This window comes from Streptomyces sp. Xyl84 (genome assembly GCF_059731885.1).
In genome coordinates, this window is the sequence record NZ_AP029182.1 from 2,000,748 (window position 1) to 2,116,090 (window position 115,343).

94 protein-coding genes and 2 pseudogenes (2 of these 96 cut by a window edge) are annotated in these 115,343 nt (G+C 73.7%); 42 read left to right on the forward strand and 54 right to left on the reverse strand.

Going from position 1 to position 115,343, the window contains the following annotated elements; all coding sequences use genetic code 11:
• Positions 1-147: the 5' end (the start) of a type VII secretion protein EccB gene (gene eccB / locus AC6I72_RS08455; protein ID WP_498000245.1), read on the reverse strand. Its footprint begins 1,374 nt before the window's first position; 147 of the gene's 1,521 nt are visible here — the first part of the coding sequence; the start codon lies at positions 145-147; its stop codon lies off the left edge, out of view.
• A 198-nt stretch (positions 148-345) separates the two neighbouring features.
• On the opposite strand from eccB, the gene eccE reads away from it, so the two are divergent.
• From eccE to AC6I72_RS08495, 8 genes are all read left to right on the forward strand, one after another.
• Entirely contained in the window at positions 346-1,671 is a 1,326-nt protein-coding gene (gene eccE / locus AC6I72_RS08460) for a type VII secretion protein EccE (protein ID WP_498000246.1), read from the forward strand.
• Positions 1,672-1,673: 2 nt separating this feature from the next.
• Positions 1,674-2,444, forward strand: coding sequence for a hypothetical protein (locus AC6I72_RS08465; RefSeq protein ID WP_498000247.1), 771 nt, complete (start codon positions 1,674-1,676; stop codon positions 2,442-2,444).
• A 426-nt stretch (positions 2,445-2,870) separates the two neighbouring features.
• Positions 2,871-6,143 carry an SCO5717 family growth-regulating ATPase gene (locus AC6I72_RS08470; RefSeq protein WP_498000248.1) on the forward strand — a complete coding sequence of 1,091 codons (3,273 nt, stop codon included), beginning with the start codon at positions 2,871-2,873 and terminating at the stop codon, positions 6,141-6,143.
• Positions 6,144-6,517: 374 nt separating this feature from the next.
• A complete protein-coding gene (locus tag AC6I72_RS08475) occupies positions 6,518-8,443 on the forward strand; it encodes an ABC transporter substrate-binding protein (RefSeq protein WP_498000249.1) in 1,926 nt (641 codons plus the stop codon).
• Between the two features lie 38 nt (positions 8,444-8,481).
• Complete coding sequence (locus AC6I72_RS08480; protein ID WP_498000250.1) at positions 8,482-9,582, forward strand: ABC transporter permease; 1,101 nt, start codon at positions 8,482-8,484, stop codon at positions 9,580-9,582.
• Positions 9,583-9,740: 158 nt separating this feature from the next.
• On the forward strand, positions 9,741-10,730 hold the full coding sequence (locus AC6I72_RS08485; protein WP_498000251.1) for an ABC transporter permease: 990 nt from the start codon (positions 9,741-9,743) through the stop codon (positions 10,728-10,730).
• Complete coding sequence (locus AC6I72_RS08490; protein ID WP_498000252.1) at positions 10,727-11,755, forward strand: ABC transporter ATP-binding protein; 1,029 nt, start codon at positions 10,727-10,729, stop codon at positions 11,753-11,755. Before AC6I72_RS08485 ends, AC6I72_RS08490 begins: the two co-directional genes overlap by 4 nt.
• Positions 11,752-12,816, forward strand: coding sequence for an ABC transporter ATP-binding protein (locus AC6I72_RS08495; RefSeq protein WP_498000253.1), 1,065 nt, complete (start codon positions 11,752-11,754; stop codon positions 12,814-12,816). The genes AC6I72_RS08490 and AC6I72_RS08495 overlap by 4 nt, the downstream gene beginning before the upstream one ends.
• Before the next feature lie 200 nt (positions 12,817-13,016).
• Here the strand turns inward: AC6I72_RS08495 and AC6I72_RS08500 are convergent, their stop codons facing one another.
• From AC6I72_RS08500 to rimP, 9 genes are all read right to left on the reverse strand, one after another.
• A complete protein-coding gene (locus AC6I72_RS08500) occupies positions 13,017-13,973 on the reverse strand; it encodes a bifunctional riboflavin kinase/FAD synthetase (protein ID WP_498000254.1) in 957 nt (318 codons plus the stop codon).
• 159 nt (positions 13,974-14,132) lie between these two features.
• A complete protein-coding gene (locus tag AC6I72_RS08505; protein ID WP_498000255.1) occupies positions 14,133-18,389 on the reverse strand; it encodes a serine protease in 4,257 nt (1,418 codons plus the stop codon).
• A 472-nt stretch (positions 18,390-18,861) separates the two neighbouring features.
• A complete protein-coding gene (gene truB, locus AC6I72_RS08510) occupies positions 18,862-19,767 on the reverse strand; it encodes a tRNA pseudouridine(55) synthase TruB (RefSeq protein ID WP_498000256.1) in 906 nt (301 codons plus the stop codon).
• Positions 19,764-20,225 (reverse strand): 30S ribosome-binding factor RbfA, encoded by a 462-nt coding sequence (rbfA, locus tag AC6I72_RS08515; protein WP_037861939.1) that lies wholly within the window; start codon positions 20,223-20,225, stop codon positions 19,764-19,766. The genes truB and rbfA overlap by 4 nt, the downstream gene beginning before the upstream one ends.
• A 68-nt stretch (positions 20,226-20,293) precedes the next feature.
• Positions 20,294-20,590, reverse strand: coding sequence for a DUF503 domain-containing protein (locus AC6I72_RS08520; protein ID WP_037861935.1), 297 nt, complete (start codon positions 20,588-20,590; stop codon positions 20,294-20,296).
• A gap of 200 nt (positions 20,591-20,790) precedes the next feature.
• Positions 20,791-23,877, reverse strand: a complete 3,087-nt coding sequence (gene infB / locus AC6I72_RS08525; RefSeq protein ID WP_498000257.1) for a translation initiation factor IF-2 — start codon at positions 23,875-23,877, stop codon at positions 20,791-20,793.
• Positions 23,878-24,027: 150 nt separating this feature from the next.
• On the reverse strand, positions 24,028-24,324 hold the full coding sequence (locus tag AC6I72_RS08530) for a YlxR family protein (protein ID WP_498000258.1): 297 nt from the start codon (positions 24,322-24,324) through the stop codon (positions 24,028-24,030).
• Between the two features lie 90 nt (positions 24,325-24,414).
• Positions 24,415-25,401 carry a transcription termination factor NusA gene (gene nusA / locus AC6I72_RS08535; protein WP_037861923.1) on the reverse strand — a complete coding sequence of 329 codons (987 nt, stop codon included), beginning with the start codon at positions 25,399-25,401 and terminating at the stop codon, positions 24,415-24,417.
• A 2-nt stretch (positions 25,402-25,403) separates the two neighbouring features.
• Positions 25,404-25,922, reverse strand: coding sequence for a ribosome maturation factor RimP (gene rimP / locus AC6I72_RS08540; protein ID WP_498000259.1), 519 nt, complete (start codon positions 25,920-25,922; stop codon positions 25,404-25,406).
• A gap of 205 nt (positions 25,923-26,127) precedes the next feature.
• Here rimP and AC6I72_RS08545 point away from each other — a divergent pair, with 205 nt between their 5' ends.
• The 3 genes from AC6I72_RS08545 to AC6I72_RS08555 all read left to right on the forward strand — a co-directional run bounded on the left by AC6I72_RS08545 (position 26,128) and on the right by AC6I72_RS08555 (position 28,227).
• Complete coding sequence (locus AC6I72_RS08545; protein ID WP_498000260.1) at positions 26,128-26,769, forward strand: hypothetical protein; 642 nt, start codon at positions 26,128-26,130, stop codon at positions 26,767-26,769.
• Positions 26,766-27,230 carry a ferritin-like domain-containing protein gene (locus AC6I72_RS08550; protein WP_498000261.1) on the forward strand — a complete coding sequence of 155 codons (465 nt, stop codon included), beginning with the start codon at positions 26,766-26,768 and terminating at the stop codon, positions 27,228-27,230. The genes AC6I72_RS08545 and AC6I72_RS08550 overlap by 4 nt, the downstream gene beginning before the upstream one ends.
• 94 nt (positions 27,231-27,324) lie before the next feature.
• On the forward strand, positions 27,325-28,227 hold the full coding sequence (locus AC6I72_RS08555; protein WP_498000262.1) for an aminoglycoside phosphotransferase family protein: 903 nt from the start codon (positions 27,325-27,327) through the stop codon (positions 28,225-28,227).
• 180 nt (positions 28,228-28,407) lie between these two features.
• Here AC6I72_RS08555 and AC6I72_RS08560 read toward each other — a convergent pair whose 3' ends face one another.
• The 4 genes and pseudogenes from AC6I72_RS08560 to AC6I72_RS08575 all read right to left on the reverse strand — a co-directional run bounded on the left by AC6I72_RS08560 (position 28,408) and on the right by AC6I72_RS08575 (position 31,958).
• On the reverse strand, positions 28,408-30,111 hold the full coding sequence (locus AC6I72_RS08560; RefSeq protein ID WP_498000263.1) for a proline--tRNA ligase: 1,704 nt from the start codon (positions 30,109-30,111) through the stop codon (positions 28,408-28,410).
• A gap of 74 nt (positions 30,112-30,185) precedes the next feature.
• Positions 30,186-30,773: a GNAT family N-acetyltransferase gene (locus tag AC6I72_RS08565; RefSeq protein ID WP_498000264.1), complete on the reverse strand. Its 588-nt coding sequence runs from the start codon at positions 30,771-30,773 to the stop codon at positions 30,186-30,188.
• Positions 30,774-30,937: 164 nt separating this feature from the next.
• Positions 30,938-31,087: pseudogene (locus AC6I72_RS08570) on the reverse strand (integrase core domain-containing protein); the annotation flags it as partial.
• 22 nt (positions 31,088-31,109) lie between these two features.
• Positions 31,110-31,958 carry a GNAT family N-acetyltransferase gene (locus AC6I72_RS08575; RefSeq protein WP_498000265.1) on the reverse strand — a complete coding sequence of 283 codons (849 nt, stop codon included), beginning with the start codon at positions 31,956-31,958 and terminating at the stop codon, positions 31,110-31,112.
• Positions 31,959-32,194: 236 nt separating this feature from the next.
• On the opposite strand from AC6I72_RS08575, the gene AC6I72_RS08580 reads away from it, so the two are divergent.
• Positions 32,195-34,066, forward strand: a complete 1,872-nt coding sequence (locus AC6I72_RS08580) for a PP2C family protein-serine/threonine phosphatase (protein WP_498000266.1) — start codon at positions 32,195-32,197, stop codon at positions 34,064-34,066.
• A gap of 450 nt (positions 34,067-34,516) precedes the next feature.
• Here AC6I72_RS08580 and ispG read toward each other — a convergent pair whose 3' ends face one another.
• The 4 genes from ispG to AC6I72_RS08600 all read right to left on the reverse strand — a co-directional run bounded on the left by ispG (position 34,517) and on the right by AC6I72_RS08600 (position 40,625).
• Positions 34,517-35,674, reverse strand: coding sequence for a flavodoxin-dependent (E)-4-hydroxy-3-methylbut-2-enyl-diphosphate synthase (gene ispG, locus AC6I72_RS08585; RefSeq protein WP_498004626.1), 1,158 nt, complete (start codon positions 35,672-35,674; stop codon positions 34,517-34,519).
• Positions 35,675-35,844: 170 nt separating this feature from the next.
• The gene (locus tag AC6I72_RS08590; protein ID WP_498000267.1) at positions 35,845-37,149 is read right to left on the reverse strand and encodes a M50 family metallopeptidase; all 1,305 of its coding nucleotides are present in this window, start codon (positions 37,147-37,149) and stop codon (positions 35,845-35,847) included.
• Positions 37,146-38,408 (reverse strand): 1-deoxy-D-xylulose-5-phosphate reductoisomerase, encoded by a 1,263-nt coding sequence (gene dxr / locus AC6I72_RS08595; protein ID WP_498000268.1) that lies wholly within the window; start codon positions 38,406-38,408, stop codon positions 37,146-37,148. Before dxr ends, AC6I72_RS08590 begins: the two co-directional genes overlap by 4 nt.
• Before the next feature lie 273 nt (positions 38,409-38,681).
• The gene (locus AC6I72_RS08600) at positions 38,682-40,625 is read right to left on the reverse strand and encodes an acyl-CoA dehydrogenase family protein (RefSeq protein WP_498000269.1); all 1,944 of its coding nucleotides are present in this window, start codon (positions 40,623-40,625) and stop codon (positions 38,682-38,684) included.
• Between the two features lie 387 nt (positions 40,626-41,012).
• Between AC6I72_RS08600 and AC6I72_RS08605 the strand changes: the two genes are divergently transcribed.
• Entirely contained in the window at positions 41,013-42,026 is a 1,014-nt protein-coding gene (locus tag AC6I72_RS08605; RefSeq protein WP_498000270.1) for a LacI family DNA-binding transcriptional regulator, read from the forward strand.
• 38 nt (positions 42,027-42,064) lie between these two features.
• On the opposite strand, the gene AC6I72_RS08610 is transcribed toward AC6I72_RS08605, so the two are convergent.
• Entirely contained in the window at positions 42,065-42,193 is a 129-nt protein-coding gene (locus AC6I72_RS08610) for a hypothetical protein (RefSeq protein ID WP_498004877.1), read from the reverse strand.
• Between AC6I72_RS08610 and AC6I72_RS08615 the strand changes: the two are divergent.
• Positions 42,177-42,401 (forward strand): annotated as a pseudogene (locus AC6I72_RS08615) (hypothetical protein); the annotation flags it as partial. The gene AC6I72_RS08610 and the pseudogene AC6I72_RS08615 sit on opposite strands and share 17 nt — an antisense overlap.
• A gap of 82 nt (positions 42,402-42,483) precedes the next feature.
• Here AC6I72_RS08615 and AC6I72_RS08620 read toward each other — a convergent pair.
• The 3 genes from AC6I72_RS08620 to AC6I72_RS08630 all read right to left on the reverse strand — a co-directional run bounded on the left by AC6I72_RS08620 (position 42,484) and on the right by AC6I72_RS08630 (position 48,721).
• Positions 42,484-43,929 carry an aldehyde dehydrogenase family protein gene (locus AC6I72_RS08620; RefSeq protein WP_498000271.1) on the reverse strand — a complete coding sequence of 482 codons (1,446 nt, stop codon included), beginning with the start codon at positions 43,927-43,929 and terminating at the stop codon, positions 42,484-42,486.
• Positions 43,930-44,165: 236 nt separating this feature from the next.
• The gene (locus AC6I72_RS08625) at positions 44,166-45,833 is read right to left on the reverse strand and encodes a PucR family transcriptional regulator (protein ID WP_498000272.1); all 1,668 of its coding nucleotides are present in this window, start codon (positions 45,831-45,833) and stop codon (positions 44,166-44,168) included.
• Between the two features lie 257 nt (positions 45,834-46,090).
• On the reverse strand, positions 46,091-48,721 hold the full coding sequence (locus tag AC6I72_RS08630; protein WP_498000273.1) for an ATP/GTP-binding protein: 2,631 nt from the start codon (positions 48,719-48,721) through the stop codon (positions 46,091-46,093).
• A 313-nt stretch (positions 48,722-49,034) separates the two neighbouring features.
• Between AC6I72_RS08630 and gabT the strand changes: the two genes are divergently transcribed.
• On the forward strand, positions 49,035-50,369 hold the full coding sequence (gabT, locus tag AC6I72_RS08635) for a 4-aminobutyrate--2-oxoglutarate transaminase (protein WP_498000274.1): 1,335 nt from the start codon (positions 49,035-49,037) through the stop codon (positions 50,367-50,369).
• Between the two features lie 505 nt (positions 50,370-50,874).
• A complete protein-coding gene (locus AC6I72_RS08640) occupies positions 50,875-51,456 on the forward strand; it encodes a phosphatase PAP2 family protein (protein ID WP_498004627.1) in 582 nt (193 codons plus the stop codon).
• On the opposite strand, the gene AC6I72_RS08645 is transcribed toward AC6I72_RS08640, so the two are convergent.
• The 8 genes from AC6I72_RS08645 to AC6I72_RS08680 form a co-directional block, all read right to left on the reverse strand.
• Positions 51,395-53,230 (reverse strand): chitinase, encoded by a 1,836-nt coding sequence (locus AC6I72_RS08645; RefSeq protein ID WP_498000275.1) that lies wholly within the window; start codon positions 53,228-53,230, stop codon positions 51,395-51,397. The two genes, AC6I72_RS08640 and AC6I72_RS08645, sit on opposite strands and share 62 nt — an antisense overlap.
• 104 nt (positions 53,231-53,334) lie before the next feature.
• Entirely contained in the window at positions 53,335-53,787 is a 453-nt protein-coding gene (locus tag AC6I72_RS08650; RefSeq protein ID WP_498000276.1) for a hypothetical protein, read from the reverse strand.
• 165 nt (positions 53,788-53,952) lie between these two features.
• On the reverse strand, positions 53,953-55,371 hold the full coding sequence (locus AC6I72_RS08655) for an NAD(P)/FAD-dependent oxidoreductase (protein ID WP_498000277.1): 1,419 nt from the start codon (positions 55,369-55,371) through the stop codon (positions 53,953-53,955).
• 29 nt (positions 55,372-55,400) lie between these two features.
• Positions 55,401-56,201 carry an ABC transporter permease gene (locus AC6I72_RS08660; protein WP_498000278.1) on the reverse strand — a complete coding sequence of 267 codons (801 nt, stop codon included), beginning with the start codon at positions 56,199-56,201 and terminating at the stop codon, positions 55,401-55,403.
• Positions 56,202-57,131, reverse strand: a complete 930-nt coding sequence (locus AC6I72_RS08665; RefSeq protein ID WP_498000279.1) for an ABC transporter permease — start codon at positions 57,129-57,131, stop codon at positions 56,202-56,204. It abuts the gene before it with no gap.
• Positions 57,131-58,297: an ABC transporter ATP-binding protein gene (locus tag AC6I72_RS08670; RefSeq protein ID WP_498000280.1), complete on the reverse strand. Its 1,167-nt coding sequence runs from the start codon at positions 58,295-58,297 to the stop codon at positions 57,131-57,133. The genes AC6I72_RS08665 and AC6I72_RS08670 overlap by 1 nt, the downstream gene beginning before the upstream one ends.
• A gap of 2 nt (positions 58,298-58,299) precedes the next feature.
• Complete coding sequence (locus AC6I72_RS08675; protein ID WP_498000281.1) at positions 58,300-59,547, reverse strand: ABC transporter substrate-binding protein; 1,248 nt, start codon at positions 59,545-59,547, stop codon at positions 58,300-58,302.
• Positions 59,548-59,598: 51 nt separating this feature from the next.
• Positions 59,599-61,134: a gamma-aminobutyraldehyde dehydrogenase gene (locus tag AC6I72_RS08680; RefSeq protein ID WP_498000282.1), complete on the reverse strand. Its 1,536-nt coding sequence runs from the start codon at positions 61,132-61,134 to the stop codon at positions 59,599-59,601.
• A 207-nt stretch (positions 61,135-61,341) separates the two neighbouring features.
• Between AC6I72_RS08680 and ybiA the strand changes: the two genes are divergently transcribed.
• A complete protein-coding gene (gene ybiA / locus AC6I72_RS08685; protein WP_498000283.1) occupies positions 61,342-61,902 on the forward strand; it encodes a riboflavin biosynthesis intermediates N-glycosidase in 561 nt (186 codons plus the stop codon).
• 206 nt (positions 61,903-62,108) lie between these two features.
• On the opposite strand, the gene AC6I72_RS08690 is transcribed toward ybiA, so the two are convergent.
• Both AC6I72_RS08690 and AC6I72_RS08695 read right to left on the reverse strand, forming a co-directional pair.
• Positions 62,109-62,567, reverse strand: coding sequence for a DUF4190 domain-containing protein (locus tag AC6I72_RS08690; RefSeq protein WP_498000284.1), 459 nt, complete (start codon positions 62,565-62,567; stop codon positions 62,109-62,111).
• A gap of 326 nt (positions 62,568-62,893) precedes the next feature.
• A complete protein-coding gene (locus AC6I72_RS08695) occupies positions 62,894-63,625 on the reverse strand; it encodes a DUF4190 domain-containing protein (RefSeq protein WP_498000285.1) in 732 nt (243 codons plus the stop codon).
• 33 nt (positions 63,626-63,658) lie between these two features.
• Here AC6I72_RS08695 and AC6I72_RS08700 point away from each other — a divergent pair, with 33 nt between their 5' ends.
• From AC6I72_RS08700 to AC6I72_RS08710, 3 genes are all read left to right on the forward strand, one after another.
• Positions 63,659-63,802 carry a hypothetical protein gene (locus AC6I72_RS08700; protein WP_498000286.1) on the forward strand — a complete coding sequence of 48 codons (144 nt, stop codon included), beginning with the start codon at positions 63,659-63,661 and terminating at the stop codon, positions 63,800-63,802.
• Between the two features lie 204 nt (positions 63,803-64,006).
• Positions 64,007-65,056, forward strand: a complete 1,050-nt coding sequence (locus AC6I72_RS08705; protein WP_498000287.1) for an adenosine deaminase — start codon at positions 64,007-64,009, stop codon at positions 65,054-65,056.
• A gap of 61 nt (positions 65,057-65,117) precedes the next feature.
• Positions 65,118-65,801: a glycerophosphodiester phosphodiesterase gene (locus AC6I72_RS08710; protein WP_498000288.1), complete on the forward strand. Its 684-nt coding sequence runs from the start codon at positions 65,118-65,120 to the stop codon at positions 65,799-65,801.
• Positions 65,802-65,819: 18 nt separating this feature from the next.
• Here the strand turns inward: AC6I72_RS08710 and AC6I72_RS08715 are convergent, their stop codons facing one another.
• The 4 genes from AC6I72_RS08715 to AC6I72_RS08730 form a co-directional block, all read right to left on the reverse strand.
• Positions 65,820-66,869, reverse strand: coding sequence for a cytochrome P450 (locus tag AC6I72_RS08715; protein WP_498000289.1), 1,050 nt, complete (start codon positions 66,867-66,869; stop codon positions 65,820-65,822).
• A gap of 150 nt (positions 66,870-67,019) precedes the next feature.
• The gene (locus AC6I72_RS08720) at positions 67,020-67,100 is read right to left on the reverse strand and encodes a tryptorubin family RiPP precursor (RefSeq protein WP_366727432.1); all 81 of its coding nucleotides are present in this window, start codon (positions 67,098-67,100) and stop codon (positions 67,020-67,022) included.
• Between the two features lie 179 nt (positions 67,101-67,279).
• Complete coding sequence (locus tag AC6I72_RS08725) at positions 67,280-67,810, reverse strand: hypothetical protein (protein WP_498000290.1); 531 nt, start codon at positions 67,808-67,810, stop codon at positions 67,280-67,282.
• 432 nt (positions 67,811-68,242) lie between these two features.
• On the reverse strand, positions 68,243-71,431 hold the full coding sequence (locus AC6I72_RS08730; protein ID WP_498000291.1) for an AAA family ATPase: 3,189 nt from the start codon (positions 71,429-71,431) through the stop codon (positions 68,243-68,245).
• A gap of 269 nt (positions 71,432-71,700) precedes the next feature.
• On the opposite strand from AC6I72_RS08730, the gene AC6I72_RS08735 reads away from it, so the two are divergent.
• The 3 genes from AC6I72_RS08735 (at position 71,701) to AC6I72_RS08745 (ending at position 75,538) form a co-directional block, all read left to right on the forward strand.
• Entirely contained in the window at positions 71,701-72,369 is a 669-nt protein-coding gene (locus AC6I72_RS08735; RefSeq protein WP_037862833.1) for a helix-turn-helix transcriptional regulator, read from the forward strand.
• A gap of 275 nt (positions 72,370-72,644) precedes the next feature.
• Positions 72,645-73,334: a Pvc16 family protein gene (locus AC6I72_RS08740; RefSeq protein WP_498000292.1), complete on the forward strand. Its 690-nt coding sequence runs from the start codon at positions 72,645-72,647 to the stop codon at positions 73,332-73,334.
• Positions 73,331-75,538: an ATP-binding protein gene (locus tag AC6I72_RS08745; RefSeq protein ID WP_498000293.1), complete on the forward strand. Its 2,208-nt coding sequence runs from the start codon at positions 73,331-73,333 to the stop codon at positions 75,536-75,538. The genes AC6I72_RS08740 and AC6I72_RS08745 overlap by 4 nt, the downstream gene beginning before the upstream one ends.
• A gap of 104 nt (positions 75,539-75,642) precedes the next feature.
• Here the strand turns inward: AC6I72_RS08745 and AC6I72_RS08750 are convergent, their stop codons facing one another.
• Together AC6I72_RS08750 and AC6I72_RS08755 are read right to left on the reverse strand one after the other, a co-directional pair.
• Positions 75,643-77,067, reverse strand: coding sequence for an RICIN domain-containing protein (locus AC6I72_RS08750; RefSeq protein ID WP_498000294.1), 1,425 nt, complete (start codon positions 77,065-77,067; stop codon positions 75,643-75,645).
• Positions 77,068-77,075: 8 nt separating this feature from the next.
• Positions 77,076-77,213, reverse strand: a complete 138-nt coding sequence (locus AC6I72_RS08755) for a hypothetical protein (protein ID WP_498000295.1) — start codon at positions 77,211-77,213, stop codon at positions 77,076-77,078.
• 306 nt (positions 77,214-77,519) lie between these two features.
• Here AC6I72_RS08755 and AC6I72_RS08760 point away from each other — a divergent pair, with 306 nt between their 5' ends.
• The 4 genes from AC6I72_RS08760 to AC6I72_RS08775 all read left to right on the forward strand — a co-directional run bounded on the left by AC6I72_RS08760 (position 77,520) and on the right by AC6I72_RS08775 (position 80,313).
• Positions 77,520-79,130 (forward strand): phage tail sheath subtilisin-like domain-containing protein, encoded by a 1,611-nt coding sequence (locus tag AC6I72_RS08760; RefSeq protein WP_498000296.1) that lies wholly within the window; start codon positions 77,520-77,522, stop codon positions 79,128-79,130.
• A 63-nt stretch (positions 79,131-79,193) separates the two neighbouring features.
• Entirely contained in the window at positions 79,194-79,637 is a 444-nt protein-coding gene (locus AC6I72_RS08765) for a phage tail protein (RefSeq protein WP_037862822.1), read from the forward strand.
• Entirely contained in the window at positions 79,637-80,158 is a 522-nt protein-coding gene (locus AC6I72_RS08770; RefSeq protein WP_498000297.1) for a hypothetical protein, read from the forward strand. The genes AC6I72_RS08765 and AC6I72_RS08770 overlap by 1 nt, the downstream gene beginning before the upstream one ends.
• On the forward strand, positions 80,155-80,313 hold the full coding sequence (locus tag AC6I72_RS08775; RefSeq protein WP_018568006.1) for a DUF6760 family protein: 159 nt from the start codon (positions 80,155-80,157) through the stop codon (positions 80,311-80,313). The genes AC6I72_RS08770 and AC6I72_RS08775 overlap by 4 nt, the downstream gene beginning before the upstream one ends.
• Here the strand turns inward: AC6I72_RS08775 and AC6I72_RS08780 are convergent.
• On the reverse strand, positions 80,262-82,832 hold the full coding sequence (locus tag AC6I72_RS08780) for a hypothetical protein (protein ID WP_498000298.1): 2,571 nt from the start codon (positions 82,830-82,832) through the stop codon (positions 80,262-80,264). The genes AC6I72_RS08775 and AC6I72_RS08780 overlap by 52 nt on opposite strands.
• Before the next feature lie 1,027 nt (positions 82,833-83,859).
• Between AC6I72_RS08780 and AC6I72_RS08785 the strand changes: the two genes are divergently transcribed.
• The 8 genes from AC6I72_RS08785 (at position 83,860) to AC6I72_RS08820 (ending at position 92,029) form a co-directional block, all read left to right on the forward strand.
• The gene (locus AC6I72_RS08785) at positions 83,860-84,132 is read left to right on the forward strand and encodes a hypothetical protein (protein ID WP_498000299.1); all 273 of its coding nucleotides are present in this window, start codon (positions 83,860-83,862) and stop codon (positions 84,130-84,132) included.
• A 95-nt stretch (positions 84,133-84,227) separates the two neighbouring features.
• Positions 84,228-84,650: a phage tail protein gene (locus AC6I72_RS08790; RefSeq protein WP_366727399.1), complete on the forward strand. Its 423-nt coding sequence runs from the start codon at positions 84,228-84,230 to the stop codon at positions 84,648-84,650.
• Positions 84,651-84,682: 32 nt separating this feature from the next.
• Positions 84,683-85,408, forward strand: coding sequence for a CIS tube protein (locus tag AC6I72_RS08795; protein ID WP_037863960.1), 726 nt, complete (start codon positions 84,683-84,685; stop codon positions 85,406-85,408).
• Complete coding sequence (locus AC6I72_RS08800) at positions 85,408-87,315, forward strand: VgrG-related protein (RefSeq protein WP_498000300.1); 1,908 nt, start codon at positions 85,408-85,410, stop codon at positions 87,313-87,315. The genes AC6I72_RS08795 and AC6I72_RS08800 overlap by 1 nt, the downstream gene beginning before the upstream one ends.
• Positions 87,316-87,388: 73 nt before the next feature.
• Positions 87,389-87,823 carry a GPW/gp25 family protein gene (locus tag AC6I72_RS08805; protein WP_037863966.1) on the forward strand — a complete coding sequence of 145 codons (435 nt, stop codon included), beginning with the start codon at positions 87,389-87,391 and terminating at the stop codon, positions 87,821-87,823.
• Positions 87,823-89,784, forward strand: coding sequence for a putative baseplate assembly protein (locus tag AC6I72_RS08810; protein WP_498000301.1), 1,962 nt, complete (start codon positions 87,823-87,825; stop codon positions 89,782-89,784). Before AC6I72_RS08805 ends, AC6I72_RS08810 begins: the two co-directional genes overlap by 1 nt.
• A complete protein-coding gene (locus AC6I72_RS08815; RefSeq protein WP_498000302.1) occupies positions 89,784-90,368 on the forward strand; it encodes a phage tail protein in 585 nt (194 codons plus the stop codon). Before AC6I72_RS08810 ends, AC6I72_RS08815 begins: the two co-directional genes overlap by 1 nt.
• Entirely contained in the window at positions 90,365-92,029 is a 1,665-nt protein-coding gene (locus AC6I72_RS08820) for an NADase-type glycan-binding domain-containing protein (protein ID WP_498000303.1), read from the forward strand. Before AC6I72_RS08815 ends, AC6I72_RS08820 begins: the two co-directional genes overlap by 4 nt.
• 74 nt (positions 92,030-92,103) lie before the next feature.
• Here the strand turns inward: AC6I72_RS08820 and AC6I72_RS08825 are convergent, their stop codons facing one another.
• Positions 92,104-93,318, reverse strand: a complete 1,215-nt coding sequence (locus tag AC6I72_RS08825; RefSeq protein WP_498000304.1) for a polyamine ABC transporter substrate-binding protein — start codon at positions 93,316-93,318, stop codon at positions 92,104-92,106.
• Positions 93,319-93,749: 431 nt separating this feature from the next.
• A complete protein-coding gene (locus AC6I72_RS08830) occupies positions 93,750-95,189 on the reverse strand; it encodes a gamma-aminobutyraldehyde dehydrogenase (RefSeq protein ID WP_498000305.1) in 1,440 nt (479 codons plus the stop codon).
• Between the two features lie 171 nt (positions 95,190-95,360).
• On the opposite strand from AC6I72_RS08830, the gene AC6I72_RS08835 reads away from it, so the two are divergent.
• From AC6I72_RS08835 to AC6I72_RS08860, 6 genes are all read left to right on the forward strand, one after another.
• Positions 95,361-95,885: an Lrp/AsnC family transcriptional regulator gene (locus AC6I72_RS08835; protein WP_037863977.1), complete on the forward strand. Its 525-nt coding sequence runs from the start codon at positions 95,361-95,363 to the stop codon at positions 95,883-95,885.
• Complete coding sequence (locus tag AC6I72_RS08840; protein WP_037863979.1) at positions 95,870-97,249, forward strand: aspartate aminotransferase family protein; 1,380 nt, start codon at positions 95,870-95,872, stop codon at positions 97,247-97,249. Before AC6I72_RS08835 ends, AC6I72_RS08840 begins: the two co-directional genes overlap by 16 nt.
• Positions 97,250-97,513: 264 nt before the next feature.
• Positions 97,514-98,257 carry an ABC transporter ATP-binding protein gene (locus AC6I72_RS08845; RefSeq protein ID WP_498000306.1) on the forward strand — a complete coding sequence of 248 codons (744 nt, stop codon included), beginning with the start codon at positions 97,514-97,516 and terminating at the stop codon, positions 98,255-98,257.
• Positions 98,239-99,498 carry a hypothetical protein gene (locus tag AC6I72_RS08850; protein ID WP_498000307.1) on the forward strand — a complete coding sequence of 420 codons (1,260 nt, stop codon included), beginning with the start codon at positions 98,239-98,241 and terminating at the stop codon, positions 99,496-99,498. Before AC6I72_RS08845 ends, AC6I72_RS08850 begins: the two co-directional genes overlap by 19 nt.
• 109 nt (positions 99,499-99,607) lie before the next feature.
• Complete coding sequence (locus tag AC6I72_RS08855) at positions 99,608-100,024, forward strand: VOC family protein (RefSeq protein WP_498000308.1); 417 nt, start codon at positions 99,608-99,610, stop codon at positions 100,022-100,024.
• Between the two features lie 279 nt (positions 100,025-100,303).
• Positions 100,304-101,434 (forward strand): LOG family protein, encoded by a 1,131-nt coding sequence (locus tag AC6I72_RS08860; RefSeq protein ID WP_498000309.1) that lies wholly within the window; start codon positions 100,304-100,306, stop codon positions 101,432-101,434.
• A gap of 106 nt (positions 101,435-101,540) precedes the next feature.
• Here AC6I72_RS08860 and AC6I72_RS08865 read toward each other — a convergent pair whose 3' ends face one another.
• The 11 genes from AC6I72_RS08865 to rpsB form a co-directional block, all read right to left on the reverse strand.
• Positions 101,541-102,560 (reverse strand): ABC transporter ATP-binding protein, encoded by a 1,020-nt coding sequence (locus AC6I72_RS08865; protein WP_498000310.1) that lies wholly within the window; start codon positions 102,558-102,560, stop codon positions 101,541-101,543.
• Positions 102,560-104,248 (reverse strand): ABC transporter permease, encoded by a 1,689-nt coding sequence (locus tag AC6I72_RS08870; protein ID WP_498000311.1) that lies wholly within the window; start codon positions 104,246-104,248, stop codon positions 102,560-102,562. Before AC6I72_RS08870 ends, AC6I72_RS08865 begins: the two co-directional genes overlap by 1 nt.
• Complete coding sequence (locus AC6I72_RS08875; RefSeq protein ID WP_498000312.1) at positions 104,224-105,294, reverse strand: thiamine ABC transporter substrate-binding protein; 1,071 nt, start codon at positions 105,292-105,294, stop codon at positions 104,224-104,226. The genes AC6I72_RS08870 and AC6I72_RS08875 overlap by 25 nt, the downstream gene beginning before the upstream one ends.
• 345 nt (positions 105,295-105,639) lie before the next feature.
• The gene (gene rlmN, locus AC6I72_RS08880; RefSeq protein ID WP_498000313.1) at positions 105,640-106,746 is read right to left on the reverse strand and encodes a dual-specificity RNA methyltransferase RlmN; all 1,107 of its coding nucleotides are present in this window, start codon (positions 106,744-106,746) and stop codon (positions 105,640-105,642) included.
• Between the two features lie 142 nt (positions 106,747-106,888).
• Complete coding sequence (locus AC6I72_RS08885; RefSeq protein WP_498000314.1) at positions 106,889-107,245, reverse strand: cytidine deaminase; 357 nt, start codon at positions 107,243-107,245, stop codon at positions 106,889-106,891.
• 367 nt (positions 107,246-107,612) lie between these two features.
• Positions 107,613-107,789: a hypothetical protein gene (locus AC6I72_RS08890; protein ID WP_498000315.1), complete on the reverse strand. Its 177-nt coding sequence runs from the start codon at positions 107,787-107,789 to the stop codon at positions 107,613-107,615.
• Positions 107,790-107,877: 88 nt separating this feature from the next.
• Positions 107,878-109,194, reverse strand: coding sequence for a phosphatidate cytidylyltransferase (locus AC6I72_RS08895; RefSeq protein WP_498000316.1), 1,317 nt, complete (start codon positions 109,192-109,194; stop codon positions 107,878-107,880).
• Positions 109,194-109,751 carry a ribosome recycling factor gene (gene frr / locus AC6I72_RS08900; protein ID WP_014675285.1) on the reverse strand — a complete coding sequence of 186 codons (558 nt, stop codon included), beginning with the start codon at positions 109,749-109,751 and terminating at the stop codon, positions 109,194-109,196. Before frr ends, AC6I72_RS08895 begins: the two co-directional genes overlap by 1 nt.
• Positions 109,752-109,941: 190 nt before the next feature.
• Positions 109,942-110,700 (reverse strand): UMP kinase, encoded by a 759-nt coding sequence (gene pyrH, locus AC6I72_RS08905; protein WP_360974950.1) that lies wholly within the window; start codon positions 110,698-110,700, stop codon positions 109,942-109,944.
• 204 nt (positions 110,701-110,904) lie between these two features.
• A complete protein-coding gene (gene tsf, locus AC6I72_RS08910) occupies positions 110,905-111,741 on the reverse strand; it encodes a translation elongation factor Ts (RefSeq protein WP_498000317.1) in 837 nt (278 codons plus the stop codon).
• Between the two features lie 168 nt (positions 111,742-111,909).
• Positions 111,910-112,818 (reverse strand): 30S ribosomal protein S2, encoded by a 909-nt coding sequence (gene rpsB, locus AC6I72_RS08915; RefSeq protein WP_498000318.1) that lies wholly within the window; start codon positions 112,816-112,818, stop codon positions 111,910-111,912.
• Between the two features lie 300 nt (positions 112,819-113,118).
• On the opposite strand from rpsB, the gene AC6I72_RS08920 reads away from it, so the two are divergent.
• The gene (locus AC6I72_RS08920; protein ID WP_498004628.1) at positions 113,119-113,829 is read left to right on the forward strand and encodes a murein hydrolase activator EnvC family protein; all 711 of its coding nucleotides are present in this window, start codon (positions 113,119-113,121) and stop codon (positions 113,827-113,829) included.
• A gap of 284 nt (positions 113,830-114,113) precedes the next feature.
• On the opposite strand, the gene AC6I72_RS08925 is transcribed toward AC6I72_RS08920, so the two are convergent.
• Both AC6I72_RS08925 and whiG read right to left on the reverse strand, forming a co-directional pair.
• Complete coding sequence (locus AC6I72_RS08925) at positions 114,114-114,668, reverse strand: TetR/AcrR family transcriptional regulator (protein WP_498004629.1); 555 nt, start codon at positions 114,666-114,668, stop codon at positions 114,114-114,116.
• 109 nt (positions 114,669-114,777) lie between these two features.
• A protein-coding gene (whiG, locus tag AC6I72_RS08930; protein ID WP_498000319.1) for an RNA polymerase sigma factor WhiG crosses the window boundary here: on the reverse strand, positions 114,778-115,343 show its 3' portion. Its footprint extends 277 nt past the window's final position; only the last 566 of its 843 coding nucleotides appear in the window; its start codon lies beyond the right edge, outside the window; it ends in the stop codon at positions 114,778-114,780.

A 115,343-nucleotide genomic window follows, 5' to 3' on the forward strand; every position in this document is an offset into this window, starting at 1 on the left:
CACGCCCGTGATCACGCTGGGCACCACCGCGCGCAGCGGCTTCGGCGCGCCCTCCTCGGAGCCGCCCGGCGCCGACCGGACGAACGAGGCGAGCATGCGGCGCTTCGCGAAGGTGTAGGCGTTGAGCTGGTCCCGCCGAGATGCCATCTGTGCGTGTCTCTCCCCGTTTTCCCCTGCGCCGTACCCGGGGGGCGGGTCCGTCCCCGCCCCTCGTCGCCGGACCGAGCCCCTACTATGCCTGGTGTCCGCGGGGACTTGTGGAGCAGGTAGGGTACCGGGGCCTTCAAGGGCCTTGTGCGGTGCGGGAACACGTGCGCGTCGCGAGCATGACGGGGGGATGCGGTGATGGCTTCCGGGACGCGGGTGCGCTCCCGTGGCGGGGCGGGCAGGGCGGGTGTGCCGGCACCGGTTCCGGCGGCGCCGGCGGGCCGGCCGGTGACCTCCTCGGTGGCGGCCCCGGTGCAACTGCGGACACGCCGGGGCCGGAGCCGGGCGTTCCGGCTGCAACGACTCGTCCTTCTGGAAGTCGCGGCCGGCCTCCTGCTCGCGGGCTGGGCCGCCGGGCCGCTGGCCCTGGCGCCGGCGGCCGTCGTGGCCGTACTGCTCGCGCTGGTCGCCTTCGTGCGCCGGCGGGGACGTTCACTGCCCGAATGGCTCGCCACCGTGCGTGCGCTGCGGGCCCGTCAGCGGCGGGCGGCGAGCACCCTGGTGCCGGACGGCACCGAGCCGGGGCTGGCTCCCGCGGTCGAGTGCGATCCCGGCCTGCGGACCTGCTCCTACGGCGGCCGGGACCGGCGGCAGGTCGGGATGGCCGGGGACGGCACCTTCCTCAGCGCGGTGGTGCAGGTGGAGGCCGAGGTCACCGCGGTGCGGTCGGAGCGAGGACGGCAGCCGCTCCCGGTCGCGCTGGTCCGCGACGCCCTGGAGGTGGACGGCATCCGGCTGGAGTCGGCGCAGATCGTGCTGCACACACGGCCCGCACCGGCCCTCCACCTGCCCCAGCACTCGGTGGCGGTGACCAACTACGCGCCGTTGCAGGCACAGACCGGGGCACCGGCGGCGCGCATCACCTGGATCGCCCTGAAACTGGATCCCGAGCTGTGCCGGGAGGCGGTGGCGGCCCGCGGCGGCGCCCTGGCGGGAGCGCAGAAGTGCCTCGCACGCGTCGCGGACCACCTCGCCAGCCGGCTCACGGGTGCGGGGTTCCGCACCACGGTGCTCGACGAGGAGGAGCTGATCGCGGCGCTGGCCACCTCGGCGTGCGCCAATCCGCTGGTGACGGCGGAGGCGGGACGGACCGAGGCGCGCGAGCGGCGCACGGAGGAGACCGGCCGCAGCTGGCGCTGCGACAACCGCAGGCACACCACGTACTGGGTGCGGCGCTGGCCCCAACTGGGTCCGGGCGCCGCCTCCTTGCCGCAGCTCGTGGCTTCCCTCACCAGCGTGCCGGCGTTCGCCACGACGTTCAGTCTCACCCTGTCCGGTGGCGACCGGCAGCAGACGGACCTGTGCGCGCACGTGAGGGTGACCGGCCGCGGCGACGACGAACTCGCCGCCGCCCGGCGGAGCCTGGAGGACGCCGCCCGGCACGCCGGGGCCGGCCTGGCCCGCCTGGACCGGGAGCAGGCGCCCGCCATGCTCGCCACGCTCCCCCTCGGAGGTACCCGGTGACGATGACGGACCCCCGGACGGGCACCCTCGCGGTCACGCCTTCCTCCCCGGTGGCCGGACGGCTGCGCGGGCGGCTGCGCACCGGCCTCGGACTGATCGGTCCGCGGCACGGACGGCACACGCTGCCCACGGACCAACTGGACACGCTGGCGCTGCCCATCGGGGACGACGGCGTCGTCATCGGGGTGGACGCCGAGGGCAGGCCCGCGGTCCTGGGACTCAGCAGCCCGACGCCGTACGACGTCGTCCTCATCGGGAGCCTGTGGACGGCGCAGGTCCTGGCCCTGCGGGCGGCGGCCACCGGGGCACGCGTCGCGGTGGAGACCGGCCGGGCCCAGGCATGGATGCAGATGGTGCACGCCATGGGCGGCGGGCAGAACGGCCTGGCGGTCCACGAGGTCGGCCGGGTGCCCCCGCAGGGCGCGTCGGCCGGTACACCCGTCCTGCTGGTCCGGGACTGCGGCATGCGGCCGCCGCGCGGCCGGGTCGTCTCCGGTCCCTGGCAGTCGGTGGTGACCCTGCTTCCGTACCTGAGCCCGGTGGCCCCCCGGCTGATCCGGCAGGCACGGCTCGTCGGCGTCCAGCGGATCTCCCCGGACGAGGCCGCCGAGCTGGGCCGGACCATGGCGCTGCCGCGGGCCGACGTGGACTCCCTTCCCACGCTCCCCGACGGTGTGACGCTGTGGTGCGCCGACCGCGACCGGCAGTACGTGATGACGCAGCCGACCGACCCCGAGATCGGTCTGCTGGGCACCGCCCGCCGCATGGACTGAACTGCCCCGCAAACGGCGGTCTTTGACAGGAACAGCCGGAATGTCCTCCGCTCCCCGGCCCGTCGGGGTGCGCGAGCCGCGGGGGCGGCCGTGACCGGCCGGCCACCAGGGCCACCCGGGCCACCAGGGGCCACCACCGGCCGATTTGACCGCTTCTCGCCCCACTTGACGGGTGTGCGGGTGCTCGTGTGTGACGGGGCGTACCCGGGCGGACGCCGGACGGGCTGCCACCGGTACGGCTGTGATGATTAGGCTGGTACCGGGGCGCCACAACCGAGCCCGTGGCCGGGCCGTCGGCGCTCCGGGGGATGGCCGGGCGGCCCGGCTCGGTTCCACTCCGCCGAGGACCGCTTCCGACCGACCCCGTACGACACGAACGGTCGCCCCAGCACGGCACGAGGGTGCTCGACCACACCAGGAGGAACTGTGAACAGCGATCGGGACGGGATCCGCGGGGGCTGGGCCACGCCCGACGACGACCAGCCCGACGCTGCGTCCGCCGTCGACGCGACGGGCGAGTTCACCATCGACTACGCGCCACCGGCCTGGTACACGCAGAACGCGTCGGGTACGGCGGACGAGACGGCACCCGCACCGGCACCGGCCTCTCCGTTCACCCCTCCCCCGCCGGTCGGGCCCCCGGTCGACCTTCCCGCACCGCCGCCGGAGAGCGGCTTCCAGCCCGCCTGGGCCCCCTCCGCCGCCACCGCGCCCGAGCCGCCCGTGGCACCCGTCGCGCCCCCGGCGCCGGAACCGGGGGAACCCGGGAACGGCGACCTGGTGAGCGGGGCGACGGTGCGGATCTCCTCCGCCGCTCTGAAACGCGAGTTCGCCCAGCGCGAGCGTGCGGAGCAGGAGGGCAGGGCCGGTGACGCCGCTGCCCCCGGCACGGGCCTGAGCGGGGCGCAGGCGCGGCCGGATGCGGCCGCGGCATCCGCGGGCGGGGCCTCTGCCGCGGCCGCGGACGTCACGGACCGCCCGGCCGGCGCGGCATCGGCCGGCCACTCCGAGGAGGCCGCCGGACGTCCGGAAGCCGGGCACGGGAACGGCCCGGGTTCGGCCGCCACCGACGACGCCGGACACCCGGCCGCCGCGCCACGGTCCACCGGGGGTTCCGACGAAGCGGCGGTCCCCCGGGCCGTCTCCGGGCCGGACCCCCGCTCGCCGGAGCACTCCGGGGTTCACGACACCGCGCCCGGGGATGCCACGAACACCGCGGACGACGGCACGGACGCGCAGAGCACGGACACGGCGGACACCACGGGCACCACCGGCCCGGCGGACGCACCTGCTCCGGGGGGTCCCGGGGCTTCCGAGCCGTCGGCGCACTCCGGCGAAGCCTCCGACGCCACCGCCTCCGGGGCCGGTGACACGGTCGGCGAGGACACGGAGGCGTCGGACGACGAGCAGGTGAGCGGTGCCGCACCCGCCGGGGCGGACACGCCCGAGGCCGCCGGCGCAGGCGACAGCACCCCGGAAACCGGTGCCGCCCCGGGGCCGGTGCAGCCTCCCGTGCAGGACGCCGTGCCCCAGGACGCCCCGGCCGCGTGGGGCCCGCCGCCCGCGCCGCAGCACGCCGTCCCGCCGCTTCCCCCGTCCTACCAGCCCGCCGCCCCGGCCCCGGCTGCCCAGTGGCCGGGACAGCCCCAGGCGCAGCCGGCGGCCGGTCCGTCCGCGCCGGGCCCGTCCCACCCCCCGGCCGGCGCTCCCGACGACCGGCACGCGCAGCCCCAGCCGTCGCTCCCCCCGCAGGCCCCGCAGGCCCCGCAGGCCCCGCAGCCGGCGCCCGCCGCCTGGAACGCGCCCGCGGGACCGCAGCCGGGCCCGGCACCCGCCGCCCCGGCCGGATACGGCTTCCCGCCGCCTCCCCCCGCCCCCTCCGTGCCGCAGCCACCGCAGCAGGCGCAGAGCGGGTACGGCTTCCCGCAGACCGGCGCGCCCGCCCCGGCCGACGCACGCGAGGGATACGGCTTCCCGCCGAACCAGCCGGCCGCACCGAGCGCGCCCCTGCCTGCCGGTCAGGCCGGTGGCTACGGCTTCCCGCCGCCGCCCCCGCAGCCGGACGGCGCGCAGCCCCCGGCGGCGCCCGCGCCCGCCGCCCAGCAGCCCCCCGTCGATCCCCGCACCGGCGCCGCGTGGCCGCAGCCCGTTCAGCACGACCAGCGGCAGCCGACCAACCCCGGGGTCGCGCCGCTCGGTTACACGGCGGCCGTCGAGCTGTCGTCCGACCGGCTGCTCAACAACAAGCGGCAGAAGGCGCGCAGTGGGCGTCCGGCGGCGGGCGCGGGACGGTTCCGGATCGGGGCGAAGAAGGAGGAGGCCGAGCGGCAGCGGAAGCTGGAGCTGATCCGTACGCCGGTGCTGTCCTGCTACCGGATCGCGGTCATCAGCCTCAAGGGCGGTGTCGGCAAGACGACCACCACCACCGCACTGGGGTCCACGCTCGCCACGGAGCGGCAGGACAAGATCCTCGCCATCGACGCCAACCCGGACGCGGGCACGCTCGGCCGCCGGGTGCGGCGGGAGACCGGGGCCACCATCCGTGACCTGGTCCAGGCGATCCCCTACCTCAACTCGTACATGGACATCCGGCGGTTCACCTCGCAGGCGCCCTCCGGTCTGGAGATCATCGCCAACGACGTCGACCCGGCCGTGTCCACGACGTTCAACGACGAGGACTACCGGCGCGCGATCGAGGTGCTGGGCAACCAGTACCCGGTGATCCTGACGGACTCCGGTACGGGTCTGCTCTACAGCGCGATGCGCGGCGTGCTGGACCTCGCCGACCAGCTCATCATCATCTCCACGCCGTCCGTCGACGGTGCCAGCAGCGCGAGTACGACGCTGGACTGGCTCTCCGCGCACGGGTACGCCGATCTGGTCGCGCGGTCCCTCACCGTGATCTCGGGTGTGCGCGAGACCGGGAAGATGATCAAGGTGGAGGACATCGTCTCCCACTTCGAGACGCGCTGCCGGGGTGTCGTCGTGGTGCCGTTCGACGAGCATCTGGCGGCCGGCGCCGAGGTCGACCTCGACATGATGCGGCCGAAGGTGCGGGAGGCGTACTTCAACCTCGCGGCGATGGTCGCCGAGGACTTCGTGCGGCACCAGCAGGCGCACGGCCTGTGGACGTCGGACGGGAATCCGCCCCCGGTGGCGGCCCCGCCGATGCCCGGTCAGCCCCTGCCGTACCCGCCCGTGCCGGGCGGTCAGCCCTACCCCGGGCAGCCGGTCCCCGGACAGCCCTACGGACAGCCCCAGCCGGGACAGCCCCTGCCCGGGCAGCAGCCGTACCCCGGCCAGCCCTACGCCGGGCAGCCGGGGCAGCAGCCGTATCCGGCGCAGGCCGGGCCGTTCCCGCCCCCGCAGGCCGGGCCCGGACAGCCCTACGGACAGCCGGCCGGGCCCGGGCAGCCGTACCCGCAGCCCGGTGCCGGGCAGCCTCTGCCCGGGCAGCACCCCGCGCCGCCCGCACCCGGCGCCCAGCCCGGCGTTCCGGGACAGCCGGTGCCCCCCGGCCAGCCGGGACAGTTCCCGCCCCCGCCGCAGCCCGGGCAGCCGTACCCCCAGCCGGGTCAGCCCCAACCGCAGCCCCAGTCCCCGCCTCAGCCCCAGCCGGGTCAGCCCCCGGCCGGGCCGCCGCAGGCCCCGCACGGCGGGCAGACCCCGCCGCCTCCCCCGCCCGCGCAGCAGCAGTAGGTTCCGGGCTGCGAACGTGTGAAGGCCCGCGCCGTCTCCCGACGGTGCGGGCCTTCGCGCGTTCGCAGGCAGAACCGTCGCAGAACCGTCGGGAATCGGCCGCCACGCTCTCACCAGGGAGGCGTCAGTGGTCTCCACCAATGAGGATCAAGGCGCGGCTCGATTGTTGTTTCCGCAGGCCACATGGGGTTTGACACACCGTTGACGCGCGCAGACTGCCGCTGATAGACACACTCTTCATTCCGTCGGCGTCACCCGGTCAAGCTCGTTCAAGCCCCTCTACAGCTCGTTCCAGCCTGTTCACTTCTGTTCAAGCCCGCCTCGCGCGGGGCGCGCAGCGTCCCGCGCGTGCGACGACGCGAGGTCACCGAGCCATGAACACACACGATCAGCACGGCAGCGGACGCAACGGCCCCCGCCCGGGGAGGACACGGTTCCTCGCCGCCGCGGGCGCCGCGGCGCTCCTCCTCGCGTCCGGGCTCGCCGCGCCGTCCGCCTCGGCCGCGCAGTCGCGCGCCGCCCAGGGCTCCCAGGCCGCCCGAGCGGCACAGGCGGCACAGGCGGGGAAGGACGACCAGGGCGACGAGGGCCACAGAGTGCTCACCGTCGCCGTCGCGCAGAGCGTCGACTCGCTCAGCCCCTTCCTGGCGGTACGGCTGCTCAGCACGAGCATCCACCGGCTGATGTACGAGTACCTGACGAACTACGACCCCAAGGACAACCACGTCATCCCGGGTCTGGCCACCAAGTGGCAGTCGTCGCCCGACAAGCTGACCTGGACGTACACGATCCGCACCGACTCCAAGTGGTCGGACGGGCAGCAGGCCACCGCCGAGGACGCGGCGTGGACGTTCAACAAGATGATGACCGACCAGGGCGCCGCCACCGCCAACGGCAGTTTCGTCGGCAACTTCGCGAAGGTCACCGCGCCCGGCCCGACGCAGCTGGTGATCCGGCTGAAGAAGCCGCAGGCCACGATGACCGCGCTCGACGTGCCGATCGTGCCCAAGCACGTCTGGGAGAAGGTCGGGGACTTCTCGAAGTTCAACAACGACAAGAGCTTCCCGATCGTCGGGAACGGGCCGTTCGTGCTCACGGACTACAAGCCGGACAGCTACGTGCGGCTTAAGGCCAACAAGGACTTCTGGCGAGGCGCCCCGAAGTTCGACGAACTGGTGTTCAGGTACTACAAGGACCAGGACGCCGCCGTCGCCGCCCTGCGCAAGGGCGAGGTGTCCTTCGTGGCCGGTTCGCCCTCGCTGACGCCCGCCCAGGCCGCCTCCCTCCAGGGCGACAAGAACATCCACGTCAACGACGCACCCGGCCGCCGTTTCTACGCCCTGGCCACCAACCCCGGCGCCCAGGCGAGGAACGGCACGAAGTTCGGTGACGGCGACCCGTCCCTGCTGGACGAGCGGGTGCGGCACGCGCTGTTCATGGCGGTGGACCGCAAGACGATCGTCGACAAGGTCTTCCAGGGCCACGCGGTCGAGGGCCAGGGCTACATCCCGCCGCGCTTCACCCCGTACTTCTACAAGCCGACGGCCGCTCAGGAGCTGGCCTACGACCCGGCCAGGGCGGGGCAGCTCCTCGACCAGGCCGGTTACCAGAAGAACGCCGACGGCAAGCGGGTGGGCAAGGACGGCAGGCCGCTGAACTACCGCGTCCTGTGCCACGCCACCGACCCGAACGACAAGGCGGTCGGCAAGTACCTCCAGGAGTGGTGGGGCAAGCTCGGCATCGGGATCACCCTCGACTGCCTGGACAACGTGACCGATCCGTGGCTGGCCGGCAAGTACGACCTCGCCTTCGACGGCTGGTCCGTCAACCCCGACCCGGACTTCGTGCTCTCCATCCACACCTGCGCGGCACGCCCGCAGACCCCGAAGGACACGGGCGCCACCGACAACTTCATCTGCGACAAGACGTACGACGACCTGTACGGCCGGCAGCTCGCCGAGTACGACCCCGCCAAACGGGCGGACATCGTCAAGCAGATGGAGTCGCGCCTGTACGACCTGGGGTACATGAACGTCATGGCCTATCCGAACGCGGTCGAGGCCTACCGCACGGACCAGATCAAGTCGATCACCACCATGCCGTCCGCGGCGGGCAACATCTACGGGCAGGACGGCTACTGGAGCTGGTGGTCGGCCGTCCCCGCCGACTCCGGTGACTCCTCCGGCGGTTCGTCCTCGACCGGTGTCGTGATCGGGATCGTGGCGGGCGTCGTCGTCCTCGGCGGCCTCGCGGTGCTCTTCGCGGTGCGCCGCCGCTCGACGGCGGAAGACCGTGAATAGGACGGCGGCCGTGTCCACGTGTACAGGTGCAGGTGCTCATGACCACTGAAGCGACATCGTCGCCGGCCGGGGGCCCCGTCCCCGGCCCGGCGGGACCGGAGCCGGCGCGGTTCGCGGCGGCGGACGGGGGGCGGGCGGCCGGGGCCTCCCGCAGGCTCCTCACCGGCGGCTATCCGCGGTACGTGGCGGGCAAGCTGGCCGGGGCCGCCGTCTCCCTGCTCGCCGTCCTCGTCACCAGTTTCTTCCTCTTCCGGCTGATCCCTGGCGACCCGGTGAAGTTCATGACCGGCGGGCGTCCGGTCTCGGCCGGGCAGATCGCCGTCTACCGGCGGGAGTTCGGGCTCGACCTGCCGCTGTGGGAGCAGTTCACGCACTACTGCGGCAAGGCCCTCACCGGCGACCTCGGGACGTCGTACCAGTTCCGGGCACCCGTCGTCGACAAGATCACCGAAGCACTGCCCAACACCCTGCTGCTCACCGGCACGGCCTTCGTGCTGTACACCGCGCTGGGCGTCTTCCTCGGCACCCGTTCGGCATGGCGGCACGGCGGGCTTGGCGACCGTGTGCACACCGGGCTGGCGCTGACGCTGTACTCGATCCCGTCCTTCTGGCTGGGCCTGCTGCTCATCATCGTCCTGTCGGTCGGTGTGGGCCCGGTCCCGGGTCTGTTCCCGACCGGGGGCATGGAGTCCGGCGGCAAGGAGGGCTTCGCCTACGTCCTCGACGTCGTCCACCACCTGATCCTGCCGGTGGTGACCCTGGTCGCCGTCGAGTACGGGCAGACGCTGCTGGTCACCCGGTCGGCGCTGCTGGACGAGATGGGCAGCGACTACCTGACGACCGCGCGGGCCAAGGGGCTGCGCGACGACCTCGTACGACGCCGGCACGCCGTGCCGAACGCGCTGCTGCCGACCGTCACGCTGATCTTCGTCAACCTGGGACGGACCGTGGCCGGTGTCATCCTCGTCGAGACGGTCTTCTCCTGGCCGGGGCTCGGCGGGCTGTTCTACCAGGCGCTGAGCGTGCCCGACCTCCCGCTGGTGCAGGGGTTGTTCTTCGTCTTCGCCGCGGCGGTGATCGTGATGAACACCCTCGCCGACCTGCTGTATCCGCTGCTCGATCCGAGGGTGGGCCGATGACCGCCGACACCACCGAAGCCGCCGAGCCCGGCGGAACGAACGGGCCGGACGGGACCGACGGGTCCGGAGGGGCCAAGGGGTCCGAAGGGAACGCCCGGACCGACGAGGCCCCCGGAACTGAGGTGACCCAGGGGACCGCCGGGGCCGAAGGGACTCACGTGGGGGCCGATGGGACCGCGGCGGACACCGGGACCGCGGCGGGCACCGGGTCCGCGGGGAGCACCGGCGGTCCCGCCGGTACCGGGAAGTCCGCGGGGCCCGGGCCGCGCGCCCTCGCGCGGCGGCGGCGCCGCGCCTCGGCCGCACGCTTCTGGAAGGAGTACCGCAGGCACCGCGCGGGAGTGTTCGGTCTCGCCGCGCTGGTGCTGTTCGCGCTCGTCGCGCTCACCGCGCCGCTGACCGTCGGGTCGGACGTGGACAGCGTCACCGGTGCCCCGGGGCGGCCGTTGCAGGGCCCCAGCGGTCATTTCCCGCTCGGCACCGACCAGTTCGGACGGAACCTGCTGGGGCTGGTGATCTGGGGTTCGCGGGTCTCGCTGCTGGTCGGGCTGCTCGCCGCCGTGCTGTCGGTGGCGATCGGGGCGCTCATCGGGATCACCGCCGGGCACTTCCGCGGCTGGTACGCCACGGTGATGATGCGGGTCACGGACTGGTTCCTGGTGATGCCGACGCTGGTGCTCGCCATCGCGCTCGCGACCGTCCTGTCCCGCTCCCTCGGCACGATCGTGCTGGCCATCGGCGTGACCACCTGGCCCACGACCGCCCGCCTGGTGCGGGCGCAGACACTGGCCGTGGAGTCACGGCCGTACATCGAGCGCGCCAGGGCGCTCGGCGGCGGGCACTGGCACGTCATGTCCCGGCACGTGCTGCCCAACGTCATGCCCCTCGTCCTCGCCCAGACGACCCTGATCATCTCCTCCGCGATCCTGTCCGAGGCGACGCTCGCCTTCCTCGGGCTCGGCGATCCGACGGTGGTGTCCTGGGGCGGCCTGCTGCAGGACGCGCGGGAGGCCGGGGCGGTCAGCTCCGGCGACTGGTGGTACCTGGTGCCGCCGGGCATCGCGATCGCCGTCGTGGCGCTGGCGTTCACGCTGTGCGGGCGTGCGGTGGAAGCCGTGCTCAACCCGCGTCTGGGGGTGTCCCGTTGAGCCTGCTGGAGGTCCGGAACCTGGAAGTGACCTACCCCGGCGGTGCCGCCGCCGTGCGCGGGGCCGACCTGTCCCTCGGCGCGGGCGAGAAGCTCGGCATCGCGGGCGAGTCCGGCTGCGGCAAGTCGACGCTGGCGCTGGCGCTGCTGCGGCTGCTGCCCGCCGGGGCCCGTACCGGCGGGCAGATCCTGCTGGACGGTGAGGACGTGCTGGCCATGAAGTGGGGCCGGGTGCGGGCGGTGCGCTGGGCGGGGGCGTCGATCGTCTTCCAGGGCGCGATGCACTCCCTGAACGCCGTGCACCGCGTCGGCGACCAGATCGCCGAGCCGATCCTGCTGCACCGCAGGGCGAGCCCGGCCGGCGCCCGCAAGCGGGCCGGTGAGCTGCTGGAACAGGTGGGTCTGCCCGCGGCGCGGGCGTCCGCGTACCCACACGAACTGTCCGGCGGGCAGCGCCAGCGCGTGATGATCGCGATGGCGCTGGCCTGCGACCCGCGGCTGATCGTCGCCGACGAGCCCACCACCGCGCTCGACGTGATGATCCAGGCCCAGATCCTGCGTCTGATCGAGGAGCTGGTCAGCGAACAGGACGTGGGCCTGATCATGATCAGTCACGACCTGGCCGTGCTGGCCGACACCTGCGACCGGCTCGCGGTGATGTACGCCGGGCGCGTGGTCGAGGAGGGGCCGGCCCGGCAGGTCTACGAGAACGCCCGGCATCCGTACGGCAGGGCCCTGTCGGGGGCGTTCCCGAGGATCGGTGACCCCGCCTCCCGGTTCGCGCCCCGCGGACTGCCCGGCGACCCGCCCGACCCGGCGGCGGTGCCGTCCGGGTGCGCGTTCCATCCGCGCTGCCCGGTGGCGCTGGACGCCTGCGCGACCCAGGACCAGGTGCTGCGGGACGCGGGCGCGGGACGACGGGCCGCGTGCGTGCACGTGGCGGCCGGCGGCGGTGAGGCGCCCCCCGGCGGCGCGGCGTCCGCGCAGTCCGCGCAGGACCAGGAAGTGAGGAGCAGCACCGCATGACGACCACCACTCCTGCCACTCGCCCGCTGCTGAGCGTCGAGGGCCTGCACGTCACCTTCCCCGGCCGGCACGGCGCGCCGGCCGCCCGGGCCGTGGACGGGGTGGACCTCGACATCCGGCCCGGTGAGATCGTGGCGCTCGTCGGGGAGTCGGGCTGCGGCAAGACGACGCTGGCCCGTTCCCTGCTCGGTCTGGTGCCGCCGACCTCCGGCCGTGTCACCTTCGACGGCGCGCCGCTCGACCACTCCGCCCGCGCCCTGAAGGCGTACCGCAGACGGGCGCAGTTGGTCCTCCAGGACCCCAGCGGCTCGCTCAACCCGCGGCACACGGTGTACGACGCCGTGGCCGAGGGCCTGCGCATCCACGGCCGCACCGGTGACGAGCGGGCCGCGGTGTCCGAGGCCCTCGCCCGCGCCGGGCTGCGCCCTCCCGAGCGTTTCTTCCTGCGTTACCCGCACGAACTGTCCGGCGGCCAGCGCCAGCGGGTCGTCATCGCGGGCGCGCTCGTCCTGGAACCCGAACTGCTCGTCGCCGACGAACCGGTGGCCTCCCTCGACGCGTCGGTGCGCGGCGAGATCCTCGCGCTGCTGCTGCGGCTGCGCACCGAACTCGGCCTGTCCGCCCTGGTGGTGACTCATGACCTGGGGCTGGCCTGGAACATCGCCGACCGGGTCGCGGTGATGTATCTCGGCCGGATCGTGGAGACGGGCGACGTGGAGCAGGTGCTGACGGCGCCGCGGCATCCCTACACCCAGGCCCTGCTGTCCGTCCTGCCGGAGGCGCCCGGCGCCCCGGTCGTCCTCACCGGCGAACCCCCGGACCCGTCCCGGATCCCCGCCGGCTGCCGCTTCCACGCCCGCTGCCAGATCCTCGCGGGGGGCGAGGCCGAACGCGCCGGTGTCGCCGACGCGTGCCGCGGCCAGGACCTGGAGATCCTGCACGGCGGCGCCGAGACGCAGGTCGCCTGCCACTGGGCCCGGACCCGGGCGGAGCCGGCAGTGCCGCCGGCCGCGGAGGGCGACCGGAGGACGGCGACGGCAACGGCGGTGCCCCCGGACTGACCGCGGAGGCGGGCGCCCCCCGTCCGACCCCAGAGCGTGGAGGTGGCCACCGGGCCGATCACCAGAGCGTAAGAGGGGCCACCGGACCGGCCGGCACAGCGGAGAGGTGGCCACCGGGCCGATCACGAGAGCGGCGGGTACCGCCGGGGCGTCAGCCGACCGGTTGTCGCGGCAGGCCGGTCCTTCGGCCGGCGCGGCCGTCAGCGCTGCTGGTCGTCGGCCGCGATGATCTCGCGGCACTTCTTGACGTCCTCGGCCATGGTTTCGAGCAGTGCCTCGAGGGAGTCGAACTTGGCCTGGCCGCGGACGAAGGCCAGGAAGTCGACGGCGACGTGCAGGCCGTACAGGTCGAGGCCGACGCGGTCGATGGCGTACGCCTCGACGGTGCGCTCGGTGCCGTCGAACTGCGGGTTCGTGCCGACGGAGACGGCGGCCGGCATCGCCTCGCCCTGGGCGTGGAGGTAGCCGGCGTAGACGCCGTCGGCGGGGATCGCGGTGTGCGGGAGGGTTTCGACGTTGGCCGTGGGGAAGCCCAGTTCGCGGCCCCGCTGGGCGCCCCGGACGACGATGCCCTCCACCCGGTGCGGGCGGCCGAGGATCTCGCGGGCGCCCGTGACGTCGCCCTCGGCGACCAGCCGCCGCGTCAGCGTGGAGGAGAACGGCTCGCCGCCGCCCACGTCCCCGGTGACGTACAGGTCGACGACCTCGACCTCGAAGTCGTAGAGCTTGCCCTGGTCGACGAGGAAGTCGACGTTCCCCGCGGCCCGGTGGCCGAAGCGGAAGTTCGGGCCCTCGACGACCGCCTTGGCGTGCAGCTTGTCGACCAGCACCTTGACGACGAAGTCGGCCGGGGACAGCTGTGAGAACTCGGTGGTGAAGGGCAGGACGAGCACCGCGTCCACACCCAGCTCCGCCATCAGCTCGGCGCGGCGGTGGTGGGGGGCGAGCAGCGGCGGGTGGCTGCCTGGACGCACGACCTCGCTGGGGTGCGGGTCGAAGGTGACGACGACGGAGGGCACGCCCAGCTCGCGGGCGCGGTTCACGGCGTGCTCGATGATGAGCTGGTGACCGCGGTGGACTCCGTCGTAGGAGCCGATGGTGACGACGCTGCGCCCCCAGTCCTGGGGGATGTCCTCCAAGCCACGCCAGCGCTGCACTGTGACCGCTCCTCGTCGAACCGTGTCCGTATTGCCTAGATGCCGTTGCCTAGGTCGCCTTGCTGCCTTGTCCGCAGGTCTAAGGGTGCCATGCCCGGCGTTGCGCGCCCGCATCGGCATGGGCGCTGTGACCCGGCGCACGTGCGGACCCGTGCGGCGTCAGGCGGGGACCGGCGCCCCGGCGAGGTGCTCGATCGTCCGGCGGGCGCTGGGGCCCACCACGGCGGCCCAGTCGGACGGGGAGCCGGTGAGCCATCCGGCCACCCTCGCGGCGAAGCCGGGGACGTGCCGGGCCAGCTCCGCGAGCGCGCGGTCGAACACGGCCGCGCCTTCCGGGGTGCGTACCAGCAGCAGTCCGACCCGGTGCACGAGGTGCCGGAGATCCTCCCCGGCACCGGGCGCGGCGGTGCGCAGGACCGTTTCCAGCACGGCCGGGTCCCTCTCGTGGGCGAGGAGGAGGCCGAGGAGTTCCCGGCGCAGCGCGTCGGAGGCCGGGGCACCGGGCGAGGCCGGGTCACCGGGGGCGGCCAGGGCGGCGGCGAGCGCCGTCCGCAAGGGCGCGGGGCCGTCCTCCAGGAGGCCGCCGACCAGGGGTGACAGGACCGAGCGGACGGCCGGTCCGTGACGCAGGCGCCGGTCGACGTAGGCCGCGACGGTTCCGGCGGTGTCCGGCCGGCACGCGACCGCCTCGCGGACGACGGCCGCGACACGGCGGGCGAGGGCGGGCGTGGTGACGTCGACGAGGGTGCGCAGGCTCTCCCCGGTGTCGGGGCCGTTCCGCAGCCGTTCGCCGAAGGCGGCCAGGACCGCCTCGGGGTGGGTGGCGAGGGCGGGGGCCAGCGCGCTCGGCGGGAGCTGGGCGTCACCGGTCGCGAAGTGCCGCAGCGCCTGGGGCAGGTGCCGGGCCCGGCTGGAGGGGTCCGAGACCAGCAGGGCGAGCGCGCCGCCGTGCAGGGCGCTGTCGGCCGGCCGGGCGAGGACGGCCAGGGCGGCGCGGCACAGCAGTGCGCGGTCGGGTCCGGACCGCGCGTGCGGAGAAGTGAGCAGTCCGTACTCCACCGCCTTGGCGCGGCGGTCCCGGCGTCCGTCGTGGGCCCATCGCTCGGCGGCGCGGCACAGCACGGCCGGTTCCTCCTCCGCGAGCGCGGTCAGGAGCTCGGCGGCCCGCGGGTGCGCGCAGGCGGCGAGCGTGTCGGTGAGGTCGTCCGGGCTGTGGTGCCGGTGGGCGTAGAGGAGGGCCTGGGCGGCCGTGGCGACGGTGGCGTCCGGGGCGGCGGGCAGCGGCCGTTCGTCGTCGAACCAGCCCGTGAGGTGCGGGCGCACGGTGGCGGGGTCGCCGGCGAGGAGGCGGGCGAGGGCGTCGAGGTAGCGGGGCGGGCGGCGGGCCCGTGGAGCCCGGGGGTGAGGAGGACGGGGTCGAGCGGCCGGGGCGTCGGCAGGGGTGGGGCGCGTGTTCTGCGCGGGGGCAGGGCTGAGGCGCGTGCCGGGTGTGCCGGCCGGGTCCCGTGCCGGGTCGTCGGCGACGAGGAGGCGGCGGAGAAGGTCGCAGCGGTCGGTCGCCGGCAGGTTCAGCGCGGTCCAGAATTCCGGTCCGAAGCCGGCCGGCACGGGCAGGCCGCACTCCTGCCACACGCCGATCCGGTCGGCGAGCAGCCGGAGCACACCGGCGTACGGCGTCGCGTCGGGGACGCGCAGGAGGACCCCGGCGAGCAGCCGCGACGCCCACCAGGAGTGCGGATCGCCGTCCAGGGCGCACAGCAGTTCCTCCAACCGGACGGCGAGCCGGCGGGGGCCGTGCTGGCGGGCCAGCAGGAGGAGGGCCTGGAGGACCGGGCCGATGCGGTGGTGCGGCACCGGCAGCGGGCGGTGCGGCTCGCCGGGGACGTGCCGCCGGTGGACCAGGACGCGCAGGGCTTCGTCCAGGTCGAGGTGGGTGCCCTGGATCCAGTCCGCGAGTTCCTCGTGCGCGAAGCGGTAGCCCTCGCCCGCCGGGACGAGGAGGCCTTCGGTGAGGACGGCGGACGCCCACCCGGTGCCGCCGCCGAGGCGGGCGGGGGCGGGCCCCCAGGGGAACACCTCCTCGAACGTCGCCCGGTCCAGTTCGCCCCGGCCGGGTCCGAGACTGCGGCGGGCGGCCTCGTGCACCTGGCCGGAGACCTTCGCCGCGAGACGGCGGACCGCGGTGCCGCGCAGGTCGTTCTCCGCGGCGAGGCGGACGGCGACGCGCAGGCACATCAGGTCCAGGTGGGCGGCGAGGACGTCACCACGGTCGAGGCGCGGGTGGCTTCCGCTGCCGGGCAGGGCCGCGCGCACCTCGGCCAGGAGCCGGAGGGTGAGGGGATGACCGGCGTCGGCCGCGGCCAGGGCGCCGTCCGGGACGCCGTACCGGGCGCGGGCCTCACGCGCCTCCGCCGGACGCAGGTCGCCGAGGCGTACGCAGGGCGGCGGGGGGCCGGTACGGGCCGGAGTCCCCGGGTCCACGGCCCGCGTCACGCCCGCGGCGGCCTCCGAGGCCCTCCCGGCGACGGCGACGCCGGTCGCCGCCGAACCTCCGGCGCCGGAGCCCTCTGGGCCCCCGACGGCGCCCTCGACCGGACCGGTGCCGCCGACCGGACCGGTGCTTCCCTCCCGGTCGGGCCCCTCGGCCCACCCGACGTCATCCCTCCGGCCGACGTCCGCGACCCGGTCGGCATCCTCCACCCGGCCGGCGCCGGCGACTCGGCCGGCACCACCCATCCGACCGACGTCCCCCACCCGACCGGCCTCCGCCTCCCCAGCGGCGCCCCCCTCCCGGCCGGCGCCCATGCCCCCACCGATGTCATCCCTCCCGCGCGCCTCCACGGCCCGGCCCGCACCGGCCGCCGGGCCCGCGGTGCCGCTGCTGCGGTCGGGTGCGGCCGGGGTGTGCAGCAGGTCCGGCGGGAACCACGCCCCCGCCCCCTCCCAGTACTCGTCCCGGCACGCCACCACCAGCCGCGCTCCCGTACCGCGCAGCCACCGCGCGGTGGCCCCGGTCCACTCGTCGAGCCGGTGGGCGAGGGCGGCCGGCATCTCCTCGGGACCGTCCAGCAGGAGCAGCAGCGGTCGTCCGTGCGCGCGGGCGAGGCGGGCCACGCGCTCCGGGGTGAGGTCGGTGAGGTCGGCCGGCAGCGGCGCCCGGGCGGCCGCGACGATCCGGGCCGCCCGGTCCAGCGCACGGCCCGCCGCGTCCGCCACCGAGGCGTCGGCCCCGTCCAGGTCGGCACCGCGCAGCCACAGGGTGGGTGCGGGCGCGACCCCCCGGGCACGGCGCCCGGCCAGCGCGGCGAGTTCGGTGGTACGGCCGCTGCCGGGCGCCCCCACCAGGCCGAGCACGGCCGCCGGCCCGCGCTCGAAAGCCTCCAGTTCCCGCAGCACGGCGACCCGCTCCACCGGCGGCCCGGACAGAGCCGCGGCCGGCCCGCACCCGGCCGCCCCGGGGCCGCACCGGGCGGCCGCCGGACCGGACACCACCGCCCCTGGACCGGCCACCGCCCTGGCGGACTCCGCCACCTCCGGGCCGGCCGGAGCCGCCGCCGGGGCGTCCGGAGCCGTCGCCGGGCCGGCCCCGTGGTCCGGCAGGACTCCTCGTGGGGCGTCCTGGGCCACGGAGGTGGCCATGAGTTCGAGGACACCCGCGAGATTGAGATCGGGGCCGTAGGCGGGGACGGTCGCCGCGTTGCGGGCGAGCAGTTCGCCCAGGGGACCGTCACCGGCCGGCAGCGGCACCGCGAAGCCGGTGTCGCGGTCGCCGGCCTGGAGGGCGGTCCCCAGGACCGCGACCACGGCGCCCGTCTCCGGGTCGAGCACCGGCCCCCCGGCCGCTCCCCCGCCCCGCCGCAGCGCGTCCCGGCCGGCCGTGCCGATCGCCAGTTCCAGGGCGCCGTCCACGAGGTGGAAGCGGTCCGTGGCCGTGTACGACACGGTGGTGGTGCCCAGGACGCGGGCCTCGCGCCAGCCGCCCGCGGCGATCCGCACGTAGCTCCCCGTCCGGACCCGGCCGCGCACCGACACCGGAAGCGGCGGCACGTCCAGGCCCTCGGTCCGTACGAGGGCGAGGCCCAGCCCGGGCAGCGGGGTCACCGCCGCGGAGGTCACCACGCAGGAGCGGTCGCCCGCGCCCCGCGCGTGCAGCACGAGGCGGGCGAGGCCGTCGACCGCCTCGTGGCTGGTGATCACGGTGCCCCGGTGGTCGGCGGCGAAGCCGGTGCCGCGGGGGCGGCCCGCCGGGTCGCGGACGCACACCAGGGCGCCGTCGAGGAGGCGGTCGCGTGCCTCCGCGGTGGCCAGGCGCGCCAGGTGGCGGGCGGCCGCCGCGTCCTCCGGGGCGGTGCGCGCCACCGTCCCCCGGGTGTGCTCGCCGCCGCGCTGTTCCCCGGGCCGGCTGCCGTCGGACATGCTGTCCGGCGTGCCGCGCGACGGTCCGGCCGGCGGACCGGGCCGGGTGTCCGCCGGGGTCCGGACGGTGGTCCGGTGTCCCCGGCCGGTCGCGGCCGTCGGCCGCTGGGCCCCTGCTGCCATGGTCCGACCTCCCCGCCGTGCCGCCGTCCGGCTCCGCCGGTCCACACCCGGCCTGTCCTGGCCGCACCGGGCATGTCCGGAGCGCGCCCTGACCTCGACGGTAGGCACGGAACGATCAGCGGGGAAGATCGCGAGGCGAACGCGCCCCCTTGCGCTCCCTCAGTTCACTCCGAGCGCCCGCACGGTCGGGTGAACAGCCGGGGGTCGCTGGATAGACCCTGGGAGTGGGGGGAACCGAGGGGGGACCGTGGAGCGGCGGCCGGGGAACGCCCGTGCCGCAGCCGCCGCTCCACGGGCAGCCTGCCGGGCCGCCCGGCCGGGACGGCCGTCGTCGGCCCGCCCGGCGGGGTCAGCCGAAGACAGCCAGGCTCTTGGCCTTGCCCCGCTGCTCCTCCACGAGCGCGAGGAAGCGTCCCTGCGGGTCGAAGACGGCGACGGCACCGGCGCCCGCGTACTCCTCGGGCATCTCCAGCCGCACGCCGTTGGTGAGCAGCCGGGCGCGCCGCGCGTCGACGTCCCAGCGCGGGAAAGCGGCGCCGGCCGCGTCGGCGACGGGCATGACGGTCAGCTCCTGCTGGAGCTGGTCGAGCGTCTTGGCGGCGTCCAGCTTGTACGGCCCGACGCGGGTGCGCCGCAGCGCCGTGAGGTGGCCGCCGACGCCGAGGTCGGCGCCCAGGTCACGGGCGAGGGCGCGGATGTAGGTGCCGGAGGAGCAGACCACCGAGACGACGAGGTCGAGCACGGCGGTGCCGTTCTCGGCGACGGCGTCCCGGACGTCGTACACCTGGAAGGAGGAGACGGTCACCGGCCGGGCCGGGATCTCGAACTCCTCGCCCTCCCGGGCCCGCTTGTACGACCGTACGCCGTTGATCTTGATGGCGCTGACCTTGGACGGCACCTGCATGATGTCGCCGGTCAGCTTGGCGACGGCGGTGTCGACGGCCGCGCGGGTGACCTTGGAGGCGTCGGCGCAGGAGGTGATCTCCCCCTCGGCGTCGTCGGTCAGCGTGTTCTGGCCGAGCCGGACGGTGCCGACGTACTCCTTCTCGGTCAGTGCGAGGTGGCCGAGGAGTTTGGTGGCCTTCTCCACACCGAGGACGAGGACCCCGGTCGCCATGGGGTCGAGGGTGCCCGCGTGGCCGACGCGGCGGGTCCTGGCGATCCCCCGCATCTTGGCCACGACGTCGTGCGAGGTGAAGCCCGACGGCTTGTCGACGATGACGAGGCCGTCGGGCGGGGTGGGCTTGCTGGTCATTCGGTGCTGTCGTCCGTCTCGTCGGCGTCGTCCTCGGAGCCCGGCTTGCGGTACGGGTCCGCGCCGCCGGCGTAGGGGGCGCCCGCGGACGCCTCCCGCACCTTGGCGTCGGACTGGCGCGCCTTGTCGAGCAGGTCCTCGATGGTCCGGGCGGTGTCCGGGAGGGCGTCCGCGACGAAGGCGAGCGTGGGGGTGAACTTCACCCCGGCCGCGCGGCCGACCTCGGAGCGCAGGATGCCCTTGGCGCTCTCCAGCCCGGCCGCGGCGGCCGCGCGCTCCTCGTCGTCGCCGTAGACCGTGTAGAAGACGGTCGCCTCCCGCAGGTCGCCCGTGACCCTGGTGTCCGTGATGGTGACGTGCGAGCCGAGCCGCGGGTCCTTGATCCCGCGCTGCAGCTTCTGGGCCACCACCTCTCGGATGAGGTCCGCCAGCCTTTTCGCCCGCGCGTTGTCGGCCACTGGTCCGTCTCCCGTTCTTTCTCTTCTGCGTTCTGTGGTGTGGTGCGGTCGGTGCGGTCCGCCGTGCGTCAGTCGTCGTCCTCGCCGTGGAAGCGCCGTCTGACGGACAGCAGCTCCACCTCGGGGCGCCCGGCGACCAGCCGCTCGCACCGGTCCAGTACGTCGGTCAGGTGTGCCGCGTCGCCCGAGACCGCGGCGAGGCCGATGACGGCCCGCCGGTGGAGGTTCATGTGGTCCACCTCGGCCGCGCTCACCGCGTACTTGCGCTGCAGCTCGGCGACGATCGGGCGGACGACGGAACGCTTCTCCTTCAGCGAGTGGACGTCGCCGAGGAGGAGGTCGAAGGACAGAGTCCCCACGTACATGTGTGTCCGGGTTGCCCGCCGGTACGGGGTCGATGGTCCTGCCTTCGAGACGGGCAGGGACATCAAGAACGGTACCGCGAACCCGGCGGTGCCTCGACGGGATTTGTCTCCCGCCGGCCCGGCGACGGACAGGTCCCGGACGCGGCGCACCGGCCGACGGGAAGCAGTCCCGTCGGCCGGTGCCGGTGTTCCGTGGGGTGTTACACCCGCGGCTTCTCGCGCATCTCGTACGTCGCGATGACGTCGTCGACCTTGATGTCGTTGAAGTTTCCGAGGTTGATACCGCCCTCGAAGCCTTCGCGGATCTCGGTGACGTCGTCCTTGAAGCGACGCAGACCCTCGATGTTGAGGTTCTCCGCGACGACCTTGCCGTCGCGCAGCAGGCGCGCCTTGGTGTTGCGCTTGACCTCGCCGGAGCGGATGAGGACACCCGCGATGTTGCCCAGCTTGGACGACTTGAAGACCTCGCGGATCTCCGCCGTGCCCAGCTCGACCTCTTCGTACTCCGGCTTGAGCATGCCCTTGAGGGCCGCCTCGATCTCCTCGATCGCCTGGTAGATGACCGAGTAGTACCGGACGTCCACGCCTTCGCGCTCGGCCATCTGCTGCGCACGGCCGACCGCGCGCACGTTGAAGCCGATCACGATGGCGTCGGAGCCCATCGCCAGGTCGATGTCGGACTCCGTGACCGCACCGACGCCGCGGTGCAGGACGCGGATGTCGACCTCTTCGCCGACGTCCAGCTGGAGCAGCGAGGACTCGAGGGCCTCGACCGAACCGGAAGCGTCACCCTTGATGATCAGGTTCAGCTGCTGGACCTCGCCGGCCTTGAGCACCTTGTCCAGGTCCTCGAGGGACACGCGGCGCGTGCGCTTGGCGAACGCGGCGTTGCGCTCGCGGGCGGCGCGCTTCTCCGCGATCTGGCGGGCCGTACGGTCCTCCTCGACCACGATGAAGTTGTCACCCGCACCCGGGACGTTGGTCAGGCCCAGGACCTGGACCGGCGTCGACGGGCCGGCCTCGGCGACGTTGTTGCCGTTGTCGTCGAGCATGGCGCGCACGCGGCCGTAGGCGTCGCCCACCACCATCGTGTCGCCGACCCGCAGGGTGCCTCGCTGGACGAGGACCGTCGCCACGGCACCGCGGCCACGGTCGAGACGGGACTCGATCGAGATGCCCTGCGCGTCCTGGTTCGGGTTGGCCCGCAGGTCGAGCGAGGCGTCGGCCGTGAGGATCACGGCCTCCAGCAGCGAGTCGATGTGCAGACCCTGCTTGGCGGAGATGTCGACGAACATGGTGTCGCCGCCGTACTCCTCGGCCACCAGGCCGTACTCGGTCAGCTGACCGCGCACCTTGGTCGGGTCCGCGCCCTCCACGTCGATCTTGTTGACCGCGACCACGATCGGCACGTCGGCCGCCTTGGCGTGGTTGAGCGCCTCGACCGTCTGCGGCATGACGCCGTCGTTGGCCGCGACGACCAGAATCGCGATGTCGGTCGACTTCGCACCGCGGGCACGCATGGCGGTGAACGCCTCGTGACCCGGGGTGTCGATGAAGGTGATCGCGCGGTCCTCGCCGTTGACCTCGGTCGCGACCTGGTAGGCACCGATGTGCTGGGTGATGCCGCCGGCCTCGCCCGCGATGACGTTCGTCTTGCGGATGGCGTCGAGCAGTCGGGTCTTTCCGTGGTCGACGTGACCCATGACGGTGACCACCGGCGGGCGGACGACCAGGTCCTCCTCGGTGCCCTCGTCCTCGCCGAACTCCAGGTCGAAGGACTCGAGCAGCTCGCGGTCCTCCTCCTCGGGGCTGACGATCTGGACGGTGTAGTTCATCTCGTCGGCCAGGAGCTGCAGCGTCTCGTCGGAGACGGACTGCGTGGCCGTGACCATCTCGCCCAGGTTCATCATGACCGCGACGAGCGACGCCGGGTTGGCGTTGATCTTCTCGGCGAAGTCGGTGAGCGACGCGCCGCGGGAGAGACGGATGGTCTCGCCGTTGCCGCGCGGCAGCATCACGCCGCCGACGCTCGGGGCCTGCATGGCCTCGTACTCCTGGCGCCGCTGCCGCTTCGACTTGCGGCCACGGCGCGCCGGACCGCCGGGACGGCCGAAGGCACCCTGCGTCCCGCCACGGCCACCGGGACCGCCCGGACGACCGCCGAAGCCGGGACGGCCACCGCCGCCGCCGAAGCCGCCGCCACCACCGGGGCCACCGCCGCCGGGACGGCCGGCGAAGCCGCCGCCGCCGGGACGACCGCCGCCACCGCCGCCCGGACGGCCGGCGAAGCCGCCGCCGCCGGGACGACCGGCGCCGCCGGGACGACCCGCACCGCCCGGACCGCGGCCGCCGGGGCCACCGCCGGGACGCGGGCCGGCAGCGGGACGCTGCGGCATCATGCCGGGGTTCGGACGCGGGCCGCCGGGACGGGGACCGCCCGGACCGCCCTGCGGACGCGGCATCGCGCCCGGGGTCGGGCGCGGACCGCCCGGAGCCTGCGGACGCGGACCGCCGCCCTGGGCACCGGCCCCCTGCGGACGGGGGCCGCCGCCGGGAGCACCGGGACCGCCGGGCCGCTGGCCCTGCGGACGGGGCGCCTGCGGACGCGCCATACCGGTGGAGCCACCGGAGGTGAAGGGGTTGTTGCCCGGACGCGGACCGGCCGGACGGGCACCCGGACGCGCGGCCTGGCCACCGGGACGCGGGGCGCCCTGGCCCGGACGGGCCTGGCCCTGGCCACCGCCGCCGGGGCGGCCGCCGCCGGGCTTGGGGGCACCGGGACGCGCGCCACCGGGGCGCGGGCCCTGCGCGGCGGCCGGGGACGGAGCCGGAGCCGACGGCGGAGCGGTGAACTCCGGAGCGGCCGGCGCGGCCGGGGCCGGGCGCGGGGCGGGCTTGGGACCCGGCACCGGACGCGGGCCGGGAGCGGCCGGCGCGGGAGCCGAGGGGGCCGCGGGCTGCTGCGCCGCGGCGGGCCTGGGCGCGGCCGGCGGCTTGGGAGCAGCCGGACGCTCCCCCACGGGCTTGGCGCCCTGGGAGGTGCCCCCTGCCTGCGCCGGGGAGGGCGCGGGCGGCCTGGGGGCGGCCTTCTTCGGGGCACCCGGCTTGGCGGGCCTGCCGCCGCCGTTGCCCTGCTGGAAGGCGTCGGTCAGTTTGCGTACTACGGGCGCCTCGATCGTCGAGGATGCCGATCGGACGAATTCACCGAGTTCCTGGAGCTTGGCCATGACGACCTTGCTCTCCACACCGAACTCCTTGGCGAGTTCGTATACCCGGACCTTAGCCACTTCGCTCCTTTGAGGTCCGGGTTGCGGCCGGACCGTCGCTAGTTCATGGGCGTACTCATCGCGTACTCATCGAGTGCTCATCGCAATCTCGACCTGCTTTCGACTCGCGAGGTACCAGGCCGCACGGGGGGTTCCGCACGACACGTCTTCCTACCGTGTTGCCTGCTCGGCAACTGTCGTCCGCTCGACGTACCGGCGCAACGCCTTTGTGTCGAGCGCTCCCGGGGCACGCAACGCCCGCGTGAACGCCCGGCGGCGTACCGCCTGGTCGAGACAGACCGGGGCGGGGTGCACGTACGCACCCCGGCCGGGCAGCGTACCGCGAGGATCGGGGGCACACTCGCCCTCGACCGCCACGATGCGCAGCAGATCCGTCTTGGCCGCTCGCTCCCGGCACCCCACACAGGTGCGTTCAGGGCATGCGCGGGCCTGCGTCCGGCCAGACACCCTTAAGTCTACCTCCCCGCGCACACCTCACCCCTTTGGGGCAGGATTCGAACGACTGTTGTCGTGTTCCGAGCGCCGTCCCGACCGGATCTATTCCCCGGCCTGCTCGGTGTCCGGCCGGATGTCGATGCGCCAGCCGGTCAGACGGGCGGCGAGGCGGGCGTTCTGGCCCTCCTTGCCGATCGCCAGGGACAGCTGGTAGTCCGGCACGGTCACCCGGGCGGAACGGGCCGCCAGGTCCACGACGTCCACCTTGGAGACACGGGCCGGGGACAGCGCGTTCGCCACCATCTCGGCCGGGTCGTCCGACCAGTCGACGATGTCGATCTTCTCGCCGTTCAGCTCGCCCATGACGTTGCGCACCCGGCCGCCCATGGGGCCGATGCAGGCGCCCTTGGCGTTCAGGCCCGAACGGGTGGAGCGGACCGCGATCTTCGTACGGTGACCGGCCTCACGGGCGATCGCCGCGATCTCGACGGAGCCGTCCGCGATCTCGGGCACCTCCAGGGCGAAGAGCTTCTTCACCAGGTTGGGGTGCGTGCGCGAAAGGGTGACGGAGGGACCGCGCACGCCCTTGGCCACCCGCACGACGTACGACCGCAGGCGCATGCCGTGCGGGTACGTCTCGCCCGGGACCTGCTCCTGCACGGGCAGGATGGCCTCCAGCTTGCCGATGTCCACGAGGACGTTCTTCGGGTCGCGGCCCTGCTGGACCACGCCGGTGACGATGTCCCCCTCACGGCCGGCGTACTCGCCGAGCGTCGCGTCGTCCTCGGCGTCGCGCAGCCGCTGCAGGATGACCTGCTTGGCGGTGGTGGCGGCGATACGGCCGAAGCCGGACGGGGTGTCGTCGAACTCGCGGGCCTCCTGGCCCTCCTCGAGGTCCTCGGGGTCCTCCTTCGCCCACACGGTCACATGGCCGGTCTCCCGGTTCAGCTCCACGCGCGCGTGGCGGCGGCTTCCCTCGGTGCGGTGGTAGGCGATGAGGAGGGCCGACTCGATCGCCTCGACCAGCAGGTCGAAGGAGATCTCCTTCTCCCGCACCAAGCCCCGCAGGGCGCTCATGTCGATGTCCACGGCTACGCCTCCTCCTCTTCCTTCAGGTCCTTCTCGACCTTGTCGTCCTTGCGGTTGAACTCGACCTGCACGCGCGCCCTGACGACGTCCGGGAAGGCGATGCGGCGGGCCGTGGGCCTGCGGCCCTTGACTCCGGGCACCTCGAGGTCGAGTCCCTCGTCGTCGGCCGCGATGATCCTGGCCACCAGCTCGCCGCCCTCGGCCAGCTGGAACCTCACCAGCCGGCCCGTGGCGCGCACGTAGTGGCGGTGCTGCGTGAGAAGGCGCTCGGCGCCCGGGGTCCCGACCTCGAGGGTGTACTCCCCCTCGCCCATCGCGTCGCTCTCGTCGAGCTTCGCCGAGAGCGCGCGGCTCACATCGGCGATCGCGTCCAGGTCCGCCCCGGTGCCGGAGTCCACGACCACGCGCAGCACCCGCTTGCGTCCTACGGAGTCCACGGCGATCTCTTCGAGATCCAGCCCCTGGGAGGTGACGAGCGGTTCCAGCAGCTCCCGCAGCCTCTCGCTCTGGGTGGTGCTCATCCGGGTGACTCCTCGGCCGCGTGTGCTGTTGTGGGACGGTTCGCGTGTCTGGTCAAAGGGTATCCGGTCCCAAGGGGTGTTGCCGTCCACCTGGGCGAGGGCGGTGCCGCTGAGCCGTGCCCGGGGCACGCGCGGGTACGGTGATCATGGGCGAGGCACCCGCCCGCCGCCGAACGTACGCATCACGCACCCGAGGACGTCTGCCGTGCCGTTCCCCTCACCCCCGCAGGTCCTCTCGGGCCCGCGCAGAAGGAGTCTGCTCGCCTCGGCGGCGGGGGCCGCCCTGCTCGCGGGCGCGTCCGCCTGCTCCGCCGGGAGCGACGGCTCCGGGTCCGCGAGCACCGGTCCCTCGCTCGCCGACCGGGTCCGCGCGCAGGCGGCCCGGGACAGCCAGGACCTGGTGCGGCGCTACGACGCCGTGCTCGCCGTGCATCCGTCGCTGGCCGGGCGGCTCTCGCCGCTGCGGGCGGAGGTCGTGCGGCACGTGACCGCGTTCGGCGGTACGGGCCAGGCGTCGCCCGCGGACTCCGCGACGGCGTCAGCGGGTTCGGCCCCGCCGCCCACGGCGACGGCGACGGACGCGGTCAGGGCGGCGGCGGGCGCGGGGGCCTCCGCCGGGGCCCCCGGGTCCGCCGGCCCGTCGGCCGGGGTCCCGGGGCCGGCTTCGGCGGGTGTCCCGGCGGACGAGAAGGAGGCGCGGGCCGGGCTCGCCGCCGCGGAACGGTCGCTCGCCGACCGGCGTACGGCGGCGCTGCTCGACGTCCCCGGTGAGCAGGCGCGGTTGCTGGCCTCGGTGGCGGCGGCCGGCGCGGCGCACGCGTACCTGCTGACGGAGGGCGACAAGTGAGCACGGCTGCGGAAGAGGAACTGCGGGCCCTCCAGGCGGCGCTGGCCGCGGAGCACGCGGCGGTGTACGGCTACGGCGTCGTGGGCGGCAAGGTCCACGAGGACCGGCGCGCCCAGGCGCGCTCCGCCTACGACGCCCACCGGGCGCGCCGCGACACCCTGGCGCGCCAGGTCGCGGACCTGGGCGGCAGGCCGGTGGCCTCGGCGGCCGGCTACGCCCTGCCGTTCCCGGTGCCGGACTCGGCCGCCGCGGTCCGCTTCGCCGCGGAACTGGAGGACCGGGTGGCCGGGGTCTGCTCCGACCTGGTGCGGGCCGCCACCGGGCGGCGCAGGCAGGAGGCGGCCGGGGCGCTGCGCGAGGCGGCGGTCCGGGCGGCGCGCTGGCGCGGCGGGAGCGTAGCCTTCCCAGGTCTCGCCGAACGCGCCGGTGCCGGCAGCCCGTCGGCGACCGCGACGCCGTAGCGGGGCAGGTGACCGGCAGGCGTCCGACCGGGACGCACCGAGACAGGGGACGCGTGCGAACGCGCCCAGGCGTCCAGGAAGGAAACACTCGCGCATGGCTTTCGAACCGCCGCGCCGACTGGTGCGGGCGCTCGGTGAGACGGCACCGGACGGTGACGACTGGCTGGAGCAGCTGCCCCGACTGGCCGGACGGGCCGTCGAGCAGCGCGGGTTGACGGTCGAGCGGGTGCAGGTGCCCGGCGGGCGCAGCAGCATGGTCGTGCTGGTGCGGACGGCGCAGGGGACACCGGCCGTGCTGAAGCTGGCCCCGCCCCGGGCCCGGCCCGCCGGCGAGCGGGCCGCGCTCGCGCACTGGGCGGGCCGGGGTGCCGTACAGCTGCTGGAGCCGTCCGGTACGGACGAGGGTGTTCTGCTCCTCGAACGGCTGCACCCGGACGTGTCGGTGCGGTCGCTGCCGGAGGCGCGGGCGCTGCTGGAGGCCGCGGGCACGCTGCGGAGGCTGTGGGTGGAGCCGCCGCAGGGGCACCCCTTCGAGACGGTCGCCGAGCGGACCGGGCGGCAGGCGGAGGCGATGCGGGCGAGCGCGGAGGGCGACGCGGAGGTGGCGCCGCTGGTGCGGGCGGCGCTCGCGGCCCGCGAGCAGTTGCTGGCCGCGCCGCCCGGACAGCGGCTGCTGCACGGCACGTTCCGGCAGAGCAAGGTACTCGCCGGGGACCGGATGCCGTGGCTGGCGGTCGGCCCGGACCCGGTGGTGGGTGAGGCCGCGTTCGACCTGGCCCGGCTGGTCCGTGACCGGGTGGAGGACCTGATCGCCTCGCCGTCCGGGCCGGCCACCACCCGGCGCAGGATCAAACGGCTGGCGGAGTCCCTGGAGGTGGACCGGGAACGGCTGGGCGGCTGGACCCTGTTCCGCGCGGTGGAGTCCGGCGTACGGGCCCGCCGGGTGGGCCGCCCCCAGGACGCCGAACTGCTCCTGGAGTTCGCGGGCTGGCTCTGATCCGGCGAAGGCCGGCAGGGCACCGGAGCGGTCGCGTCCCGGCACCCCCGCGCCGTGAACGGGCCGGGCCCCGTCCGGGTGGGGCGGGGCCCGGGTGGCTGTGTGTCTCCGCTGCGGGTCCACGGGACCCCCGCACGGCCGGGCGGCCGGGCCGGGTTCCCGTGGAGCCGCGCAGTGTCGCTACGCGGTGAGGCGGGCGATGGCCTCGTCGACCGTCAGTTCCTCGCGCTCGCCGCTCCGGCGGTCCTTCAGCTCGACGACGCCCTCGGCGGAGCGGCGGCCGGCGACGAGGATCTTGGGGACGCCGATCAGTTCGGCGTCCGTGAACTTCACGCCCGGGGAGACGCCGGCGCGGTCGTCGACGAGGACGCGGAGGCCGGCGGCGGCCAGCTTCCCGGAGACGTCGAGGGCCAGTTCGGTCTGCAGGGCCTTGCCCGCGGCGACCACGTGCACGTCGGCCGGGGCCACCTCGGCGGGCCAGACCAGCCCGTGCTCGTCGGCGTGCTGCTCGGCGAGGGCCGCGACCGCGCGGGAGACGCCGATGCCGTAGGAGCCCATGGTGACGCGGACCGGCTTGCCGTTCTGGCCGAGGACGTCGAGCTTGAGGGCGTCGGTGTACTTGCGGCCGAGCTGGAAGATGTGGCCGATCTCGATGGCGCGGTCCAGCTTGAGACCGGTGCCGCACTTCGGGCAGGGGTCGCCCTCCTGGACGACCACGACGTCGACGTACGCGTCGACGTCGAAGTCGCGGCCCGCGACGACGTTCTTCGCGTGCGTGTGCTCCTTGTTGGCGCCGGTGATCCAGGCGGTGCCGGGCGCCACGCGCGGGTCGGCGATGTAGCGGACCTTCTCCCCCAGGCCCTGCGGGCCGACGTAGCCGCGCACCAGGTCGGGGCGGCCGGTGAAGTCCTCGGCGGTGACCAGTTCGACGGTGGCCGGGGCGAAGTGCGCCTCGACCTTGTCCAGGTCGACCTCACGGTCGCCGGGGACGCCGACGGCGACGATCTCGCCGTCCACCTTGACGAGGAGGTTCTTCAGGGTGGCGGAGGCCGGGACGCCGAGGGAGGCGGCGAGGGTCTCGATGGTGGGGGTGTCCGGGGTCGGGATCTCCTCCAGCGCGGGCACGGCGGAGCCGTCCACCGGCCGCAGCTCGTAGGTGATCGCCTCGGTGTTGGCGGCGAAGTCGCAGTTCGGGCAGTCGGCGAAGGTGTCCTCGCCGGCCTCGGCCGGGGCGAGGAACTCCTCGGACCGGGAGCCGCCCATCGCGCCCGCGGTCGCGGCGCAGATGCGGTAGTCGAGGCCGAGGCGCTCGAAGATGCGCTGGTAGGCCTGGCGGTGCAGGGCGTAGGACTCGGCGAGGCCCTCGTCGGCGGTGTCGAAGGAGTAGGAGTCCTTCATCAGGAACTCGCGCCCGCGCAGGATGCCCGCGCGGGGGCGGGCCTCGTCGCGGTACTTGCTCTGGATCTGGTAGAGGATGACCGGCAGGTCCTTGTAGGAGGACGCCTGGTCCTTCACCAGCAGGGTGAAGATCTCCTCGTGGGTCGGGCCGAGCAGGTAGTCGCCGCCCTTGCGGTCCTGGAGGCGGAACAGCTCGGCGCCGTACTCGTCCCAGCGGCCGGTCGCCTCGTACGGCTCCCTCGGCAGCAGCGCGGGCAGCAGCACCTCCTGCGCGCCGATGGCGTCCATCTCCTCGCGGACGATCCGCTCGACGTTCGCGAGGACCTTCTTGCCCAGCGGCAGCCAGCTCCAGACGCCCGCGGCGGTGCGGCGGACGTAACCGGCGCGGACCAGCAGCTTGTGGCTGAGGACCTCGGCGTCGGCCGGGTCGTCGCGCAGCGTCTTGGCCATCAACTGGGACATGCGCTGGACCGGTGCGTTCGCCATCGTTCTCGTACTCCTGCCGGAAATCGGTGATGGCTAGGAGGTTAGCCGGGCGGACGGCGGCGGCGGTAATCGCCTCAGCGGCCGCCGGCCGGGCCGCGGCGCAGGGGCAGCGGGGCGCCCATCACGGCGTACGGCTTCGGCGCGCTGGGGAAGAGGACCTGCCGGGCCAGGTCCACATACCCCAGGGAGTGGTAGAGGCCGCGGGCGGGGCTGTCGGTGTCGATCGCGGAGAGGATCGAGCGGGGCTCGTCGGCGCTGTCGGTGATGGTGGTGATCAGGGCGCGGCCGATGCCCCGGTTCTGGTGTCCGGGGTGGACGTGCAGCTCGGTGATCACGAAGGAGTCGTCCAGCCACTCCTCGTGGCCGCGGGCGCGCAGGTAGGGCTCGACGACGGTGGACCACCAGTGGGTGCGGTCGTTGGGCATGCCGTAGACGAACCCGGCCAGCCGTCCGCCGGCGGTGGTGGCGCCGAGGGCGCGGGCGCCCGGGCAGGTCATGTGGCGCAGCACGATCTGCCGGCGCACGGCGACCTCCTCGGCGCCGAGTCCGAAGGCGACGGCCTGCACGGCGAGCGCCTCGTCGACGCGGGCCGACAGGTCGAGGGGGCCGATCACGATGTCGTCGGGGCGGCGGCCGGGGCCGTGACCGGGAAAGTGCGCCATGCCGGGGAGACTACTGGGCCGACCACCCGGCTCGCACCTGCCTCATCGGCGCACGGGCCCGGCCACGGCACCGGGGGCCTCTCGTCCGGATCGGGCCGGGCTCGCCGGGTCCGGCACCGCACCCCGATCCGGGCCGATCCGGGCCGGTCCGGATGAAAGCCCCTGTATTGACCTGCAGGGTTGTTCACACGGCTGATCGGTGGCTGGCCGCCGAGTGCGGTGTGGCAGCGGTGGTGGTTGTAGGTGTGCAGAAAGTCTGCCAGGGCCGCGGTGCGTTCGTCGTTGTTGGTGTAGGGCCGCAGGTAGGCCCATTCGGCGGGAACTTGACGACAGGGCCTAGAACAGCACGCTCGTGAACGAGCCGACCTCCTGGAAGCCCACGCGCAGGTAGGTGCGCCGGGCCGCCGTGTTGAAGTCGTTGACGTAGAGGCTGACGACGGGGGCGACGTCGGCCAGTGCGTAGCGCAGCACCGCGGCCATGGCGGGGGCGGCGAGCCCGCGGCCCCGGTACTCGGGGGCGACCCAGACGCCCTGGATCTGGCAGGCCCGGTCGGTCGCCGCGCCGATCTCGGCCTTGAACATCACCTTGCCGTGCTCGTCGAGGCGGGCGAAGGAGCGGCCGGAGCCCACGAGTTCGGCGACCCGGGCCTGGTAGAGCAGGCCGCCGTCGCCGGCCAGCGGGGAGACGCCGACCTCCTCGGTGAACATGGCCACGCACGCCGGCATGATCGCCTCCATCTCGTCCTTGCGGACGCGGCGGACGTAGGGGTCGGCGGCGATGTCCGCGGGCATGCGGTCGGTGACCATGAGGGGCTGGCGGGCGCGGACCTCGCGGGCCGGCCCCCAGCTGGGTTCGAGCAGGCCCCACAGCTGGGTGGTGGGTCCGGAGGGACCGACGATGGAGGAGCAGCGGCGGCCGGCCCGCCGGGCGCGGTCCGCGAAGGCGCGCACGGCGCGCGGGGTGGCGCAGATGGGGACCAGGTTGGCGCCCGCGTAGCACAGGGACGTGAGCATGCCGCCCTCGTACCAGCCCCACATCTCGCCGCCGAGCCGCCACGGGTCCAGGCCCGCGACCTGCACGCGCGAGGTCACGAAGGCGTTCGCGACCGGCTCGCGGTCGAGGACGGCGAGCGCCGCGTCCAGGTCGCTCGGTTCGAGCACCCGTGAGGTGGTCTGGGTCAACACGTGCGGGGCCTCACGCTGGGGTTTCGGCTGATCTCCGCACTGTACCTGCCGGATCCTGGCGGCGCCGCCCCCTGGTGAGGCCCGCTACCGAATGCCCTGGAATGTGGCAGTACGGGCCGTTCTGGGTACTCCTTGGGTCGAGAACGGCGTGGTTCTCCCGGCACGGCCTGGCGAAAGCGGTGATCTACGGTGGCAGCACGCCGGACGGCGGTCCGGGGCGAGACGGGACCGGTTCCGTGAGCGCGGCGGGCGGGGCGGCCCTGGATCCCGACTTCCCGCGGGCGGTCCTGCGCGGGCTGGGGACCGGTGTGTTCACCCTCGACGCCGACGGGCGCATCACCTTCGTCAATCCGTGGGCGGAGCGGCTGCTGGGCCGCTCCGAGGCGGAACTGCTCGGCCGGGACGCGCACGACCTGCTGCACCGCCGGGCAGACGGCTCCGCGGTGCCGCGGGAGCAGTGCACGATGCGGATGCCGCTGGCCGACGGCCGGTCCGTGGAGGAGGGCTGCGAGGAGTACTTCCTGCGGTCCGACGGTTCGACGGTTCCGATCATCTGGACGACGACGTCCCTGGTGGTGTCCGGCCGCCCGGCGGGGCTGGTGGTGGTGTTCAGCGACTTCGGCCCGCAGCGTGCGGCCGAGGAGCGGATGGCCGCGCACGCGGCGGCCCTGGAGGCGCTGACCGCCCGGCTGAACCTGCTGGCGGACGTCTCCTCGGTGCTGATGTCCGCCCTGGACGCCTCCGGACGCATGCGCAGGCTGGTGCGACTGCTCGTTCCGGAGCTGGGCGACTGGGCGTCGGTGGCCCTGTGCTCGCAGCGGACGGGCGTCCTGGAGCGGGTCGCCGTACGGTGTCCGGCACACCCGCGGCGGGCCCGGCGGCTGGAGGGGGCGCTGCCGCTGCTGTCGGCCGGGGAGCGGACGGCGGTGGACCGGGTCATGGGCGCCGACGAACCCGTCCTGCTGAGCGCCGAGGAGCTGCGCGACCCGGACGCCGCGCTCGCGGCGACCCACGGGAGACTGTTCGAGCGGCTGGGCGGCCACACCGCCGTCGTCGTGCCGCTGCGCGCCCGCCGCAACCACTACGGGATGCTGACCGTGGGCCGCGCCGCGGGCTCGCCCGCACCGACGGACGCGGAGGTGCGGCTGCTCTCCGACATCGGCCGCCGGGTGGGTCTGGTGCTGGACAACGCCCGGCTCTACCAGGAGCAGCGCAACGTCTCCGAGACGATGCAGCGCCAGTTGCTGGCCCCGCTGCCGCAGGTCGACCACCTGCGGATGGCCGCCCGCTACCTGCCCGCGCAGAGCGCCATGGAGATCGGCGGCGACTGGTACGACGCCTTCCTGCTCTCCGACGGGGTGATGGCCCTGGTCATCGGGGACGTGGTGGGCCACGATCTCCAGGCCGCCGCGCACATGGCCGAGGTCCGCAACATGCTGCGCGCCCTGGCCTGGGACCACGGCAAGCCGCCCAGTCTGATCATGTGCCGGCTGGACGAGGCGGTCACGAACACCAGTGACGCGCCGATGGCCACGCTCGTCTTCGCCCGGATCGAGGGCCCCGAGGGCGGCCCGTGGCGGCTGAACTGGGTCAATGCCGGGCATCCGCCGCCGCTGCTGGTGACCCGGGACGGCGGGACGCGGTTCCTGACCGGCGGGCACGGTCCGCTGATCGGGATGAGCGCGGTCCTGCACCTCGGGCTGAGCTGGCCCGACGCCTACGAGGACCTTCCGCCCGAGTCGACGCTCCTGCTGTACACCGACGGTCTGGTGGAGAGCAGGAACCGCCCCATCGACCTGGGGATGGCCAAGCTCCGCCACCACGCCTCCGTGCTGGCCCGGCGGATGGCCGGGGAGACGGTGGACGCCTTCTGCGACGAGCTGCTGGAGCGCATCAGGCCCAGCGGCGACGACGTCGCTCTGCTCGCGCTGCACCTGCCCGCCAGCGGGGCCGGTGCCCCGGGCGACCGGGAGCCGCCGCCGCCCCCGCAGTCCCCGTACGGCAGCCCGGCCGCACCCGAACGCTCCGCGCCCGGTTCGGTCCAGGAGGACGCCCCGGTGTCGGACCCCACACTGCACGGCCGGACCGACGAGGCACCGGGGCGGTGAGGCGTGGCGTGGCCGGGCGGGCGGGGCAGGAGGGGGGCGAGGCCGCGCGAGGGGGCGGCTGGACGGCGGGGCCGCGACGGGGTCGGCAGACCGGGGGCGGGGCCCGCGGCGGGGCGGCCGACGGCTTGGCGGGGGCGCTACGGGGCCGCTACGACGCGAGGGGCCCCACCGGCAACGGCGGGATGATCGGCGGCTGATGGCTGGGGCCGCTACGGCGCCGGTGGTCCGCCCGGCACCGGAGGGGCGGCGGCGGGCCAGGGCCACTACGACCGGATGGGCCCCACCGGCAACGGCGGGATGATCGGCTGCTGACGGCCGGGGCCGCTACGGCGCGAGGGGTGGTCCGACCGGGCACCAGGGGGCGGCGGGCCGGGCGTCTGTGGCCCGGCCCGATGGGCCCGGCCGCGGTGGAGCGGTGGGCCCGGGGCGTACAGGGGGGCGGGGCCGGGATCAGCCCGCGACGGAGATCTCCGGCTCGCCGGAGGCCACGCCGTCGGCCTCCATCTGCTCGGCGAGCTTCATCGCCTCTTCGATCAGGGTCTCCACGATCTTCGACTCGGGCACCGTCTTGATGACCTCGCCCTTGACGAAGATCTGCCCCTTGCCGTTGCCCGACGCCACACCCAGATCAGCCTCACGCGCCTCACCGGGACCGTTGACCACACACCCCATCACGGCCACCCGCAACGGAACCTCCATACCCGTCAGCCCCGCCGTGACCTCCTCCGCCAGCTTGTACACATCCACCTGCGCACGCCCGCACGACGGACACGAGACGATCTCCAGACCCCGCTGCCGCAGCCCCAGCGACTGAAGGATCTGCAAGCCGACCTTGACCTCCTCCACCGGCGGCGCCGACAACGACACCCGGATCGTGTCACCGATCCCCTGCGACAGCAGCGCACCGAACGCCACCGCCGACTTGATCGTGCCCTGGAACGCCGGACCCGCCTCCGTCACACCCAGATGCAGCGGATACTCACACTGCTCCGCCAGCTGCCGGTACGCCTCGATCATCACGACCGGATCGTTGTGCTTCACCGAGATCTTGATGTCCCGGAAACCATGCTCCTCGAACAGCGACGCCTCCCACAGCGCCGACTCCACCAGCGCCTCCGGCGTCGCCTTCCCGTACTTCTGCAGCAGCCGCCGGTCCAGCGACCCCGCGTTCACCCCGATCCGGATCGGCGTCCCACGGTCCTTCGCCGCCTTCGCGATCTCCCGCACCTGATCATCGAACTTCTTGATGTTCCCCGGATTCACCCGCACCGCCGCACACCCCGCCTCGATCGCGGCGAACACGTACTTCGGCTGGAAATGAATGTCCGCGATCACCGGGATCTGCGACTTCCGCGCGATCGTCGCCAGCGCGTCCGCATCGTCCTGCGTCGGACACGCCACCCGCACGATCTGACAGCCCGACGCCGTCAGCTCCGCGATCTGCTGCAACGTCGCCCCGATGTCCGACGTACGCGTCGTCGTCATCGACTGCACGGAGACCGGCGCGTCGCCGCCGACCGCCACGGATCCGACCTGGATCTGCCGGCTCCTGCGGCGCTCGGCGAGCTTGGTCGGAACGGACGGCATGCCGAGAGAAATCGCAGTCATCTGCTGTGCAACCCCAAGTCGTGGATCAAGGTCCGGCCCCGTTCTGCGGCGGGCTCCAGGCTTCGAGATTACGGCACCGCCCCGATCATCGGCACATCCCACCCGGCAAACCCACTCAATGGGAGGCGGCCGGACAGGACACCTGCCCGGCCGCCTCGAACAGCGGGTTGCTACGTGATTTTGACGGGGTTAACGACGTCCGCGATGAGGACGAGGATGGTGAAGCAGATGAAGACGCTGGCCACGACGTAGGCCACCGGCATCAGCTTCGCCACGTCGAACGGGCCGGGGTCCGGGCGGCGCAGCACCTTGGCCAGGTGGCGGCGCAGCGACTCCCACAGGGCGCCGGCGATGTGCCCGCCGTCCAGCGGCAGCAGCGGCAGCATGTTGAAGAGGAACAGGGAGAGGTTGAAGCCGGCCACCAGCATCATGGCCATGGCCAGCTGCTGGGTGGGCGGGATGTCCAGGGTGAAGATGTCGCCGCCGACGCGGGCCGCGCCGACCACGCCCATCGGGGAGTCGGGCTGGCGGGGGGCGCCGTCGAAGGCCGCGTCCCACAGGGCCGGGATCTTGCCGGGCAGGCTCGCGATGGAGTCGACGGCCTCGCCGAGCCGGTCGCCCATCCAGGTCACGGACTGGCCGAAGTCCTGGCGGACGATGCCGGTGGCGGCGCTGAAGCCGAGGAACCCGGCGGTGACGTACTGGCCCTGGACGATCTGGCCGTGGGAGTCCTTCTTGGCGACCTGGTTGGTGGCGATCTTCGCGTGCAGGGTGACGTCCTTGCCGCCCCGGTCGACGACGATCGGCACCTGCTTGCCGGGGTTGGCGCGGATGAGGTCGGACAGGCGGTCCCAGTCGTCGGTCCTGACGCCGTCGAAGGCGACGATCCGGTCCCCGGCCCGCATCCCCGCGGCGGCGGCCGGCGAGAGCGCGTCGCCCTTCTTGCACGTGTCGCGGTTCTCGCTCTGCGCGATGACGCACTGCGAGACGGAGCTGACGGAGGTCGTCTGCTGCGAGATGCCGAAGCCCATCAGCACGATGAGGAACAGGGCGACCGCGAGGACGAGGTTCATGAAGGGGCCGGCGAACATGACGATGACCCGCTTCCACGGGGCGCGCGTGTAGAACATGCGCTTCTCGTCGCCGGGCTCCAGCTCCTCGTACGCGGCCGAGCGGGCGTCCTCGATCATGCCGCGCCAGGGTGAGGTGGAGCGGGCGGTGACCCGGCCGTCGTCGCCCGGCGGGAACATGCCGATCATGCGGATGTAGCCGCCGAACGGGATGGCCTTGATGCCGTACTCCGTCTCGCCCTTCCTGCGCGAGAAGATCGTCGGGCCGAAGCCGACCATGTACTGCGGCACACGGATGCCGAAGAGCTTGGCGGTGGACAGATGTCCCAGCTCGTGCCACGCGATGGAGACCAGCAGGCCGATCACGAAGACGACTATGCCGAGGATCATCATCAGGGACGTCATGCACGCGCCTCCGCGGTCGCCGTCTGCGCTGTCAGTTCCCGGGCGCGGGAGCGGGCCCAGGTCTCCGCTTCGAGGACGTCCGGCAGGGTCAGCGTAGTTCCCGTGCGGGGTGTGCCGTGCTCCTCGACCACCTGTGTCACGGTCTCCATGATCCCGTTGAAGGGCAGTGCACCGCGCAGGAACGCGTCGACGCACTCCTCGTTGGCCGCATTGAACACGGCCGGGGCGGTGCCCGCGAGCCGGCCGACGTGCCGGGCGAGGCCGACGGAGGGGAAGGCCTCGGTGTCGAGGGGGAAGAACTCCCAGGTGGAGGCCTTGCTCCAGTCGAAGGCGGGGGCGGCGTCGGGAATCCGTTCGGGCCAGCCGAGGCCGATGGCGATGGGCCCGCGCATGTCGGGGGGCGTCGCCTGCGCGAGGGTGGACCCGTCGGTGAACTCGACCATCGAGTGGACGTACGACTGGGGGTGGACGACGACCTCGATGCGGTCGAAGGGGATGTCGTACAGCAGGTGGGCCTCGATGACCTCCAGGCCCTTGTTGACGAGGGTGGCGGAGTTCACCGTGATCACCGGGCCCATCGCCCAGGTGGGGTGGGCGAGGGCGTCCTCGACGCCGACGTCGGCGAGTTCGTCCTTGGTACGGCCGCGGAAGGGGCCGCCGGAGGCGGTGACGACGAGCTTGCGCACATCCGCCCGGGTCCCGCCGGCCAGGGCCTGGAAGAGCGCGGCGTGCTCGGAGTCCACCGGGATGATCTGACCCGGCCCGGCCACCGCCTTGACCAGCGGGCCGCCGACGATGAGCGACTCCTTGTTGGCGAGCGCGAGGGTGCGGCCCGCCTCCAGGGCGGCGAGGGTCGGGGCCAGGCCGATGGATCCGGTGATGCCGTTGAGGACGGTGTGGCACTCGGAGGCGGCGACGTGGGTGGCCGCGTCGGGGCCGGCCAGGATCTCGGGCAGCGGCCCGGTGCTCCCGTACTGCGCGGCCAGCGCCTCGCGCAGGGCCGGTACGACGTCCTCGCGGGCCACGGCCACGGTCCGCGCCCGCAGCCGGAACGCCTGCTCGGCGAGGAGAGCGACCCGGCCGCCGTTGGCGGAGAGCGCGGTGACCCGGAAGCGGTCCGGGTGGCGCAGCACGAGGTCGATGGCCTGGGTGCCGACGGACCCGGTGGACCCGAGGACGACCACGTCCTTGGGTCCGTCCCCGCTGACGGGGTCGAAGACGAGATGCGGATCGGCGAGAGGGGCTGGACTGTCGCTCATCCCCCCATTGTGGCCGCAACGCCTGTGTCTCAGGACAGCGCGTCCGCCGGGCGGGTCCGGGGCGCCCCGGATCGCGCGGCCGGCGCATGCACGGCGGCGCGCGCCGCGGGGGCACCCGTCCCTCCGGAGCAGGGCCAGGCCCAGGACCACTGCAGGACAGGGCCGCCCGACGGCAGGCCCGGCGCGGGACCGCCGCGCCGCGGGGCAGGCGGGCGGTCGCCGTGGAGCGGGGTGGGGGCCGGGCCGCCGTGCGATCGGCCGGGTGCGGGGTCGTCAGCGGATCGGGCGGTGCACGTTCTCCTGTGCGGTGGGGCCCGGTTCCGGCTCGGCGATCCACGGGCCGTCGTCCGAGGGGTCGACGATTCCTTGCTCCAGCCACTCGTAGGCCCCGCCGAGGACGCCCTTGACGACCTTGCGGTCCAGGTCGTCGGTGTTGTTCCACAGGCGGTCGAAGAGTTCGCCCACGCGGATGCGGGCCTGGCGGCAGAAGGCGTCGGCCAGTTGGTAGGCCTCGCGGCCGTTCTCCCCGCGGGTGCGCAGGAGTTCGGCGCGCACGCAGGCCGCGCTCATCGCGAACAGTTCGGCGCCGATGTCCACGACCCGGCCGAGGAAGCCCTGCTTGGTCTCCATCCGGCCCTGCCAGCGGGACATGGCGTAGAAGGTGGAGCGGGCGAGCTTGCGGGCGTGGCGTTCGACGAAGCGCAGGTGCCCGGAGAGGTCGGCGTGCCCGCGCGGGTGGAACTCGGCGTACGAGCGCGGCAGCTGGCCGGGGCCCGCGACCAGCTTCGGCAGCCACTTCGCGTAGAAGACGCCCGCGTTCGCGCCCGCCCTCGCCTTGTCCTGGAGGGACTTGCCGGGGTCGATGAGGTCGCCGGCGACCGAGAGGTGGGCGTCGACGGCCTCGCGGGCGATCAGGAGGTGCATGATCTCGGTGGAGCCCTCGAAGATGCGGTTGATGCGCAGGTCGCGCAGCATCTGCTCGGCGGGGACGGCGCGTTCGCCGCGGGCGGCGAGGGAGGCGGCCGTCTCGAAGCCGCGTCCGCCGCGGATCTGGACCAGTTCGTCGGCCATCCTCCAGGCCATCTCGGAGCCGTAGAGCTTGGCGAGGGCGGCCTCGATGCGGATGTCGTTGCGGTCCTCGTCGGCCATCTGGGAGGACAGTTCGAGCACGGCCTCCAGGGCGAAGGTGGTGGCGGCGATGAAGGAGATCTTCGAGCCGACCGCCTCGTGCAGCGCGACCGGCTTGCCCCACTGCTCGCGGACGGCGGACCACTCGCGGGCGATCTTCAGGCACCACTTGCCCGCGCCCGCGCACATGGCCGGCAGGGAGAGCCGGCCGGTGTTGAGCGTGGTCAGGGCGATCTTGAGGCCCTGGCCCTCCTCGCCGATGCGCTGGGCGGCCGGGACGCGGACCCGGTGGAAGCGGGTGACGCCGTTCTCGATGCCGCGCAGGCCCATGAAGGCGTTGCGGTGCTCCACCGTGACGCCCTCGGCGGCGGCCTCGACGACGAAGGCGGTGATGCCGCCCCGGTGTCCCTCCGACCTCGGTACGCGCGCCATGACGACGAGCAGGTCGGCCACCACGCCGTTGGTGGTCCACAGCTTCACGCCGTCCAGGACGTAGTCCCCCCGCTCGTCGGGCACGGCGGTGGTCGCCAGGCGGGCCGGGTCGGAGCCGACGTCCGGCTCGGTGAGCAGGAAGGCGGAGATGTCGGTGCGGGCGCAGCGGGGCAGGAACGTGTCCTTCTGCTCCTGGGTGCCGAAGAGTTTGAGCGGCTGCGGTACGCCGATCGACTGATGCGCGGAGAGCAGGGCCCCGATGGCGGGGCTGGCGGAGCCGGCCAGGGCGAGGGCCTTGTTGTAGTACACCTGGGTGAGTCCGAGGCCGCCGTACCTGGTGTCGATCTTCATGCCGAGGGCGCCCAGCTCCTTGAGCCCGGTGACGACCTCGTCGGGGATCCGCGCGTCGCGTTCGATCCGGGCGGAGTCGACCTTCGTCTCGCAGAAGTCGCGCAGCTTGGCCAGGAACTCCTCGCCGCGCTGCACGTCGTCGGCGGCCGGGAGCGGGTGCGGGTGGATGAGGTCGAGCCGGAAACGGCCCAGGAACAGTTCCTTGGCGAAGCTGGGTTTGCGCCAGTGCTGTTCCCGGGCGTCCTCCGCCACCTGCCGGGCTTCGCGCTCGCTCACGGTGGGTCTGCTGGTCGCTGGTGCGGACATGAGGCTCACCTCACCGCGGGAACACGCCCCGCGAATAGGGATCTTGGGTGTTTTCTTCACCGACCGGTGCTACTGGTTCGTATGTACCCGATACCGGACGGTGCCACCACCCCTGGCGTGCGGGCTGCCGGGCGTGCGGGCGGCCGGTGCGACCGCGGGTGTCCCGGTGTGGTGTCATGCGGGGGGAGGGTGCGGGCAGGGGGTGCGCCGGGGCGGGCACGGAAGGGGCGTCCGGGCCTGTCGGTGACCGTCGGATGGGACATGTGTCGAAGCGCTTCGACAGCCCATGGACACCTGATCGCACTTGGGGCTACTGTCGAACCACCCTCACAATCACCCTGCCGGTCATGCGCACTGTCGAAGCGCTTCACAAAGCTTGGAGAGCTGATGGTCACCCTCGCCGAGGTCGCACAGCACGCCGGAGTCTCGGCGAGCACGGTGAGCTATGTCCTCAGCGGCAAGCGGTCCATCTCCGCGAGCACCCGGGAGCGGGTCGAGCACAGCATCCGCGAGCTGGGCTACCACCCGAACGCGGGCGCCCGCGCACTGGCCAGCAGCAGGTCGAACATCATCGCCCTGATGATCCCGCTGCGCACGGACATGTACGTGCCGGTGATGATGGAGATCGCCATCGCCGTGGCGACCACCGCCCGCGCCCACGGGTACGACGTCCTGCTGCTCACCGGCGAGGAGGGTCCCGACGCCGTGCGCCGGGTGACGGGCAGCGGACTCGCCGACGCGATGATCCTGATGGACGTCGAGCTGGAGGACGAGCGGCTGCCCCTGCTGCGCGGCACCCACCAGCCCTGCGTCCTCATCGGACTGCCCGCCGACGCCACCGGACTGACCTGCGTCGACCTCGACTGGGGCGCGACCGGCGCGCTGTGCGTGGAGCACCTGGCGAAGCTGGGCCACCGCGACATCGCCGTCATCGGTGAGGCGCCCGCCGTCTACGAACGGCACACCGGCTTCGCCGAACGCACCCTGGACGGGCTGCGCTCCCGGGCGCGCGAGCTGGGCCTGAAGGTGCTGCACCGCCCCTGCGAGGGCGGCTACGACGCGATGGCGGCGACCCTGGCCCGGATCTTCGACGAGCGGCCGGGCACCACGGGCTTCGTCGTGCAGAACGAGTCCGCTGTGGAGCCGCTGCTCGCCCTGCTGCGCCAGCAGGGCCGGGCCGTGCCCGAGGACGTGTCGGTGGCCGCGATCTGCCCCGAGCAGGTCGCCGTCCAGGCCTCCGTCCGGCTGACCTCGGTCGCCGTCCCCGCCCAGGAGATGGGCCGGCACGCCGTCGAGCGCCTGGTGGCCAAGCTCGACGGGCGCGAGGGTGCCGAGGTGGTCCTCATCGCACCCGAGCTGACCGTGCGCGCGAGTTCCGGACCGGCGCCGACGGCCCCCTGACGGACTCCCGTCCCCTCCCCCACGTCCGGCGGGGGCGTTCACCGCGTCCGCAGGCCCAGGACGCGGTCCTCCCCGGCGACCAGGTCCAGCTGCCGGGCGCCTCGGGTGGTCCGCACCCCGATGCGGTGGCCGCGGCCGGGGCGCAGCGGCTTCGGGGACGGCGTCACCGAGGTGACCGCCGAGCCGGCGGGCGGGGGCACCGTCGAGATCCTGTCGGACGACGACGCGGCGGCCGTGCTCACCCCGGCCACGCCCACCTCGGGTCCGTACGACTACCCGGCGGTCCGGGCGGCGTTCGCCGCCGACGGCGTGCACGACGTCCGCCTCCGGCTGCACGGCCCGGTGCGGCTCGCGCACGTCGGCTTCACCGGCTGAGGCCCGCGAGGGACGGCGGACGGCGACGGCCGGAGCCCCCGCACAGTGGGCTCCGGCCGTCGCCGGTGGGGGACCGTCCCGCCTACAGGGCCAGGCCGGTCAGCACGAGGACGCGCTCGTAGGTGTAGTCGTCCATCGCGTAGCGCACGCCCTCGCGGCCGACGCCGGACTGCTTGGCGCCGCCGTAGGGCATCTGGTCGGCACGGTAGGACGGCACGTCGCCGACGACCACGCCGCCGACCTCGAGGACGCGGTGGGCGCGGAAGGCGGTCTGCACGTCGTGGGTGAACACGCCTGCCTGCAGGCCGTACTTGGAGTCGTTGACCGCGGCGAACGCCTCGGCCTCGCCGTTCACCTTCTGCACGGTCAGGACCGGGCCGAAGACCTCCTCGCGGGCGATCGTCACGTGGGCCGGCACCTCGGCGAGGACGGTCGGCGCGTAGGAGGCGCCGTCGCGCTTGCCGCCGGTGAGCACGGCGGCGCCGGCGTCGGCGGCCTCCTGCACCCAGGACTCCACGCGGCGCGCGGCGTCCTCGCTGACCAGCGGGCCGACGTCCGTCTTCGGGTCCGCCGGGTCACCGGTGACCTGGGCCTCGACGGCGGCGACGATGCGCGGCAGCAGCCGGTCGTACACGGCGGCGTCGGCGATCACCCGCTGCACGGAGATGCAGGACTGGCCGCCCTGGTAGTTGGAGAAGGTGGCGATGCGGCTCGCCGCCCAGTCCAGGTCCTCGTCGCTCGCCCAGTCGCCGAGGACGACGGCCGCGCCGTTGCCGCCCAGCTCCAGGGTGCAGTGCTTGCGCGGCACCGAGTCCATGATCGCGTAGCCGACCTTCTCGGACCCGGTGAAGGAGATGACCGGCAGCCGCTCGTCCTGGACCAGGGCGGGCATACGGTCGTTGGAGACCGGCAGGATCGACCAGGAACCGGCGGGCAGCTCCGTCTCGGCGAGCAGCTCACCGAGGATCAGGCCGGACAGCGGGGTTGCCGGGGCCGGCTTGAGGATGATCGGGACACCGGCGGCGATGGCCGGGGCGACCTTGTGGGCGCACAGGTTCAGCGGGAAGTTGAACGGCGCGATACCGAGGACGACGCCCTTGGGGAAGCGGCGGGTCAGCGCGAGGCGGCCCTGGCCGCCGCCGTCGGTGTCCAGGCGCTGGGCCTCGCCGCCGTTGAACCGGCGGGCCTCCTCCGCGGCGAACCGGAACACCGACACCGCGCGCCCGACCTCACCGCGCGCCCACTTGACGGGCTTGCCGTTCTCGGCGGAGATCAGCTGGGCGATCTCCTCGGCGCGCTCGCCGAGCCGCTTGCCGACGTGGTCCAGAGCGGCGGCGCGTACGTGGGCCGGGGTGGCGGCGAACTCCTCCAGCACGGCGTGCGCGGCGGCCACGGCCTCCTCGACCTGGGCGTCGGTCGGCAGGCTGACCTGCCCGACGGTCCGGCCGTCCCACGGGGAGGTGACGTCGAAGGTGTCCTCGCCGGTGGCCTGGCGGCCGGCGAGCCAGAAGGCGGTGGTGGATGTCATTGGACGAGTCCCGGCCCTTCCGCGTTGGAGGTGAGGTGAGTACTTGCGTCGACAACGGTAGGCCGGGGACGACCGGGCGGCGTTTGTCCGGGGTGGAGCACTGGGGAGGGGGTGTGCGCCGGTTTGGCGCAGGCGGTCGTCCGGGCGCGGGCAGGCCCGTGCCGGTGCTGTGAACGGAAAGGTTCACCGGCCCGCGCCGCCCGGCGGCTTCCCGGCGGACCGTTCCGGCCGGAGCACTACTCGCTCGCCGTCGCCTTGAGGGCCAGCCACAGTTCCATCCGTACGTCCGGGTCGTCCAGCGAGCGGCCGAGGATCTCCTCCACGCGCCGCATCCGGTAGCGCAGGGTGTGGCGGTGCACGCCGAGGTCGGCCGCCGCCGCGTCCCACTGGCCGTGCCGCGACAGCCAGGCCCGCAGGCTGGCCACCAGGTCCCCGCGGCCGGTCGCGTCGTGCTCGTACAGCGCCCGCAGCAGCCCGTCCGCGAACGCGCGCACCGCGTCGTCGGCCAGCAGCGGCAGCACGGACCCCGACGCGAGCTGCTCGTGCTCGACCAGCACCCGCCCGCGCCGTCGCGCCACGGACAGCGCCTGCTCGGCCTGCTTGAACGCGGCCGCGGCGGCGATCGGACCGGCCGGGGCCGACAGGCCGACGACCAGTTCGTCCTCCTCCCCCGCCGCCTGCTCGGACACCGCGGCGGCCCGCGCGGCCTCCAGGGCGCCCGCGTACTCCGCGCAGGCGGAGACGGACGTGCTGCCGTCCCCGGCCAGCACCACCAGACGCGCCCCGTCGGGCACCACGAGCACCGCCTCCCCGGAGCGTGCCGCGGCGGCCTCCACCACCTCGGCCAGGCCCGCCAGCGGGTCGCCCCCGGTGCCGACGGCGGCCGGCACGGCGGCCGGGGCGGGCCTGGCGGCCAGCACCCGCGCGTGCGCGTCGGCGTGCGCCCGCGCGGCGGACGCGGAGGCCGACTCGGCGACGATCACCCGGAACGGCGCGTCCAGCAGGCTGCCGTACAGGTCCCCGGCGACGGCCCGCGCGTGGTCGGGCTGACCGGCGAGCAGCATGCGCAGCACGGCCGCGCCGATCCGCTGCTCGGCGGCGTGCAGGGAGCGGGAGCGTTCGGTGGTGAGGGTCAGCAGGGCGATGGCGGAGTGCACGGCGTACCGCTCGGCCGTGCCGAGGGCGGCGGCGGTGCCGACGGCGAGCGCGGCGCGCGGGCGGCGCCCGGTGCCGATGGAGTGCAGTTCGACGCGGTCCTCGGTCTCGGGTCCGCCGACGACGGCGGAGGCGGGCGCGGGGCGGTCGCGCAGCCGTTCGACGTCCGCGGTGAGCCGGGCGGCCCTGCGGACCGCCCACTCGGGTGCGGTGGCGACGACGGCGCCCGAGGCGTCGTAGAGCGCCGCCCAGCCGTCGACCTGGGCGGCCAGGGCGGTGAGCAGCCCCTCGGGGCCGGAGTTCAGGGCCTGCCGGGTCAGTTCGCGCTGGGCGGCGAAGCCCGCCGTGACCGCCCGGTACTGGTCGGCGGCGATGGCGGCCGAGACCGCCTTGCTGATCGCGAGGAAGGGGGTGCGCCGCGGTACCTCCAGCAGGGGCAGGCCCTCCTCCTCGGCCGCCGCGACGAGCGCCTCGGGGATCTCCTCGTAGTTCACCCCGACGGCGAAGCCGAGCCCCACCACACCGGCCGCGACCAGCCGCTTCACATAGCGGCGCATCGCCTTGGGATCCTCCGCGTCCAGTTTGAGCGCGGTGATCAGCAGCAGCTCGCCGCCCTCCATGTACGGCACGGGGTCGGCCAGCTCGCTGACGTGCGCCCAGCGGACGGGCACGTCCAGGCGGTCCCCGCCCGCGCGCACGGTCAGCTTGAGCGCGGAGTGGTGGACGAGTGAGGCGAGCGTCGGGGGCATGGGACCTTCAGGTCTGCGGAGGTCTGGGTGAGCTGGGGTCAGCCGGGTCGCCCGGATGACCAGGTGACCGTGGCCGGTGACCGGTGATCCGGAGAACGCCGATCCGGTGAACTGGTGACGGATGCGGTGTTTTGGCCGTCACGTATGAACGGCCTGTGTCGATTCTGCCTCACTGTACGGTCGGCGCGAACCGGACGGCCGTCCGGGGCCGTCCGGTCCACTTGGTGGCCGGGGGCGGTGCGGGGCCGGTGCGGGGTTCAGCCGCGCAGGTCCACCAGGAGCGGCGGGGCATGCTCGCCCGCCACACTGGTCAGCGACAGCACGCCGTGCCCGGGCGGCACCTCGTGGGCCAGCTGCGAGGCGGACCAGCGTTCGCGCTCGACCTGCTTGGTGGTGACGGCGTCGGTGGTCACCGCCTTGCCGGTGACCAGCTTGCGCAGGGCGTGGAGGGCCCGGGTCATCGGCTGGTCGGCGAAGACGGTGTGCTTGGCGACCTCCTTGGTCTCCACCCACTCGGTGCCCCAGGCGTGCGCGAACCGGCTGCCGTCCCAGGTGGTCACCCCGGACAGCGCCATGCGGCAGCCCACGGCCCCCAGCAGCGGACCGTGCAGGGCCTCCGGCACGTCCGCGACCGAGCGGAGCGCGAGGACGACCCCGGCGTCGTGCGCGCGCAGCCGCTGGATGCGGCGGACCGACTCGGCCGTGACGGTGCCGGTGGCGTCGTCCAGGACCAGGCAGGCGAAGTGCGGGCGGCGGGCCTCCCGCACGACGCCGTGGAACTGGGCCAGGACCAGCCGGGTGATGATCCGGGAGGCCTCCTCGTGTCCGCGCTCGGGCAGCTCGATGCGGACCCGCAGCGGGTGGTGGGCGACGGCGCGCAGCGAGAAGGGCCGGTCGCCGGTGGCGGCGCTGCCGAAGAAGCCGGCGAAGACGGGCCGGTCCAGCAGGGCGAGCCGGTCGGCGAGGGCCGGGCCGGCGTCCGCCGCGCCGCCGGCCTGACGCATCCGGGCGTCCAGCTCGCGGCGCATCACGGCGTGCGCGTCGGGGCGCCCGCCGGTGTCCTCGGGAGCGCGTTCCCCCGCGGCCAGGCCCGCGCGCAGCGCGGCCAGGGCCCCGGGGTCACCCTCCAGCAGTTCGCGCAGCACCGGCAGCGCGGGGAAGCGGCCGTGCACGGCGCGGTAGGGGCCGAGCAGCTGGGCGAGCGCGGTGGCGGCGCTCTGGGTGCTCACGGTGTCGAGGTCGCCGACCAGCGCCTCGGCGAGGAAGGCGGCGGCCTCGTCGGGGTCCTCGGACTCGGCGTACGGATCCAGGTCGTGCGCGGAGGCGGGGTCGCCGATCCGCACGACGACGTCATAGGCGCTGTCGGGGCCGAGCGGCGTACCGGCGGCGCAGACGGTGACGACCGCGCACCGGCCGGTCAGGGCCTGGAGGGTCAGTGCCTCGGTGACCGGCCCGACGACGTGCCGGGTCTTGCCGGAGCCGGGCGGTCCGACCACGAGCAGGGAGGTGCCCAGCAGGTCCGGGCCGAGGGCCGCGCCGGCGTCGTGGTAGGCGCGCGGCGTCCGCTCCCCCGCCACCCAGCGCCCGAGCCGCACCTGGCCCTCCAGCAGGTCGTGCCGGGCGGCTCGGGCGGGCAGGTCGCGCTGTCCGGAGGGGTGGGTCCAGGCGGCGCCGCCGTGGCGCAGCACGGTGTCCGCGAAGACGGCGGGCCGCGCCTCGCGCCGGGCGCCCTCCCAGGCGCGCTCGACGCGGGCGCAGTCGACGTCGTTCATCCGCCCCGCGGCCACCTCGGCGGTGAGCACGTCGGCGGCCTGGTGCTGGCCCGCGTGCCGCAGCCCGGGCCACTGGGAGCGGGGCAGGTCGGCGGGCGGCGGCGCGGCCGGATCGGCGGCGGCCCGCCGCCGCGCGACCAGCTCCCGCCCGTACGCCCACCAGCCGCCGAGACGGGCGAAGGGCCAGACGACCAGGAGGGTGATCAGGGCGTACAGGGTGTCGGTGAAGAGCTGCGAGGCGAACAGGTCGTAGCCGCCCGAGATCAGGGCCGCCAGGGAGAACAGCGGGGCGACGACCGGTACCGCGTCCCAGCCGGCCAGCGGGAAGGCCTCGGGGAAGACGAGACTCAGGGCACCGAGCGCGCCGATGGCGGAGAACAGGGCGCGGGAGGGCTGCGGACGGCGGCCCACGAAGTGACCCAGGACCTCGGGCCAGCCGCCCAGCCGTGCGACGGCGTAGACGAGCACGGCGAAGAAGACGCCGTCGTAGACGACCCGGGCCTCGCTCCCCTGCCACCCCTTCGGGGAGACCGTCCCGCCCCACCACCAGTCGTCCGGCGTGAAGAGTTTCAGCGGAGCCGATTCGTAGGGCAGGGCGCCCTGCCGCCACAGGGACCACACCAGCAGGGCGACGGCCAGCGGAATGAGCAGTCCGACGACGGTGATGGACGGCAGACGGCCGGGGGTGCCCTCACCGCCCTTGGGCGGCCGGTGACCGAGTCGCCAGATACCGGGCGCGGCGGTGGGCCGGGGAGCGTCGAGCCATTCGGCGACGGCGGAGCGGGCGGCACCGGGAAAGCCGGAGGCACCGGAGTGGCCGGAGGCGCCTGAAAAGCCGGAACCGTCCGAGATGCCAGGTGCATTCGGCGCGGCCTGCGTCGGCGGCGTACCCGGAGCATGCCGGGCCGCCTGCGCGGGCTGTGCCACCGCTGTCCAGGGCGCCCCCGGTGCCGCCGGCGGGCGGGCGGGCCGGGGCGGCACCGCCGGGATGTCCCGGGGCGCCGTGGGACGCGGCACCGGCGTCGCGTGCGGTGACGCGGTGTGCGCGTCCTGCGGTCCAGGGTCCGCATGCTTCGGATGCGTGCCCCGCGCGTCCTGCGTCCCGCCGTCGTCCATCGCCGTCGCTCCCCGGCCAGCCGTTCGTCCACCGTCACCATCAGCGAGTCAATCTAACCCTCGGCGAAGGGGAGTTCACCGATCGCGCGGCGGGGCGGCCCGTGCGGGTGCCGGTGTCCGTCTCGTCCGGTGCGTGCCCCTCCCCCGTCCACCTCTATATCCACCGCGGACAACCCCGACCGCCGACAACGCCCACATGGAGCATGCCCACCCTCCTTCCGCGGTCCTAACCTGCGAGAAAAGAAGGAAAAGCGTCCGAAAAACGCCGTCCTCGAACAAGCCCCCCAACGCATGATCTCTTCAGGGAGCCCCCATGACCGCACTTGAGCAGGAGCGCCGCGTCGTCACCGCCATCCCCGGCCCGAAGTCGCAGGAGCTGCAGGCCCGCCGTACGGCCGTGGTCGCGCAGGGCGTGGGCTCCACGCTGCCGGTCTTCGTGACGCGCGCCGGCGGCGGCATCATCGAGGACGTCGACGGCAACCGCATCATCGACTTCGGTTCCGGCATCGCCGTGACCAGCGTGGGCGCCTCCGCCGAGGCCGTCGTACGCCGTGCCTCCGCGCAGCTCGCCGACTTCACCCACACCTGTTTCATGGTCACCCCCTACGAGGGCTACGTGGCCGTCGCCGAGGCGCTGGCCGAGCTGACCCCGGGTGACCACGCGAAGAAGTCGGCCCTGTTCAACAGCGGCGCCGAGGCCGTCGAGAACGCGGTGAAGATCGCCCGCGCGTACACCAAGCGGCAGGCCGTCGTCGTCTTCGACCACGGCTACCACGGCCGTACGAACCTCACCATGGCGCTGACGGCGAAGAACATGCCGTACAAGCACGGTTTCGGCCCGTTCGCCCCCGAGGTGTACCGCGTGCCGGTCGCCTACGGCTACCGCTGGCCCACGGGTGCCCAGAACGCGGGTCCGGAGGCCGCCGCGCAGGCCATCGACCAGATCACCAAGCAGGTCGGCGCGGACAACGTGGCCGCGATCATCATCGAGCCGGTGCTCGGTGAGGGCGGGTTCATCGAGCCCGCCAAGGGCTTCCTGCCGGCGATCCGCCAGTTCGCCGCCGACAACGGGATCGTCTTCGTCGCCGACGAGATCCAGTCCGGCTTCTGCCGCACCGGCCAGTGGTTCGCGTGCGAGGACGAGGGCATCGTGCCGGACCTGATCACCACGGCGAAGGGCATCGCGGGCGGTCTGCCGCTGGCCGCCGTGACCGGCCGCGCCGAGATCATGGACGCCGCGCACGCGGGCGGCCTGGGCGGCACCTACGGCGGCAACCCGGTGGCCTGCGCCGGTGCCCTCGGCGCCATCGAGACGATGAAGGAACTCGACCTCAACGCGAAGGCCAAGCGGATCGAGGAGGTCATGAAGGACCGCCTGTCCGCCATGGCCGAGAAGTTCGACGTCATCGGCGACGTCCGCGGGCGCGGCGCGATGATCGCGATCGAGCTGGTCAAGGACCGTACGACGAAAGAGCCGCACCCGGAGGCGACCGCCGCGCTCGCCAAGGCCTGCCACGCCGAGGGCCTGCTGGTCCTGACCTGCGGCACCTACGGCAACGTCCTGCGTTTCCTGCCCCCGCTGGTGATCGGCGAGGACCTCCTGAACGAGGGCCTCGACATCATCGAGCAGGCGTTCGCGCGCATCTGAGCGGCGTCCGCGCACAGGTGACACGGGGGCGGCAGACCGTGTGAAGAAGGTGTGCGGGGTGGATGACAGGACGCCGATCGGACTGTCCTCGCCCCCCGCCCTGCCGTAGGTTCTCTCCAGATGAGAGATACACCCCGCCCGCAGGAGACTGCGGACGGCATCAGGCCGTAGCCTCCCCAGCTTCGACCTGGTCCGTGCCTCGCGCACACCACCGGGGCCCCCGGGCCCCGGGTCTCCTCACCGATCGGACGGTCGCTCGCCCCAAACCCCCCGGGGCGCGCGACGTTCCGGTCAGGACGGCTGCAATCGCATGGACGGCCGTCCTTCGAAGGGCCGACGCAGAACCCCCCCTTTGCGCCGGCCCTTCGGCATGTCCGCGGCCGGTGCCCGGCCGCCACCCGGCCCGGCGGGACACGACGGCCCCTCTGCGAAGCTGTGTGCCGTGCCGAACCCTCGAACGACCTGGATCCCCCTCGCGCTCTTCGTGCTGATCACCTGGCAGGTCATGGACCACGGTCCGCTGCTGCGGGCCGACCGGTGGGTCAGTGCCGGCCTGCTGCACCCGGACCGCTTCTCCGAGGTGCTGTCCGATCTCGGGAACGTGCAGGTCGCGGTGCCGGTGCTGCTGGTGGCGGCGGGCTGGGCGGCCTGGCGGGGGCGGCGGGACGGCGCGGTCCGGTGGTGGGGGGTGCCGCTCGCGGCGCTGGTGACGATGGCGGTGCTGCCCGTGCTGATCGTGCCGCTGAAGGAGTGGATCGCGCGGCCGGGCACCTCCGTCATGCCGCCGGGGACCGGGTACTTCCCCTCCGGCCACACCGCCACGGCGCTGCTCGCCTACGGAGGTGCGGTCATCGTGCTCCTGCCGTGGCTGGGGACGGCGCCGGCCCGGCGACGGGCGGTCGCCGGGTGCGCCGTGCTGGTGCTCGCGGTGTCGTACGGGCTGGTGCGGCGCGGCTACCACTGGCCGCTGGACGTGGTGGCCGGCTGGTGTCTGGGGCTCGTCCTGCTCGCGCCGCTCGCGGTGCTCAGCCGAAGTACGCGTCGAAGTTCTTCTGGAACTGCCAGTCCCCGAAGCGGTCCCAGTTGATCGACCAGGTCATCAGGCCGCGCAGGCCCGGCCAGGTGCCGTGGGTGGTGTACGAGCCGCAGCCGGTCTTCCTGGTGAGGCAGTCCAGGGTCCTGGTGACCTCGGCGGGGGCGACGTAGCCGTTGCCCGCCTGGGTGGAGGCCGGCATGCCGATGCCGACCTGGTCGGGGCGCAGCGGCGGGAAGACACGGGTGGTGTCCCCGGCCACCGGGAAGCCGGTGAGGAGCATGTCGGTCATCGCGATGTGGAAGTCCGCGCCGCCCATGGAGTGGTACTGGTTGTCCAGGCCCATGATCGGGCCGGAGTTGTAGTCCTGGACGTGGAGCAGGGTCAGGTCGTCGCGCAGGGCGTGGATGACCGGGAGGTAGGCGCCGCAGCGCGGGTCCTGGCCGCCCCACTTGCCCGTGCCGTAGTACTGGTAGCCCATCTGCACGAAGAAGGTCTCCGGGGCCATCGTCAGGACGAACCTGGCGCCGTACCTGGCCTTGAGGGTCTTCAGTGCGGAGATCAGGTTGACGATCACGGGCGTGGTCGGGTTCCTGAAGTCGGTGTCGCCGGCGTTCAGGGACAGGGAGTGGCCCTCGAAGTCGATGTCGAGGCCGTCCAGGCCGTACTCGTCGATGATCTTCGAGACGGAGGAGACGAAGGTGTCCCGCGCGGCCGTCGTGGTCAGCTGGACCTGGCCGTTCTGGCCGCCGATGGAGATCAGGACCTTCTTGCCCGCGGCCTGCTTGGCCTTGACGGCGGCCTTGAAGTCGGCGTCGCTCTCCACGCCGGGGCATTCGGTGACGGGGCAGCGGTTGAAGCGGATGTCGCCGGAGGTGACCGAGGTGGGTTCGCCGAAGGCCAGGTCGATCACGTCCCAGCTGTCGGGGACGTCGGCCATGCGGGTGTAGCCGGAGCCGTTGGCGAAGCTCGCGTGCAGGTAGCCGACGAGGGCGTGGGCGGGCAGGCCGGGGTTCTGGCCGTTGCCGGGGCCGCCCGGGTCCGCCGCCGTCGTCGCGGCCGCCGCGGCCGACTTCGCGGACTCGCCGGCGGCGTTCACGGCGGCGACCTGGAAGCTGTACGCGGTGGCGGGGGTGAGGCCGGTGACGGTCGCGCTGGTGCCGGTGGCCGTCTGGACCTTCGTGCCGTCGCGGTAGACGGCGTAGCCGGTCGCGCCCGTCACGGGTGACCAGGACAGGTCCACGGTGGTGGCGGTGACGGTGCCGGTCTTCAGGCCGGTGGGGGCGGCGGGCGGCTGCTGGCCGGGGGTGCCGGCGGGGCCGGTGAGCGAGATGTCGTCGGCGTAGTAGGCGCCGGTGCCGTACCAGCCGTGGGTGTAGACGGTGACCTCGGTGGTGGCGGCGCCGGTGCGGAAGGTCGTGGTGAGCTGCTGCCAGTCGGCGGCGGACTGGGTCCAGGCGGAGGTGTCGGTGGTGCCGGTGCCGCTCGCGCCGAGGTAGACGTAGGAGCCGCGGACGTAACCGGACAGCGTGTACTGGGAGTCGGGCTGGACGGACACCGTCCGGGCGCACTGGGCGTTGTCGCTGCCGGCCGGGGTCGCCTGCAGCGCGGCCGTGCCGCCGTGGACGGGGCTGGTGACCGTCTTGGCGGTCGGCGTGCAGGTCCAGCCGTCCAGGCCGGACTCGAAGCCGCCGTCGAGCGCGGGGCCGGCGTCGGCCGCACGGGCGGCCGACGAGAGCGCGGTGATGCCGGGCACGGCCAGCAGCGTGGCCGTGAGTCCGGCGAGCAGCCGGCGCGCCGCTGGTCCGGATCGTCTGTCGCGTTCCACAAGTGCCTCCGGGCAAGGGGGAGTTTGGAGGGTGGAGCGCGCCCAATTTGGTCCAGACCAATTGGGATGTCAAGACCTCTGGCGTCGTCCGGCGGTGCGCGGGGTCAGTCCTCGCCCTCCGTGGCCAGGCCCGCCGCCGCCTCGTGCATCGCCAGTTCCAGCAGCGCCGGGTCGGTGAGGGTGCCCGAACCGTCGGGCGGGACCAGCCAGCGCAGGGTGCCGGCGGTCCTGCCCGGGCAGGGGACGACGATCCAGGTGCCGGGCCCGGCGCCGCGGACGCCCGTGCCGACCCAGCGGGCCGCGGTGCCCGGCGGTACGAGGAATCCCAGGCGGCCGTCGCCGAAGTCGGCGAGGACCGGGCCGAGCCGGTCGAGCACCCGGCTCAGCACGTCGAGCGTGGGGTAGCCGAGTCCGCCCGGCAGGAACAGGACGTCCCAGGCCCTGCCCGCGGGCAGCAGGGCGGCCCCGTGGGGGTTGCGCTCCCACTCCCTGCGGCAGGCACGCGGATCCGGTGCGACGGATGCCAGCCACTCGACCGCCGTCTTCGTCCCGGTCATGGAGAGACCTCCCTCTTCGTCGTGGACGCGCACTGTCGCGCCCACGAACCCAGAGGGAGGTCCGCACCGGGCATTACGCGGGTTCGCCGGCCCTTTTGGAGTGAACCGGGTCACGGTGCGCCCTGGGCGCACGGCGGCGGGCCCGCCCGTCGGCCCGCCGGCGCCTCAGCTGTCGAAGCCCAGCCCGAGCCGGTCCATGGTCCGCAGCCACAGGTTGCGCCGGCCGTCGTGCGCGTCCGCCCGCGCCAGTGACCACTTGGTCAGCGCGATGCCGGTCCAGGCCAGCGGCTCGGGCGGGAAGGGCAGCGGCTTCCTGCGGACCATCTCCAGTTCGGTGCGCTCGGTGCGCTCGCCGGACAGCAGGTCGAGCATCACCTCGGCGCCGAAGCGGGTCGCGCCGACGCCCAGGCCGGTGTACCCGGCCGCGTAGGCGACCTTGCCCTGGTGGGCGGTGCCGAAGAAGGCCGAGAAGCGCGAGCAGGTGTCGATCGCACCGCCCCAGGCGTGGCTGAAGCGGACGCCTTCGAGCTGCGGGAAGCAGGTGAAGAAGTGCCCGGCGAGCTTGGCGTACGTCGGCGGGCGGTCGTCGTACTCGGCGCGCACCCGGCCGCCGTAGGGGTAGACCGCGTCGTAGCCGCCCCACAGGATCCGGTTGTCGGCGGAGAGCCGGAAGTAGTGGAACTGGTTGGCGGAGTCGCCCAGCCCCTGGCGGTTCTTCCAGCCGACGGACTCCAGCTGCGCCGCGGTCAGCGGCTCGGTCATCAGGGCGTAGTCGTAGACCGGGACGGTGTACGGCCGGACCCGCCTGACCAGGCTGGGGAAGACGTTGGTGCCCAGCGCCACCTGGCGGGCGCGGACGCCGCCGTAGGGGGTGCGTACGCTCATGCCCGCGCCGTACGGCCTGAGCGTGAGGGCGGGGGTGTGCTCGTAGACGCGGACGCCGAGCCGCAGGCAGGCCCGCTTGAGGCCCCAGGCGAGCTTGGCCGGGTGGAGCATGGCCACGCCCCGGCGGTCCCAGAGGCCGGCCTCGAAGGTCGGTGAGGCGACCTGTGCGCGCACGGCGTCCCGGTCGAGCAGTTCGATGCCCTCGGCGAGTCCTTTCTCCTCCAGCTCCGCGTGCCACTCGCGCAGTTCCCGGGCCTGGTAGGGCTCGGTGGCCACGTCGATCTCACCGGTGCGCTCGAACTCGCAGTCGATGCCGTGGCGGGCGACCGCCTCCTCGATGGCGTCGAGGTTGCGGGCGCCCAGCCGCTCCAGCCGGTGGATCTCGTCCGGCCACCGGGTGAGGCCGTTGGACAGTCCGTGGGTGAGCGAGGCGGCGCAGAAACCGCCGTTGCGGCCGGAGGCCGCCCAGCCCGCCTCGCGGCCCTCCACGAGCACCACGTCGGCGGCCGGATCGCGCTCCTTGGCGATCAGTGCGGTCCACAGTCCGCTGTAGCCGCCGCCGACGACGAGCAGGTCGCAGGTCTCCGCGCCGGTCAGGGCGGCCTCGGGGCGGGGGCGGCCGGGGTCGTCCAGCCAGTAGGGGGTGGGCTGTGCCTCGGAAAGTGAACCGGTCCAACGGGTCATGGCGCTCGGGGCCATGATTTCAACTCCCTACAGAGTTATGTGAGTCATGCCTTTTGCTTGGTACGGCGATTGCTGATGGCCATGGAGACCAGGACGAACAGTACGGCGATGACGAACATGGCCGTACCGATGACATTGATCTGAACGGGTGTGCCGCGCTGCGCCGAACCCCAGACGAACATGGGGAAGGTGACGGTGGAGCCCGCGTTGAAATTGGTGATGATGAAATCGTCGAAGGAGAGCGCGAAGGCGAGCAGCGCGCCCGCGGCGATTCCGGGTGCCGCGATCGGCAGGGTGACCCGCACGAACGTCTGGAACGGGCCGGCGTAGAGGTCCTGCGCGGCCTGTTCCAGCCGCGGGTCCATCGACATCACGCGCGCCTTGACGGCGGTGACGACGAAGCTGAGGCAGAACATGATGTGGGCGATCAGGATGGTCCAGAAACCCAGCTGGGCGCCCATGTTGAGGAAGAGGGTGAGCAGCGAGGCGGCCATGACGACCTCGGGCATCGCCATCGGCAGGAAGATCAGCGAGTTGACGGCACCGCGGGCGCGGAAGCGGTAGCGGACCAGCGCGAAGGCGATCATCGTGCCCAGCAGCGTGGCGCCGAGGGTCGCCCAGACGGCGATCTGGAGGCTGAGCGAGAGCGACCCGCACATTCCGGCGACACCGCACGGGTCTTTCCACGCGTCGGTGGAGAACTTCTGCCACTCGTAGTTGAAGCGGCCCTTCGGTTTGTTGAAGGAGAAGACCGTGACCACGATGTTCGGCAGGAGCAGGTATCCGAGCGTCAGCAGTCCCGCGATGACGACGAGATGGCGCTTGAGCCAGGTGACGAAGGGCATTTAGACGAGATCCTCCGTCCCGGACCGGCGGATGTAGACGGTGACCATGACGAGAATCGCGGCCATCAGGATGAAGGAGAGGGCTGCGGCCGTCGGATAGTCCAGGATCCGCAGGAACTGCGACTGGATGACGTTGCCGACCATGCGGGTGTCGGTCGAGCCGAGCAGGTCGGCGTTGACGTAGTCACCGGCGGCCGGGATGAACGTCAGCAGGGTGCCGGAGACCACGCCGGGCATGGAGAGCGGGAAGGTGACCTTGCGGAAGGTGGTGACGGGCCTGGCGTACAGGTCGCCGGCCGCCTCGTGCAGCCGCCCGTCGATCCGCTCCAGAGAGGTGTACAGCGGAAGGATCATGAAGGGCAGGAAGTTGTACGTCAGCCCGCACACCACCGCGAGGGGGGTGGCCAGCACGCGGTCGCCGGAGGTCCAGCCGAGCCAGTTGGTGACGTCCAGGACGTGCAGCGCGCCGAGGGCGCCGACGACCGGGCCGCCGTCCGCGAGGATCGTCTTCCAGGCGAGGGTGCGGATCAGGAAGCTGGTGAAGAACGGCGCGATCACCAGGATCATGATCAGGTTGCGCCAGCGGCCCGCCCGGAACGCGATCAGGTACGCGAGCGGATAGCCGAGCAGCAGGCACAGGATCGTCGCGGAGGCCGCGTAGAGCACCGAGCGCAGGAACTGCGGCCAGTACTCCGACAGGGCGTCCCAGTAGGTCACGAAGTGCCAGGTGACCTTGTAGCCCTGTTCCAGGGAGCCGGTCTGCACCGACGTGGAGGCCTGGTAGATCATCGGCAGCGCGAAGAAGACGACCAGCCACAGGATGCCGGGCAGCAGCAGCCAGTACGGGGTGAGGCGGCCGCGCCTGCGCGGCGGCTTCGTCCGGGGTGCGGGGGGCGCGAGCGGGGGCGGCGCCTCGGTGACGGCGGACATCAGGCGGCGTCCTCCTCGGCCGGCCCGGCACCGGCGGCGGCGTCCTGGGCGGCGTCCAGGCCGAAGGTGTGGGCCGGGTTCCAGTGCAGGACGACCTCGGCACCGGGCACCAGGCGCGGGTCGCGGTCGATGTTCTGGGCGTACACCTCGAAGCCGGCGCAGACGGGGCTGTCGATCACGTACTGCGTGGAGACGCCGATGAAGCTGGAGTCGGCGATGCGGCCGGTGATGCGGTTGCGGCCCTCGGGGACGTCGCCCGCGTCGTCGGCGTGGGTGAGGGAGATCTTCTCCGGACGGACTCCGGCCAGCACCCTGCCGCCGGCGCCGGCCGGTGCGGAACACCGCGCCCTGGGCAGGGCGAGCCTGCCGCCGCCGGCGCTGAGGACTATCTCGTCCCCGCCCACCGTGTGGACCTCGGCCTCGATGAAGTTGGAGCTGCCGAGGAAGTTGGCGACGAACGTGGTGCGCGGGTTCTCGTAGAGGTCGGTGGGCGAGCCGAGCTGTTCGACGCGTCCGGCGTTCATCACGGCGACCGTGTCGGCCATGGTCATGGCCTCCTCCTGGTCGTGGGTGACGTGCACGAAGGTGATGCCGACCTCGGTCTGGATGCGCTTGAGCTCCAGCTGCATCTGGCGGCGCAGCTTGAGGTCCAGGGCGCCGAGCGGCTCGTCGAGCAGCAGCACCTTGGGGTGGTTGATCAGGGCGCGGGCCACGGCGACGCGCTGCTGCTGACCGCCGGAGAGCTGGTGCGGCTTCTTGCGGGCCTGCTCGCCGAGCTGGACGAGGTCCAGCATCTCCTCGACCTGCTTCTTCACGCTCTTGACGCCGCGCCGGCGCAGGCCGAAGGCGACGTTCTCGAAGATGTCGAGGTGCGGGAAGAGGGCGTAGGACTGGAAGACCGTGTTCACCGGGCGCTTGTAGGGCGGCAGGTGGGTCACGTCCTGGTCGCCGAGGTGGACGGTGCCCGCGGTGGGCTCCTCCAGCCCGGCGATCATGCGCAGGGTGGTGGTCTTGCCGCAGCCGGAGGCGCCGAGCAGGGCGAAGAAGGAGCCCTGCGGCACGGTCAGGTCGAGCGGGTGCACGGCGGTGAAGGCGCCGTAGCGCTTGCTGATCTGCGAGAGGCGGACGTCACCGCTGTGTTCCGTCGCGTCTGTTGTGGTCTTCATCGTCACGCCCCTGTGAGCTTCGCGTACTTCTCTTCAAAGGCCGCCTCTTCCTGCTCGCTCAGCAAGCGGAAGGCGTGCGACTTGGCGGCCGTGGCCTTGTCGAGCAGGATCAGCGGGTTCTCCGCCGCGGTCTTGTCGATCTTCGCCAGGTAGGGCCGCACACCGTCCACCGGAGACACGTAGTTGGTGTACGCGGCGAGCGCGGCGGCCTGTTCCGGCTCGTAGTAGAAGTCGATCAGCCGCTCGGCGTTCGCCTTGTGCCGGGCCTTGGCGGGGACCAGCATGCAGTCGGTGCCGGTGATGTAACCGGCCTGCGGGATGAGGTAGTCGACGTCCGGGTTGTCGGCCTGGAGCTGGACGACGTCGCCGCCCCAGGCCAGGCAGGCGGCCAGGTCGCCCTTGGTGAGGTCGGAGGTGTAGTCGTTGCCGGTGAAGCGGCGGATCTGCCCCTTGTCGACGGCCTTCTGGATCCGGGCGATCCCCGCGTCGAAGTCGTCGGCGGTGAACTTCCCGGGGTCCTTGCCCATGTCGAGCAGGGTCATGCCCATGCTGTCGCGCATCTCGGAGAGGAAACCGACCCGTCCCTTGAGCTTCGGGTTGTCCAGCAGGTCGGAGACCGACTTCACCTCGACGCCGTCGAGCGCCTTCTTGTTGAAGGCGATGACGACGGAGACGCCCTGCCAGGGGTAGGAGTAGGCGTGCCCCGGGTCCCATTCGGGGGCGCGGAACTGCCCGGCGAGGTTGGCGAAGGCGTGCGGCAGGTTGGCCGGGTCCAGTTTCTGCGCCCAGCCGAGCCGGATGACCCGCGCGGCCAGCCAGTCGGTGAGGACGACGAGGTCCCGGCCGGTGTCCTGGCCGGCGGCGAGCTGCGGTTTGATCTTGCCGAAGAACTCGTTGTTGTCGTTGATGTCCTCGGTGTAGGTGACCTTGATCCCGGTGCGCCGGGTGAACGTCTCCAGCGTCGGACGGTGCTTGCCGCTGTCGTCGACGTCGATGTACTCGGGCCAGTTGGAGAAGTTCACGGTCTTCTCCCCCGCCGAGTGGTCCTCGGACGCGGCGCCGTCCTGCGTCCGGCCGGCCGCCGGGATGCCGCAGGCGCTCAGCGTCCCGAGGGCTCCGAGGAAGAACGCGCCGCCCGCGCCGGCGCGCAGCAGCGAACGGCGGGTGAGGGCGGCCCTGCCGCCCGGCAGATGCCGCCCGGGGACGGCCGGGCGGGCCGGTGACGGGCGGTCGGGCTCGTACTGCTCCATGCGCGTGGTGCCCTTTCGGGAGGGTCCGGCCGGGCGCGGGCCGGAGTGTGGCTATCGGTCTCCGAAGATCGTGCGGTGCCAGTCCTTGCGGACCACCGCGGTGTTGTCGAACATGACGTGCTTGACCTGGGTGTACTCCTCGAAGGAGTACGCGGACATGTCCTTGCCGAAGCCGGAGGACTTGTAGCCGCCGTGCGGCATCTCGCTGATGATCGGGATGTGGTCGTTGACCCACACGCAGCCCGCCTTGATCTCGCGGGTGGCCCGGTTCGCCCGGTAGACGTCCCGGCTCCAGGCGGAGGCGGCCAGGCCGTAGGGCGTGTCGTTGGCCAGCGCGATGCCCTCGTCGTCGCTGTCGAAGGGCAGGACGACCAGGACCGGGCCGAAGATCTCCGACTGGACGATCTCGCTGTCCTGGGGGGCGTCCGCGACCAGGGTGGGCCGGTAGTAGGCGCCGCTCTTCAGGTCGCCCTGCGGTGCCTCTCCGCCGGTGACCACGCGCGCGTAGCCACGCGCCCGCTCGACGAAACCGGCGACGCGGTCGCGCTGGGCGTGCGAGACCAGCGGGCCGAGGTCGGTGCCGGCGGCGAACGGGTCGCCGAGCCGGACGCTCTCCATCAGGGCCGCGGTCCGCGTCACGAACTCCTCGTACAGGGGGCGCTGCACGTACGCGCGGGTGGCGGCCGTGCAGTCCTGGCCGGTGTTGATGAGCGAGCCCGCGACCGCGCCGTTGACCGCAGCGTCCAGGTCGGCGTCGTCGAAGACGACGAAGGGCGCCTTGCCGCCCAGCTCCAGGTGGAGGCGCTTGACGGTGGCGGTGGCGATCTCGGCGACCCGCTTGCCCACGCCCGTGGAGCCGGTGAAGGACGTCATCGCCACGTCGGGGTGGGCGACCAGGTGCTGACCGGCCTCCCGGCCGGTGCCGGTGACGATGTTGATCACACCGTCCGGGATCCCCGCGTCGGTGGCCGCCTGGGCGAACATCAGCGAGGTGAGCGGGGTCAGTTCGGCGGGCTTCAGGACGATGGTGTTGCCGGCGGCGATCGCCGGGAGGATCTTCCAGGCGGCCATCTGGAGGGGGTAGTTCCAGGGCGCGATGGAGCCGATGACGCCGACGGGCTCACGGCGCACGTAGGAGGTGTGGTCGCCGGAGTACTCGGCGGCGGCCTGGCCCTGGAGGTGGCGGGCGGCGCCGGCGAAGAACGCGGTGTTGTCGATCGTGCCCGGCACGTCGAACTCGCGGGTCAGCTTGAGCGGCTTGCCGCACTGCAGGGACTCGGCGCGGGCGAAGTCCTCGGCGCGCTCGGCGAGCACGGCCGCGAAGCGGTGCAGCGCGTCCGACCGCTCGCCGGGGGTGGCGCCCGCCCAGCCGGGGAACGCGGCGCGCGCGGCGGCGACCGCCGCGTCGACGTCGTCCGGACCGGCCGGCTCGTAGCTGAGGACCTCCTCGCCGGTGGCCGGGTCGACCACGGCGTGCGTGCCGCCCGAGGTGCCCTCGGCGAGACGTCCGGCGATGAACTGCGCGCCGCGGGCGAAACGGTCCTGCGCGGGGAATCGTTCCGGGGTGGCGGTGCCCGGCTTGTGCATGTCGCTCTCCTCCGCCACCACCCCCGTTCAGGGGCCGGTGGCGTAGCTCCGGCTCGAATTGAGTGCCGATCCTGACAGAGCAAAGGGGCACCAACAAGTGATTCCGTTGTTGCCTTTTGGTTACGCGACGGAATCTGTCGACCAGGTGTCGAGTCGGCACGGAAAAGGCGGGACGGAGTGTCAGTGGTGCCTGCCACACTCGCGTGCATGGGGAAGATCGATTCACAGGAATCCCTGATCAGGGAGGTCCGCGCGGGGGCGAGGATCAAGTACCTGCACTTCTGGGGGCACCGGCCGCGGCCGGACGGTCAGGTGGGCGCGGGCTGCCTGAGCCAGTGGTGGCCGTCGCCGTTCACCGTCGACGGCGTGACGTACGCGACCGCCGAGCACTGGATGATGGCGGCCAAGGCGCGGCTGTTCGGCGACGCGGAGGCGGAGCGGCGGGCGCTGGCCGCGGCGCATCCGGCGCAGGCGAAGAAGGCCGGGCGGCTGGTGCGCGGTTTCGACGACGCGGCATGGGCGCGCGAGCGCTTCGGGATCGTGGTGGAGGGCAGCGTCCACAAGTTCGCCGCCCACCCCGGACTGCGGGAGTTCCTGCTCGCCACCGGCGACCGGGTGCTGGTGGAGGCTTCCCCGGTGGACCGCGTCTGGGGCATCGGCCTGGCCGCCGATGACGAGGCGGCAACGGACCCGGAGCGCTGGCACGGCCCGAACCTCCTGGGCTTCGCGCTGATGGCGGCGCGGGAGCGGCTGCGGGAGGCTGCGTAGGAGTGCGGGAGGCGGCCCGTCAGCGGCTGCGGGGGGGGCATCCGGAGGCGCCGTGGAGGCGGGGCCGGTGCACCCGCGCGCACCGCTGGGGTTTCGCGCGAGGAACGGGCGTGCTCGCGCGCATGATCTCGGTGGGGCGGCGGCGGCGAGGGCCGGCCGGTGGGGGCGGGCAGTGCCCGCCCCGGCCGGCCCCGCCGTGCGGGTCCTCAGAACGTGCTGGCGCTGCCCATGATGCTGGCGAACACCAGGATGCCCAGCAGCGGCAGGACCACCGTGGCGATGATGCCGCAGACCAGGCCGCCGGTCGCGGCGCCCTTGTTGGTGGCCTCGCCGCGGTTGGCCTTGCCCCGCCCGATGGCGCCGAAGATGATCCCGAGGATGCCCAGGATGATCCCGAAGAACCACAGGAAGAAGGTCAGGCTGCAGACGACGCCGATGATGCCCAGCACCAGTCCGGTGGTGCCCATGCCGTTGCTCGGCTGCATGGGCATGCCGTACCCGGGTGCCTGCGGGTAGCCCACGGGCGGCGCGGCCGGGTAGGAGGGACCTGCCTGCGGGTAACCGTAGTTGGGGTTGGACTGCGGGTAGCCGTAGCCCGGTGCGGGCTGCTGCGGCGGCTGGGACGGCGGTCCGAAGCCGTCGGGTGCGGGCTGGGCGTTGGACATGGTGTGGTTTCCCCTCCGTTGACAGTCAAGGCATCGTAATGCCCTGCTCGGCACGCCGGTTGGGGTCGGTCGGCGCTGTCTGCCGGGCAGTGGGCGGGACGGCCGACCGGCGTCGCGGGCGCGGTGGCCGGACGCGGGGCACCGGCGTCTTCGGCGCGGTGGCCGGGGGCGGGACGACGCCGTCCGTCGGACGGCCGGGGCCGCGGTGCGCGGGCGGCCTGGTCCGGCCGCCGGTCTCAGCGGTCAGTGATCGGCGGCCTGCGGTCGGCCGTCACCGTCAGTGGCCCACGGCCGGCGGTCAGGCGTCAGCGGTCAGCCGTCGGTGCTCAGTGGTCGGCGAGGACCGTCGCGGACGGACGTGCGGCGCCGTCGTAGTAGTACGGGTCCGTGGTGCGGGACTCGTGGACGGCGGTCGTGATCAGCACGATCCACACGACGATCATCGCGATGCCCAGGACGATCCCGATGACACCGGTGACGAAACCGGCCTGGGCCTGGCCGCGGTTGTCGGCCTGGCCCTGCTCGGCCCGGCGGCGCCCCTTGATGCCGAAGATCACGGCGAGGATGCCGAGGACCACCGAGACCACGCCGTACAGGCAGAACAGGCAGCAGGACAGGATGCCCAGCACCATGGCCGCCGTGCCCATGCCGTTGCGCGGGGCGGGGAGCATGCCGGGCCAGCCGTAGGCCGGGTAGCCGGGGTAGCCGGGCTGTCCGGGGTAGCCGGCGCCCGGGTGGCCGGGACCGCCGGGGTAGCCGTAACCGCCGGGGGCGGCCGAGACCCCGGGGCCGGTGGGGGCGACGGGCGGCGGCGGTACGGCGAAGTCACCGGGGGGCGGGGCGTCCGCGGGGGTCCCCTGGCCCGGCGGCGGGAAGCCGGGGGCCGGGGGCAGGCCGGGCATCGAGGCCATGGTGGCCTGGTCGTGCACGGACGGCGACGGCACGGGGGGCTGCGCGGGCGCGGGCGGACGCTTCTCCAGGGAGGGGCCGCTCTCCGGCGGCGCCCACGGATTGTCCCCGGAGGCGGCGTCGCCGCCCGCCCGTGTTCCGTCCGTCATGTTCTCCGGTCCCCCTCGGTCGATCGTCAGGACATGCTAAGGCCTGCCCCGCCGCCCACGACCGCCGGGCGGATCTTGCTCCGCACCACCGGACCCGCCGAGCCGACCCGCGCCCGCGCAGGCGTCGACACCGACGCCAGCACCGGCACCGGCACCGGCACCGGCACCGACGCGTGAGCCGACCACGGGCCCGCCCCCGCATCGCCGACCCCGCGCCGGCCCGTACCCCTGCCCACGCCGCGCCCCCACCGCCGCCCGCGCCCCCTCCTGCCCCCGCACCGCCGCCGGGCCTGCGCCTACGATGGCCGTGCTCACCGATCAGCCGATCACCCGCGCCGCGCGCCCCCGGGCCCCGCGGTGCCGTTCCCGGGGAGGGACACCTTGACCGACCTGCACGCACCCCGCGATCCGCACGCCTTCATCGCCGGACTGCCCAAGGCCGAACTCCATGTGCACCACGTCGGCTCCGCCTCCCCGCGGATCGTCTCCGAACTGGCCGCCCGCCACCCCGACTCGAAGGTGCCCACCGACCCCGAGGCGCTGGCCGACTACTTCACGTTCACCGACTTCGCCCACTTCATCCAGGTGTACCTGTCGGTCGTCGACCTGATCCGCACCCCCGAGGACGTCCGTCTGCTGACGTACGAGGTGGCCCGGGACATGGCCCGCCAGCAGGTGCGCTACGCCGAGCTGACCATCACGCCGTTCTCGTCCACCCGGCGCGGGATCGACGAGCGGGCGTTCATGGACGCCATCGAGGACGCCCGCAAGGCGGCCGAGGCCGACTTCCGGACCGTGCTGCGCTGGTGCTTCGACATCCCCGGCGAGGCCGGGCTGCAGTCCGCCGAGGAGACCGTCCGGCTCGCCACCGACGACCGGGTGCGCCCCGAGGGACTGGTGTCGTTCGGGCTCGGCGGCCCCGAAATAGGCGTACCGCGCCCCCAGTTCAAGCCGTACTTCGACCGGGCGATCGCCGCCGGGCTGCACTCCGTCCCGCACGCCGGGGAGACCACCGGACCCGAGACGGTGTGGGACGCGCTGACCGAGCTGCGCGCCGAACGGATCGGCCACGGCACCAGCTCCGCCCAGGACCCGAAGCTGCTCGCCCACCTCGCCGAGCACCGTATCCCGCTGGAGGTGTGCCCGACGTCCAACATCGCCACCCGGGCCGTGCGCACCCTGGACGAGCACCCGATCAGGGAGTTCGTGCGGGCGGGGGTGCTCGTCACGGTCAACTCCGACGACCCGCCGATGTTCGGCACCGACCTCAACAGCGAGTACGCCGTCGCCGCCCGGCTCCTCGGCCTGGACGAGCGGGGCATCGCCGGGCTGGCCAAGAACGCGGTGCACGCCTCCTTCCTCGACGAGGCCGGCAAGGCACGGATCGCCGGCGAGATCGACGCCTACACCGAGCAGTGGCTCGCGCCCTGACCGGGACGCGGCACGGGACGCGCCCGGGGCACGGGAAGCGGTCCGGGACACAATGGGGCCCATGCAGACCGTGACGGCCGTGGCGCACCGCGGCGACCCCTACCGCTTCCGCGAGAACACCCTCGCATCGCTCCGCTCCGCCCTCGACCGGGGCGCGGACGCGGTCGAGATCGACGTACGGCTGACCCGGGACGGGGTTCCGGTGCTGCTGCACGACGACTCGCTGAAGCGGCTGTGGGCGCACGAGCGGACGCTGCGGTCGCTGTCCGCCGAGGAGGTGCGCGGCCTCACGGACGGCGGGGTGCCCACGCTCGCGGAGGCGCTCGCGGCGACGGAGGGCCACCGGGTCATGATCGACCTGCCGGGGGCGCCCGGCCCGCGGGCGGTGGGACGCATCGCCGGGGTGGTGCGGGAGTGCGGGGCCCAGGACCGTGTCTACTACTGCGCGGGCGCCGAGGCGATGCTCGCGGTGCGGGCGGCGGTGCCGTCCGCGGAGATCGCGCTGACGTGGACCTCGCTCGCACCGCCGCGGGCCGGGCTGCTGGAGGCGGTGCGGCCCCGGTGGCTCAACTACCGTTTCGGCCTGGTGGACCGGGACCTGGCGGCGCGGGTCCACCACGGCGGGCACCTGCTGTCGGTGTGGACCCCGGACACCCGGCGCTCGCTGCGTCGTCTCCTCGCCCTGGGGGTCGACTCCGTGACGACGAACCGCGTCGACGTCCTGTGCGCGCTGCGCGGCCGGTGAACGCGCGGCGGACCGGCGTCAGCCCCGTCGGACGAGGCGCACGTCCTGCACGCCCAGCAGTCCGAGCAGCGGCACGTTCGCGGTGCGCTGACCGGCGTCGACCACGAGATGGGCGCCGCGCACGAGGCCCAGCAGGAGTTCGGCGAGCGGCATGACCATGTGCCGTCCCCAGCAGCGCTCGGAGGAATGGCCGAAGGGCAGGTAGCCGGGGGTGTTGTCGGGGTCGAGCGTGTCCCAGCGCTCCGGGCGGAAGGCCTCGGGGTCCTCCCACAGCGCCGGGTCGCGGTGGGAGAGCAGGGGCAGCAGCAGGACGTCGTCGCCCGCGCCGATCCTGTCGTCGAGGGCCGGGTACTCCGGGGAGGCGTTGCGCAGGATGTTCCAGGAGGGCGGCAGCAGACGCAGCGACTCGTGGATGATGTTGCGGTTGGACATGCCCTCGTCGAAGGGGGAACCGAGCCAGAGCGCGTTGGCCACCAGGGTGGAGATGGTGAAGCACACCGGAGCGGCGGCCCTGCGGTACATGCCCATGGCGTAACGGCGTTCCTGGTAGCCGGTGGCGTTCGCCGCCCGCTCCCCCAGTCCGGTCAGCCGGCCGCGGCCGGGGCGGGGCCAGCCGGGGAGCGCGGCGCCGACGGCGATCACGGACCAGGTCAGTTTGGTGGTCAGTTCGAGGTTCCGGCTCATCAGCATGCGCAGCCGGTAGGGGTCCTGACCGAGGATCAGGTCCCGCAGGAACATGTGCCCGGTCAGGGGCCAGGACCCGGAGAGGTCCACGTTCTCGGACAGTGGCCTCTTCAGCGCCTCGCGTACGTCGTTGCCGATGGTCCGGGTGACCGAGGAGGCCTCGGTGCGTGAGATGGACCGGCCGTGCAGGGGTTTGAACGTGGGGCGTTCGGTCTCCGTGGCGCGCCGGGCGGCGAGGATCCGGTCCGCGACCTCGTGTCCGGCGACGCCGATGGTGTCGGGTTCGAGCCGGAAGACGTCCTGGCCGAGGTGGTCGTCGAGGAGGGCGGCCAGCCGGGGGGCGAGGACGGTGGTGCGGGTGCGCGGCACGGATGACAGGGGCATGGGTTCTCCGGGAGGGGCGGTGGGAGCCGGGGCGGTGCCCCCGCCGTACGGCCGAGACCGGTGTCCGGGTGCGCGCTCGCCCGCTGAGCGCGGGTCACGCGGCGGACAACGATGTCCTCGGGGCCGTACGGCGGGGGCGGGTGCGCCGGATCAGTACCAGATGTACCAGGCGCTGTTCTTCAGGCTCTTGCGGGCGGAGACCTTGTTGCGGACGGCGAAGAGAAGCTTCATCGGTGCACTTCCTCTCTGAGGGGCTGGGGCACGCGGCCCTTCGGCCCGGTGTCCCGGGAGAACCCGTGAAGATCGCGTGCGGTGGCTCGGGAAGCCTTGCCCAGGAAGATGAGCGGATAATCACCGTGCGGGTCGGAAGATGACCTGGCGGTGCGGGCCCGCGCCCGCACCGGCGGACCTCAAGCAGCGGTGGCCGGGGTGGAGTTCGCGCCGCTCACCGGCAGTCCTTCCAGCCGCTTGATGCGCCTGCGCAGGTCATGGAGCGGGATGATGCCGAACACCCCGAAGGCCATGTCGACCAGCGACCACCAGAACGGGATCCCCCGCAGCGGCCCGCAGACCAGGGCGAGCGGGACGATGCCCACGCACGCGATCATCCCGAACTCCACGACCCAGATGTTGCGCACAGGGTCGCGGTAGGGACCCCAGAAGGCGACCGCGATGACGAGGTGGGCGAAGGCCAGCCAGTCCGTGCCGTACAGCAGGAACGGGTAGTCGGCGTCGGCGGTGTCGAGGCCGTGGCGCACCCGCTCGATCCAGGCGGTGAGGGCGGGCAGGTGCTCGGGCACGGACAGGGCGCGCGACGCGCTGTCGAGCCAGTGCAGTTCGTGGACGAGCGGGAAGGCGGTGACTCCGCTGAGCACCAGGCAGACGACGAACACAACAAGCCGGACACGGATGCCCTTCAACAGGGCGGCTCTGTCGCTCATGGCAGGAGCGTACGCCCGGGTTGAACATGTTCAAAACCGGGGTATGGACGTCTCCCGCCCGGTGGACGGCGACCGCATCACCGGGGTCATCGGAGCGCCGATGAAAGGCTGTTGGGCCGGTGGCTGCCGCCCGGCTGCTGGGGCGGTGGCTGTCGCACGGCTGCTGGGCCGGTGGCTGTCGCGTGGTGGGCGCGTGGGGGCGTAGGCCGTCGGACAGGAGGCCGTCAGGCCGCCGTCCGTCGTGACCCTCCCGCCGCCGCGTCCTCTCCGGCGCCGGCCCGCGGCACCCGCTCCCCCGGTCGCCGGACGTCGTGCCCGCTCAGCCGGACCGGGCACGACGTCCGGCTGGGCGGGCAGTTGCTCAGCGGTATGCCCGACCGGCGCTGCCGGGCGGCGGGCCGCGGCGGTCCGTACGGGGGGTGCGGCGCGTCCTCACTCCCCGGCCAGGGCCTGGTGCAGTTCGCCGCGCCGCCGGATGCCCAGCTTCTTGTAGGTGCTGGTCAGGTGGGTCTCGACGGTGCGCCGGGCCAGGTGGAGCAGGTCCGCTATCTCGGTGTTCGTACGGCCGTCGGCGGCCAGCCGGGCGATGCGGCGTTCGCTGCCGGTGAGCGAGCCCGACCCGCTGCGGGCGACCGTGGGACGGCGGGCGCCGCCCGCGCGCAGGGCCTCCTCCGCGAGTCTGCGCAGCCGCGGCGCGCCCAGACGCTCGGCGCGTTCGACGGCCTCGCGCAGACAGGCGCGCGCCCGCGCCCGCTCCCCCGCGGCGGTCAGCTGCCGTCCCTGGGTCAGCAGCGCGGCCACCAATTCCGGGCCCGCCCCGTCCGGAGCCTGCCGCAGCAGCCCCACGGCGTCCCCGGCCAGTTCCAGGCCGCGCCGCCCGCCGGTGGCCGCGCCCAGCACCCGCAGGGCCCGGCCGACCGTCCGCGGGGTGTCCCACACGCGGGCCAGCCGCAGCTCCTCCTCGGCCAGTTCGAGCGCGTCCAGCGGGCTGCCCAGCGCCAGCCGGCACTCGGCTGCGGCCGAGCGCCACGGGGTGACGACGGGGCTGACCACGTCGCGTGCCGTCTGGCGCCGGCCGCACTCCAGGAAGTCGTGCAGCGCGCCCGCCGTGTCCCCGTCGGCGGCGCGCTGCACGCCCCGGGCGTACAGGAACCGGTTCAGCTCCCAGGAGTCGGGCACGCTGGTCAGGTCGAAGCCGTCCGCCAGCCGCCGCGCCTCGGCCGTACGGTCCTGCGCGACGAGGGCGAGCAGGGTGTGGGCGTGCACGTTGCCCGGTCCGCTGACGTGCACGGCGGGCGGTTCGGCCGGGAGCCGCCCGAAGGTGCCGCGCGCCGCCGCGATGTCGGCCCGGGTGTTGAGCAGCGCCTCCTGCATGGGGTGCAGCAGGCCGGGCCGCTGCCCGGACAGGCCCCGTTCCACCAGCCGCTCCGCCTCGTCGAGTTCGTCGGCCCACTGGGCGACCGCCGCGGCCGTGCCCAGCAGGAACGGTTCGGTCAGCGGGTGGGCGGGCTCGGCGAGCAGCTCGCGCACCTGCCGCATGGCGTCGGCCGCCGAAGTGAGTCCGGCGGAGGCCGCGTACCGCACGAGCAGCACGCGGGCGGCCGTCCCGGCGGGGTCGGGCGAGTGGCCGGCGTGCTCGCGCAGCAGCTGGTAGACCTCGCCGCGGACCGTCTGGTCGCGGTCGGCCAGCAGCGCGGAGGCGCTGTGCAGGGTGGCCACCAGGTCGGGACGGTCGGCGAGTTGGCCGACCGCCGCGCACAGCACCTCCACCGCGGCGCGCGGGCTGCCGCGCCCGGCGAGCGCGGTGCCCAGGGCGACGGCAGCGCGGGCCCGGTCCTGCGGGGCGCCCGGCAGCCGCAGCGCCTCGGTGAGCCGGGGTATGCCGGAGGCGGACTCGTTCCCGGCGCACTCCAGGGAGCCCAGGTCGGTCAGCAGCCGTTGCCTGCGGGTGCCGGGCAGGGGTTCGTCCAGGGCCCGCCGCAGGAAGGCCATGGCGTCGCCGGGGCGGCCCTCCCCGAGGGCGAGGGAGGCGGCGTCCTGGAGCACGCCCGCCGCCCAGGACGCGCCGACCGGTCCGGACAGCAGCAGTTGCCCGGCCACCGTCTCGGTGGGCGCGCCGCGGTGCAGCATCGCCTCGGCGACCGCCTGGTGCGCCGCGCGCCGCCGGGTCTCGGGCACGCCGGCGAGCACCGCGTCGCGCAGCAGCGGGTGGGCGTAGCCGCGCCGGCCGCCGGGAGCGGTGCGCAGCAGTCCGAGTCCGGTCATGGCGGTGAGCCAGCCCGTCACCCGGACCGGATCGGCGCCCGAGAGGTCGGCGAGCAGCGCGACCTGCTCCGCGGCGGCGGCCGTGCCGGTTGAGGTCCGGTGCCGCCGGGGGCCGAGGACGGTGCCGCCGCGGTCCCGGCCGTCGTCGAGGACGGCCAGGGCGCGCGCCACCTCGGTGGTGCCGGGTCCGGCGCTGTCCAGCCACCACGACACGGCGGCCGGGTAGGCGCCCGGGTACAGCGCCGCCGACGTGTCGGGCACGACCGGGTGCCGGTCAGGGCCGCCGAGGTCCTCCAGGAGGGCGCGCAGCAGCAGCGGGCTGCCCGCCCCGGCCCGTACGCAGTCCTCGGCCCAGGCGGCGGGCGCGCCCGGGAACCCGGCGCGCACCAGGCGGGCCGCCGCGTCCGGGGTGAGCGGGGCGAGCGTGTGGGTGCGCACGAGCGCGGGCGAGAGGGTGTGGGTGAAGCCCGGCCGGGGCGGATCGACGTCGTACTGGCTGCGTTCGGTGACGGCCAGCAGGACCGGCAGCGCTAAACGGTCCAGGTGCCGCGCGGTCTCCACGAGCCAGCGGTGCGAGGGGCCGTCGGCGAGGTGGACGTCGTCCACCGCCACCAGCAGCGGGGACTGGGCGGCGTACGCGCTCAGGGCGCGCCGCAGCAGCTCCCCACGGACGCGCTCGTCACCGCCGTGCCCGTCGCCGCTGCCGGACGCGTCCGGGCCGCCGTCCCGCTCGAATCCGGGTACGGGGCCCAGGAGCTGGAGGGCGGTGGCGTACGGGACGGTGGCGTCGGCCGGGGCGCAGCGGGCGCGCAGCACCCGCATGCCGTGCGCGGCGGCGGACCGGGCGGCGGCCTCCAGGACCGTGGTGCGTCCGGTGCCGGTCGCCCCGCGCAGCAGGACGAGGCCGCCCGCACCCGCCCTGGCCCGCTCGGCTGCGGCCGCCAGCAGCGCGGCGGCCTCACGGTGTTCGGGCGGCAGGTCGCACCACTGGCCGTCGGCCGGTGCGGGCCGCCTGCCGGGCCGCTGGTCGCCCGGAGGGCCGGCCGGCGGGTCGGGCAGCCGGGCCGTCCGGTGGTCGGAGGGCCGGTCGGACAGCCGGGCCGCGGAGGGACCGGAAGGCCGGGCCCCGGGAGGGCCGGCGGACCGCGCCGCGGAGGGGCCGGAAGGCCTGGCCGCGGGGGGAGCGGAGGGCCGGGCCTGCGGGGGCTCGGGGGGCCGTACCGGGGTGCGGTCGGGCAACCGCGCGGAGGTCTGTTCGGGCACGTGGCCCGCCAGGTGTCCGGACGGACGGTCGTACGGGCGCGCACGCAACTGCTCGCACGGGTGCTCCCGTTGCGGTCCCGGCATCCCTGCCATCCCTGCCTCCTTGCTCGGACGTCACCCGCTCCGCCCACGAGGACGGTCCCCACCGGCCGCCGGTGACGTGACAAGTCCCACTGCACCCGGCGGCCGGGCACCGGGAACCGCCCGGACGGTCACCCTCGTGGTGTACGTAAGGCTGTTCTCGTGGTCCTGTTCGTGGTGCTCCACGATTGCGCGGGCCCCCGCGACCACAGGAGTGTGGTGGACACACGCCTGCCACCGCCCCCACAGAGGTGACGGGCACGTGGACATAGGGGAAACCGTTGCTCAGCTCATCGCGGACCACGCACCCCGGCACCGCCGGTTCCGCCGACCGCATCCCGGTCGCGGTGCACGCCACGGACCCGATCCTGCGCGAGGGGGTGCTGAGCCAGCTGCGCCGCTTCCCCGAGGTCGAGTTGCGGGAGGAGGCCGGTTCGGGCCCCGGCACGGTCGCGCTGCTCGTGGACGACACCCTCGACGAGGCCGCGCTGACCCGGCTGCGCCGGGTGGTGCGCAGCGAGGGCGCGCGGGCCGTGCTCGTCGTCAGCTCGCTGCGGGAGGCCGAACTCCTCGACGTCATCGAGTGCGGGGTGGGCGCCATCGTGTGGCGCCACGAGGCCGGCGCGCACCGCCTGGTGCAGGCCGTGCTCGCCGCGGCGCGCGGCGAGGGCGACCTGCCCGCCGACCTGCTCGGCCGGCTCATCGACCAGGTGGGCACGCTGCACCGCAACGCGGCCGGCCGGCCCGGCGCGCCGGGCTCCGGCCTGACACCGCGTGAGGTCGACGTGCTGCGCCTGGTCGCCGAGGGGTTCGACACCGGGGAGATCGCCGGCAAGTTGTCCTACTCCGAACGGACCGTCAAGAACGTCATTCACGGGCTGACCACCCGGCTGCACCTGCGCAACCGCGCGCATGCCGTCGCCCATGCCCTGCGGGAAGGCTACATCTGATCGAACGGGCATCCGGAACCGGCCCCCGGGGCAACCCGGTCTGCCTCCTGCCCGTCCCCGGCGCTCCTGCGGGGACGGTCCGGGGCCGGGGCATGATCGGAGGACGGCGCGGCGGAGTCCGGGTGACGGACTCAAGGCCCTTGGCGCGGCGCGGGCGTGAGGGCGGACACGGCGATCCGGGACCCGCACACGGAACGCGGACACGCGCAGCGCGGACCCGGCGGCCGTGGACACACGGAACGCGGAACAGAGCACGGCAGGGCGGGAGCACGACGGTGATCCACGAAGTGGACGAGGTCCTCAAGAGCCTGCTCGGCGGTGGCGCGCTGGCCGGTTCCGGTATCGAGGTGGTCCTCGACGCCCCCACCCGTGACTGGGCCGCCCGCCGCAACGCGCCCACGATCAACGCCTACCTGTACGACATCCGGGAGGACGTCAACCGCCGCCAGCGCGGGCACATCCCGGTGACCGACGAGCGGGACGTGGTCGTCAAGCGGCGCCAGCCGCCGCGCTGGTTCCGGCTGTCGTACCTGGTGACGGCGTGGACCCGGCAGCCGCAGGACGAGCACCGGCTGCTGTCCGCGGTCCTCGCCACGCTGATCCCGCGCGAGGTGATCCCGGCCGCCGACCTCCCCGGTGCGCTGGGCGCGCTGGGCATGAGCGTCCCGGTGTCGGTGGCCGGCACCCAGACCGAGTCCCGTTCGCTGGCCGAGATCTGGTCCGCGCTCGGCGGTGAACTCAAGCCGTCCCTCGACGTGGTGGTCACCGCGCCCTTCCCGGCCTACCCCGAGTACGACGCCGGACCGCCCGTCACCGAGGGCGTCGCGGTCCGCGTGCGCGCCCTGGACGGGGCCGGCACCGAGACCGGGACGGAGGAGCGCGCGCACCGGCCGCAGCAGGTCGCCGCGGCCCGGGCCGCGCGTGAGGCGGCCCGGCGCGAGCGGGAGTCGGGGAAGACGTCGTGACCGTCACCGACCAGCTGGACGCGGAGCCGGCGGCGGCACCCGCCGACGCGCTCCTCGACCGCCTCGCCGCCCTGCGCGACCGGGTCGCCCTGCTGGTCGACCGGCGTTCCGCCGACGACCCCACGGCGACCGACCCGCTGCGCGGCCTGTACCTGTCGGACGACGCGGTACGGCACCTGCTGCGCCCGGCGCGGTCCGTGGCCGGTCCTCCCGCCGGGCCCCCGGCCGGGGGCGGGCCCGGCCACGACGGACGGGCCGGTGACCGGCTGGCCGGGCTGGCGGCGCGGTGCGGGCTCGGCGACCTGGACACCGCTCTCCTCCTCGTCGCCCTCGCCCCCGACCTGGACCGTTCCTTCGAGCCGCTCTACGGCTACCTCAACGACGACGTCAGCCGCCGGCGGGCCACCGTGGCCCTCGCCCTCGACCTGTGCGGTGTGCCCGTCCACTCGGCGCCCGCGCGCTCCCGGCTGCACCCCACCGCCCCGCTGACCGCGCTCGGCCTGCTCGTCGTCGAGGAGCCCGAACGCCCCTTCCTCAGCCGTTCCCTGCGCGTACCGGACCGGCTCGTCGCCCATCTGCTCGGTGACGACACCCCCGACGCCGCGCTCGCCGGCCACCTCCGCTCACTGCCCGCGCCCCCGTGGCCGGCCAGCACGGACGGCGGCCCGGGCGGCGGTACGGACGGCGACCCGTCCGGCGGTACGGACGGCGACCCGTCCGGTGGTACGGACGGCGGCGCGGCAGGAGACACGGCCGGCGCGGACACCTCGGACGGCACGGGTGTCACCCACGATCCCGGCGGTTCCGGCGATCCCGGCGGCGCCGACGGTGAGTTCGTCCGCTTCGCCCGGCGGCTGGGCGCCCGGCTCGCGGCCGGGCCGCCGCTCACCGCCTACCTCCGGGAGGCCCGCGAGGGCGAGGCCCTCACGTGCGTCGCCGCCGCCCTGCGCACCGCGGGCCTGGCCGCCCTGCACTTCACGGGCCCCGAGGACCACGTGCCCGGCCTGCTGCGCGAGGCCCGGCTGAGCGGCGGCGTGATCGTGGTCTCCGCCCTGCCGGAGCACCCGGCCCCGACCGTGCGCATGCTGGCCGCCGCCACCGACGTCCCCGTGCTGATCACCGGCTCGCGGCCCTACGACCCGCTCTGGTGCGACGGGGACCTGGGCGACCCGCTCGTCCTGGAGGTGCCCGGGCGCCGCGCCGGATCCCTGCGCGCCTGGTCGGCCGCGCTCGGTGAGGAGCCCGGCTTCGATCTGGCCGCGACCGTGGCCCCGTACCACCTGGCCGACGACCGGATCGCCCGCGCCGCCCGCACGGCCCGTGCCCTCGCCGCCTTCGACGGTGTTCCGCTGTCCCCCGCCCACCTGCGCGTGGCCGCCCGCCGGCAGTCCGCGTCCGGGCTCGAACAGCACGCGCGCCGGATCCGGCCCGCCGTCGACTGGAGCGACCTGGTCCTGCCCGAGCGGCCCCTGACCCAGCTGCACGAGCTGGCCCTGCGGGCCCGCCACCGCGACCGGGTCCTCGGCGACTGGCGGCTGAGCGCGGGCGGCGGGCGGGGCCGGGGCGTCCTCGGGCTGTTCGCCGGCGAGTCCGGCACCGGCAAGACGCTGAGCGCGGAGGTCGTCGCCGCCGAACTGGGCCTCGACCTGTACGTCGTGCAGCTGTCGTCCATCGTCGACAAGTACGTCGGCGAGACGGAGAAGAACCTGGAGCGCATCTTCACCGAGGCCGACCGCACCGACGCGGTGCTGCTGTTCGACGAGGCCGACGCCGTGTTCGGCAAGCGGTCCGAGGTGAAGGACTCGCACGACCGGTACGCCAACATGGAGAGCGCCTATCTGCTCCAGCGGCTGGAGTCGTTCGACGGCATCGCCCTGCTCACCACGAATCTGCGCGCCAACATCGACGAGGCGTTCACCCGGCGCCTGGACCTGGTCGTCGACTTCCCCTTCCCCGACGCCCGGCAGCGCCTGGCGCTGTGGCAGCACAGCCTGTCCCACGTGCCCTGCGCCGAGAGCATCGAACTCGGCCCGGTGGTGGCGGGGTTCGAGCTGGCGGGCGGCTCGATCCGCAGCGCCGTGGTGACCGCCGCCTACCTGGCGGCCGGCCGGGACGGGCTGGTCACCTCGGCCGACGTGCTGGAGGGTGCCCGCCGCGAGTACCGCAAGGCGGGCCGGCTGCTGCCGGACGAGGGTTCCTGGTAGCGGGAGACAGACGGGAAGGGGTGGGGTGGGCGGCCCGCGGGCCGCCCACCCCACCCCTTCCCGTTCTCTTCGCCTCCGCGGCTACCTCCCGGCCGGCACGGTCCTCACTCGCCGTCCTTCTTCTGCGGGATGATCTGCCACTCCTGGTCGTCGGTCGTGGTGCAGTAGTAGAGCGTGAGGTTGGTGTCGTTGACACCGTCGCTGTCGCCCGCCACGTCGAGGCACAGGTTGTTGCTGGCGAAGTTGCGGATCCAGTAGGCGCCGCTCTCCTGCTTGTCCACCCACCAGAGCTGGTTGTCGGCCATGGTGCCGGCGCACTTGTACTCCATGATCTGGGAACGCAGGGGGGCCGAGTCGTAGCCGGTCAGGTCCATGCAGAGCTGGTCCTTGACGTTGCGGATCTGGAAGAGCGGGGCGCTGCCGGGGCCGCCCTTGGGGTACTTCACCTCCAGGTCCCACAACTGGTTGTCGTGCGAGGTCCCGTCGCAGGTGTACTCGCGCACCGGACCGGCCGACGTGCCCTTGTCGTAGCCCGGGATGTCCGCGCACTTCTTGGTGGTGGTGTTGCGCAGCACCACGTTCTGGGCGGGGACCACCGGCTTGGGCTTCTTCTTCTGGTTGCCGCCACCGCCGCCGCCCTTGGCCTCTTCGGTATTCTGCGGCGGCGCCGCGGGCTGCTGCGGCTGCTCGGGGGCCGGGGGCGGCGGCGCGGCCGACAGGGCCGGGCTCGCGCTCGGCGACGGTGCGAGGGTGGTGCCCGCCTCGGCGACCTTCTCGTTGGCGCCGGTGCCGAACCTGGGCTTGTAGGCGATCCAGAGCATCGCGAAGGTGATGGACAGGGCCAGCAGCACGCCGAAGAAGGTGGCGAGCCAGCGGGGCAGGAAGCCGCGCTGCACGTACGTGCCCTCGACCGGCTGCGGGTTCGTGCCGGAACGCTGGACGGCGAGGGTGTAGGGCCGCTGCTCCTTGGACCCGAACCAGATGATCTTCCGCGGCTTGAGGGTGGCCTTGACGAAGGCGGCCCGCCCCGGCTCGATCTGCACGTTGCTCGGGTGCAGGTCGTAGGAGAGCTGGTCGCCGTTGTCGCTGCCGGTGAGGGAGGCGGTGACCTTGGTGTTGCCGAGGTTGTCGACCGCGAGACGGGGGCGCCCGCGGAAACGGCCCTTGACGACGGGCGGGACGAGTTCGGCCCGGATCTCGGTGAAGGGCGTGATGGTGAGATTGCCCTCGGGGACGGTGACGGCCTCGGGGTGCTCGGTGGGGATGATGCGGACCGCGTACGGGTTCGGTCCCGCGGTGGCGTCGGGTGTGCGGGGCGGGGAGAAGGTCAGCTCCACGGTCCCTGTCGTCCCCGGGTAGAGCCGCAGCGTCTGCGGTTCCACGACCGTCCAGGGCGCGATGTCCCCGACGGGCTCGAAACGGTACTCGTCGACGACGTCACCGGTGTTGCGCAGCCGCAGCCGCACGCGGGTGCTGCCCCCCGGGTCGACGGTCGCGGAGGAGGGTTCCAGAGAGGTCCAAAGGCTCATCTGTCAGGTCACTGCTCCGGGGTCTTCGTGGCGTGGTACTCGGCGAGGCCGCCGGCTGCGGACGGCACGGCTGCCGGTGGCGCGCCCCGGCGGGCGCCGTGCCGGCCGTCCGCTGCGTCGTCGCGTCCCTCTTCCCGTACGCGCACCGCGCTCCCCTCCGCTGCCGGCGGCACCAGATCCTGTCGCCGTCCCCGGACCACCCGCCCGGAGGGCGCGGCGGGCGGGAGAATGACGACGGACCCCAGCGTCGTCCGCGCGCGCGGGCGGGCGGAAGGGACACGGGGGCAGTCGCGCGGGCAGCGGGCCCGGCCGCACGGGCAGCGGGGCCGGCCGGACTGCCCGTCAGGGCAACCGGCGTGCCCGCGAAGAGGTACCGCAGGACGTTTCGAAGGACGCGCTTCGCGCGTGAGGGTGGACTCCGTTCCTGTCTCGTACCCCGAGGAGAGCAGAGCATGCCGTCCTACCTGTCGCCCGGCGTCTACGTCGAGGAGGTGGCCAGCGGTTCGCGCCCGATCGAGGGCGTCGGCACCTCGGTGGCGGCCTTCGTGGGCCTGGCCCCGGCCGGGCCGCTCAACGAGCCGACCCTGGTGACCAACTGGAGCCAGTACGTGTCGGCCTTCGGTGAGTTCACCGACGGGTACTACCTGGCCCACTCGGTGTACGGGTTCTTCCAGAACGGCGGCACGGCCGCCTACGTCGTCCGGGTGGGCGGCGCCGCCGAGGGCACCGACGGCGCGGTCGGCCGCGCCTCTTCGGCGCCCGCCGCGGTGAGCGGTTCCGCCGCCCCCGCCGCGCTGCCGGCCGGTGAGCCGCGCCAGCTCGGCACGTTCACGGTGACCGCCATCGCCAACGCCAAGGGCGGCCTGAGCGTCGAGGTCGCCGACCCGGAGGGCGAGGGCCCCGCCGAGCGGTTCAAGCTGGTCGTCAAGGACGGCGACAAGGCCGTCGAGACCTTCGACGTCACCGCCAAGAAGGGCGGCCGCAACTACGTCGTCACGCAGGTGAAGGAGCGCTCGAAGCTCATCACCGTGACCGAGGCCGTACCGGCCGCGCAGCTGGTCCGCCCGGAGAACCAGACGCTGGCCCTGCCGGCCCCGGCGCCCGTCGCGGTCCCCGCCACGCCGCCGGCCCAGGAAGCCGCGCCCGACCGGCACCCCGGCCCGGCCGAGTACCTCGGCGACTCCGCGGACCGCACCGGCTTCGGCGGTCTGGAGGCCGTCGACGAGGTGTCCATGGTCGCCGTCCCCGACCTGATGGCCGCCTACCAGCGCGGCGCGATCGACCTGGAGGCCGTCAAGGCGGTCCAGCTCGGTCTGATCGCGCACTGCGAACTGATGGGCGACCGGGTCGCCGTCATCGACCCGCCGCCGGGACTGAACGCCCAGCAGATCCGGGTCTGGCGCCAGGAGACGGCCGGCTACGACTCCAAGTACGCCGCCCTGTACTACCCCTGGATCAAGACGTTCGACCCGAGCAGCGGCCAGAGCCGGCTGATCCCGCCGAGCGGCCACGTCGCCGGCGTGTGGGCCCGCAACGACGCCGAGCGCGGCGTCCACAAGGCACCCGCCAACGAGGTCGTGCGCGGCGCGATCGACCTGGAGAACCAGATCACCCGCGGCGAGCAGGACCTGCTCAACCCGATCGGCGTCAACTGCATCCGCGCCTTCCCGGGCCGCGGCATCCGCATCTGGGGTGCCCGCACCCTCTCCTCCGACCCGGCCTGGCGCTACCTGAACATCCGCCGGTACTTCAACTACCTCGAGGAGTCCATCCTCATCGGCACCCAGTGGACGGTGTTCGAGCCGAACGACCACGCCCTGTGGGCCCGTATCCGGCGCAACATCTCCGCGTTCCTGGTGAACGAGTGGCGCAGCGGCGCCCTGTTCGGCCAGCGGCCCGAAGAGGCGTACTACGTCAAGTGTGACGAGGAGACCAACCCGCCGGAGTCGGTCGACGTCGGCCGGGTCGTCTGCGAGATCGGCATCGCGCCGGTCAAGCCGGCCGAGTTCGTGATCTTCCGGCTGGCCCAGTTCTCCAGCGGCAGCGGCGAGCTGGAGGAGTAGGCCCCGCGCCCGCCCTCGGCTCCTCTTCCCCCCAGCTAGGTCTTCGAGAAGGACAGCGAACACATGAGTCTCCAGCCGGGTGACGCCCTCACCTCACACAATTTCGGCCTGCAGATCGACGGCGTCATGGTCGAGTACCTGGCCGAGGTCAGCGGTCTGAGCATCGAGCAGGACGTCATCACGTACCAGCAGAACACCCCGGGCGGCCAGAACGTCGTCAAGAACCTGCCGGGCGTGAAGAAGAACGGCACCTGCACGGTCGTGCGCGGCATGACCCAGTCGGCGTCGTTCACCCAGTGGATCAACCAGTCCATCAGCGGGCAGATGACCACGGCCCGCAAGAACGCGTCCATCATCATGATGGACTTCCAGAACAACCCGGTGAAGCGCTACCACCTGCGCAACGCCTGGTGCAGCAAGATCGACGCGAGCACGGTCAAGGCGGGCGAGGCCGCCGCGCTGACCGAGACCGTGACGATCGCGTTCGAAGAACTGGTCATCGAGTAATGCGGCGTACGGCCGGCCGGGCCGGCGGCGCCGTCGCGTACGCCGGCCAGGACGCGGCGGAGCCCGCCTCGGAGACCGGAGAGCAGGCACCGCCGGCGCAGCAGTCCGCCGCACCGCAGCCGGCGGTGCAGCAGCCCCTCCAACAGGAGGTGCTGCGCACCGAGTTCCCCTTCCAGCTGCCCCGCGGCTACGTCGACGAGTCGGGTACCGTCCACCGGGACGGCACGATGCGGCTGTCGACGGCACGGGACGAACTCGTCCCGCTGCGGGACGTGCGGGTGCAGGAGAACCCGGCGTACCTGTCGGTGGTCCTGCTGGGCCGGGTCATCACCCGGCTCGGCACGCTGCCGCTGGTCCACGACGGCATCGTGGAGAACATGTTCGCCTCGGACCTGGCGTTCCTGCAGGACTTCTACCGGCAGATCAACGCCGAGGGCCACACCCGCGCCGCCGTCCGGTGCCCGCACTGCTCGGAACCCTTCGAAGTGGAACTCGGCGGGAGCCGCCTGGGGGAATCGTGACGTACGCGACCGACCGGCTGCAGGAGGAGATCGCGTACGTGGCCTACCACTTCCACTGGAGCCTGGAGGAGATCCTGGACCTGGAACACCACGACCGCCGCCGTTACACGGAGGCCATCGCGTCCTTGGTGACGCGGGCCGGGGCGGAGGGCTGAGCTGTGGGATTCCTGGACCGGCTGGACCCGCGGGACCGTGCCCGCAGGCGGGGTTCCGCCCCGCGCGGCGCGACGGCGGGCGGTGCCGTGACCGACGCGCGCGCCGCTGAGGCAGTGGAGACGGCGGGCGTCACGGACGGTGCGGACGGGGGCCCGAACGGCTCCCCGTCCGCCGCCCCGGCCACGCCCGCGGCGGTGGCGCCGGCCTGGACGGCGCTGCCGCCGATCCAGCGTGCCCTCGCGCCCGCCCCGGGCGGTGTCGCCGACTCCGCGTTCGGCGGCCGGCTGCCTACGTGGCAGAACCCGTCGTTCGCGGCCTCGGCCTCCCACGCGGTGCTGGACGGCCGGTCGAGCACGGTGCTCGGCGGCGCGGTCCACCAGGGCACCGCCCGGCCGGTCACGGGTCTGGAGCGGCCCGCCGCCGCCCTGCCCGCGGCCGCCGCCACGGGCCAGGAGCCGGTGGTCCAGCGGGCGCCCGCGGTGCCGCTGCGGTTCATCCCGCCGCGGCTGCCGGGCGCGCCGGGCCACGGCACGGGCGCCGGACCGGGTGCCCGCCGTACCGCCGCGCCCGCCGCACGCACCGGCACTTCCGCGCCGGCCGGACCGGTACGTCCCGTGCCGCCGCCGGGATCCGCCGGCACCGGGATACCGGCGCCCGCGCCCCGCACCTCCGCGTCCGGCATGCCCGCGTCCTCGTCCCCGTCCCCGTCCGCGGCGGCCTCACCGGTCGTGCCCGGGCGGGCCGCTTCGGCTGCCGCGGCACCTGTGGTGCAGCGTGCGGGCGCGGCGGGGTCTGCGGCCGGGACGGCACCGGGCGGGGGTGCCGATCCGCGTACGGGCACCACCGCGCCGACCGGGGCGACCGCCTCCGGAGCCGCTCCCGCCCGCTCCGGTACGTCCGCCGCGCCGGGGAGCACTCCCCCGGTACAGCGGTCGGCAGCGGGTCCCGCCTCCGCGTCAGCATCAGCACCGACATCAGGGGCAGCAGCGGCAGCACCGGGGGCCTCCGGGCAGGGGACCGCCGGAACGTCCTCGTCGCCGGGCATCCCGGTGGTGACGCCCCAGCCGCCGTCGGCCGGGGCGGCGGTCGCGCCGCTGCCCGTGTCCGGCCCCCGGCTGACTCCCGTCACGCCGGGTGCTCCGTCGCGTCCGGGGTCGCTCACGCACGCCCAGCGGCAGGCACCGGCCGTGCAGCGGCGCTCGCTTCCCGTGGCCCCGCGGGCCGCGACGGCCCCGGCCGGTGACGCACCGGCCGCGCAGAAGGCACCGGCCGTGCAGAAAGCACCCGCCGGGACCACGTCCGGCGGCAGCGGCGGTACGGCGGACACGCCGGCGCCCGCCGCCCGGGGCGGCCAGGGCGGCGGCGCAGGTGCCCGCGCCACGGCCGCCGAGGCGGGGACCGCGCGGCCGACGGAGCCCGCAGGTCCCGCGGCTCCGGTCCGCGCCGCCGCTCCGCGCGCCGAGCGCACGGCGTCGGGTGCCCCGGCAGTACCGGCCGTCCAGCGGTCGGTGAGCGCGGACGGTGCTCCGCGGCCGGGCGGCATCGACACGTCTTCGGGCGTCCCCGGCGCCCCGGCGGCGACGCCGCCCGGCGGAAGCGTGCCCTCCGGCGGCTCACCGGCGACGCCCGCACCGGGCACCCCCGTCACCCCTTCGTCCAGCAGGACCACGGCGACCGCGGCAGGCGCGGCCCCGGCCGTCTCGCCGAGCCGGACCACGGGAACGCCCCCGGCCTCCGCCGCGAGCCCGGCGGCCTCCGGTACGGCTTCCGGGCCGGCCTCCCCGTCACGTCCGGTGCAGCGTGCCGCCGGGGCCCCGGCCAAGGCCCCCGTGTCCGGCCCGGCGGCGCGTCCGGCCGCGGGGGCGGCCTCCGGCCCGGCAGCGGGCCCGGCCTCCCCGTCGGCACCGGTCCCGCCGGGGCCTGCCGTCTCCCGGCCGGCCACGGCACCGGGGCGGCCACCGGTCACCGGCCCGGTCACGAGCCCGACTTCGGCCTCGGCCACGACCCCGGCTTCGGCACAGACCCCTGCTTCGGCACAGACCCCTGCTTCGGCCCCGGCACCGGCATCTGCGCCCGCTACGACTTCAGCCTCGTCGCCGGCTGCCGGGACCCCCAGCTCCGACTCGGTTCCGAGCCCGGCGGCGCGCCCCGCCCCCGCACCGGCACCGGCACCGGCACCGGCACCGGCACCGGCACCGGTCCAGCGTTCCGCCAAGGCGTCCCGCCCGGCCTCCGCTCCTGCCGGCTCCCCGGCTGCCCCTTCTCCTTCTCCCGCGGTCTCGGGGTCGCCCACCGCCTCCTCGTCCGCGCCCTCTTCCTCCTCGTCCCCGGCCGCGGCCTCTGCACCGCGCCCGGGTTCGGGTACACGGTCCGGGTCGGCGTCCGGCGCCTCGGCGTCGGGCGGATCGGCGTCGGACGGATCGGCCTCCAGCGCACCGGCGTCCGGCGGACCCCAGGGCGCCGTACAACGCCGAGCGGCGTCCGACAGCAGCCGTACGGCCTCCTCCACCCCGCCCATTCCGCCCACCGCGCCTGCCCTCGGTGCCCCCGTGCAGCGCGCCGCCGGGAGCCCGGCGAGCCCGGCCCCCTCGCCCTCGCTCGCCCACCCGCCCGCGGCCGCACCCGCACCCGCACCCGCACCCGCACCCGTGCAGCGCACCGCGTCCGCCGCCCCGCGCCCGGCAGCCGCGCCCGCCGGCCGTGCGCCCCGCCCCGGTCTCGGCGCCCCGGTCTCCTCGCGTCCCGCCGCACCGGTGGTCCCGGCGTCCGGCACCAACCCCCCGGCAGGCCCCTCGGCTGCCACTTCGCCCCCGGCCGGGCCCCCGGCCACCGCGGCCTCCCCCTCTTCACCGGCGGCAGCACCCGTACCGGAACCGACCCCGGCCCAGGCACCGGTGCCTGGACCGGCAGGGGTCCCCTCCACCGCCGGCACGGCGACGCCCGCCGTCCAGCTCCGCCCCGTCTCCGCCCGTCCGGCCGCTCCGGTCACCCCGCCGCGCCGCTCCCCCCTGGGAGCGCCCCTGAGCACGCCCCCCGCCGACGCCGCGCCGGTCGCCGGCACGCCCGCGCGTCCCCCGGGGTCCACGACTCCCGCCTCCCCAGCCCCGGCGACCACCCAGGTACCACCGGCATCAGCGCAGTCGCCCTTCCCGGCACCGCTCCCGATGCCGCTGCCGGCAGGACTCCCCGCCCCGCTCCCGCCCACCGTGCAGCGCAGCCTCCAGCGGGGTGCGCCCCCCACGCCCGCCACCCCCACCGCGCCGCCTTCCACCACCTCGCCGGCACCGGTGTCCTCGGCCACCGCGCCCACGGGCGCGGCCCCCCGCCCCCTCCCCGTGGCCCGCCTCACCCCGCGGCCCGCTCCCCTGCCGGGCGCTCCGGCCGCCGCGGCGACGCCGGACTCCGTGGCGTTGCCGGTCGTCCAGCGCTCCTGGTGGAGGAAATCCACGACGAAACCGTCCCGCACCCATGGGACGGCGCCCGCCCCCGCCGCGCCGGCCGCACCGCCCTCGCGCCCCGCGCCGGCCGCACCCCCCGCGCCCCCCGTGCGCCACACGGCGCCGCAGACCACCCACCGCACCGACGGTCCGCCGCCCCCGTACACGCCGCACAGCGCCGCCGGCGCGCCGCCCCCGCCCCCGTCCGATCCGCCGGAGTACGAGGCGATCCCCCCGGGCGCGTTCGACCCGAGGGAGCTGACCGACTTCCAGCTCGACGAGCTGGTGCACCGGATCATCGGCCGGATCACCCGGCTCATCCGTACCGAACTCCGACTGGACCGTGAGCGGATCGGCAAGCTCCGCGACCCGCGCCACTGACCGCCGGCGCACCCCGGACGTCCGGAGCCCGACGGAGACCCACCGGACACCACCGACCAGAACGACGACGGAAACGAAAGAAGGGCCCACCCTCGATGTCCCGCCAGGACCCGGGTTCCACCATCTGGTTCACCCTCAGCATCGACGGCGAGAGCCTCGGCTACTTCAACGGCTGCGAGGGGCTGTCGTCCCAGGTGGAGGTCGAGCACCGCCAGGAGGGCGGCAACAACGGCTTCGTCTGGCAGTTGCCGACCCGCGTCACGTTCTCCACGATCCGGCTGACCCGTCCGCTCACCCCGGACACCACCAAGGTCGCCAAGTGGATCTCGTCCGTGCAGACGGGCATCAAACGGCCCACCGCGCAGATCGCCGCACTGCGCGCGGACGGCTCCGAGGTGGCCCGCTGGGGGCTGATCGACGTGCTCCCGGTGAGCTGGACCGGTCCCACCCTCGACCCGGCGAGTCCCGCGGTGGCGACCGAAGTGCTGGAGATCGCCCACCACGGGTTCACGGACTGAGCTGACGGAACGGACTGAGGGGAACGGCAGACATGGCCAAGGGCAGCAGGGGCGGCGCGGGCAAGAGCCTGGTGCGGGCCACGCTCGCGATCCACCAGCCGCCGAAGGGCAAGAGCAGGACGCCCGGCGGGCTCATCAAGACGTTCGCTTTCGACTTCAACCCGGCGCAGCTGTCGCTGACCCGCCGCGCCAACTGGAAGGTCACCCCCTCCCAGATCGAGCGCAAGGGTCCGCTCCCGGAGTTCCTGGGCACCCAGTCGCGGGAGATGAACGTCGAGATCTTCCTGGACACGTCCGACGAGCCGACCAGCAACACCGTGCTGAAGAAGGTCGAGTCGCTGCTCTCCTGCTGCGAGGTGACGGCGCAGAGCGTCGCCGCCAAACAGCCCTCGCCGCCGTGGGTGGTCTTCCAGTGGGGGTCGTTCTCGACGGCACGTTTCACGGCGTACGTCAGCTCGGTGGAGGCGAGTTACACGCTGTTCGGGACCACCGGTGTGCCGATCCGCGCCACCTGCCGGCTCCAGCTGCACGAGATCCCGAGCCGGACCAAGGGGCAGAACCCGACGTCGGGCGCGCTGACCGCGCAGCGCGTGCACCGGGTCGTGGCCGGTGACTCGCTGCAGTCGCTGGCCTGGCGGGAGTACGGCAACGCGTCCGCCTGGCGGTCCATCGCCGAGGCCAACGGCATCGACGACCCGTCCGTGCTGCCGACCGGTGTCGAGCTGGTGCTGCCGGCCGCCGAGGAGGTGCGTGGCTGATGGTGCAGTCCGCGTTCTCCAATGTCATCGACGTCAAGGTCGGGGGCGCCAAACTGCCCCCGGAGTTCGCCGCGGACCTCGTGGACAGCTACGTCGACCAGGGCGTCGGCGTCCCGGCGGCGTTCCGGCTCACCTTCCGCGACCCCTACCGGCTGCTGCTGGGCAAGCTGAACATCACCTTCGGCACCAAGGTGGTCCTCGCGCCGGTCGCCGACGGCGAGGGTGCCGGCGACCCGCTGCTGACCGGCGAGGTCACGGGCCTGGAGGCCGACTACGACGGCACCGGCAGCTTCACCGTCGTGCGCGGCTACGACCTCGGGCACCGGCTGCTGCGCCAGCGCCGGGTGGCGGCGTACCGCAACCAGAGCGCGTCCGACATCGCCCGCAAGCTGGCCGCCCAGGACGGGGTGCCGGTCGGGCGGATCGAGTCGACGCGGACGGTGTACGAGTTCATCAGCCAGTCCAACGTCACCGACTGGGACTTCCTCGCGCGGCTCGCCGACGAGAACGAGATGGTCATGTCGGTGGACGCGGACGGCAAGTTCCAGTTCGTGAAGCCGAAGTCGGCCTCCGGGGCGCCCTCCCCGAGCACCGACGGGGAGAAGAGCCCGTTCGTGCTCCAGGCCGGGCACGACATCCTGCGGCTGCGGGCCGCGGTGACCGCCGCCGACCAGGTGGGCAAGGTCGAGTCGCGCGGCTGGGACGTGACGACGAAGAAGAAGCTCACGGCGACCGCGCCCGCCACCGACAACCCGGGCATCACCATCGGCACCACGCCGGGGGCCGCCGCCGCCAAGTTCACGACGGCCAAACTGGTCGAGACGGGCACGCCCTACGACAAGCAGAACGAGGTGAAGTTCGCGGCCGACGCCCTCGCCGACGACGTGACGGGCTCGTTCGGTGAGCTGGAGGTCGTCGCGCGCGGAAACCCCCTGCTGCGCCCGGGTGTTCCGGTGGCGCTGGCGGACGTGGGCGTGCCCTTCGAGGGCAAGTACACGGTCACCTCGGTGCGGCACGTGTTCGGTGACGGCAAGCACTACGAGGTGTGGGTGACGGTCAGCGGACGGCAGTGGCGTTCGCTGTACGGGCTGGCCTCGGGCGGCTCCGACACCGCGCCGCGGCTGCCGAGTGTGGCCAACGCGCTGGTGACGGACGTGAACGACCCGCTGAAGCAGGGCCGGGTGCGGCTGCAGTTCCCGTGGCTGGACGACCGTTACGTCAGCGACTGGACGCGGACCGTGCAGATGGGCGGCCTGGACGGCGGCGGGATCTTCCCGATGGACGTCAACGACGAGGTGCTGGTCGCCTTCGACCGGGGTGCCCTGGACCATCCGTTCGTCATCGGCGGGCTCTACAACGGCCGGGACAAGCCGACGCCCGTCAGCGACGTGCCGCTGCACGACACGGTGCGCAAGAAGGCGAGCCGGCACACCGTCTCCGACCGGGACGGCAACCGCATGGACCTGCTCAGCCAGAAGACGGGCGGCCGCAAACAGGGCGTCCGGCTGGTCTCCGGGGACAAGCGGCTCACCATCAACCTGGACCGGACGAACACCGAGATCATCGTGGACAGCAAGGGGTCGGTGACGATCAAGGGCAGCCGGTCGGTGTCGGTGGAGGCGGGCACCGACCTGTCGCTGAGCGCCGGGCGCAGCCTGACCCTCAAGAGCGCCGGCCCGCTCAGCATCCAGAGCGCCAGCATGGTCAACGTGCGGGCGGCGACCGAGATCGGGGTCACGGCCGGGGGTGCGCTGAACCTGTCGGCGGGCGGTGTCGCCAACCTCAGCGGCGGGGGCACCGTGCAGATCTCCTCGCTCGCCAACACGACGATCAAGGCGCCGACCACCCTGGTCGCGTCCCCCGTCTTCGGTGTCACCACCATCCCCGTCCCGATGGTGATCCCGTGAGCCGTCCCTGTCACCGTGGCCGCCCCGGCGGCCGCCGCCGTCGCCGATCCAGTGGAAAGCGGGTGCCGTCCTGATGGCCGAACAGTTCGTGGGGTCCGGCTGGTCGTTCCCGTTGCGCATCGGGCCGACCGGCGGGATCGCGCTGGTCAGCGGCGAGCGCGAGGTCGAGGAGGCGATCCGTCTGGTGCTGTCGACGGCGCCGGGCGAGCGGCCCATGCGGCCCGACTTCGGCTGCGCCATCCACGACCTGGTGTTCGCCCCGGTCAACGAGCAGACCGCGGGCCGCATCCAGCACGAGGTGTACGCCAGCCTGGACCGCTGGGAGCCGCGCATCGAGGTCGACGACGTCGAGGTGTCGGCGGGCGGCGACCAGAGCGTCCTCTACATCGACGTGCGCTACTCGATCCGCGGCACCAACAACCCGCGCAGCCTCGTCTTCCCGTTCTACGTCATTCCGTCCCACGACGAGCCGGACGGCACCGCCCCGGCTCCGGAAAGCGACCGCTGATGGCACTGCCCTCCCCCAACCTCGACGACCGCCGCTTCCAGCAGTTCGTCGACGACGCCAAGCGCTACATCCAGCAGCGTGCTCCGGAGTGGACCGACCACAACGTCTCCGACCCGGGCGTCACCCTGGTCGAGACGGTCGCCCACATGGCCGACCAGATCGTCTACCGGCTCAACCGGGTGCCGGAGAAGAACCACCTGGCCTTCCTCGACCTGGTCGGGATCACCCTGTTCCCGCCGTCGGCCGCCCGCACGGACGTCACGTTCTGGCTGTCGGCGCCGCAGGAGGAGCCGGTGGCGGTGCCCGTGGGCACCGAGGTGGCGACCGTGCGCACGGAGAGCGAGGAGGCGGTGGTCTTCGCCACCGAGCGCGACCTGACCGTCGTGCCCTGCGAGTTGCGCAACCTTCTGGTGCAGCACCGGGGCGAGGCGGCGGTGGACCGCACCCACGACCTCGCCGAGGAGGACAAGGACCTGCTGTGCTTCGCCGAGTCCCCCGACCCCGGTGACTGCATGCTGCTCGGCCTGTCCGCGGCGGTGCCGCACTGCGCGGTCTCCCTGGACCTGGACAGCCGGGTCGACGGCGTCGGCGTGGACCCGCGCCAGCCGCCGCTGGTGTGGGAGGCGTGGACGGCGGACGGCTGGCAGGCCTGCGAGGTCGACCGGGACGGCACCGGCGGTCTCAACCGGCCCGGCGAGGTGGTCCTGCACGTGCCCGGCGGGCACGTGCTGTCCCGCAACGCCGGCCAGGAGGCGGGCTGGCTGCGCTGCCGGGTCACCGAACCCCACCCCGGCCAGCCCTTCTACACCACCTCCCCCACCATCCGGGCCGCCGGGGCGTTCACGATCGGCGGCACCACCGCCACCGTGCACGCGGAGACGGTGTACGACGAGGCGCTCGGCGAGTCCACCGGGCTGCCGGGCCAGCGGCTGCGTCTGACGCACGCGCCGGTGGTCGGGGACGACCCGCCGGTGCTGCTGCAGACCGCCGAGCACGACGGCTGGGTGGACTGGCAGGTCGTCCCGAACTTCGCGGCCTCCGGCCCGGACGACCGGCACATCACCCTGGACGCGACGACCGGTGAGATCTCCTTCGGCCCGGCGGTGCGCGAACCCGACGGCTCACTGCGCCAGTACGGGACGGTGGCGCCCAAGGGCTCGCCCATCCGGGCCCGCCGCTACCGCACCGGCGGCGGCCGGGCGGGCAACGTCGCCCGCGGCGCCGTGCAGATCCTGCGCACCTCCATCCCGTACGTCTCCGAGGTCGTCAACCGCGAGGCCGCGCGCGGCGGGGTGGACGGGGAGACCGTCGAGGAGGCGAAGGTCCGGGCGCCGATCACGCTGCGCGCCCAGGAGCGTGCGGTGACCCTGCGGGACTACGAGGAGCTGGCCCGGCGGGCCGCCCCGGAGACCGCGCGGATCACCTGCCTGGAGGGCGAGGAGGGCGAGCACGGGGCTTACGCGGTACGGGTCCTCGTGGTGCCGCAGGCGGTGCCGGACCCGGGCGGCCGGCTCCGCTTCGAGCAACTGGTGCCGGGCGACGCCCTGCTGGACCGGATCACCCGCCATCTGGACGAACGGCGCCTGATCGGTACCCGGCTGGCGGTCGGCCCGCCGTACTACCAGGGTGTGACGGTGGTGGCGACGGTGCACGCGTTCCGGGGCGTCGACACCGACCGCGTGCGGCGGGACGCGCACGACGCGCTGTACCGGCACCTCGACCCGCTGACCGGCGGGGCCGCGGGCACGGGCTGGCCGTTCGGCCGTCCGGTGCAGTCCGGTGAGGTCTTCGCGGTCCTCCAGCGCGTGCCGGGCGTCGAACTGGTCGACCAGGTGGTCCTGCACCCGGCCGACCCGCTGACCGGCAAGCGCGGCGAGGCCACCGACCGCATCGACCTGTCCGCGCCGTCCCTCGTCTTCTCCTTCGACCACCGGGTGCGGGTCATCGGGGACGGTGCCTGATGCGCGGCTCCATCGACGGCCTGGGCTCGTCCGCTCCGATCGGCATGATGCTGCCCGCGGTGTTCGCCGACGACGATCTCGCGCAGCGGTTCGTCGCCGGACTGGACGAGGTCCTCGCGCCGATCCTCAACGTCCTCGACTGCATGGACACGTACTTCCGGCCGTCGCTGGCCCCGCTGGACTTCGCCCAGTGGCTGGGCGGCTGGGTCGGCGCGGAGACCGACGGCAGTGAACCCGAGCCGCTGCTGCGCGCCGCGGTGGCCGCCGCCGCGTACCTGCACCGGGTCCGCGGCACCCGGCGCGGGCTGGCCGAGGCCGTACGGCTCGCCTTCGGGGTCGAGCCGGAGATCAGCGAGAGCGGTGGCGCCGCCTGGAGCGCCCGCCCGCTGGGTCCGGTGCCCGGCGAGGCGCGCCCGCGCCTGCACGTGCACCTGCGGCTGCCCGACCCGACCCCCGCGGACCGCTACCGCCTGGACTCCCTGGTCGCGGCCGCCCGCCCCGCCCACATGCCGTACACGGTGCAGGTGACCGCGGCCCGGCCCGCCGTCCCCGCCGAACCCGCCGAAAGGACCCCCGAGAGATGACGACCCCCCAGAACTGCGCCGACTGCGGCACCCGCGCGGAACCGGGCCAGTCGTTCTGCGACGCCTGCGGGGCGGTACTGAGCTGGACGGACCCGGCGGCGTCCCGCACCCCGTCCGCCGCGTCCCGGGTGCCGGAGCCGAGCGGGGCCGCCGCGTCCGGCGGCTCCGCCGGATCCGCCGGCTCGTCCACGGCCGCCGGGGCGCCGGCGACCGGCTCCTCCGCCGCCGACGCCCCGGCGGGGCGCGGTGACGCGTCCGGCGCGGCCCCGGCCCCGCAGGGCGCCGGGCACGGACCGGGTGACGGGGGCGGCTCCGACGCCCGCGGGCAGGCGCCCGCGGGGTCCGTGTCCGCCGCAGCGGCGCCTTCGGGAGCCGTTGCCGGCGGGCCCGCGTCCGCCGGACCGGCCACGCCCCCCGGCGCCCCCGCCGCCACGGCCCCCTCTCCGGAGGCCGCCCGGGCCGCCGCGCCGGAGTGGCCCGCCTCCCCCCGGCCGGACGGCGCCGGTCACGATCCGGCGGCCCCGGCCTCCCGGCCCGACGGCGAACCGGCCGGCGACGCCTGGCACGCCCCGGGCCGGACCCGCGAGGACGACACGCTCCCGAACGCGACCCCGGGGGTCCACTACTTCTCGGACCCCGCCGACGCGCACGCCGCCCCCGGTTCCGCCACCCCGGCCCCCGAGCCCGCCTCCTGGCCCACACCCCCCGCAGGCACGCCGGCGGCCGCGCCCGGCGCCCCGCTTCCCGGCACCCCGGAGGACGCGGCGGACCGGGCACGGCGCCTGCTGATCCCGGTCGCCGACCCGGACGCCCAGCCCGCCCCGGCGCCCTCCGTCGCGCCGGTGCTGCCCGGCCGCCCCGCCCCCCAGCGCCCCCAGTCCGTACGGGCCCCCGGCGAGGAACTCGGCGCGGACGGCGGTCTGCCCTGCCCCTGGTGCGGCACCCGGAACCGGCCGGAGCGGCACTACTGCGCGCGCTGTGCGATGCCCATGGCCGGTGACCGGCACGCACCGGTCCGGCTGCCGTGGTGGCGGCGGCTGCTGCGCGGCGGCAACCGCGAGGCGCCGTGGGCCGGTGACCGCCCCCGGCTGCGCCGCGCCTTCGACCGCGTACTGACCTGGCTGGGCGCGGCGATCGTACTGACCCTGCTGATCGTGCTGGCCGTGAAGATCCCGGACGGTGTGCAGGCGACCCGCGACCACTTCGCCAAGCGGGCCCCGGTCGCGCCCGACCGGGTCAGCGCCTCCCGCTCGTACCCGGGGCACAAGCCGGACCTGGCGTTCGACAAGATCAACAACACCTGGTGGGGCCCGGGCGTGTCCGAGAGCGGCCAGGGCCAGTGGATCGAGGCGCGCTTCGACCAGCCCACGCGGCTGCTGAACCTGATCATCACGCCGGGTGTGTCCATCCGTCCCGACCAGCTCTCCAAGTCGGCGCTCCCGCACCGCATCGAGGCCCGGATCACCCTGGCCGACGGCAAGACCACGACCCGTGAACTCGTCCTCGACCAGGGGGCGGGGCCCCAGACCCGCGCCTTCCGCGTCGGCAAGGCCACGGCGGTCCGCTTCACCCTCGAGTCGGCCTACCAGCCCTCGGCGCAGAAGCAGGTCTCCATCGCCGAGATCGAGTTCTTCGGCCCGTCCAACTCGAGCGGGAGCTGACCGGGCCGGGGAACCGGGTGCGGGCGGGAGCCCGTGGAGGGGGGAGGCGCTGAGCGCGGGGCCCGGGAGGGCCCCTACAGCCCCACGATCTTGTTCCAGCGCTTGGCGAACTCCACCCGTTCCGTGGAGGTGATGTCCCGGGCGACGGCCAGGCGGCGGCGCATGGTGGCGTCCGGGAAGATCAGCGGGTTCTCGGCCAGCGCGGCCGTCTCCTCGTCGTCGGAGGCGGCCAGCACCTCCTTCGCCGCCGGGACCGGGCAGACGTAGTTCACCCAGGAGGCCAGTGCGGCGGCGGCCTCGGGCTCGCAGTAGTAGTCGATCAGGCGCTCGGCGCTCGCCTTGTGGGCGGCCCGGTCGGGGATCATCAGGGAGTCCGACCACAGCTCGGCGCCCTCCTCGGGCACGACGAAGCGGATGTCGGGGTTGTCCGCCTGGAGCTGGATCACGTCGCCCGAGTAGGCCTGGCAGGCCAGGACGTCGCCGCTGACCAGGTCCTTGGTGTAGTCGTTGCCGGTGAAGCGGCGGATCTGGCCGCGGGCGACCTGCCGCTCCACCTGGTCGCAGACGCGGTGGAAGTCGTCCGCCGTCCACTTCCTGATGTCGACCCCTTCCCCCTGCATCAGCAGGGCGAAGGACTCGTCCAGGCCGGACAGCAGCGTCACCCTGCCCTTGAGGTCGCTCGCCCACAGGTCGGCGACGCGGTGGATGTCGCGGCCGAGGCGGCGGCGGTCGTAGGCGATGCCGGTGATGCCCGACTGGTAGGGCACGGTGAACCGGCGCCCGGGGTCGAAGGCGGGCGAGCGCAGCAGCGGGTCGAGGTGGCGGGCGACGTTCGGCTGCCGGGCGCGGTCCATCTCCTGCACCCAGCCCAGGCGCACGAAGCGGGCGCACATCCAGTCACTGATGACGATGAGGTCCCGGCCCGGTTCCTGATGGTTCATCAGCGACGGGCTGATCTTGCCGAAGAACTCGTCGTTGTCGTTGATCTCCTCCGAGTACGCCACGGAGATCCCGGTGCGTTTCTCGAAGGCCTCCAGCGTGGGCCGCCGGTTCGGGTTCTTGTCGTCGGTGTCGATGTAGAGCGGCCAGTTCGACCAGGCCAGCCGCTTGTCGGCGGCCGACAGGTCCGGGACGGAGCGGTCGCCCGCAGCGACGTACGCGGCGGGCACCCCGCATCCGGCGAGCGCGCCGAGCGCGGCGGTGGAGCCGAGCGCGCGCAGCAGGTAACGGCGGGAGGCGGCGGGCGGGATGCGCGGCGGGGTGCGGGGCGTCAGCGGAGTCCGGGGCATCCCCGCAGCATGCCGCCCGCGACCGCCCCGGACAATCGACGCTCCGTCGAGCGCGGCGGGGCTGCCCGGACACCTTGTCGACCACGGCCCACCGCCCCTTGCCCGCAAGGCCGTTGAACACCGGGGGCCGCGCGCCGGGCGGCCGCGAAAAGAACGCCGGACGGCCGCGGGCGGAGCACCGGACGGCCGCGAAAAGAACGCCGGACGGCCGCGGGCGGAGCACCGGACGGCCGCGGGCGGAGCACCGGACGGCCGCGAAAAGAACGCCGGACGGCCGCGGGCGGAGCACCGGACGGCCGCGGGCGGAGCACCGTAGGGCTGCGGGAGCACCGCGCGGTCGCGGAAAGGCGCCGGGTGTCCGCGGACGTGCCGCGGCCCCGGACGGTCCGTCCGCCGTCCGGGGCCGCGGTTGCTGCCGGGGCGTGCGCGAGTCAGCCGTCCAGCGAGGTCATGACGTGCTTGATGCGCGTGTAGTCCTCGAAGCCGTACGCCGACAGGTCCTTGCCGTAGCCGGACTTCTTGAAACCGCCGTGCGGCATCTCGGCGACCAGCGGGATGTGGGTGTTGATCCACACGCAGCCGAAGTCGAGCTTCTTGGACATCCGCATGGCGCGGGAGTGGTCCTTGGTCCACACCGAGGAGGCCAGCGCGTACTCGACGCCGTTGGCCCACTCGACGGCCTGGTCCTCGTCGGTGAAGGACTGCACGGTGATGACCGGGCCGAAGACCTCCTTCTGGATGATCTCGTCGTCCTGCTTGAGGCCGGAGACGACGGTCGGGGCGTAGAAGTAGCCCTTGTCGCCGACCTGGTGACCGCCGGCCTCAACCTTGGCGTGGGCGGGCAGCCGCTCGATGAAGCCGGCGACCTGCTTGAGCTGGTTGGGGTTGTTCAGCGGGCCGTACAGGACGTCCTCGTCGTCGGGCTGCCCGGTCTTCGTGTCCTCGGCGGCCTTGGCGAGCGCGGAGACGAACGCGTCGTGGATCGACTCGTGGACCAGGACACGGGTGGCGGCCGTGCAGTCCTGGCCGGCGTTGAAGTAGCCGGCCATGGCGATGTCCCCGACGGCCTTGTCGATGTCGGTGTCCTCGAAGACCACGACCGGGGCCTTGCCGCCCAGCTCCAGGTGGACCCGCTTGAGGTCCTTGGAGGCGGACTCGGCGACCGACATGCCGGCGCGGACGGAGCCGGTGATGGAGGCCATCGCGGGGGTCTCGTGCTCGACCATGAGGCGGCCGGTGTCGCGGTCGCCGCAGATGACGTTGAAGACGCCCTTGGGCAGGACCGAACCGATGATGTCGGCGATCAGGACGGTGGAGGCCGGGGTGGTGTCCGACGGCTTGAGGACGACCGTGTTGCCGGCCGCGAGCGCGGGGGCGAACTTCCACACGGCCATCATCATCGGGTAGTTCCACGGCGCGACCTGGGCGCAGACGCCGATCGGCTCACGGCGGACGATCGAGGTCAGACCCTCCATGTACTCGCCGGCCGAGCGGCCCTCGAGCATCCGGGCCGCACCCGCGAAGAAGCGGATCTGGTCGACCATGGGCGGGATCTCCTCGGAGCGGGTCAGCCCGACGGGCTTGCCCGTGTTCTCCACCTCCGCCGCGATCAGCTCCTCGGCGCGCTCCTCGAAGGCGTCCGCGATCTTCAGCAGGGCCTTCTGCCGCTCGGCCGGGGTGGTGTCGCGCCAGGCGGGGAAGGCCGCGGCGGCCGCGGCCATGGCGGCGTCGACGTCCGCCGGACCGGACAGCGGCGCGGTCGCGTACGCCTCGCCGGTCGCGGGGTTGACCACCTCGGTGGTCCGTCCGTCGGCGGCGTCCCGGAACTCACCGTCGATGTAGTTGCGCAGACGACGCAGCTCGGTGCTCACTGCCGGCCCTCCTGGTGGGGTTCAAGGTGTCCAATCACTGAGACACCCACCCTAGTCGCCCGGCCGACGTTTTCAACACCCCCACTGCCACCACTTCTGCGAAATCCGCAAGACTCGACCCCGCAAACAACGAATTTCATCGGTTCGGGGTTGCGGAACTGTCGAGACGTCGTGCACAGTGAGGACGTGGCCAGTCGAAGCGCAGACCAGAAGGACTCGCCCCGCGAGTCCCGCAACGGGAACGGCACCCCCCAGCTCGACGCCGTCTCCCTCGCCATCATCCAGCAGCTCCAGGAGGACGGCCGCCGGCCCTACGCGGCGATCGGCAAGGCCGTCGGCCTCTCCGAGGCGGCCGTGCGCCAGCGCGTGCAGAAGCTGCTGGACCAGGGCGTCATGCAGATCGTCGCCGTCACGGACCCGCTCACCGTGGGCTTCCGCCGGCAGGCGATGGTCGGTGTGAACGTCGAGGGCGATGTCGAGGCCATCGCGGACGCGCTGACTGACATGTCGGAAGTCGAGTACGTGGTGATGACCGCGGGCTCGTTCGACATCCTCGCGGAGATCGTCTGCGAGGACGACGACCACCTGCTGGACGTCATCAACAAACGCATCCGGGCCCTGCCCGGGGTGCGCTCCACCGAGAGCTTCGTCTACCTCAAGCTCAAGAAGCAGACCTACATGTGGGGAACCCGATAACCGTGAGCAAGGACCTCAGCCGAACCGCGTACGACCACCTGTGGATGCACTTCACCCGCATGTCCTCGTACGAGAACGCCCCCGTGCCGACCATCGTGCGCGGCGAGGGCACCTACATCTACGACGACCAGGGCAAGCGCTACCTCGACGGCCTCGCGGGCCTGTTCGTGGTCCAGGCCGGCCACGGCCGCACCGAGCTGGCCGAGACCGCCTTCAAGCAGGCGCAGGAACTGGCCTTCTTCCCGGTCTGGTCGTACGCCCACCCCAAGGCCGTGGAGCTGGCCGAGCGGCTGGCCGACTACGCGCCGGGCGACCTGAACAAGGTCTTCTTCACCACCGGCGGCGGCGAGGCCGTCGAGACGGCCTGGAAGCTCGCCAAGCAGTACTTCAAGCTCACCGGCAAGCCGATGAAGCACAAGGTCATCTCGCGCGCGGTCGCCTACCACGGCACCCCGCAGGGCGCCCTGTCCATCACCGGCCTGCCGGGTCTGAAGGCCCCCTTCGAGCCGCTGGTCCCGGGCGCGCACAAGGTCCCGAACACCAACATCTACCGCGCCCCGATCTTCGGCGACGACCCCGAGGCCTTCGGCCGCTGGGCCGCCGACCAGATCGAGCAGCAGATCCTCTTCGAGGGCCCCGAGACGGTCGCGGCCGTCTTCCTGGAGCCGGTGCAGAACGCCGGCGGCTGCTTCCCGCCGCCGCCCGGGTACTTCCAGCGGGTGCGCGAGATCTGCGACCAGTACGACGTGCTGCTCGTCTCCGACGAGGTCATCTGCGCCTTCGGCCGCCTGGGCACCATGTTCGCCTGCGACAAGTTCGGCTACGTCCCGGACATGATCACCTGCGCCAAGGGCATGACCTCGGGCTACTCCCCGATCGGCGCCTGCATCATCTCCGACCGCCTGGCCGAGCCGTTCTACAAGGGCGACAACACCTTCCTGCACGGCTACACCTTCGGCGGCCACCCGGTCTCCGCCGCGGTCGGCCTGGCCAACCTCGACCTGTTCGAGCGCGAGGGCCTCAACCAGCACGTCCTGGACAACGAGGGCGCCTTCCTGTCCACGCTGCAGAAGCTGCACGACCTGCCGATCGTCGGCGACGTCCGCGGCAACGGCTTCTTCTACGGCATCGAGCTGGTCAAGGACAAGAACACCAAGGAGTCCTTCAACGACGAGGAGACCGAGCGCGTCCTGTACGGCTTCCTCTCCAAGGCGCTCTACGACAACGGCCTGTACTGCCGTGCCGACGACCGCGGCGACCCGGTCGTCCAGCTCGCCCCGCCGCTGATCTCCAACCAGGAGACGTTCGACGAGATCGAGCAGATCCTGCGCGCGGTGCTGACGGAGGCATGGACCAAGCTGTGACCCCGCCGGGGTGAGCGAACCACGGCGCACACCTCCGATCAGATGATCATCACCGGCCCCGGAGCCGTCCGTTCGAGTGGGAAACGGCGGCCCGGGGCCGTGTGCTGTCCGGCCACCCGGCCCCGGCTGCCTAGCGTGACGTGACCGATCGGCTCCGCCTTCGTTCCCCCGTACGAGGGATTCGTACGGAGAACGGGCACGAGGGATCCCCGGACCCGCACGGCACCCCGCGCGGCATTCCTGATCCGAACCGAGGTGTACGCCATGGTGGCCCCGCCGGACAACGACGTGCTCTGGGCACGCGCCCTGCACTACACCCACAAGGACGGCTCGCCCGCCCTGAGCGGAGTCTCGCTCGGCGTCGGGCAGGGCGAGATCCTCGCCGTCGCCGGACCGAGCGGCAGCGGCAAGACCACCCTGCTGCGCTGCCTGTCGGGCATGGTGCGGGTCCGCGAGGGCGAGGTCTGGTTCAACAGCGCCCCCGTGCACACGCTCGGCGCACTCGCCCGCGAGCGGCTGCGCCGCGACCGGTTCGGCTGGATCGACCCCGCCCCCGTCCTGGTACCGGAACTGAACGCCTGGGAGAACACGGCCCTGCCGCTCATGCTGCGCGGCACCGGCCGGCGCCGGGCCAAGGTGGCCGCCCTGGAGTGGCTGGAGCGCCTGGACGTCGGAGAGCTGGCCCGCAAGCGCCCGCACCAGCTGCGCCAGGCCGAACGGCAGCGGGTCTGCATCGCCCGGGCGCTGGCCCCCGCGCCCACCGTGCTCTTCGCCGACGAGCCGACCGCGCCGCTGCACCGCGCCGACCGCGCCCACGTGCTGCGCACCCTCACCACGGCCGCCCGCTCGCACGGCATCACCGTCCTGCTGGCCACCCACGACGCTCCGACCGCGGCCCTCGCCGACCGCACGGTGGCCCTCCAGGACGGGCGGTGCGTGAAGACCGTGCAGCTGCCCCCGGCGGGTGACGCGACGGAAGGCCGGGCCGCGTGCTCGCTCTCCGTCTGACCCGCCTCGCCCACCCCGCCGTGCAGCTGCGCCGCCTGACGGTGGCCGCCGCCTCGGCGGGTACCGGCTTCCTGCTGCTGTGCAGCCTGGCCTACGGCCTCGGCCACCCGCACGACCCCGGCGCCGCGCTGCTGCGGCTGTCCTGGTGCGCGGTGCCGCTGGCCGCCACCGTGTACCTGACGGTCGCCGTGGCCCGCACCGACCCGGCCACCCGGCCCCGCACGGCACTGTCCGCGCTCGGCCTGGGCCCCGGCCGCCTGATGGCCGTCTCGGCCGCCACGACCGCCCTGGCCGGCACGGCCGGTTCCCTCCTCGCGCTGCTGCTCTTCCTGCACCTGCGCGGCGGACTCACCGGACTGCCGTTCGACGGCGCCGCCTCCGGGGCCCTCGCCGCGCGCGAGCGGCTGCCGGTGCCGGGAGCGCTGACGCTGCTCGCGATCGTCCCGGCCCTGGCCTCGGCCGCCGTGGCCTGGTCCCTGCGTCCGCGCGAGCCCCGCCCGGCCGCCCGCGCCGCCGCGCCCGCCCCGCAGGACGGGGACGCCCCCGCCGACGCCGGCACCGCCGACGAGGGCACCGGCGGCCCCGGCACCGGGACCGCCCCGGAGGACACCGACCCGCACCGCCCCCTCCCGCCCCGCCGGCCCCCCGCCGGCCTGCCCTGGGGGATCGCCGTACTGGCCGTCGGCCTCACCGTCGAGGCCTACGCGGGCCGCTCCCCCGCCTCCCGCACGGCCCTGCCGGGCCACCTCGCCGCCGACTCCGCGCCGGTCCTGGCGGGCTGGCTGCTCACCGCCCTCGGCCTGGCCCTGGCCGGCCCCGGCCTCACCCACCTGTGCGGCCGCCTCCTCCAGGCGGTGCGCCCGGGCGCCGTACGCCTGCTGGCGGGCCGGGTGCTGATGGAGGAGGCGGGCCGGATCGGCCGCCCGCTGGGCGTCGTCTGCGCGGTGGCCTCCGGCGCGTACGCCGCGGTCGCTCTGTCCGGCGGCGCGGCACCGGACCCCGGCCCCCTCACCGCCCTGGGCGGTCTCCTGGTGGCCGGCTGCGCCGTGGCCGCGCTGCTCACCGCCGCGGTGGAGGCCCGGCAGTCCCGGTCCGCGACCATCGCCGCCCTGCGCCGGCTCGGCGCCCCGGCCACCACGCTGCGGTCCGCCGCGGCCCTGCGCGCCGGCGCCCTGCTGGCCCTGTTCGTGCCGCTGACCCTGGTGATCGCCGCTCTCGCCGCGCTGCCGCTGGCGCGCTGAAACAGCCGTACGAAAAAAAGATCCCCGGCAGCCGATGAGTTCCGCGCGGATCCCCGGTCCACCCCACCGAACAGCACGAACGGCGGCACCGCAGAGGGAGAGACCCACCATGTCGAACAGCTACCAGCAGATGATCTTCGTGAACCTGGCGACCGAGGACGTGGCCGCGTCGAAGAAGTTCTTCACCGAACTCGGCTACACCATCAACCCGCAGTTCTCCACCGACGACTGCGCCTGCGTCGTCATCAGCGACACGATCATCGCGATGCTCCTCGGCAAGAAGCGCTACGCGGACTTCACCGAGAAGGAGATCGCGGACTCCACCCGCACCAGCGAGGTGCTGATCTGTCTGAGCGCCGAGAGCCGCGAGAAGGTCGACGAGCTGGTCGGCAAGGCGGTCGCCGCGGGCGGCACGGCGACCGGCCGGACCCAGGACTACGGCCACATGTACGGCCGCGCCTTCGACGACCTCGACGGCCACACCTGGGAGGTCATGTGGATGGACCCGGCGGCGGTACAGGGCTGAGCCCCGGAAAGCCGCGGGCCACGCGGCGCCGCCCCCCGGGCCCGCTCCACCCGCACGTCCGCCCCAACCGGCCGGCCGGGACGCACGGCCGTCCCGCCCGCCGGCCGGGACGCTCGGCGGCACCGCCCGGTGCGGCGGCGCGCACGACAGGGCGCCGCCCGCCGCCCACGGCGCCGGCCGGCCGGTGGGGGGAACCGGCCGGCCGGTCCGCGCCCTTCGGGCGGCGGGTGGCCGGCCGCCCTGGGCGGTGCCCGCCGCGGCGCTGCCTAGCATGGGCGGGTGCATCCGATATCCGACCCGCCGCACGGCGGTTCCCCCGACCGTGAGATCGAGTCCCTCGCCGAGTTCGACGAAGTCGTCCTGGCGCACGGCTCCCTGGCCCGGTTCCGCGTCCAGTCCGTCGACCTGACGGACCGCAGCGACGTCCTCGTCTCCGTCGACACGGCCGGCGCCGTCTTCCTCGGCTGCGCCATGGCCCCGGACGCCGCCGCGAAGGTGCGCGCCGCCGGGGCCCTGGTCTTCCCGCCCGTACCGCACCTGCCCTTCGACCCGTACCGGGGCTTCGTCTACACCCCCGGCGAACTGTTCGAGGGACTCGCGGAGTCGGGCTACGAGGCGACTCCCGACGCCCGCGCCTACGCCTGGTTCCAGCGGACGAAGGCCGACGGGGACATCCACGCCTCCATGCTGCGGGCGATCCACGACGACGCCGTCTCCGACGCGCTCGACGAACTCCTCACCGGCGCACGGGTGGTGGGCGTCATGGGCGGGCACGCGATGGAGCGCGGCACGCAGGAGTACGCGGGGGCGGCGCGCCTGGGACGCGCGCTGGCCCGCGACGGCTTCACGGTGGCCACCGGCGGCGGCCCCGGCGCGATGGAGGCGGCGAACCTCGGCGCCTACGCCGCGCCCTTCGACGACGCGATGCTGCACGAGGCGCTGCGCCTGCTCGGCAAGACCCCGTCGTTCCGGCCGTCGGTCACCGAGTGGGCGCGCGCCGCCTTCGAGGTGCGCGACCGCTGGCCGGACGGCGGCGCGTCGGTCGGCATACCCACCTGGTTCTACGGACACGAGCCGCCCAGCCCGTTCGCGGCGCACATCGCCAAGTACTTCGCCAACGCCACCCGCGAGGACGGCCTGCTGGCCCGCTCCACCGCGGGAGTGGTCTTCCTGCCGGGTGCCGCGGGCACCGTCCAGGAGATCTTCGACAACGCCACCCCGAACTACTACGGGTCGCGGGGCGAGCCCGCCCCGATGGTGCTCGTGGACCGCGTGCACTGGACGGAGCGGCTGCCGGCGTGGCCGTTGCTGCGCTCGCTCGCGCGAGGCCGCCCGATGGAGCACCGCATCGCCCTGGTGGACCGCATCGAGGAGGCTCCCGGGGCGCTGAGGCGGCTCGGCGGACGGTGAACGGGCGAGGCCGGCGGCCCGGGCACCGCGGCGCCCCCGGCCGGCGGCGGAGCGCTCTTCCACGGGCCGCGCCGCCGGGACACCGCCGGGCGGGCCGCCGTCGCGGTCAGCCCAGCACCACGGTGTCGGCCGGGTCGAACACCACGCCCGTCTCGTCCCCGACCTCGGGGGCCGACCGCAGGGGGCAGGCCGCCTCCAGCCGGGGCGCGTCGGGCGGCTGAAGGCGGACGGTGACGTGGGTGCCCCTGAAGGTGCGGGCGACCACCGTGCAGCGCAGGCCCTCGCCGGCCGGGACGAGACGGACACCGGCGGGCCGTACGAGGACGTCACGGGCGCCCTGCGGGGCGTTCGCGGGCACCGGCACCTTGCCCCACGGCGTGAGCGCCACCTCGCCGTCGACCTTCGCCTCCACGACGTTCTCGAAACCGAGGAAGCGTGCCACGAAGGCGTCGGCGGGGCGCTGCCACACCTGAAGCGGCGTACCGGACTGGGCGATCCGGCCCTCCCGCATCACGACGACCCGGTCGGCCAGCGCGAACGCCTCCCCCTGGTCGTGGGTGACGGCGAGGACCGTGGTGCCCAACCGCCCGAACAGCTCCCGCAGTTCGACGACGAGGCGTTCGCGCAGGGAACGGTCGAGCTGGCCGAGCGGCTCGTCCAGCATGAGCAGCCGCGGCCGGGGCGCGAGGGCGCGGGCGAGCGCGACACGCTGCTGCTCACCACCGGACAGGGCGGCCACGGCACGCGCTCCCGCACCCGGAAGGCCGACGAGTTCGAGCAGTTCGGCCACCCGCTCGGCCCGTTCCCGCCGGCTCGCGCCGCGCATCCGCAGCCCGAAGCCGACGTTCCCGGCCACGTCCCGCTGCGGGAAGAGCTGGTGGTCCTGGAACATCAGGCCGACCTCACGGCGGTGCACCGCGACCCCCGCCTGGTCCCGCCCGTCGAGCAGCACCCGGCCGCGGTCCAGCGGCTGGAGCCCGGCCACCGTCCGCAGCAGCGTCGACTTGCCGCTGCCGCTGGGGCCGAGCACGCAGACGATCTCGTGTTCGGCGACCGCGAGGTCGACCGCGTCGAGCACGGGCCGCCCGGCGAAGCGGACGGTGGCGTCCTGAAGGCTCAGCAGCATCAGAACTCCCCCGTCCGGTCGGTGCCGCGCAGTCTCTCCAGTACCAGCAGCGCCACCGCGCACACCACCATGAGGATCGTCGACAGGGCCATCGCCTGGCCGTAGTTGAGGTCGCCGGGCCGGGCGAGCAGACGGGCCACGGCCACCGGCAGGGTCGGGTTGTCGGGACGCGCGATGAACACGGTCGCCCCGAACTCCCCGAGGGAGACCGCGAAGGCGAACCCGGCGGCGACCAGCAGCGCCCGCCGCACCAGCGGCAGGTCCACCTCCCGCCACACCCGCCACGGCGACGCCCCGAGCACGGCCGCCGCCTCCCGCAGCCGTACGTCCACCGCGCGCAGCACGGGCAGCATGGTCCGTACCACGAAGGGCACGCCGACCAGGGCCTGCGCGAGGGGCACCAGGAACCAGGACTGTCTGAGGTCCAGCGGCGGCTTGTCCAGGGCGATCAGGAAACCGAAGCCGACGGTCACCGCCGACACCCCGAGCGGCAGCATCAGCAGCGCGTCGAAGCCGCGCACGATCCGGCCGGCGTCGCGGCGGGTGAGCGCGGCGGCGGCCAGCGAGCCGATGACGACGGCGACGGCGGTCGCGGCGGCCGCGTAGGACAGGGAGGCGCCGACGGCGTGGATCGGCGCGACCAGGAAGGTGCCGCCGTCGGGGTCGGTCAGCGCACGGTAGTAGCCGAACCCGGGCGCGGTGAGCGAGCGCCGCACCAGCACGGCCAGCGGCAGCAGCAGGAGCACGGCGACGACGGCGACGACCGCGGCCAGCAGCGTCCACTGCCCGGCGCCGCGCGGACGGCGGGCGGTTCGGGAGGCGTCCACCAGTTTCAGCGCGCTCTCCCGGCGCCGTACCGTCCACGCGTGCACGGCGAGGATCGCGCCCACCGCGAGGAACTGCACGAGGGTGAGGACCGCGGCCGTGGTGAGGTCGAACATCTGCGAGGTCTGCCGGTAGATCTCCACTTCGAGGGTGGAGAAGCCGGGGCCGCCGAGGATCTGCACCACGCCGAAGGAGGTGAAGGTGAAGAGGAAGACCATGAGCGCGGCGGCGGCGACCGCGGGGGCCAGGGCGGGCAGGGTGACCTTGCGCCAGGCGGTCAGCGGGGAGGCGCCGAGCATCCGCGCGGCCTCCTCCTGGCGCGGGTCGAGCTGGGCCCACAGACCGCCCACGGTCCGTACGACGACGGCGTAGTTGAAGAAGACGTGCGCGAGGAGGATCGCCCACACGGTGGTGTCCAGCCGCACCCCCCACAGCTCGTCGAGCAGTCCCCCGCGCCCGAGGAGCGCGAGGAAGGCGGTGCCCACGACGACCGTGGGCAGCACGAACGGCACGGTGACCACCGCCCGCAGGAGGTGGCGGCCGGGGAAGTCGTAGCGGGCGAGGACGTAGGCGCCGGGCAGCGCGATCAGCAGGGTGAGCGCGGTGGAGGCGAGCGCCTGCCAGGTGGTGAACCACAGCACGTGCAGGATGTCGGAGCGGCCCAGCACCTGCGTGAACTGCCCCCACTGCCAGGAGCCGCCGGCGTGCAGTCCGCGCCGCACGATCGCGGTCACCGGGTAGGCGAAGAACAGCGCGAAGAACGCGACGGGCACGGCCATCAGGCCGAGCCGCGCCGCGTTCCCCGCACGCCTGCGCCGGACACGTGCCGTGTCAGGCCCTACTTCACTACGAGCGAGGACCACGTCTTGACCCACTGGTCACGGTTGGCGGCGATCTTGCCGGGGGCCATGGTCTGCGGGTCCTCGGCCTGCGGACCGTACTGCGCGAACACCGCCGGCACCGCGGCCGTCTCGCGCACCGGGTAGACGAACATGTTCAGCGGCATGTCCTCCTGGAACTCCTCGCTGATCAGGAAGTCGAGGAACGCCTTGCCGCCCTTGGTGTTCCGCGCGTTGGCGAGCAGGCCGGCGTACTCGACCTGGCGGAAGCAGGTGCCGTCCACGACGCCGGTCGGCGCGGTCTTCGGCTTCGGGTCGGCGTAGACGACCTCGGCGGGCGGCGAGGAGGCGTAGGAGACGACGAGCGGCCGGTCGCCCTTGGCCTTCTTCCCGCCGGCGGAACCGGAGAACTCCTGGTTGTAGGCCTGCTCCCAGCCGTCGACGACCTTGACGCCGTTGTCCTTGAGCTTCTTCCAGTACGCCTGCCAGCCCTCGTCCCCGTACTTGGCGGCGGTGCCGAGCAGGAAACCGAGGCCGGGCGAGGAGGTCGCCGCGTCCTCGGTGACGAGGAGGTTCTTGTACTGCGGCTTCAGCAGGTCGTCGAAGGAGGCCGGCGGCGCCAGCTTGCGGTCGGCGAAGTACTTCTTGTCGTAGTTGACGCAGATGTCGCCGGTGTCGACGGGCGTGACGCGGTGCCGGGCCTGGTCGACCCGGTACCGGCTGACGACCATGCCGGAGTCCTTCGGCTCGTACGACTGGAAGAGGCCGTTGTCGAGCGCGCGGGACAGCAGCGTGTTGTCGACGCCGAAGAAGACGTCGCCCTGCGGGTTGTCCTTGGTGAGGATGGCCTTGTTGACGGCCTGTCCGGCGTCGCCGTCCTTGAGGATCCGCACCTTGTACCCGGTGCGCTTCTCGAAGTCCGCGATGACGCTCTTGGACGCGGCCCACGAGTCGTGGCTGACCACGGTCACGGTCTTGGTGTCCGCCGCCTTGTCACCGGACGACCCGCACGCGGACAGCGTGACCAGGCCGAGTCCGACGGCCGCGGCGACGAACGTCTTGTGGTGCACTGGATTTTCCTCCTGGATGGTGGCCAGGAAGAGACGCGGCCCCGCCCGGGTTCCGCGCGGGACGCCCGGGCAGGGCGCAACAGCTCGAGTGATGACCGAACTTCCTACCCAGAATGACCTGGGCGAGGTTCAGAGGGTCTGCGGCCGGTGCCGCACTCTCAGCGCTGTGGCGCTCCCCTGTCGGAATATGAAGATGTCGGAACGTGAAGCGGTGTACGGGCTCAGCGTACCGTCCGGCCGCCGCCGGGCCACCGGCCGGTGGCCGGCGACCGGGCGCGGCTGCCTCACGGCGGCCGTCCGTCCGCCCGGCGCGAGGGTCTCTCGTCGGCCGTCCGTCCGGCGCGGCTACCGCTCGGTGGCGGCGAGCTGGCCGCAGGCGCCGTCGATCTCCTGGCCACGGGTGTCCCGGACGGTGACGGGCACACCGTGCGCCGCGATCGCCTCGACGAACGCCTTCTCGTCCTCGGGCCGCGAGGCGGTCCACTTGGAGCCCGGCGTCGGGTTGAGCGGGATGAGGTTGACGTGCACCGGCTTGCCCTTGAGCAGACGGCCGAGCCGGTCGCCGCGCCACGCCTGGTCGTTGATGTCCCGGATCAGCGCGTACTCGATGGACAGCCGGCGCCCGGAGCGGGCGGTGTACTCGAACCCGGCGTCCAGCACCTCCCGCACCTTCCACCGCGTGTTCACGGGCACGAGGGTGTCGCGCAGTTCGTCGTCGGGCGCGTGCAGGGAGATGGCGAGGCGGCACTTGAAGCCCTCGTCGGCGAACCGGTGGATCGCCGGGACCAGGCCCACCGTGGAGACGGTGATCCCGCGCTGGGACAGGCCGAGCCCGTCCGGCTCGGGGGCGGTCAGCGCGCGGATGGCGCCGACCACGCGGTTGTAGTTGGCCAGCGGCTCGCCCATGCCCATGAACACGATGTTGGACAGCCGGGCCGGGCCGCCCGGAACCTCGCCGTCGCGCAGGGCCCGCATGCCGTCGACGATCTGGTGCACGATCTCGGCGGTCGACAGGTTCCGGTCGAGTCCGGCCTGTCCGGTGGCGCAGAACGGGCAGTTCATCCCGCATCCGGCCTGGGAGCTGATGCACATGGTGACCCGGTCCGGGTAGCGCATCAGCACGGACTCGACGAGCGTCCCGTCGAACAGCCGCCACAGCGTCTTGCGGGTGGTGCCCTCATCGGTCGCCAGATGCCGCACGACCGTCATCAGCTCCGGGAGCAGCGCCTCACGCAGTCTGGCGCGCGAGCCGGCCGGAATGTCCGTCCACTGCTCGGGGTCGTGCGCGTACCGCGCGAAGTAGTGCTGCGAGAGTTGCTTGGCGCGGAACGGCTTCTCGCCGATCGCGGCGACGGCCTCCTTGCGCTCGGCGGGCGAGAGATCGGCAAGGTGCCGCGGCGGCTTCTTGGCTCCGCGCGGGGCGACGAAAGTGAGTTCTCCGGGCTTGGGCATGGTGGTACCAGTGTCGCAGATCCAATCGGGTGACCACGGGCAGCGGCTGTCTGCGGCTGCCGTCGGCGACGGTCACCGGTTGCCGGTGACGGCGGCGGCCCCCCGGCGCGGGCCCGCCGGCCGGGAGGGATGCCGCCGCCGGTCACTCGCAGTGCTGTGCCGGGGAAGGCCACTTTCCCCCGGCGAACTGCAGGCCCCAGTAGTAGGGGTTCACCTCGGCGAGGGTGCGCGCCTCCCAGCCGGTCGGGTCGTCTCCCCGCGGGACGGCGACTTCGACGGACGGCCCCCAGAGCGCGAGCCGTTCCTGGCAGACGCCGCAGGGCGGCAGGATCAGGACCCTGCCGCGCTCCGGGTCACGGCAGACGCAGACGGAGGCGGTGACGGTCCGGTCCTGGGTGTAGGCCTGGATGAACGCCCCGGTCTCCTGGCACAGCGCGACGGACCCGTTCAGGTTGTCGAGGCCGACGCTGGTCAGGATGCCGCCGTCGGCGAGCCGCACGGCGCTGCCCCGCCGGGTTCCCCGACGGGCCAGCGCCGGTCCATGAGTTCCACTGCCGCGTCCACGAGCGTCTGGTCGAGTTTCATGCGCCGGAGTCTGTCACAGCCGTGATTTCGTCCCAGGCGAGCCCGACGGCCCGGATCCGCTGCGAGCCCGACGGCCCGGATCCGCTGCGAGCCTGACGGCCCGGACACGGGCGATCCTGACGGGCCGGACTCGCGTCGGCCTGACGGCCCGGACACGGGCCATCCTGACGGCCGGACTCCCGTCGGCCTGACGGCCCGAAGACGGCCCGGTGAGTCGACGCAGGCCCCCGGTCCGCGCCGAACGCACGGGCAGGCACGCCGGAAGCGGGCGGGATCCGTGGTCAGGAGAAGATGGCGACGATACCGAAGACCCACGAGGCGTAGGCCTTCGTCCGGTGCCAGCCGCCGCAGTAGCGGCGCGGTCTGCGGCGCCCGCCCTGGTCGATGAGTGCCTCGCACCACCGGCACGGCAGATCGCCGTGGTAGGTGCCGTCCTTCTCGAGTCGTCCCCGCCCCATGGGACGGAACTCCAACGGCCGGGCCCCCGCAAGTGGGGCCCGGCCGCCGCAAAGATCCTCTCGGGCCTCGCGGGCCCGGCCGCACCGGTCAGGAGGAGCCGACGAACAGGACCATCAGGAGCCAGACCACGGGGGCGGTCGGCAGCAGGGAGTCCAGGCGGTCCATGATGCCGCCGTGACCGGGCAGCAGGGTCCCCATGTCCTTGATGCCCAGGTCCCGCTTGATCATGGACTCGCCGAGGTCGCCGAGGGTGGCGCTGGCGGCCACCGCGAGGCCGAGGAACAGGCCCTGCCACCAGGCCCCGTCGTCGATCAGGAACTGCATGCACAGGGCGCCGGCCGCCATGGCGAAGGCGACCGCCCCCACCAGACCCTCGCGGGTCTTGCCGGGGCTGATGCGCGGGGCGAGCTTGTGCCGGCCGAAGCGCCAGCCGACGGCGTAGGCGCCAGTGTCGCTGACCACGGTGAGGATGAGGAAGGTCAGGACCCGGTACGGCCCGTCGGCCGCGGTGAGCAGCATCGCCACGAACGTGGCCAGGAACGGCACGTAGAACGCGGCGAAGACGCCCGCCGTGACGTCCTTGAGGTAGCCCTCCGGCGGCTGGGTCATCCGCCAGACCAGGACCGCGAGCGCCGTCAGCGCCATCGCTACCCAGGCGCCCTCGGCGTCCCGGACGTATCCGGCGACCACCATCGCGGCGCCGCCGACCGCGAGCGGCACCAGCGGTGCCTTGATGTCCTTGCGCTCCTGCAGCCGGGAGGTCAGCTCCCACAGGCCGACCACGACCGCGACCGCGATGACGCCCACGAAGACGGCCTTGACGACGAACAGCGACGCGATGATCACCACGCCGAGACCGAGACCGACGCCTATGGCGGCGCCCAGATCCCGTCCCGCGCTCTTCTTCTGCGGTGCCTGCGGGGCGGGCGCCGGCTGCGGGGCGTCGGGCATGGGCTCCGGATTCTGCGGCGCCGTCCCGTGGGCGGGCGGCGTCCGCGGCGTGTCGTAGGGCCGCGGCTGCGGCGCCTCGTACGGCTGCGGATGCGACTGCGGCATGTCGTACGACTGCGGGTGCGCCCGCGGCTGCGGACGCGCGGGGTCCCGCGGCTGCGGCTGCGCGGGGTCCTGCGGCTGGGGCCCCGCAAGGCCGTGGGGCTGCGGCCGGGGCGGCTCGTCACGGAACGGGGAGCCGCCGGTGTACGCGGCCCCCCGGTCGTCCTCCTGGTTTCCGCCGTGGGGGGGCACCTCGGGCACGATGGGCATGGGGCGGGTCTGCTGGGCGCCCGGCGCATCGTACGCGGGGCCCGCGGGGGTCGTGCCCGGGACGGGTCCCTGGGCGGGTGACCCCTCGGCGGGCCCCCAGTACCCGGCTTGCTGCGGCGCTCCCCAGGAAGAGTCGTTCATCAGACCTCGAGCAGCTCCGCTTCCTTGTGCTTGAGCAGCTCGTCCACCTGCGCGACGTACTTCGCGGTGGTGTCGTCGAGCTCCTTCTCCGCACGACGGCCCTCGTCCTCGCCGACCTCGCCGTCCTTGATCAGCTTGTCGATGGCGTCCTTGGCCTTGCGGCGCACCGAACGGATGGACACCTTGGCGTCCTCGCCCTTGCCCTTGGCCACCTTGATGTACTCGCGGCGGCGCTCCTCGGTCAGCTCGGGGAACACCACACGGATGATGTTGCCGTCGTTGCTCGGGTTGACGCCCAGGTCGGAGTCGCGGATCGCCTGCTCGATGTTGCGCAGCGCGCTCTTGTCGAACGGGGTCACGACGGCCATGCGCGGCTCCGGCACGGAGAACGAGGCCAGCTGGTTGATCGGCGTCGGCGCACCGTAGTAGTCGGCCACGATCTTGTTGAACATCGCCGGGTGCGCACGGCCGGTGCGGATCGCGGCGAAGTCCTCCTTGGCGACCACGACGGCCTTCTCCATCTTCTCCTCGGCCTCGAGGAGGGTCTCTTCGATCACCACTTGCTCCTGCGTGTCTTGAGTAGGCCCGGCTGCGGTTCCCGGTCGGGGCCGCCGGCCGGCTGCGTCGCGTCTTCTTCCTGCACGGTTCCCGACCGGCAGGACATTGTCCATCCCCCGGTCCGGGTCCGTCCCGCCCGTCCCCCGGACAGGTGGCTTCCCGGTGGCCGGCGGCCCCGGGGGGTGCCGGTCAGCTCCGGCCGGCCTGGTCACCCACAAGCGTGCCGATCTTCTCACCCTTGACGGCGCGGGCGATGTTGCCCTCCTTCAGGAGTTCGAAGACGACGATGGGCAGCCGGTTGTCGCGGCACAGCGTGATCGCCGTGGCGTCGGCGACCTTCAGGTCGCGGGTGATGACCTCGCCGTACCCGAGGGAGTCGAACTTCACGGCGTCCGGGTTGGCCTTCGGGTCGGAGTCGTACACCCCGTCCACGCCGTTCTTGCCCATGAGCAGCGCCTCGGCGTCGATCTCCAGGGCGCGCTGGGCGGCGGTGGTGTCGGTGGAGAAGTACGGCATGCCCATACCGGCGCCGAAGATGACCACGCGCCCCTTCTCCAGGTGGCGCACGGCGCGCAGCGGGATGTACGGCTCGGCGACCTGGCCCATGGTGATGGCGGTCTGGACCCGGCTGTCGATGCCTTCCTTCTCCAGGAAGTCCTGCAGGGCGAGGCAGTTCATCACGGTGCCGAGCATGCCCATGTAGTCCGAGCGGGCGCGGTCCATGCCGCGCTGCTGGAGTTCGGCGCCGCGGAAGAAGTTGCCGCCGCCGATCACGACCGCGATCTGCGCGCCGTCCTGGACGACGGCCGCGATCTCACGGGCGATGGCGTGCACCACGTCCGGGTCGACGCCCAGGCCCCCGCCGCCGGAGAAGGCTTCTCCGGACAGCTTCAGCAGAAACCGGCCGGTCACTTTGCCGTCGTCGCTCTTCTGGGCCTTGGTGGTCATGAGATCCCGCCTCTTTTACGTGGTACACATGCGAAGAAGGCCATTGCCGGTGGGGCGTTCGCATCCCATGCAGCGGCAATGGCCTCCTCGTCAGATCTGCTGTCGTCCGTCACGCGCGGCCGCGTGCCTGCATACGCGCGCGACGTGGACGACTGCTGTCGACCCTATCCGGGTCGAGCGTCCGTCGCGGTACGGACTTGAGACTCAGATGCCGACCTTGATGCGCGTGAAGCGCTTCAGGGTGACACCGGCCTCGTCCAGGACCTTCTGGACGGACTTCTTGTTGTCCAGGGCGTAGGGCTGGCCGAGCAGCGTGGCGTCCTTGAAGAAGCCGTTCAGACGACCCTCGACGATCTTGGTGATCGCGGCCTCGGGCTTGCCCTCGGCGCGGGTGGTCTCCTCGGCGATGCGGCGCTCGGACTCGACGACCTCGGCCGGCACGTCCTCCTTGGAGAGGTACTTCGGCGCGAAGGCGGCGATGTGCTGGGCGACGCCCTTGGCGACCTCGGCGTTCGGCTTGTCCAGCTCGACGAGGACACCGATCTGCGGGGGCAGGTCGGGCATCGTGCGGTGCATGTACGCGGTCACGAAACCGTCGGAGAACTGCGCGAAGCGGTCCAGGACGATCTTCTCGCCGAGGTTGGCGTTGGCCTCGTCCACGAACGCCTGGACGGTCTTGCCGGCCTCGATCTCGGAGGCGAGCAGGGCGTCCAGGTCGGCCGGGGAGGTCTTGGCGACGTGCTCGGCGATGGCGTTGGCCACGGCCTGGAACTTCTCGCCCTTGGCGACGAAGTCCGTCTCGCACTTCAGCTCGACGAGAACACCGGAGGAGTTGTCGTCGGCGAGGATCGAGACCACGGCACCGTTCTCGGCGGAACGGCCCTCGCGCTTGGCGACGCCCTTCTGGCCCTTGATGCGCAGCGCCTCGACGGCCTTCTCGACGTTGCCCTCGGCCTCGTCCAGCGCCTTCTTGCAGTCCATCATGCCGGCGCCCGTGAGCTCACGGAGCTTCTTGACGTCGGCGGCGGTGTAGTTCGCCATGAGTCTGTGAATCTTTCTCGAAGTCTGGAAGATCGGAGATCAGGGGGTCTGCGGGCCCCGCCGCCGGTGGAGCGGGGGTGGGGCCCGCTGACACGCCGCTGAGCTACGGGTGAACGGCGGGAGCGGACTTCATGCGCCGCTCCCGCCGTCAACACGGACGCTGACGGGTCAGGCCTGCTGCTCGCCCTCGGCGGCCGGGGCCTCGGCGGCAGCGGGAGCCTCGGCGGCCGGAGCCTCCGCAGCCTCGGCCTCGGGGGCCTCGGCGGCCGGAGCCTCGGCCGGCTTCTCGGCCTCGTCGGCCTTCTTCTCGCCCTCGAGCAGGTCGCGCTCCCACTCGGCGAGCGGCTCGCCCGCGGCCTTCTCGCCCTTGTCACCGGTGGCGACGCGCGAGCGGCTGATGAGGCCCTCGGCGACGGCGTCGGCGATCACGCGGGTGAGCAGGGTGACGGAGCGGATCGCGTCGTCGTTGCCCGGGATCTTGTAGTCGACCTCGTCGGGGTCGCAGTTGGTGTCGAGGATCGCGACGACCGGGATGTTGAGCTTGCGCGCCTCACCGACGGCGATGTGCTCCTTCTTGGTGTCCACGATCCAGACGGCGCTGGGCACCTTCTGCATCTCGCGGATACCGCCGAGGGTCTTCTCCAGCTTGGCCTTCTCGCGGGAGAGGACCAGCAGCTCCTTCTTGGTGAGGCCGGAGGCGGCCACGTCCTCGAAGTCGATCTGCTCGAGCTCCTTCAGGCGCTGCAGGCGCTTGTAGACGGTCGAGAAGTTGGTGAGCATGCCGCCCAGCCAGCGCTGGTTGACGTAGGGCATGCCGACGCGGGTGGCCTGCTCGGCGATGGCCTCCTGCGCCTGCTTCTTCGTGCCGACGAACATGACCGTGCCGCCGTGGGCGACGGTCTCCTTGACGAACTCGTAGGCGCGGTCGATGTACGACAGCGACTGGAGCAGGTCGATGATGTAGATGCCGTTGCGCTCGGTGAAGATGAAGCGCTTCATCTTCGGGTTCCAGCGACGGGTCTGGTGACCGAAGTGGACGCCGCTCTCCAGCAGCTCCCGCATCGTGACGACGGCCATGGCCGTACTCTCCTTGAGTTTCTCGGTTGTGCCGCGGGTGCCGGACGGCTCCCGCGCCTGACGCCCGCTGCGCGCCGTGCCACGAAGGACCGAGGGGCGCTGACACCGACCGTTGCCGGTCTGTGCGTCGGGGCGTGCGAAGTCGACCCGGTGACCCGGGTCGCCACCAGAAGTGTACGGGACCCGGAAGGTGCCGGGTGACGCCGCTGTCCACAACCGGTGAGTTGTCCACAGCCTCCGGCCGGCCCGGGCGGGGTGCGGGAGCGTGGACGCATGTCTCGGATGCGTGCGATGCGATGGATGGACGGGTGGATGCGGGGGCGGGCGGGCCGGTGGACGAGCGGGTGGCTCGGGCTGCTTCTGGCGGTCGCCGCGGGTCTGCCGGTGCCGGCCTCGGCCCCGGCGTGGGCGGTCAGGGCTCGACCGGCGGCGTGGGCGGGCGGGGCCGGGCCGGCTCCCCCGGCGGACCGGGCCGCCTCGGCACCGGCGGGAAGCGGGCCGGTCCCGGCCGCGGACCGGCGACGGGCGGCGGGAAGCGCGTCCGTACCGGCGGTCGGCCGGGCGTGGCCGGTGGGGGTGCGCCCGGCGGTCCTGCGGGGCTGGGAGCCGCCGGCGACGCCGTACGGCCCCGGGCACCGGGGCGTGGACCTGAGTGCGGCGCCGGGCGCCCCGGTGCGGGCGGTGGCGGCCGGACGCGTGTCCTTCGCGGGGGCCGTGGCAGGACGGGGCGTGGTGTCGGTGGAGCTGTCGGGGACGGGCGCCCCGCCGCTGCGGACGACGTACGAACCGGTGCGGGCGTCGGTGACGGAAGGCACCCGGGTGTCACCCGGCCAGGTCATCGGCACCGTGGAGGCCTCGGGGCCGGGCTCCCACTGCGCGAGCGGCTGCCTGCACTGGGGCCTGCTGCGAGGCGAGACCTACCTGAACCCCCTGCTCCTGCTGCCTCCCTGGCTGCTGAACCCCGGCCCGCCGCGCCTGCTCCCCGTCCTGGGCGTGCCCCCGCCGGCATAGCCGGGAGCGCGCGGGGACGGGGCTGAGGGTGGGAGCGGAGGGGGGCGTGGCGTGCCGAGGGGGGCGGCACGGCGCGAGGGGCGGGACGGCGCGAGGGGTACGGCTCGTCGGGCACGGCTCGTCGGGCGATACGGCGCGGGGGACGGCACGGCGCGAGGGGCACCGAGCGACGCAGACGGGGCGGGGCGGGGGCGGGGGCGGGGGCGGGGGGAAGGATAGGGACCGGGGGACGGAGAGGCTGAGGCCGGGGGGCGGGGCAGGCCGCCCGGGAGAAGCGCGGGCGGTCAGCCGGTGATTCCCCGCAGCGCCATCCCGACGGCCGCTTCCGCCACCACCTGCGGCTCCTCGGCACCCAGTTCGATCCGGCGGACCGCCGCGTCCACGACGCCCTGCAGCAGCATCGCCGCCAGCCGTGGCTGTGGGTGTCCCGCCTCGCCCAGGGCGTCGACGATCAGGGCGACCAGTCCGCCGTGCGCGGCCCGGATCTTCTCCCGGGCGCCGGCGTCCAGTTCGCTCGCGGAGATCGCCACGACGGCCCGGTGGCGCCGGTCCCCGACCAGTTCGAGCTGGCTGCGGACGTACGCCTCGATCCGGGCTCGGGGGCCGTCGGCTGCGGCCATCGCCGCCGACACCTCCGCCGCCCACACCGGGAAGTCGGCCTCGCACAGCTCCTCGACCACGGCGGCCCGCGACCGGAAGTACTCGTACACCGACGACCGCGCGAGCCCGGTCCGCTCGGCCAGGGCCGGGAAGGTCAGCGCTTCCGTACCGCCCTGGGACAGCAGAGTCCGCGCCGCGTCCAGCAGGGCGGCGCGCTGCATCGACCGGTGCTCGGCCACGGAGGCCGCTCGAATCCTTGGCACGTCGTCCACTTTACGGACGCGCCGCGCGCGGCGGGAGGAGCACCGGCCGGGCCGCCCGCCGCGGCGCCGGGTGCCGCCCTCTCCGTCACCGCCCGAAGCCCGCGAGTTTGGCGCGCAGCTGGAGCACCGACTTGGTGTGGATCTGGCTGACCCGGCTCTCGGTCACCCCGAGCACGTTGCCGATCTCGGCGAGCGTGAGGCCCTCGTAGTAGTACAGCGTGACGACGGTCTTCTCCCGCTCGGGCAGGGTGTTGATCGCGCGGGCCAGGAACCGGCGCAGTTCCCGGTCCTCGGCCACCTCCACCGGGTTGTCGGCGGCGGTGTCCTCCAGCGTGTCCATCAGGCTCAGCCGGTCGCCGCCCTCGCCGCCCACGTGCAGCAGCTCCTCCAGAGCCACCACGTTGGCCAGGGACAACTGGCTGAACACCGCGTGGAGTTCGTCGATCGCGATGCCCATCTCGGCGGCGACCTCGCCCTCCGAGGGGGTGCGCCGCAGCCGGGCCTCCAGCGTCGCGTACGCCCGCTCGACGTTGCGCGCCTTCTGCCGTACCGACCGGGGGATCCAGTCGAGCGCGCGCAGTTCGTCGATCATCGCGCCGCGGATCCGGGTGATCGCGTACGTCTCGAACTTGATCTCCCGGTCGATGTCGA

Excerpts from the sequence above, each read along its gene's own strand:
- eccE (WP_498000246.1), top strand. The coding sequence starts at position 346 with ATGGCTTCCGGGACGCGGGTGCGCTCCCGTGGCGGGGCGGGCAGGGCG.
- AC6I72_RS08465 (WP_498000247.1), top strand. The coding sequence starts at position 1,674 with ATGACGGACCCCCGGACGGGCACCCTCGCGGTCACGCCTTCCTCCCCG.
- AC6I72_RS08475 (WP_498000249.1), top strand. The coding sequence starts at position 6,518 with ATGAACACACACGATCAGCACGGCAGCGGACGCAACGGCCCCCGCCCG.
- AC6I72_RS08480 (WP_498000250.1), top strand. The coding sequence starts at position 8,482 with ATGACCACTGAAGCGACATCGTCGCCGGCCGGGGGCCCCGTCCCCGGC.
- AC6I72_RS08495 (WP_498000253.1), top strand. The coding sequence starts at position 11,752 with ATGACGACCACCACTCCTGCCACTCGCCCGCTGCTGAGCGTCGAGGGC.
- AC6I72_RS08505 (WP_498000255.1), bottom strand. The coding sequence starts at position 18,389 with ATGTCCGACGGCAGCCGGCCCGGGGAACAGCGCGGCGGCGAGCACACC.
- truB (WP_498000256.1), bottom strand. The coding sequence starts at position 19,767 with ATGACCAGCAAGCCCACCCCGCCCGACGGCCTCGTCATCGTCGACAAG.
- AC6I72_RS08520 (WP_037861935.1), bottom strand. The coding sequence starts at position 20,590 with ATGTACGTGGGGACTCTGTCCTTCGACCTCCTCCTCGGCGACGTCCAC.
- rimP (WP_498000259.1), bottom strand. The coding sequence starts at position 25,922 with ATGAGCACCACCCAGAGCGAGAGGCTGCGGGAGCTGCTGGAACCGCTC.
- AC6I72_RS08555 (WP_498000262.1), top strand. The coding sequence starts at position 27,325 with ATGGCTTTCGAACCGCCGCGCCGACTGGTGCGGGCGCTCGGTGAGACG.
- AC6I72_RS08560 (WP_498000263.1), bottom strand. The coding sequence starts at position 30,111 with ATGGCGAACGCACCGGTCCAGCGCATGTCCCAGTTGATGGCCAAGACG.
- AC6I72_RS08565 (WP_498000264.1), bottom strand. The coding sequence starts at position 30,773 with ATGGCGCACTTTCCCGGTCACGGCCCCGGCCGCCGCCCCGACGACATC.
- ispG (WP_498004626.1), bottom strand. The coding sequence starts at position 35,674 with ATGACTGCGATTTCTCTCGGCATGCCGTCCGTTCCGACCAAGCTCGCC.
- AC6I72_RS08590 (WP_498000267.1), bottom strand. The coding sequence starts at position 37,149 with ATGACGTCCCTGATGATGATCCTCGGCATAGTCGTCTTCGTGATCGGC.
- dxr (WP_498000268.1), bottom strand. The coding sequence starts at position 38,408 with ATGAGCGACAGTCCAGCCCCTCTCGCCGATCCGCATCTCGTCTTCGAC.
- AC6I72_RS08600 (WP_498000269.1), bottom strand. The coding sequence starts at position 40,625 with ATGTCCGCACCAGCGACCAGCAGACCCACCGTGAGCGAGCGCGAAGCC.
- AC6I72_RS08605 (WP_498000270.1), top strand. The coding sequence starts at position 41,013 with ATGGTCACCCTCGCCGAGGTCGCACAGCACGCCGGAGTCTCGGCGAGC.
- AC6I72_RS08620 (WP_498000271.1), bottom strand. The coding sequence starts at position 43,929 with ATGACATCCACCACCGCCTTCTGGCTCGCCGGCCGCCAGGCCACCGGC.
- AC6I72_RS08625 (WP_498000272.1), bottom strand. The coding sequence starts at position 45,833 with ATGCCCCCGACGCTCGCCTCACTCGTCCACCACTCCGCGCTCAAGCTG.
- AC6I72_RS08630 (WP_498000273.1), bottom strand. The coding sequence starts at position 48,721 with ATGGACGACGGCGGGACGCAGGACGCGCGGGGCACGCATCCGAAGCAT.
- gabT (WP_498000274.1), top strand. The coding sequence starts at position 49,035 with ATGACCGCACTTGAGCAGGAGCGCCGCGTCGTCACCGCCATCCCCGGC.
- AC6I72_RS08640 (WP_498004627.1), top strand. The coding sequence starts at position 50,875 with ATGGACCACGGTCCGCTGCTGCGGGCCGACCGGTGGGTCAGTGCCGGC.
- AC6I72_RS08650 (WP_498000276.1), bottom strand. The coding sequence starts at position 53,787 with ATGACCGGGACGAAGACGGCGGTCGAGTGGCTGGCATCCGTCGCACCG.
- AC6I72_RS08655 (WP_498000277.1), bottom strand. The coding sequence starts at position 55,371 with ATGGCCCCGAGCGCCATGACCCGTTGGACCGGTTCACTTTCCGAGGCA.
- AC6I72_RS08660 (WP_498000278.1), bottom strand. The coding sequence starts at position 56,201 with ATGCCCTTCGTCACCTGGCTCAAGCGCCATCTCGTCGTCATCGCGGGA.
- AC6I72_RS08665 (WP_498000279.1), bottom strand. The coding sequence starts at position 57,131 with ATGTCCGCCGTCACCGAGGCGCCGCCCCCGCTCGCGCCCCCCGCACCC.
- AC6I72_RS08670 (WP_498000280.1), bottom strand. The coding sequence starts at position 58,297 with ATGAAGACCACAACAGACGCGACGGAACACAGCGGTGACGTCCGCCTC.
- AC6I72_RS08675 (WP_498000281.1), bottom strand. The coding sequence starts at position 59,547 with ATGGAGCAGTACGAGCCCGACCGCCCGTCACCGGCCCGCCCGGCCGTC.
- AC6I72_RS08680 (WP_498000282.1), bottom strand. The coding sequence starts at position 61,134 with ATGCACAAGCCGGGCACCGCCACCCCGGAACGATTCCCCGCGCAGGAC.
- ybiA (WP_498000283.1), top strand. The coding sequence starts at position 61,342 with ATGGGGAAGATCGATTCACAGGAATCCCTGATCAGGGAGGTCCGCGCG.
- AC6I72_RS08690 (WP_498000284.1), bottom strand. The coding sequence starts at position 62,567 with ATGTCCAACGCCCAGCCCGCACCCGACGGCTTCGGACCGCCGTCCCAG.
- AC6I72_RS08695 (WP_498000285.1), bottom strand. The coding sequence starts at position 63,625 with ATGACGGACGGAACACGGGCGGGCGGCGACGCCGCCTCCGGGGACAAT.
- AC6I72_RS08700 (WP_498000286.1), top strand. The coding sequence starts at position 63,659 with ATGCTAAGGCCTGCCCCGCCGCCCACGACCGCCGGGCGGATCTTGCTC.
- AC6I72_RS08710 (WP_498000288.1), top strand. The coding sequence starts at position 65,118 with ATGCAGACCGTGACGGCCGTGGCGCACCGCGGCGACCCCTACCGCTTC.
- AC6I72_RS08715 (WP_498000289.1), bottom strand. The coding sequence starts at position 66,869 with ATGCCCCTGTCATCCGTGCCGCGCACCCGCACCACCGTCCTCGCCCCC.
- AC6I72_RS08720 (WP_366727432.1), bottom strand. The coding sequence starts at position 67,100 with ATGAAGCTTCTCTTCGCCGTCCGCAACAAGGTCTCCGCCCGCAAGAGC.
- AC6I72_RS08725 (WP_498000290.1), bottom strand. The coding sequence starts at position 67,810 with ATGAGCGACAGAGCCGCCCTGTTGAAGGGCATCCGTGTCCGGCTTGTT.
- AC6I72_RS08730 (WP_498000291.1), bottom strand. The coding sequence starts at position 71,431 with ATGGCAGGGATGCCGGGACCGCAACGGGAGCACCCGTGCGAGCAGTTG.
- AC6I72_RS08750 (WP_498000294.1), bottom strand. The coding sequence starts at position 77,067 with ATGAGCCTTTGGACCTCTCTGGAACCCTCCTCCGCGACCGTCGACCCG.
- AC6I72_RS08760 (WP_498000296.1), top strand. The coding sequence starts at position 77,520 with ATGCCGTCCTACCTGTCGCCCGGCGTCTACGTCGAGGAGGTGGCCAGC.
- AC6I72_RS08765 (WP_037862822.1), top strand. The coding sequence starts at position 79,194 with ATGAGTCTCCAGCCGGGTGACGCCCTCACCTCACACAATTTCGGCCTG.
- AC6I72_RS08770 (WP_498000297.1), top strand. The coding sequence starts at position 79,637 with ATGCGGCGTACGGCCGGCCGGGCCGGCGGCGCCGTCGCGTACGCCGGC.
- AC6I72_RS08780 (WP_498000298.1), bottom strand. The coding sequence starts at position 82,832 with ATGGGCGGGGTGGAGGAGGCCGTACGGCTGCTGTCGGACGCCGCTCGG.
- AC6I72_RS08790 (WP_366727399.1), top strand. The coding sequence starts at position 84,228 with ATGTCCCGCCAGGACCCGGGTTCCACCATCTGGTTCACCCTCAGCATC.
- AC6I72_RS08795 (WP_037863960.1), top strand. The coding sequence starts at position 84,683 with ATGGCCAAGGGCAGCAGGGGCGGCGCGGGCAAGAGCCTGGTGCGGGCC.
- AC6I72_RS08800 (WP_498000300.1), top strand. The coding sequence starts at position 85,408 with ATGGTGCAGTCCGCGTTCTCCAATGTCATCGACGTCAAGGTCGGGGGC.
- AC6I72_RS08805 (WP_037863966.1), top strand. The coding sequence starts at position 87,389 with ATGGCCGAACAGTTCGTGGGGTCCGGCTGGTCGTTCCCGTTGCGCATC.
- AC6I72_RS08810 (WP_498000301.1), top strand. The coding sequence starts at position 87,823 with ATGGCACTGCCCTCCCCCAACCTCGACGACCGCCGCTTCCAGCAGTTC.
- AC6I72_RS08815 (WP_498000302.1), top strand. The coding sequence starts at position 89,784 with ATGCGCGGCTCCATCGACGGCCTGGGCTCGTCCGCTCCGATCGGCATG.
- AC6I72_RS08820 (WP_498000303.1), top strand. The coding sequence starts at position 90,365 with ATGACGACCCCCCAGAACTGCGCCGACTGCGGCACCCGCGCGGAACCG.
- AC6I72_RS08825 (WP_498000304.1), bottom strand. The coding sequence starts at position 93,318 with ATGCCCCGGACTCCGCTGACGCCCCGCACCCCGCCGCGCATCCCGCCC.
- AC6I72_RS08845 (WP_498000306.1), top strand. The coding sequence starts at position 97,514 with ATGGTGGCCCCGCCGGACAACGACGTGCTCTGGGCACGCGCCCTGCAC.
- AC6I72_RS08855 (WP_498000308.1), top strand. The coding sequence starts at position 99,608 with ATGTCGAACAGCTACCAGCAGATGATCTTCGTGAACCTGGCGACCGAG.
- AC6I72_RS08865 (WP_498000310.1), bottom strand. The coding sequence starts at position 102,560 with ATGCTGCTGAGCCTTCAGGACGCCACCGTCCGCTTCGCCGGGCGGCCC.
- rlmN (WP_498000313.1), bottom strand. The coding sequence starts at position 106,746 with ATGCCCAAGCCCGGAGAACTCACTTTCGTCGCCCCGCGCGGAGCCAAG.
- AC6I72_RS08890 (WP_498000315.1), bottom strand. The coding sequence starts at position 107,789 with ATGGGGCGGGGACGACTCGAGAAGGACGGCACCTACCACGGCGATCTG.
- AC6I72_RS08895 (WP_498000316.1), bottom strand. The coding sequence starts at position 109,194 with ATGAACGACTCTTCCTGGGGAGCGCCGCAGCAAGCCGGGTACTGGGGG.
- pyrH (WP_360974950.1), bottom strand. The coding sequence starts at position 110,700 with ATGACCACCAAGGCCCAGAAGAGCGACGACGGCAAAGTGACCGGCCGG.
- tsf (WP_498000317.1), bottom strand. The coding sequence starts at position 111,741 with ATGGCGAACTACACCGCCGCCGACGTCAAGAAGCTCCGTGAGCTCACG.
- rpsB (WP_498000318.1), bottom strand. The coding sequence starts at position 112,818 with ATGGCCGTCGTCACGATGCGGGAGCTGCTGGAGAGCGGCGTCCACTTC.
- AC6I72_RS08920 (WP_498004628.1), top strand. The coding sequence starts at position 113,119 with ATGGACGGGTGGATGCGGGGGCGGGCGGGCCGGTGGACGAGCGGGTGG.